Annotated in this window: 73 protein-coding genes and 1 pseudogene; 34 read left to right on the forward strand and 40 right to left on the reverse strand. The window is 43.8% G+C overall.

Annotation, left to right across the window (positions count from 1 at the left end):
* The first annotated feature begins 319 nt into the window (after positions 1–319).
* Positions 320–1,411: a formylglycine-generating enzyme family protein gene (locus tag HMPREF9193_RS05170; RefSeq protein WP_051306005.1), complete on the forward strand. Its 1,092-nt coding sequence runs from the start codon at positions 320–322 to the stop codon at positions 1,409–1,411.
* A 55-nt stretch (positions 1,412–1,466) separates the two neighbouring features.
* Here the strand turns inward: HMPREF9193_RS05170 and HMPREF9193_RS05175 are convergent, their stop codons facing one another.
* The 4 genes from HMPREF9193_RS05175 to HMPREF9193_RS05190 form a co-directional block, all read right to left on the reverse strand.
* Positions 1,467–2,066 carry a hypothetical protein gene (locus tag HMPREF9193_RS05175; protein WP_021687026.1) on the reverse strand — a complete coding sequence of 200 codons (600 nt, stop codon included), beginning with the start codon at positions 2,064–2,066 and terminating at the stop codon, positions 1,467–1,469.
* Positions 2,067–2,107: 41 nt separating this feature from the next.
* Positions 2,108–4,792 carry a valine--tRNA ligase gene (locus HMPREF9193_RS05180; RefSeq protein WP_021687027.1) on the reverse strand — a complete coding sequence of 895 codons (2,685 nt, stop codon included), beginning with the start codon at positions 4,790–4,792 and terminating at the stop codon, positions 2,108–2,110.
* A 130-nt stretch (positions 4,793–4,922) separates the two neighbouring features.
* The gene (trxB, locus tag HMPREF9193_RS05185) at positions 4,923–5,831 is read right to left on the reverse strand and encodes a thioredoxin-disulfide reductase (protein WP_021687028.1); all 909 of its coding nucleotides are present in this window, start codon (positions 5,829–5,831) and stop codon (positions 4,923–4,925) included.
* Complete coding sequence (locus HMPREF9193_RS05190; protein ID WP_021687029.1) at positions 5,828–6,154, reverse strand: thioredoxin family protein; 327 nt, start codon at positions 6,152–6,154, stop codon at positions 5,828–5,830. Before HMPREF9193_RS05190 ends, trxB begins: the two co-directional genes overlap by 4 nt.
* Before the next feature lie 144 nt (positions 6,155–6,298).
* Here HMPREF9193_RS05190 and xseA point away from each other — a divergent pair, with 144 nt between their 5' ends.
* From xseA to mutL, 3 genes are read left to right on the forward strand one after another with little or no spacing between them, the layout of a single operon-like run.
* On the forward strand, positions 6,299–7,567 hold the full coding sequence (xseA, locus tag HMPREF9193_RS05195; RefSeq protein ID WP_051306019.1) for an exodeoxyribonuclease VII large subunit: 1,269 nt from the start codon (positions 6,299–6,301) through the stop codon (positions 7,565–7,567).
* Positions 7,554–7,790: an exodeoxyribonuclease VII small subunit gene (gene xseB / locus HMPREF9193_RS05200; RefSeq protein WP_021687031.1), complete on the forward strand. Its 237-nt coding sequence runs from the start codon at positions 7,554–7,556 to the stop codon at positions 7,788–7,790. Before xseA ends, xseB begins: the two co-directional genes overlap by 14 nt.
* An 11-nt stretch (positions 7,791–7,801) precedes the next feature.
* Positions 7,802–9,727, forward strand: a complete 1,926-nt coding sequence (gene mutL / locus HMPREF9193_RS05205; RefSeq protein ID WP_084604367.1) for a DNA mismatch repair endonuclease MutL — start codon at positions 7,802–7,804, stop codon at positions 9,725–9,727.
* A 3-nt stretch (positions 9,728–9,730) separates the two neighbouring features.
* Here mutL and HMPREF9193_RS10760 read toward each other — a convergent pair whose 3' ends face one another.
* Both HMPREF9193_RS10760 and HMPREF9193_RS05215 read right to left on the reverse strand, forming a co-directional pair.
* Complete coding sequence (locus HMPREF9193_RS10760) at positions 9,731–12,190, reverse strand: tetratricopeptide repeat protein (RefSeq protein ID WP_021687033.1); 2,460 nt, start codon at positions 12,188–12,190, stop codon at positions 9,731–9,733.
* Positions 12,162–13,007, reverse strand: a complete 846-nt coding sequence (locus HMPREF9193_RS05215; RefSeq protein WP_021687034.1) for a tetratricopeptide repeat protein — start codon at positions 13,005–13,007, stop codon at positions 12,162–12,164. Before HMPREF9193_RS05215 ends, HMPREF9193_RS10760 begins: the two co-directional genes overlap by 29 nt.
* A gap of 80 nt (positions 13,008–13,087) precedes the next feature.
* Between HMPREF9193_RS05215 and HMPREF9193_RS05220 the strand changes: the two genes are divergently transcribed.
* Genes HMPREF9193_RS05220 through HMPREF9193_RS05245 form a run of 6 tightly spaced genes read left to right on the forward strand, consistent with a single transcriptional unit; the run spans position 13,088 to position 18,671 of the window.
* The gene (locus HMPREF9193_RS05220; protein ID WP_021687035.1) at positions 13,088–14,458 is read left to right on the forward strand and encodes a tetratricopeptide repeat protein; all 1,371 of its coding nucleotides are present in this window, start codon (positions 13,088–13,090) and stop codon (positions 14,456–14,458) included.
* A gap of 4 nt (positions 14,459–14,462) precedes the next feature.
* Positions 14,463–15,134, forward strand: coding sequence for a metallophosphoesterase (locus tag HMPREF9193_RS05225; RefSeq protein ID WP_021687036.1), 672 nt, complete (start codon positions 14,463–14,465; stop codon positions 15,132–15,134).
* A complete protein-coding gene (locus HMPREF9193_RS05230; RefSeq protein ID WP_021687037.1) occupies positions 15,131–16,051 on the forward strand; it encodes a hypothetical protein in 921 nt (306 codons plus the stop codon). The genes HMPREF9193_RS05225 and HMPREF9193_RS05230 overlap by 4 nt, the downstream gene beginning before the upstream one ends.
* Before the next feature lie 39 nt (positions 16,052–16,090).
* Positions 16,091–17,743, forward strand: a complete 1,653-nt coding sequence (locus tag HMPREF9193_RS05235; protein ID WP_021687038.1) for a GAF domain-containing SpoIIE family protein phosphatase — start codon at positions 16,091–16,093, stop codon at positions 17,741–17,743.
* Between the two features lie 17 nt (positions 17,744–17,760).
* Complete coding sequence (locus HMPREF9193_RS05240; RefSeq protein ID WP_021687039.1) at positions 17,761–18,102, forward strand: anti-sigma factor antagonist; 342 nt, start codon at positions 17,761–17,763, stop codon at positions 18,100–18,102.
* An 11-nt stretch (positions 18,103–18,113) separates the two neighbouring features.
* Positions 18,114–18,671 carry an ATP-binding protein gene (locus HMPREF9193_RS05245; protein ID WP_040847621.1) on the forward strand — a complete coding sequence of 186 codons (558 nt, stop codon included), beginning with the start codon at positions 18,114–18,116 and terminating at the stop codon, positions 18,669–18,671.
* 2 nt (positions 18,672–18,673) lie between these two features.
* On the opposite strand, the gene HMPREF9193_RS05250 is transcribed toward HMPREF9193_RS05245, so the two are convergent.
* Genes HMPREF9193_RS05250 through HMPREF9193_RS05260 form a run of 3 tightly spaced genes read right to left on the reverse strand, consistent with a single transcriptional unit; the run spans position 18,674 to position 23,747 of the window.
* On the reverse strand, positions 18,674–20,473 hold the full coding sequence (locus tag HMPREF9193_RS05250) for a DUF8523 domain-containing protein (RefSeq protein ID WP_021687041.1): 1,800 nt from the start codon (positions 20,471–20,473) through the stop codon (positions 18,674–18,676).
* Entirely contained in the window at positions 20,470–20,775 is a 306-nt protein-coding gene (locus HMPREF9193_RS05255) for a hypothetical protein (RefSeq protein WP_021687042.1), read from the reverse strand. The genes HMPREF9193_RS05250 and HMPREF9193_RS05255 overlap by 4 nt, the downstream gene beginning before the upstream one ends.
* Positions 20,775–23,747, reverse strand: a complete 2,973-nt coding sequence (locus HMPREF9193_RS05260) for a chromosome segregation SMC family protein (RefSeq protein WP_051306007.1) — start codon at positions 23,745–23,747, stop codon at positions 20,775–20,777. The genes HMPREF9193_RS05255 and HMPREF9193_RS05260 overlap by 1 nt, the downstream gene beginning before the upstream one ends.
* Before the next feature lie 157 nt (positions 23,748–23,904).
* On the opposite strand from HMPREF9193_RS05260, the gene HMPREF9193_RS05265 reads away from it, so the two are divergent.
* The 7 genes from HMPREF9193_RS05265 (at position 23,905) to HMPREF9193_RS05295 (ending at position 32,925) form a co-directional block, all read left to right on the forward strand.
* Positions 23,905–25,017 carry an ABC transporter ATP-binding protein gene (locus tag HMPREF9193_RS05265; RefSeq protein ID WP_021687044.1) on the forward strand — a complete coding sequence of 371 codons (1,113 nt, stop codon included), beginning with the start codon at positions 23,905–23,907 and terminating at the stop codon, positions 25,015–25,017.
* 233 nt (positions 25,018–25,250) lie between these two features.
* Complete coding sequence (locus HMPREF9193_RS05270; protein WP_245565495.1) at positions 25,251–26,057, forward strand: ABC transporter permease; 807 nt, start codon at positions 25,251–25,253, stop codon at positions 26,055–26,057.
* A gap of 28 nt (positions 26,058–26,085) precedes the next feature.
* A complete protein-coding gene (locus HMPREF9193_RS05275) occupies positions 26,086–26,997 on the forward strand; it encodes a carbohydrate ABC transporter permease (RefSeq protein ID WP_021687046.1) in 912 nt (303 codons plus the stop codon).
* A 65-nt stretch (positions 26,998–27,062) separates the two neighbouring features.
* On the forward strand, positions 27,063–28,589 hold the full coding sequence (locus HMPREF9193_RS05280; RefSeq protein ID WP_021687047.1) for an extracellular solute-binding protein: 1,527 nt from the start codon (positions 27,063–27,065) through the stop codon (positions 28,587–28,589).
* Between the two features lie 81 nt (positions 28,590–28,670).
* Positions 28,671–29,690 (forward strand): glycoside hydrolase family 18 protein, encoded by a 1,020-nt coding sequence (locus HMPREF9193_RS05285; protein WP_021687048.1) that lies wholly within the window; start codon positions 28,671–28,673, stop codon positions 29,688–29,690.
* Between the two features lie 6 nt (positions 29,691–29,696).
* Positions 29,697–30,971: an alpha-L-fucosidase gene (locus HMPREF9193_RS05290; RefSeq protein WP_021687049.1), complete on the forward strand. Its 1,275-nt coding sequence runs from the start codon at positions 29,697–29,699 to the stop codon at positions 30,969–30,971.
* Positions 30,972–30,990: 19 nt separating this feature from the next.
* Positions 30,991–32,925, forward strand: a complete 1,935-nt coding sequence (locus HMPREF9193_RS05295) for a beta-N-acetylhexosaminidase (protein ID WP_021687050.1) — start codon at positions 30,991–30,993, stop codon at positions 32,923–32,925.
* Between the two features lie 3 nt (positions 32,926–32,928).
* On the opposite strand, the gene HMPREF9193_RS05300 is transcribed toward HMPREF9193_RS05295, so the two are convergent.
* From HMPREF9193_RS05300 to HMPREF9193_RS05310, 3 genes are all read right to left on the reverse strand, one after another.
* Positions 32,929–34,716, reverse strand: a complete 1,788-nt coding sequence (locus tag HMPREF9193_RS05300; RefSeq protein WP_021687051.1) for a sensor histidine kinase — start codon at positions 34,714–34,716, stop codon at positions 32,929–32,931.
* Entirely contained in the window at positions 34,713–35,786 is a 1,074-nt protein-coding gene (locus HMPREF9193_RS05305) for a response regulator transcription factor (RefSeq protein WP_040847624.1), read from the reverse strand. The genes HMPREF9193_RS05300 and HMPREF9193_RS05305 overlap by 4 nt, the downstream gene beginning before the upstream one ends.
* 71 nt (positions 35,787–35,857) lie before the next feature.
* Entirely contained in the window at positions 35,858–38,047 is a 2,190-nt protein-coding gene (locus HMPREF9193_RS05310; protein WP_021687053.1) for a hypothetical protein, read from the reverse strand.
* A gap of 262 nt (positions 38,048–38,309) precedes the next feature.
* On the opposite strand from HMPREF9193_RS05310, the gene HMPREF9193_RS05315 reads away from it, so the two are divergent.
* From HMPREF9193_RS05315 to HMPREF9193_RS05350, 8 genes are all read left to right on the forward strand, one after another.
* On the forward strand, positions 38,310–39,224 hold the full coding sequence (locus HMPREF9193_RS05315) for an ABC transporter permease (RefSeq protein WP_021687055.1): 915 nt from the start codon (positions 38,310–38,312) through the stop codon (positions 39,222–39,224).
* Between the two features lie 30 nt (positions 39,225–39,254).
* Complete coding sequence (locus HMPREF9193_RS05320; protein ID WP_040847626.1) at positions 39,255–40,163, forward strand: carbohydrate ABC transporter permease; 909 nt, start codon at positions 39,255–39,257, stop codon at positions 40,161–40,163.
* Between the two features lie 132 nt (positions 40,164–40,295).
* On the forward strand, positions 40,296–41,828 hold the full coding sequence (locus HMPREF9193_RS05325; protein WP_021687058.1) for an extracellular solute-binding protein: 1,533 nt from the start codon (positions 40,296–40,298) through the stop codon (positions 41,826–41,828).
* Positions 41,829–41,939: 111 nt separating this feature from the next.
* Positions 41,940–43,307, forward strand: a complete 1,368-nt coding sequence (locus tag HMPREF9193_RS05330) for an alpha-L-fucosidase (RefSeq protein WP_021687059.1) — start codon at positions 41,940–41,942, stop codon at positions 43,305–43,307.
* A 100-nt stretch (positions 43,308–43,407) separates the two neighbouring features.
* Positions 43,408–44,601 (forward strand): ABC transporter substrate-binding protein, encoded by a 1,194-nt coding sequence (locus tag HMPREF9193_RS05335; RefSeq protein WP_051306009.1) that lies wholly within the window; start codon positions 43,408–43,410, stop codon positions 44,599–44,601.
* Positions 44,602–44,603: 2 nt separating this feature from the next.
* Entirely contained in the window at positions 44,604–46,397 is a 1,794-nt protein-coding gene (locus HMPREF9193_RS05340) for an ABC transporter permease (RefSeq protein WP_021687061.1), read from the forward strand.
* A 122-nt stretch (positions 46,398–46,519) separates the two neighbouring features.
* Complete coding sequence (serS, locus tag HMPREF9193_RS05345) at positions 46,520–47,797, forward strand: serine--tRNA ligase (RefSeq protein ID WP_021687062.1); 1,278 nt, start codon at positions 46,520–46,522, stop codon at positions 47,795–47,797.
* A 25-nt stretch (positions 47,798–47,822) separates the two neighbouring features.
* Positions 47,823–49,019, forward strand: a complete 1,197-nt coding sequence (locus tag HMPREF9193_RS05350; protein ID WP_021687063.1) for an AI-2E family transporter — start codon at positions 47,823–47,825, stop codon at positions 49,017–49,019.
* A gap of 8 nt (positions 49,020–49,027) precedes the next feature.
* On the opposite strand, the gene HMPREF9193_RS05355 is transcribed toward HMPREF9193_RS05350, so the two are convergent.
* Genes HMPREF9193_RS05355 through murC form a run of 4 tightly spaced genes read right to left on the reverse strand, consistent with a single transcriptional unit; the run spans position 49,028 to position 52,692 of the window.
* Positions 49,028–49,516, reverse strand: a complete 489-nt coding sequence (locus HMPREF9193_RS05355; protein WP_021687064.1) for a hypothetical protein — start codon at positions 49,514–49,516, stop codon at positions 49,028–49,030.
* Positions 49,513–50,184 carry a hypothetical protein gene (locus tag HMPREF9193_RS05360; protein ID WP_040847627.1) on the reverse strand — a complete coding sequence of 224 codons (672 nt, stop codon included), beginning with the start codon at positions 50,182–50,184 and terminating at the stop codon, positions 49,513–49,515. Before HMPREF9193_RS05360 ends, HMPREF9193_RS05355 begins: the two co-directional genes overlap by 4 nt.
* 19 nt (positions 50,185–50,203) lie before the next feature.
* Entirely contained in the window at positions 50,204–51,151 is a 948-nt protein-coding gene (locus HMPREF9193_RS05365) for a YicC family protein (RefSeq protein ID WP_021687066.1), read from the reverse strand.
* Positions 51,152–51,156: 5 nt separating this feature from the next.
* Positions 51,157–52,692 (reverse strand): UDP-N-acetylmuramate--L-alanine ligase, encoded by a 1,536-nt coding sequence (gene murC / locus HMPREF9193_RS05370; RefSeq protein ID WP_021687067.1) that lies wholly within the window; start codon positions 52,690–52,692, stop codon positions 51,157–51,159.
* Between the two features lie 122 nt (positions 52,693–52,814).
* Between murC and HMPREF9193_RS05375 the strand changes: the two genes are divergently transcribed.
* Positions 52,815–54,200 carry a bifunctional folylpolyglutamate synthase/dihydrofolate synthase gene (locus HMPREF9193_RS05375; RefSeq protein WP_021687069.1) on the forward strand — a complete coding sequence of 462 codons (1,386 nt, stop codon included), beginning with the start codon at positions 52,815–52,817 and terminating at the stop codon, positions 54,198–54,200.
* Here HMPREF9193_RS05375 and HMPREF9193_RS05380 read toward each other — a convergent pair.
* Entirely contained in the window at positions 54,160–56,223 is a 2,064-nt protein-coding gene (locus tag HMPREF9193_RS05380) for a diguanylate cyclase domain-containing protein (RefSeq protein WP_021687070.1), read from the reverse strand. The two genes, HMPREF9193_RS05375 and HMPREF9193_RS05380, sit on opposite strands and share 41 nt — an antisense overlap.
* Before the next feature lie 137 nt (positions 56,224–56,360).
* Here HMPREF9193_RS05380 and HMPREF9193_RS05385 point away from each other — a divergent pair, with 137 nt between their 5' ends.
* Both HMPREF9193_RS05385 and HMPREF9193_RS05390 read left to right on the forward strand, forming a co-directional pair.
* Positions 56,361–58,058 (forward strand): DEAD/DEAH box helicase, encoded by a 1,698-nt coding sequence (locus HMPREF9193_RS05385; protein ID WP_021687071.1) that lies wholly within the window; start codon positions 56,361–56,363, stop codon positions 58,056–58,058.
* Positions 58,059–58,080: 22 nt separating this feature from the next.
* Positions 58,081–59,724, forward strand: a complete 1,644-nt coding sequence (locus HMPREF9193_RS05390; RefSeq protein ID WP_021687072.1) for an ABC-F family ATP-binding cassette domain-containing protein — start codon at positions 58,081–58,083, stop codon at positions 59,722–59,724.
* A gap of 97 nt (positions 59,725–59,821) precedes the next feature.
* Here HMPREF9193_RS05390 and HMPREF9193_RS05395 read toward each other — a convergent pair whose 3' ends face one another.
* Entirely contained in the window at positions 59,822–60,667 is an 846-nt protein-coding gene (locus HMPREF9193_RS05395) for an undecaprenyl-diphosphate phosphatase (RefSeq protein WP_021687073.1), read from the reverse strand.
* Positions 60,668–60,731: 64 nt separating this feature from the next.
* The gene (gene gap, locus HMPREF9193_RS05400; RefSeq protein WP_021687074.1) at positions 60,732–61,730 is read right to left on the reverse strand and encodes a type I glyceraldehyde-3-phosphate dehydrogenase; all 999 of its coding nucleotides are present in this window, start codon (positions 61,728–61,730) and stop codon (positions 60,732–60,734) included.
* Between the two features lie 113 nt (positions 61,731–61,843).
* Between gap and HMPREF9193_RS05405 the strand changes: the two genes are divergently transcribed.
* Genes HMPREF9193_RS05405 through HMPREF9193_RS10765 form a run of 5 tightly spaced genes read left to right on the forward strand, consistent with a single transcriptional unit; the run spans position 61,844 to position 68,663 of the window.
* Entirely contained in the window at positions 61,844–63,190 is a 1,347-nt protein-coding gene (locus tag HMPREF9193_RS05405; protein WP_021687075.1) for a YhjD/YihY/BrkB family envelope integrity protein, read from the forward strand.
* Positions 63,191–63,247: 57 nt separating this feature from the next.
* Positions 63,248–65,263, forward strand: a complete 2,016-nt coding sequence (locus tag HMPREF9193_RS05410; protein WP_021687076.1) for an aconitate hydratase — start codon at positions 63,248–63,250, stop codon at positions 65,261–65,263.
* Positions 65,264–65,319: 56 nt separating this feature from the next.
* The gene (locus tag HMPREF9193_RS05415; protein WP_021687077.1) at positions 65,320–66,027 is read left to right on the forward strand and encodes a late competence development ComFB family protein; all 708 of its coding nucleotides are present in this window, start codon (positions 65,320–65,322) and stop codon (positions 66,025–66,027) included.
* Between the two features lie 25 nt (positions 66,028–66,052).
* Positions 66,053–67,381 (forward strand): branched-chain amino acid transport system II carrier protein, encoded by a 1,329-nt coding sequence (gene brnQ, locus HMPREF9193_RS05420; protein ID WP_021687078.1) that lies wholly within the window; start codon positions 66,053–66,055, stop codon positions 67,379–67,381.
* Positions 67,368–68,663: a nucleotidyl cyclase domain-containing protein gene (locus tag HMPREF9193_RS10765; RefSeq protein WP_021687079.1), complete on the forward strand. Its 1,296-nt coding sequence runs from the start codon at positions 67,368–67,370 to the stop codon at positions 68,661–68,663. Before brnQ ends, HMPREF9193_RS10765 begins: the two co-directional genes overlap by 14 nt.
* Positions 68,664–68,744: 81 nt before the next feature.
* Here the strand turns inward: HMPREF9193_RS10765 and HMPREF9193_RS05430 are convergent, their stop codons facing one another.
* The 15 genes from HMPREF9193_RS05430 to HMPREF9193_RS05500 all read right to left on the reverse strand — a co-directional run bounded on the left by HMPREF9193_RS05430 (position 68,745) and on the right by HMPREF9193_RS05500 (position 87,104).
* Positions 68,745–69,422, reverse strand: a complete 678-nt coding sequence (locus HMPREF9193_RS05430) for a tetratricopeptide repeat protein (protein ID WP_169720452.1) — start codon at positions 69,420–69,422, stop codon at positions 68,745–68,747.
* A gap of 2 nt (positions 69,423–69,424) precedes the next feature.
* Positions 69,425–70,492 carry a uracil phosphoribosyltransferase gene (locus tag HMPREF9193_RS05435; RefSeq protein ID WP_021687081.1) on the reverse strand — a complete coding sequence of 356 codons (1,068 nt, stop codon included), beginning with the start codon at positions 70,490–70,492 and terminating at the stop codon, positions 69,425–69,427.
* A gap of 18 nt (positions 70,493–70,510) precedes the next feature.
* Positions 70,511–71,428, reverse strand: a complete 918-nt coding sequence (locus HMPREF9193_RS05440) for a hypothetical protein (RefSeq protein WP_021687082.1) — start codon at positions 71,426–71,428, stop codon at positions 70,511–70,513.
* Positions 71,415–74,657 carry an isoleucine--tRNA ligase gene (gene ileS, locus HMPREF9193_RS05445; protein WP_021687083.1) on the reverse strand — a complete coding sequence of 1,081 codons (3,243 nt, stop codon included), beginning with the start codon at positions 74,655–74,657 and terminating at the stop codon, positions 71,415–71,417. The genes HMPREF9193_RS05440 and ileS overlap by 14 nt, the downstream gene beginning before the upstream one ends.
* Before the next feature lie 59 nt (positions 74,658–74,716).
* Positions 74,717–77,269, reverse strand: a complete 2,553-nt coding sequence (locus HMPREF9193_RS05450) for an ATP-dependent Clp protease ATP-binding subunit (protein WP_021687084.1) — start codon at positions 77,267–77,269, stop codon at positions 74,717–74,719.
* A 13-nt stretch (positions 77,270–77,282) separates the two neighbouring features.
* A complete protein-coding gene (locus tag HMPREF9193_RS05455; RefSeq protein ID WP_021687085.1) occupies positions 77,283–78,389 on the reverse strand; it encodes an ATP--guanido phosphotransferase in 1,107 nt (368 codons plus the stop codon).
* The gene (locus tag HMPREF9193_RS05460) at positions 78,382–78,930 is read right to left on the reverse strand and encodes a DNA helicase UvrBC (RefSeq protein WP_211227771.1); all 549 of its coding nucleotides are present in this window, start codon (positions 78,928–78,930) and stop codon (positions 78,382–78,384) included. Before HMPREF9193_RS05460 ends, HMPREF9193_RS05455 begins: the two co-directional genes overlap by 8 nt.
* Before the next feature lie 20 nt (positions 78,931–78,950).
* Positions 78,951–80,279 carry an ABC transporter permease gene (locus HMPREF9193_RS05465; protein WP_021687087.1) on the reverse strand — a complete coding sequence of 443 codons (1,329 nt, stop codon included), beginning with the start codon at positions 80,277–80,279 and terminating at the stop codon, positions 78,951–78,953.
* Positions 80,269–80,988, reverse strand: coding sequence for an ABC transporter ATP-binding protein (locus HMPREF9193_RS05470; RefSeq protein ID WP_021687088.1), 720 nt, complete (start codon positions 80,986–80,988; stop codon positions 80,269–80,271). The genes HMPREF9193_RS05465 and HMPREF9193_RS05470 overlap by 11 nt, the downstream gene beginning before the upstream one ends.
* Positions 80,981–82,273 carry an ABC transporter permease gene (locus HMPREF9193_RS05475; RefSeq protein ID WP_021687089.1) on the reverse strand — a complete coding sequence of 431 codons (1,293 nt, stop codon included), beginning with the start codon at positions 82,271–82,273 and terminating at the stop codon, positions 80,981–80,983. Before HMPREF9193_RS05475 ends, HMPREF9193_RS05470 begins: the two co-directional genes overlap by 8 nt.
* Entirely contained in the window at positions 82,270–83,070 is an 801-nt protein-coding gene (locus tag HMPREF9193_RS05480; protein WP_040847635.1) for a hypothetical protein, read from the reverse strand. Before HMPREF9193_RS05480 ends, HMPREF9193_RS05475 begins: the two co-directional genes overlap by 4 nt.
* A gap of 2 nt (positions 83,071–83,072) precedes the next feature.
* Complete coding sequence (gene ftsY, locus HMPREF9193_RS05485) at positions 83,073–83,948, reverse strand: signal recognition particle-docking protein FtsY (protein WP_021687091.1); 876 nt, start codon at positions 83,946–83,948, stop codon at positions 83,073–83,075.
* Positions 83,949–83,957: 9 nt separating this feature from the next.
* Positions 83,958–85,679 (reverse strand): DUF8525 domain-containing protein, encoded by a 1,722-nt coding sequence (locus HMPREF9193_RS05490; protein ID WP_021687092.1) that lies wholly within the window; start codon positions 85,677–85,679, stop codon positions 83,958–83,960.
* Positions 85,676–86,801 (reverse strand): peptide chain release factor 2 gene (prfB, locus tag HMPREF9193_RS05495; protein WP_156882461.1). Its coding sequence is split into 2 segments (ribosomal slippage): positions 85,676–86,731 and positions 86,733–86,801, totalling 1,125 coding nucleotides; the frame shifts between segments, so codons are not numbered across the junction. The genes HMPREF9193_RS05490 and prfB overlap by 4 nt, the downstream gene beginning before the upstream one ends.
* 18 nt (positions 86,802–86,819) lie before the next feature.
* Positions 86,820–87,104, reverse strand: a complete 285-nt coding sequence (locus HMPREF9193_RS05500) for a hypothetical protein (RefSeq protein ID WP_021687094.1) — start codon at positions 87,102–87,104, stop codon at positions 86,820–86,822.
* A gap of 64 nt (positions 87,105–87,168) precedes the next feature.
* Here HMPREF9193_RS05500 and HMPREF9193_RS05505 point away from each other — a divergent pair, with 64 nt between their 5' ends.
* On the forward strand, positions 87,169–88,077 hold the full coding sequence (locus HMPREF9193_RS05505) for a tetratricopeptide repeat protein (protein ID WP_040847637.1): 909 nt from the start codon (positions 87,169–87,171) through the stop codon (positions 88,075–88,077).
* 19 nt (positions 88,078–88,096) lie between these two features.
* On the opposite strand, the gene HMPREF9193_RS05510 is transcribed toward HMPREF9193_RS05505, so the two are convergent.
* The 6 genes and pseudogenes from HMPREF9193_RS05510 to HMPREF9193_RS05535 all read right to left on the reverse strand — a co-directional run.
* Positions 88,097–90,169, reverse strand: coding sequence for a tetratricopeptide repeat protein (locus HMPREF9193_RS05510; protein ID WP_156882462.1), 2,073 nt, complete (start codon positions 90,167–90,169; stop codon positions 88,097–88,099).
* A 32-nt stretch (positions 90,170–90,201) separates the two neighbouring features.
* Positions 90,202–91,008 (reverse strand): hemolysin family protein, encoded by an 807-nt coding sequence (locus HMPREF9193_RS05515; RefSeq protein WP_021687097.1) that lies wholly within the window; start codon positions 91,006–91,008, stop codon positions 90,202–90,204.
* Positions 91,009–91,497, reverse strand: a complete 489-nt coding sequence (gene ybeY / locus HMPREF9193_RS05520) for an rRNA maturation RNase YbeY (RefSeq protein WP_040847746.1) — start codon at positions 91,495–91,497, stop codon at positions 91,009–91,011.
* The gene (locus HMPREF9193_RS05525) at positions 91,487–93,220 is read right to left on the reverse strand and encodes an HD family phosphohydrolase (RefSeq protein ID WP_021687099.1); all 1,734 of its coding nucleotides are present in this window, start codon (positions 93,218–93,220) and stop codon (positions 91,487–91,489) included. Before HMPREF9193_RS05525 ends, ybeY begins: the two co-directional genes overlap by 11 nt.
* Complete coding sequence (locus HMPREF9193_RS05530) at positions 93,204–94,169, reverse strand: PhoH family protein (protein ID WP_021687100.1); 966 nt, start codon at positions 94,167–94,169, stop codon at positions 93,204–93,206. Before HMPREF9193_RS05530 ends, HMPREF9193_RS05525 begins: the two co-directional genes overlap by 17 nt.
* A gap of 97 nt (positions 94,170–94,266) precedes the next feature.
* Positions 94,267–94,609: pseudogene (locus tag HMPREF9193_RS05535) on the reverse strand (leucine-rich repeat domain-containing protein); the annotation flags it as partial.

Raw genomic sequence — 94,609 nt, forward strand, 5'->3', positions numbered from 1 at the left:
CCCCCCCCCGCCACTGTTGCTATCCGCAACAGCATCAGGGGTAACGCCGTTACTACAGCCTGCAAAAAAAGCAAGCAACCCTATGCAAATTGCGGCAGCAAAAACTACTTTTGTGCTTTTAGTTACATCACTTTTCATTAAAAACTCCTTACACTTTTATATGTTATCTTATACTAACTAAGTGATCACCAGTATATCATTTTTAAAATTTTATTCAAGAGTGTTTTCACGTTTTTTTTTAAAAAGTTTTCTATAACTAACTTACTTGACAGCATTTTTTATTCAGTTTATAGTTAACACTAACAAATTGGAGAAGAATATGAAATATAAAAAAAGTTATACCCTTATTGCACTTGCTTTAATACTGACAACAGCGAGTATTTTAACGTCTTGTAAAAACGGTATAACAGAGCAAATACCGCAAAATGCCGGCGATATAAGCTTTGACGGTAAAACCTTTGAAAAAACATCTTTTAAAGCGATTGTCCCCAAAGGCACAAAAGCCGAAATTTTTATAGACGACGATTCGAGCTGGGCTACCTATTGCACCGGCGGCGATGATAATTACATATCGGGACTGTTTCTTTTAAAAGGCGTATTCCTTAAAAACAGAAAAGTGCGGCTCAGCCCCTTTGAACTTTCGCAGTATGAAGTGACGCAGGAATTGTATGATGAAATTATGGGACATAACCCTAGCAATTTTAAAACCGGTACTCATCAAAGGCTGCGTCCGGTAGAAACGGTAAACTGGTACGATGCGATTGTTTTTTGCAATAAATTAAGCTTAAAATTAAAGTTGCAGCCCTACTACGTTATTGAAGGCAAAAACATTGACTGGGAAGACATTCAATACGATGCAATTCCCGATGAGCATACGTCAAAGGAAGAGCGCGCACAGTGGGATAAAGTCGTTTTTAATCCCGGCAGCAAGGGCTTTCGTCTTCCGACCGAAGCTGAATGGGAATTTGCCGCGCGTGGCGCTAATGCAAAGACTGCCGTATGGAAGTACGCATTTGCCGGCACGCAGTGTACACCCCTTAATCCGGCAGGTTTTCAGAGCAAAACAGCTGATGCAAACCTCGATCTCTACGGCTGGTATGCGGACAACAGCGGGCAAAAAACTTATGCCGTCGGTACAAAAAAACCGAACAGCCTGGGGCTTTACGATATGTCGGGAAATGTTTGTGAGTGGTGTTTCGATTGGGCAGCTGCTTTGAATATAGACGGAACAACAATAGAAGAAGACCCTCACGGAGGTCCGCGTCCTACTACGGTTGAAGAGCCTGCACGGGTTGATCGCGGAGGTGCTTTTCGCAACAAAGCATGTGATTGTGCAGTTTCCCGAAACGACTGGTACTATCCGTACCGCCGCGCCAATTACTTAGGGATCCGCCTGGCGCGCAGTTTATAAGTACGCTTAAGCGAGGTAAGCTAAAAGCTGCTTAATCGTGCATGTTTTACTCATACTACTTCTTCGCAGTGTTTTTATTCAAATATCCGCATTCTTCAAGATAGCGGCGCCGGGTAATTACAAGGGAAATCAATTCTTGATACATATTGTAGTCGACGGCAAGTGCTATGGGAAAAATAAAGAATTCTGTTTCGTCGCAATAGCGTTCAATAAAAGCCGGATTGGTAACAAACCCCAAGCTAATCATGTTGCTTATGCGGTCGGCGCATTTTAGGATTTTTGCTTTTTCGCTTCCGTGTTCGATTATGCCGCGCAAATACTCGCTTTTAGACTGCCCTTCTTTTTTGGTTACTTCCATAACCAGTTCATATACTTGTTCGGATTCGGAATCTATACTTAAAATAAGGTTCCGGTCAAAATCGGGTATGTCTTCCACCAAATCGTGAATAACCGATGCTTTTAACAGCACGCTGTCGATGTACCCGTAATCGATAAGGGTTGCCATCGTATCGATTTGATGGCGGAACATATTGCCGCCTGCATACCTCGATTTTCCGATAAGGGCGGTTACAAGCTGCATATAGGGAGCAAGGTATATGCCTTTTAATTGAAGCATATCTTTATTATTCATTCGTACCGGTTTTTCGGTTTGCATTTGTTTTTGCCGCTCCTTGCTCCGCTTGTCCCTTGAACTTTTTATAAACTTTGTATGTATTGTTTCAGTTTTTCCGCACGGTGCACCGAAGCGTTCCGTTTTTCTTTTTCCGCTTCAACCACTTCAGGCGGCGCATTTTGTGCAAATTTTCCGCCCAGCTTTGCATCGGATTTGGCAATAAAACCTTGTTCGGTATCGAGCGCTTTTTGAAAGCGTGCTTTAAGCTGTTCTTTGTCTATACCGTCTTGTACTAAAATAAACGCTTCAAAGCCGTCCCCTACCGTTCCGACGGAAAGCGGCGGTTTTTCGTTTACAAAGTCTATGTTTTTTACGCCTGCTAAAAGCCGTATTAAATCGGTTTTTTCGCGGCACACTTCTGCATGAGAATTCGCCGTTACAAGCAGCGCAAGGCTTATTTTAAGTTCCGGTGCAATACCGCATTCAATGCGCAGAGCGCGAACGGAGCGGATAAGGTTTTGCAGTACGGTAAAGCGCTGTTCAACGGTTTTATTTTGTCGTTCGGCGCGTTCCACAGGATAGGGTGCACGGATAAGAGATTTGTCTTTTTGCTCGATCGGTAAAAACGAATAAATTTCTTCGGTAACAAAGGGTAAAAAAGGATGGAGCAAGCGTAAACTTTCTTCGAGCACGTGTATAAGTACGGAAACTGCGCGGTCTTTTTCCGCTTCATTTTCGCTGCGGAACGACAGTTTCGTACCTTCAACATACCAGTCGCAAAAATCATTCCAAAAATATTCGTACACCGTTTGTGCAGCTTCATTGTAGCGGTAGCCTTCAAGCGCAGCTCTTGTGCGTTTTACGGCGGCATTTAAGCGATCGTAAATCCAGCAGTCAAGTTCATTTAAATCTTTTTGTGCAACGTCAACAAAACTTCTGCCTTCCAAATTGCCTAAAATATAGCGGCTTGCGTTCCATACTTTATTGGCAAAGCGGCTTCCCATTTTAAATGATTCTTTGTCAACCAATACATCCTGCCCTTGAGCGCACATAAAAGCGAGGGTAAATTTAAGCGCGTCGGAACCGTAAGAGTCTATAATTTCGAGCGGATCGATACCGTTGCCCAGCGATTTACTCATTTTACGTCCTTGTTTATCGCGCACCAAACCGTGGATGTAAATATCTTTAAATGGAACTTTGCCGGTAAATTCAAGGGCTGCCATAATCATACGGCTTACCCAAAAAAAGATAATGTCGTACGCGGTAACCAAAGTGCTGGTAGGATAAAAGGTTTTAAAATCGTCCGTACCGCCGTTTGCTTCGTTTTCGCTCCAGCCGAGTGTGGAAAAAGGCCACAACCAACTTGAAAACCATGTATCCAAAACGTCGTTGTCTTGGCACAGTTTTTCATTTGCAGCACCGCATTGGGGGCACACAGCAGGATCGGTTTCGGATACGATTGTTTTTCCGCAGTTTTGACAATACCACACGGGAATGCGGTGTCCCCACCACAGCTGGCGGCTTATACACCAGTCGCGGATATTTTCCATCCAGTGTGCGTAAGTGTTTTCCCATTTTTTAGGATAAAACACAATGTCGCCGTTTTTCCATGCTGCAAGCGCTTTTTTGGCAAGCGGCTGCATTTTTACAAACCATTGATCGCTTACATATGGTTCTACTACCGTATGGCAGCGGTAACAGTGTCCCACCGAATGGCTGATGGGCTTTTCATCTTTAAAAAGTCCTGCCTGTTTTAAATCTTCGATAACCGCTTTTCGCGCTGCTTTACAATTCATGCCGCGGTATTTTTGCGGGCAGCTGTCGTTAAGCGTGCCGTCCGGATTTAAAATATTGATAACTTCAAGGTTGTGCCGTTTGCCTACTTCCCAGTCGTTCGGATCGTGCGCGGGGGTAATTTTAACAATACCGGTACCGAATTCTTTGTCTACATAACTGTCCGCGATAACGGGAATGCTGCGGTTTGTAAGCGGCAGTTTTACACGCTTTCCGATAATATCTGCATAGCGCTCATCGTCAGGATGAACGGCAACCGCGCTGTCGCCTAAAAGAGTTTCCGGACGCGTTGTTGCAATTTCTATACGCGAAAGTCCGTTTGCAAGCGGACTTTCCAACTCGTAGTACAAATGGTACATTGCGCCTTGATTTTCTTCGTGTTCAACTTCGTCGTCTGCAAGGGCGGTGCCGCAAGACGGGCACCAGTTTATTAAGTAGTGACCGCGGTAAATTAAACCGCGTTCATATAAACTGACAAATACGTGGCGCACGGCTTTTGAAAGCCCTTCGTCCATCGTAAAGCGCTCGCGGCTCCAATCGACCGAAGCGCCTAATTTTTTTAATTGTTTGGTAATAATGGCGTGGTGCTCGTTTTTTACTTGCCATGTACGCTCAATAAAAGCGTCCCTGCCTAAATCTTGCCGGCGTACACCTTCTTTTTTTAAGCGGCGCTCAACTACATTTTGAGTGGCAATACCTGCATGATCGGTTCCGGGAAGCCATAAAACGTTTTTACCGTTCATACGCTGATAGCGTACGATAATATCCTGTAAGGTATTGTTGAGCGCATGCCCCATGTGCAGTATGCCGGTAACGTTCGGCGGCGGTATAACGATAGTAAAAGGCTGTGTGTTTTTTGCCTTGGCTTCGGCGCTGTTGAGCGGTTTAAAACAGCCTTCTTTTTCCCATTTTTCGTACAACCGGTCTTCAAAATCTTTGGGATTGTAGGCTTTTTCAAGCTCAATACCTTTCATAACGCCACCTCTTTTTGTGCTGTTATTGTAGCGATTTTACGCACAATGTGCAACCGGCGCCGAAAAAGCGTCTAAATTAAAAGCGCTGGAAAAGTGTCGCCGCCGGTTTACATACTGCCGGTGCAATTGTTCAGCGAAGGTATTCTTCTATGGCAGCGGATGCGCAAGCGCCGTCGGCACAAGCGGTAACGATTTGACGCAGTGTTTTAGTGCGGACGTCTCCTGCGGCAAACACTCCGTCTATCGCGGTTTTGGTAGACTCGTTTGCAATAATATAGCCTTTTTCGTCCAGCGGCAGTTTACCTTTAAAGATATCGGTGTTCGGTATTCTTCCTACGGCAACAAACACACCGTCGCATGCAATTTCGCTTAGTTTATGCGTGTCCGTGCGTTCTACTGTAATACCGGTAACCGTTTTATCGTGTATGATATTTTTAACGGCGGCATTCCACACAAATTCCAAATTAGCCGTTTTTGTAAGCGGTTCCATATATACGGCGGAAGCGCGCAAAGAATCTCTACGGTGCACTAAGTATACTTTTTTGCATATTTTGCTTAAATATAAAGCGTCCGCCGCTGCAGAGTTTCCGCCGCCGATAACGGCTACCGTTTTATCTTTATAAAACATACCGTCACACACGGCGCAATACGCAAGTCCTTTGCCTTTTAATGAGCTTTCTTCACTTAAACCCAGCGTACGTGCGGAAGCTCCGGTAGCTATAACAACCGTTTTTGCTTCTATAACTCCTGCAGAACAAGTAACTTTTTTTATACTGCCGGAAAAATCAACATCGGTTACTTCGGTTAATTCAGTTTTTGTGCCGAAGCGGTCGGCGCATGCTTTCATTTTTTGACCGAGTTCAAAACCGTCTATGCCTTGCTCAAAGCCCGGATAATTGTCTATGATGCCCGTTGCAGCCATTTGTCCGCCTGCAGACAGTTTTTCCAAAACCATAACAGATCTTCCGGCACGCACGCAGTACAGCGCCGCAGTATAGCCTGCAGGACCGCCGCCGATAATAACGGTATCGTATATCATAATACCCCCTCCGTTTGCAAAAAGCGGACTATTTCGTCTTTAGAAGACGGTTCTACAATGTACTTTCCCGGTTTACCGTTTTGTATTACACATAAAGTAGGATAGGCTTGAATGTCGTATTTTTGTTTTAAAGATGTTTCACGTTCGGCATCGATTTTTACAACGGTAAAACGATCGGCATATTCTGCAGCGATAAACTCCAAAACGGGACCAATCCGTTTGCAATCTCCGCACCAGGGTGCATAAAAGTCAATTAATACCGGCTTATTGGCATTAAGCACATCTTGTTCAAATGTTTTTTCCGTTACTTCTTTTACCGTCACAAAATCCTCCGCATTGCAATTGTATAACGTAAAATATAAATAGTTTGAAAAAAAAAGACAAGCAGTTCAAGTATGTACAGAAAACGCGCCGAAAGCGTCCTTAAAGAGATTGTACAGCCGGTGCACATTAATTATAATAAAACTATGAATATACCGACAGCGTTTGAAAACTGTGCACCGAATGATTGTGTTTTCAGCGTAAGCCAAATAACCGATATCCTCAAAGAATTGGTGGAAACTTCTTTTCCCTCTTTAACTGTCGAAGGTGAAATTTCAAACTACCGCCCGTCCAGCACGGGACACGCATATTTTACGCTTAAAGACGAAAAAGCAGCCCTTTCTGCGGTTATGTTCAAAGGTAAATGTAAAAACCTTTCTTTTGTTCCGGTCGACGGCATGAAAGTAAAAGCAACAGGTTCACTTTCGGTGTATGCTTTGCGCGGCACTTACCAACTTGTAGTAGACGAAATGGAAGAAGCCGGCTGCGGTGACATATTAAAAATGCTTGAACAGCTTAAGCGCCGCCTTGCCGCAGAGGGTTTGTTTGACAGCGAAAAAAAAAGGCAGCTGCCCTTTTTCCCCGAACGCATAGGAGTTGTTACCAGTCCGACCGGAGCGGCGCTGCGCGACATTTTGCAAATTACGAGCCGGCGCAATCCTAAAGTATCGGTTACCGTACTGCCCTGCGCGGTTCAGGGAGCAGAAGCGGCTGAACAAATAGCTGCGCAAATTAAGCGGGCAAATATGTTTTCGCTTGCCGATATTTTGATAGTCGGACGCGGCGGCGGCTCATTGGAAGACTTGCTGCCGTTTTCCGAAGAAATTGTCGTGCGCGCCGTTGCAGCTTCGGCTATACCGGTTATTTCTGCAGTGGGGCACGAAATAGACTGGGCGTTAAGCGATTTTGCAGCCGATGTGCGCGCAAGCACGCCGTCCGCCGCCGCAGAACTTGCGGTTCCCCTGCTTGACGACATTGTCGAAACGCTTACGTTTCGTGTACGGGAGTTTACTCAAAACATACAAAACCGTATACAAAATATGCGCCTTTTGGTAAAATCGTTTTCTACGGAAAATCTGGAATTGCGCGTGCGTACCGTAGAGCAGCCGCTTTTGCAGCGCTTTGACGACGCAAAAGAAGAGCTGCTGTTTTCTTTTACAAATAAACTTTCAGATATGCGCAGCCGAATCGTTTTTGCCCGCCAATCTTTGGAAAGTGCAAACCCGCTCTCTATTTTGGAGCGCGGCTATTCGGTAGTACGTGACGGTACAAACGGAAAGCTTATCCGTTCGGCGCAAGATGTGAGTGCAGGCGCTGTGCTGCATATAATTCCTTTTACAGGAACGATTTCGGCGCAAGTAATACATACGGACAATACACAGCGTTTTACGGGAGAATCGGATGAAAAACTTTGAACAAAGGCTCGAACGTTTGGAACAATTGAGCAATGAAATAAAAAAAAGCGATATAAAACTTGAAGATGCCCTCAAAATGTTCGAAGAAGGCATAACCATAGCTAAAGGCATGGAAAAAGAGCTGGATAAAATCGAAGGCAAAATTCAGCAATTGGTAAACCGTCCGTCTTTGCCCGAAGAAAAACCGGAACTCGATTTATTTAGTGCGGTAAACGCCGAATAACGGAGAACGCCATGAGTGTTTCCCCTGTGCCCCACATGCGTCCAGTAAAAACTCTCGCTCCGGAAGTTGCGCGTAAAATTGCCGCAGGCGAAGTTATAGACCGTCCGGCTGCAGTATTGCGAGAATTTTTGGACAATGCCGTAGACGCGGGAGCCGACCGCATTACGGCGGAAATAGAAGAAGGCGGAACAGCGTTAATACGCGTCAGCGATAATGGCTGCGGTATGACTAAAGAAGACTTGCTTGAATGTGCAAAACCGCACGCTACCAGCAAAATAGTCAGCGATACCGATTTGGCAACGCTGAGCACACTCGGCTTCCGCGGCGAAGCGCTTTGTTCGGTTGCTGCGGTCAGCCGTTTGCAAATAAGCACGGGAAGAAACGGCTGCGCGTGGAGCCTTGAAACTTCGCCAGACGGCACGCAAACGCTGAACCCGGCTGCCGTAGCAGACGGCACCATAGCTGCATGTAAAGGATTGTTTGAAAACTTTCCCGCACGGCGCCGTTTTTTAAAACGCGCTCAAGCAGAAGCTGCACTGTGCCGCCAGATTTTTATTGAAAAAGCTATGCCGTTTCCGCAAAGAGCATTCCGTTTTATTTCGGACGGAAAAATACGCATGGATTTAAGCGCAGGACAAAGTTTGGCGCAGCGCTTTTGCACCGCGCTCGATATGGCGCAACAAGCTTCTCTTTTTTATGAAGTGCACTCAAAATCGCCTGACATCGGTACGGAAAATAGCGAAAAAAGCGAGTGGCGCTTTACCGTAGTACTCGGCGAAACCGGCATACACCGCAGCGACCGTAAATTGATGTACGTTTTTGTAAACGGCAGACGCGTACAAGAATATGCGCTGCTTCAAGCGATGGATTACGGTGCACAAGGATATTTTCCCAACGGCACCCACCCTGCCGCATGCTTGTTTTTGGATATAGATCCCGCACTTGCCGACTTTAATATACACCCTGCAAAAAAAGAAGTGCGTTTTAAAGATATCGCTCCCATACACCGTGCGTTAAGTGCGGCGGTGCGTAATTTTTACCGTGACCTTACCGTCCGCTCGCTTGTGCATACGGAAAAAGGCACTGATGATTTTCAGCTGCACTTTGATGATCATCACGAAGAGCAAGCAAAAGCGCACGAGAGTATCTTAGAAGCAACACAGGCAAAGATTTTTATGTCACCGGCGGTATCGGCATTTGCGCCAAGCACGCCGGAAGTAACCGGTACCGATACAAACATTGCCTGCAGAACAGACAAACCGGAAGTGCCGTCCGCACCATACACATACCCTCGCTATGCGAGCACAAGCTTTACCGGCAGCGAAAAAATCTCCGACTACGGCGAAACAGGTGAAGCTCACCTACGCTACGAAAAAAGTGCAAAAGCAAATGGAGCGTTTACTTATTTGGGCACAGCTTTGGGAGTATTTTTAATTGCTGAAAAAAACAACGAGCTGTACTTGGTAGACCAACACGCAGGGCACGAGCGTATTTTATTTAACCGTTTTTTGGAAAGCGCCGGTCAAAAACAAATGCTTTTAGTACCCTTCGTTATAGAAACGCCGAGCGTTGAAGACGACCGCTACCTTGAAACCCTGCTTCCCGAATTGGAAAAAGCCGGCTTTTTGCTCAAAAACTGCGGAGACGGGCGCTGGGAAGTTTTTTCGGTTCCCGTAAAATGGCAAGGAAACGAGCGCGATTTACAAAGCGATTTATTGGACAAACGTTTTGCTCCGAACGAAATTATCCGCTCTCTTGCGGCAACCAGTTCTTGCCGCGCTGCCGTAAAAGACGGGCATATACTCGACCGGCAAAGCGCGACAGAATTGCTCGAAAACATATTCGCATTGCCGGATCCGCACTGCCCTCACGGAAGACCGATATGGACAGTGATTTCAAAAGAACAGTTGTTCAGCGCTGTGCGCAGAACGGAATAAAAGCTATTTTACCGACTTAAGCAATTCTGCAACTTCCGCTTTGCGAAACGATGCGTTTTTTGCTTGTACAGCAATCAAATATTTTTCGGCATTTACATTATCTTGCAGCGCGATACACACTTTGGCAAGTTCTACATAAGCATCCAAATTGTTTTGATTGCGTTGCAATACTTCTGTGTATACGTTTTTTGCTTTATCATATTGCTTTGAAGAAGCGTATGCACTTGCCAAATTCATCTTTGCCGTTTCGTTTTTCGGATCCAATTTAAGCGCCGTTAAAAAATGAGTAACGGCATTGGTATAATCTTTTTTTGCAAGGTAGGCGCCGGCAAGGTTGTTTACCGCTTCAAAGCTTTTTTTGTCCAAAGAAACGGCTTTAGTTAAATACACCAAAGCGCTTTCAAAATCTCCGTTATCCAAATACAGTTTTCCCAAATTGATATTGGCTTTTATATGAGAAGGATCGATTTTAAGCGCAGCCGCATACGCCGCGACGGCTTCTTTAAATTTTCCCAGTTTTTCGTTAATAAGACCGTAGTTGTACTGGTACACCGCATTTTTACCGTCTGCGGCAGCGGCTTTTGCCGCGTAGGTCAGTGCGCTTTGCGTTTTGCCCTGCTCATACAGCGTTGTAGACAAATTGTAGTTTGTTAAAGGATCGTCGTCTGCATAAGAAAGCGCACGGCCGAAATATTTTTCCGCTTCGGCATAATTTTTTTGACTGCCGTACACCGAGCCCAATTCGCGCAAAGCGTTTAAATTGGTCGAATCTATATCGAGCACTTTGCGGTATGAAGCAGCGGCTCCCGTATTGTCGTTTTTTTGCACTTGAAGCCGCGCCAATTGCAGCCACGCCGTATCGTATTGCGGATTTACGGCAACCGCTTTCCGTAAAGCGGCAACAGCATCGTCGATACGTCCCAAACGATTGTACGCAAGAGCGGCGTTAAACCACGCTTGATACAAATGCTGATCCGCTTTTGCCGCCGATTCAAACGAAGAGCGCGCTTCGCTGTATTTTTTAAGCGTATACTGCACTTTTCCCAGTTCATACAAATACTGTGCATTCGTTGCGTCTTTTTGTGCGGCTATAGTCAATTCGGTTAAAGCTTTCGGGTACTCTTTCGCATCGGCGGCGGCTTTACCGAGCACGTAGTGCGGTACTGCGTTGTCCGGCGCAAAACCGACCGCTTTTTGCGCATAGTTAACCGCTTCTTTGGTAAGCAAAGTTTGTTTCGGTTTGTCTTTTTCAGCTTGCGAAGCAGTCGACAAAGCAGCGGCGATTTCCGAAAGCTTTAAGCCGGACAAATCTTTTTGATTTGAGGGAAGCAAACCGTCCGCTTTTTTAAAATGTGTTAAAGCAGGATCATATTTAAGCGCTTGCAAATCGGCTTTCCCCGAAGCAATTTCGTCGTTTATGCGCGTAATTATTTTTTTTAGTTCGGCGTTTTGGCGGGCTATTTCTTCTTGCTGTGCCTTTTTTTTAGCTTCTTCAGCGGCGGCTTGCTCTTGCAAGCGTTTTTGCTCTGCGGCGCGCGCTGCAGCTTGAGCGGCTTGTTCTTTTGCTTGTTTTGCAGCTTGTGCCTTTGCGCGCTCTTGCGCTTGTTTTTCGGCTTGCTCTTTTGCCTGCCGTGCCGCTTGCGCATTTTTTTCTTTTTCGGCTGCAGCGCGCGCGTTTTCCTGACGCTTTTTTGTTTCCTGCGCAGCTTGTTCGCGCGCGGCGCGCTCCCGTTCTTCATCCAAGCGCTTTGCCGTTTGCTTAAGCATATCGGCGTCAAACGCGGCGCTCGCCTTTGCGTCGGCATCCTGTTTTTGCTTTTGCGCAGCTTTTAAAGCAAGCACTTCGTCGCTGAGCGCAAGCACTTGCGCATCTTGAGCGTTTTGAATAAGTAATTGGTCCAACAAATCCATCGCGCGCTCGTATTCGCCGCGTTCAATATACCGCTGCGCCAACATCAGCGTGTTTTGCCTTTCGGCAGCACTTAAAGCCGCTGCCGTGCGGGTAGTATTGCAGCCGCGTACGGCTAAAGCAACTATAAAAGCCGCCGCAAACAATAACACAATAAGTCCTGCAGTCGTCAAAAACACAAACAGATTTTTTTTGCGTTTGTCGTCATCCGTTTTGGGGCTATCCGCTGCGCCGGTATGCATGCCGCTTGTGCCGGAAGAACCGTATAAGGGAAGACCTTCGCGGTTTGCTGAAGCTGAAAAAGAAGAAGTCCTGCTTTTTTCGGCAGTACTTGCGCCAGCCGCCCCTGCCCGGCTTGAACTGCTTGCCGTTCGGCGTTCCGCGTACGTACGCGGAACGGACGGCGTTTTTTTTACCGAAGTTTTTTTTGTTTCTTTCGGATTGCTTGAGTCATCTGCGTTTAAATCCGGTTTATTCCATGTATATTTTGGGTTTTCTTTTTCCCATTTTTTATTCCACTCTTCTTTATTCAAGTTCAGCTTCTTCGTACTCATAATCCAAAACTCCCTCTGTTCCTGCCGACACGTTAGTCGATGAGCCCGCTTGCAACGAAGCGGATACTTCTTCCAAAATTTTACGGCGGCGTTCAGCTTCTTCAGCCGCCAGCTGTTCGGCACGCCGCGCATCTTCTTCTGCACGGCGCGCTTTTTCGGCATTTAACCGTTCTTCTTCCAGTTTTATGCGTTCGGCTTCTTCGGCTTTACGCAGTTTTTCCTGTTCCAAAAAAACAAGCTGATCGTTTAATGCGCTTATCATGCGCCGCACTTCGCTTGCTTGTGCCGAATCGGCATCAAGCGCAAGATAGCGCTCGTAATCCCGAACGGCGTTACTGTAGTTTCCTAAGCGGACATTGGTATTGCCGCGGTTTAAAAACGGCGGTGCCCACGATGCATCCGCAGCAAGCGATAAAGAAAAATATTCTTCGGCTTTTGCATAATCGGCAAGTAAAAAAGCGGCATTACCCGCATTGTAATACAAACTGCGCTTATCAGTACCGCTTGTACTTGCGCCTGTTAAAAAAACTTCAAGCGCTTTTTTAACATTGCCCGTTTGCAAATATGCACTACCCAAATAATTATACACCGGCGGCGCGGCGCTTCCGTCGCTTACCGAGCGCTCCAGTAAAGGAATGGCTTGTTCGGGTTTATTAACGCGAAAAAAAAACGCGCCTTGCTCGTACGAACTGCCGCTTGTTTGTCCGGCTGTTTGCGCAGTACTTTGACCATATAAAAGCGAAAAAAACGTCGGCAGCAGTAGTATACAAACACCATATAAAACTGCTATAGTGTAATTGCGATATGCTTTATTCATACGGCTGTACTTCCCTGTATAAGCTGTATTATTTTACCATAACTAATGATACTTTTTCAATAACAGTATCGGAGGGCTTGATGGCTACTTTTCAGATCATTCTTATTTCTGTTTTCGCTGTAGGAGCAATCTTTCTCGCCTTTTTTGTCATACGTTTACTTGTCGTCCCCCAAAAAAAAAGCAGCATCCAAAAACTTTTAAAACAGGGAAAAACAAATGCAGCCATTAAAATCGCAAAGGCAATTATAGCAAAAGACAGCCGCGACTATCAAACCCATTATTATTTGGGCAAAGCATACCTTGCCGATAACAAAGCCGAATTGGCACTAATGGAATTTAAAGTCGTCAATCAAAACGCCGTATTCGATACGATGAACATACCCGAAGTTGAATTCAGAAAACTCAGTTCGAAACTGTATGCAAAATTCAATCAATACGACGATGCGCTTAAAGAATACTTGCTGCTTACCAAGCTGGAACCGAACAATGCCGACAACTTTTATGAAGCCGGCTCCATATTTGAAAAGAAAAACAAAACCGACCAAGCGCTCGGTTTTTACCAACAAGCTATAAAATTAAACAAACGTCACGCAAAAGCTCACGCGGCATTGGGTATGTTTTTGTACCGGGCAAAGCAGTTTGCAGAGGCAAAACGCGAAATAGATCTTGCCGTGTCTTTTAACCCGGAAATGTTTTCTTTTTATTACTACTTGGGAAAAATTCTTAAAGAATCTAAAGATTATGCCGGAGCTGTCGGTGCGTTCGAAAAAGCATTGCGGGATCCCGAATTCCGTCAAAGAGCGCTGATTGAACGCGGCTCGTGCTTTGTTGCGGCAAACAATATCGAAAAAGCGGTGGAAGAATTCGACCGGGCGGTTAAAACCGCACAAAACAATGCAAGTAAAGAAACGCTGTACGCGCGGTATTTTTTAGCCCAATGCTACGAACACCAGCGCAAAATCGATTTAGCACTGGCTCAGTGGGAAAAAATATACGAAAAAAATAAAAACTTTAGAGATGTCGGAGCTAAGTTAATTGAATACCGCGATTTACAAGGCAACGACAGCATGAAAGAATATTTAACCGCTTCGGGAGAACAATTCGGCGAACTATGCAAAAACATCGCACAAAAAGCGCTAAACTATTCTCCCAAAGATGTAAGCATTACTAAAGCCGGCTGTAAAATAATAGCCGTAGATACCAAAAGCGAAAGTTGGCGCAACGTGCGTCAACAGTTGTTTTTATTGCTGTTTTACCGCGAACAGGAATTGCTTGAAGAAGCGGAACTGCGCACGCTTATCGACGAAATAAAAAAACAAAACTATGTAAAAGGCATTGTGTTCAGCAGTTCCGGCTTTACCAGAACTGCGCTAACCTTTGCCGAAACCCGCCCGCTGGAATTGATAGGTAAAGACAAACTGCAGCAGCTTTTAAACAAGGCGGACGCTTAAATTTATGAAAATCCTGTGCGTTTCCGATCAAATCGATCCGCTTGTATATTCATCCGGCGCAAAACAATACTTTAGCGACATCGATTTGGTGCTATGCGCAGGAGACCTTGCGATGGAATACGTAGACTACATCGTATCCACGCTGAACAAACCCACCTATTTTATATTCGGCAACCATAATTTGGAAGAATTCCAATTTTATCATAAAGAATCGGACACAAGCACATCTTCCATGCTTGTTACCGACGAACTGGACCATGCGCACGGCGCCGTATACGCAGGATTTAAAGTGCTGCGCGAAGGGAAATTGCTTATAGCAGGAGCTTCCGGTTCGTTTAAATACAACAACGGGCGCAATCAATACAGCGACCGCGAAATGTTTTTTTTGCTTTTAAAAATGGTTCCCCGCCTTTTGTACAATAAAATCCGCTACGGACGTTACGTCGATATATTTTTAACCCATGCAACTCCTTTAGGCATTCACGACAAACAGGATTTGTGTCATAAAGGCTTTGCTTGTTACCGTTGGTTTTTAAAAAAATTCAAACCTGCATACATGGTGCACGGTCACATTCATTTGTACGATTTACAAGAAGAACGCGTAACGCAGTGGAAATCGACCACAATTGTCAACGCATACAGCCATTACATAATTGAAACCGGAGAAAAAGTATGACCCTTACGGAAAGCTCGCTGCAAACCGAAAATGATTTTAACAAAGCCCGCAATAAAGCTTTGTTTAACGACTTGCAGCACTTTTTAAATCCAAAAGAAACGGAACTGTTGTCGTTTACCGATATAAAAAACTGGCTTAAACCCAAAAACGAAGTATACTTGGGTATGCAAGTTGTGCCGGTTAACCTTATTGCCGGCAGCGAAGGACGGTACAAAGATTTTGACAACCATTTTTTTCCGCGCAATATGCACCTAAAAAACCGCTGGCGGCGCATAGACGATGCTCATTTGCGTGACGTCATTTTACCGCCGATTCAACTATACGAAATAGGCGGTTTATACTTTGTGCGCGACGGGAATCACCGCGTATCGGTTGCACGCGCGCAAGGCGTAGAATGCATAGATGCCGAAGTAACCAGTTTGCAAAGCGAAATAAAACTACACGTGGGGATGACGCGGCGGCAAATATTTAAGCGTGTGCTGAACTACGAAAAACGCGTGTTTTATGCCGAAACGGCTTTCGGCGATATAACCGATTGTTGGGATTTGGATTTTTCCGCCGTCGGCGAATACGATGTTATATACAATCACATACAAATACATAAATACTATATAAATCAAGATAAAACCGAAGAAATCAGTATGAGCGAAGCGATTTTATCATGGTATAATACCGTGTATTTGCCGGTAGTAAACGTATTAAAAAAACAGCACATTATGCGTAAATTCCGCAAACGCACCATATCGGATATGTACGTATATTTGATAAAATATTGGGATGAACTTAAACACAAATTCGGCGATGAAATCAGTTTAGATGCTGCTGCGGAAGAATTTACCAATATATACGGAAACGGCTTTTTTAAGCGTCTTTTAAAGCGTATCGGATTTAAACTTGACGTTAAAAACTGCCGATGATAATATAAGCAAATAAACAAGGCGATAGGAGTTTTTTTTATGGGTGTCAGCGACAGTTTAACGCATATTTCCCTGTGGGCGACCCTTGTTGTCAATGCAGCGTTGTTTGTACTGCTTATTGTATTAAGCATAAAACATATTCAAACAAGTGTTTTTCAATTTTTATCGGCAGCAGCGGTTACAGCAGGGTGTTTTTTTGCACTGCAGCACAACGCCGCTTTTACATTAAACGCTACGTTGTTTGCGCAGGGAATTCTGCTCGTTTGTCACTGTGCGCTTTTGTTATATAAAGCTTTAAAAGAAATATGGACGCCCTCGGCATTTGCACAGCATCGTAAGATGAAAAATTCCAATACAAAAGCCGTTAACAATGCGGAATTAAACGCAGACACCGCCCTTTCCCTTATCGGACGGGATATAATGGAATTGTCTTCGGATGCCATTTACGTACATTCGAATATAGCTTATCTTTTAGAACGGCTAAACGATATTGTTATGCAAAAAACGGAAGCTGACGGCAGCGCCGTATTGCTTGTACACGACTTTGAAGACAAAGTAACCGTAAAAACCGTTGCCGGCGAATTTCCTCCGCCGTATGAACTTCCAGAAAATATACCGCACAAACAAGCGGTTGTTGCGGTGCATTTTAAAAACGTAGAATTTCCGTTTGAAAACAATATTTTCGGCGATATTATAAAATCAGGAAAAGGCGAATTGATTTCTTCGCCGCAAAACGACAGCCGTATATTCCAAAACGGTCCGGAAGATTTTTTACAAGCAAGCTCGTACATTTTTGTTCCCATGAAAGTACGCGACACTATAGTCGGCATTATCGCGCTTGCCCGCAAAAAAAACTCAAGGGCGTTTACTATGGAACACTTGGAAACCGCAAAAATTCTTTCCGACTTTGCAAGCATTGCCGTAAAAAATATGTACATTTTCCAAGAAATAAACGAACGCACCGAATTAACGCACGAAACAGCAATTACGGGTAAAGTGCAAAAAGAATTGTATTTAAATAAAATACCCGTTTTACCTTCGCTTTCCGTAGGCAATATGTTTAAAGCGTCCGCAGGGGTATGCAGCGATTATTTTGATATTATCCCCTTGCGCAAAAACCGTATATCGTTTATTCTTGCCGATGTGACGGGAAAATCGGTAACATCGCTTACCATCATGATTATGATTCGGGCGATTTTACACGTTATCGTAAATACATCGCAAACGGCGGCAACTATTTTAAGTTGGGCGAACAAAGGCATTGCTTCCGAAAGTGCAATAGACCACTACGCAAGCGCCGTTCTCGTAAATTACGATTCCGTAGAAAAAACAATACAGTTTTCCGCCGCAGGAACGATACCCGTGCTGTATTTTACGGCAAAAACCAAAACGTGGAAAAAGGTATCCATCGAATCTGAACCCTTAGGAGTTGAAAAAGAAACCGAATATACCGACCACAACATAAAACTTGAAAAAGATGATTTGGTTGTGTTTTATACGGACGGTCTTATAGAAGCCGTAGACGACAGCGGTAATCAATATTCGCTTGAACGGCTTAAAGAGCTTATCGGCTCAAATGCTTCACTTGACAGTAAGCGAATTACGGAAACCGTACAAAACGACATCAATCGTTTTATCGGTAAAACACCTCTATACGATGATCAAAGTCTGGTTATTTTAAAGGTGCAATAAATTAAGGAGCCTGCAATATGGAACTAAAAATACGAAAAAGCGCTGATAATTATATTATCGATGTAAACGGCGAAATGGACTTGTATAACTCATATAAATTAAAAGAACTCGTAGTAAAAATGATTGAAAAAAAAGTGCGCAATTTTATTATAAACCTTGAACAAGTTGATTATATCGATTCGTCCGGTATAGGCGCATTGATTTTTATTTGTTCAACCATTAAAAAAATGAATTTAAAACTTTCAATATCGAACATTCACGGCTCGGTAAAAAAAGTTATAGAATTAACCAAATTAATGGGATACTTTCCTATTTCAAATACCGTAGAAGAAGCTCTCGCAGCTTTTAATAATGTATAAAGGAGATGGGTATGGCTACAACACCGATTAAAATAAAGGAATTGCGCTGCGACGACAACGACGTGCTTTTCGACCGCACAAACATGCTTTACAAAGAATTTCCGTCCGATTTTAGGCAAATACGTTATTTTACGCTTTTAATTGTGCAGTCCGCACCAATGGAAATTAAAGAAATCAACTTGCTTGAACAGCAAATAAGCGAAGTGATTAAAAATGCTGTAAAACACGGAAATAAATGCAATATCAAAAAGAAAGTAAAAGTATGGTATTCGTTTAGCCCTACCCACGCACATTTAGTAGTTGAAGATGAAGGCAGCGGCTTTAAAGACCTTGAAAAATGGAATGAATTTAACCGTAAACGTTTGCAATACTTACATACTTCGAATTTTGAAAAACTTGCGGATTTTGTTTCGTTTAGAACTAAAAACAGCGACGACCAAGACGGCGGTAATGCGCTGTTTGCCGCTTTGGAATACTGGGACGGCGGCTTTGTATACAACAAAAAACGCAACGCCGTTGCTATGCTTAAAAAATTCCCTAAAAAACGGCACGGCGTAAACGTCGACTAAGTTTAGCGTATATCCAAATAAAAACGCTTTATGTAAATTACCCGCTTGCGCGCGCTTTCCCACAAATCGCTTTCGGGAAACGCCGCGCTTAGCTTTTCGTACACTGCAAGCGCTTTTCGTATGTTTTTAAATTCGGAATTCGATTCGTAAATTTTTCCCTGCAAAAATAAAGCGCGGTCTATGTTTTTTTCGGCTATTTTAAAATATTCGTCCAAAGCTTGCAATGCATCCGCATAGCGTTTTTCGTTGTAAGCGGTTTGCGCTTTTTCGAACAAAGCATCGGCATTCAAAACCGCTTCAATTGCAGTTTCAGTTTCTCCGGCATTTTTGTTTTGACTGCCCTTACCGGTACCGGCACTTGCTGCGCTGCCGTTTATACCGCTTGTAGTGCCGTTGCCGCCTGCTATTGCCTCAGCACCGCTTGTAGTGTTTGCAGCGCTTGGCGTACCGTTTTGCCCGCTTGAGCCCGCTTGAGCGCTTTGTCCGTTTGCATTTTCATTATTTTCCGACGGTTGTACGGACGTGGCGTCGGGTAGCGGATGAGCTTCTAAACGGATATGGTCGCGCGCAGTGCCCCTTTCGTTAAGCACGTTTACTTCAACATAATCGTCCAAATACGAGGCAGCAAGCGGATCTTGTTTGTAAAAATGTAACAGCGTTGTTCCTGCGCGTTTTGCTTGCAGCGAAAACAGCGTATTTTCGTTATCCCGTACACGCTTCGAAAAGCTAATAACGGGAGGCTTTACGGCTTTAACTTCGCCTAAGTATATCCATCCTTTTCCCGGATATACGATATCGATAAATTGATTTATTTTTGCGCTAACCGAACGTGAAGGAATAATAACCGGTTCGTTTTGCTCACTTACCGGTTCGCTTTCGTCCGCTTTACCGTCCGCCGATTCGGATTGTGTGCTTTTTTGTGCATCCTGTTGAGCAAGTTGAGAAGATGCATTTGCTGCAGCTTTTGCGGCGGCGGTACTGCCTGCGCCGCTTTTTGTCCCTGTTCCGCCTGCACTGCCTGCACCGTTTGCTGTCCTTGAAGATGCCGAGCGGTTTGTTTGAGGCGCACCCGCTTGCGCGCTGCGGCGCTCTGCCGGCGCACCCGCAGCCGGAGACGACCGTGACGAACTTTGAGCCGGAGAAGTTGCCGCGTTTTGTCTAGCGGATTTCGGAGCGGTCGCCGCGGCACTGTTTTGCCGGTTGTTTGGCACCGATTGATTAGCTTGCTGCCGAGCATCAGGCTTGGTTGGTACATTGTGACTGCCGGACGCCGCACCCGTTTGCGCAGTGCGCGCTGACGGAGCGCTACCCGTCCCGGTACTTTGTCTATTGCGCGCAGCCGGTGTATTTGCCTGCTGTACTGCAGAAGGCTGCACGGCAGTATTGTCTGTTTGTTGCGCTGGAGAAGCGGAAGTGCTTTCGGCAGGCTGTGCATGCGGCACCAATTCAACCGACGGTTCGGCATCTGCAGTTTTAACATCTGCAGTACCGCCGCTATTTTGTTGTTCTGCAATATTTTGCTCGGTTATAGGTTCATTCATAGAAGCAGTGTTTGCTTCAGCCGTGTGTAAAGGCTCTGCAAGAGTATCGGACGCTGCACCCGTCATTGTGTTCGGCGCGGTACTTTCATGTGCCGCTGCGGTATTCATCGGCGTTTGTTCGGCTTCCTGCACGCTCGGTTCGCTCGGCATCGATTCAACCGGTGATTTTTGTTGTGCGTTTTGCGCACTTTTACAAGATACACCGCAAACAACCAAAACTACAGCTGCGGTGTACAAAAACACGGATATTGTTTTTTTCATGGGGCATTCTCCAATATTTTATGCACCATCATATCATTTGAATCTTTTAATTGGTCAAGCAAGCTGCCTTCAGGCGCTGTAAACCACATCTCGCATTCTTCTTTTGTCCAAGATGAACTCAAAGGGTTTGCATATACGTACGTGTCGGCATAACCGCCTTCTTGCGGTAAAAGCGGTTCTCCGTCGAGCGAATACTGTGCAGGCTGTGCCGCGGTTTTTCGGGTACATCCGGTACACCCGGCAAGCGCCGAAAAAGCAAAAATCAAAACTGCAGCACATACAAAAACCGAATGTTTTTTCATTAGTCCGTTTGTTCCCGATTTTGCGGTTCCGCCGCTGCTACAGTTTGTTCTTGAGGCTCATTCGCTTGTTCGCCTTGCTGAAGTTTTTTGCGCTTCGGCGGGCGCGGCGGAATGTACACGTCTTTTTCCGGTTCCACATCTTCTTCTTCAAAAGGCTCCGGATCGGGTAAACGGATATTTCCCTCGCCGTCGCTTTCCAATTTTATCGTAATAAGCTTACTGACGCCCGACTCTTCCATCGTAACGCCCAGCAGCGTACTTGCACCGGCAACCGTTTTTTTGTTGTGGGTAATAACAATGTATTGACTTACACCGGCAAATTCACGCAGCGTCTGCACAAAGCGGATAACGTTTGCTTCGTCGAGCGCCGCATCGATTTCGTCCAAAAGACAAAAAGGAGAAGGACGCACCATATAAGTTGCAAACAAAAGCGAAACCGCCGTCATTGTTTTTTCACCGCCGGACAGCAATGCTATGTTTTCCAATTTTTTTCCCGGCGGCTGGGCAAAAATATCGATACCCGACGATAACACGTTTTGCGGATCGACTAAGCGGAGTTCCGCCCTGCCCCCGCCGAAAAGACGGCGGAACATATTGTGAAAATTCTTTTTTATTTTATTATAGGTCGCTAAAAACAATTCGGTCGACTCTGCGCGAATTTCTTCGGTAATACGTTTTAAGTCCTCTTTTGCTTTTTGCAAGTCGGCGATTTGCGCGCTTAAAAAATCAAAACGTTCTTTTGTTTCAGCAAATTCTTCAGGCGCCATAAGGTTTACGCTGCCCAAATCTCGCAAAGCTTGACGCAGCGAACTCAGTTTTTCGCGGATTTCGGCTGCCGGTGCAGTTATCGTAAGCATACGCTGTTCAAATTCCATTAAATCGCGCGAGTGAGTATCACGGAAGTTATCTTGAATACTGCGGATTTCCGTTTCGGCAGTTGCCAAATCAAGATTCGCTTTTTCAAGTTGCTGTTGAAACTTACCTATGTCGGCAGTCAGCGATTTGAGTGTTTCTTTTTTTCCGGCAACATCGCTGTTGCGCATATCGATGTTTTTTTCAAGCTGTTCGAGCTTTTGAGTAAGCTGCACACCTTCTTTTTGAATATCCGCAATTTCTTCATCCAAAGAAAGAATTTGAGCTTCTATGTCTTCGGCACGCTTTGTTTCGGCAAATAAATCGTTTTCCAAATCGTGCAAAAGCGCTTCTTGACCTGCAAGCTCACGGCGCAAAAGACGCAGTTGGTCTTCGGTAGATTGTATTTGCGTTTTCATTTGTGCTTGATTTATACGCAAATTTTCAAGCGTTACGCGGTATTCTTCCATTTTTAAAGCAAGGTCGGAATTTTGCGATTTAAGCGAAGCAATTTTTTCACGCCGTTCGTCGGTTTCCGCCGTATTTTTTTGAATAAGTGCGTCTATCGAACGTTTTTTTGTAATAATACCTTCGGGCGACAAAAATTCTTCAATAAAGTTCGGCGTAAGCGAAGCGTACTCTTTTACAGCTTTTTCCAATTCAGTCAGTAATTTTGCAGCTTCGGCAAATGCACCTACAGCACTTTGCGCAAAGCGGATGGTATCCGTTTTTGCAGCCGAGCCTGCCGCTGCGGCAAAATCGGAAAATAATTTATGTTTTCCGTCAGCAAGGACTTTTAAGCGTGCAAGCAATTTATCCACATTGTTTTTTGCATTTTGCGCCGAATGCACCGAATAGCCCGCTTCTTTTAATTTTATATCAAGCTGGGTAACGATATTTTCAGTTATCGCTTCCAGTTGTTTTTGCAGCTCATCGCGTTTTTGTGCCAAAACTCCGATTTCTTTTTCCAACTCGGCAGCTTGCCTATCGTTTTCCGTAATGCGGCTGCCGGCTACGCTTATACTTTCTTCAAAGGAAGCGATGTTTTGGGCAATTTCTTGCAAACGTTTATTTAAATTATGTAAGGAACTTTCCTGCTCGTCGGTATCTTCGCTAAGCATATCGATTTTTTCTTCGAGCGTTTTCTTTTTAAGCTCCAACTGGTGCACTTTTTCTTTTGCTTCGCTTTTGCTTTGTTCGAGCAAATGAGATTGTTCTTTTTTAGAGCGCTCTTCTATGGCAAGACCGTATATTTTTTGCTGTATTTCAACCAAACTGCTTTCCATAGCGTTGACTTCATCCATGTGCTCGGACAGTTCGGTATTTACCGCATCCATTTTAGCTTGCACGCGCTCGCGGTTTTCTCTGGCTTTTTTTATATCGGCTTCGCGGTTATGCCGGTCTTGAATAAAGCCTTTTAAACGCAAAAGCTGAATGTCGAGTTCTGCATTGAATATATCGTCTTTTAACGTACGGTATGTTATTGTTTTATCGGCTTGGATTTTTAACGAATCGTAGGAGCGTTTAACTTCGTTTAAGACACTTTCTACTTGACGCATATTGTCTTCGGTGCGCTCAAGTTTCCGTTCCGCTTCGGCGCGCTTTACTTTAAAACGGGTAATCCCTGCCGCCTCTTCAAATAAATAGCGTCTGTCCTCTGGTTTACTGGACAAAATTTGGTCTATTTTACCCTGCTCCATTACCGAATATGCAGCTTTTCCCACACCGGTATCCCAAAACAATTCACGCAAATCGCGCAATTTACACTGCTCGTTATTTATCCAATATTCGCCCTCGCCGGAACGGTATAAACGGCGTTTTATGGTAATTTCGCTGGTATCGATAGGCAAGAGTCCTGCATCGTTGGAAAGCGTAAGAGTAACTTCTGCAAGGTGCACGGGTTTGCGGGTTTCGGTTCCGTTAAAAATAACGTCTTCCATTTTTTCGGCGCGCATTGTCTTTGCCGCCTGTTCTCCCAATGCCCATTTTACCGCATCGACGACATTACTTTTACCGCAGCCGTTCGGCCCCAAAAGAGCGGTAATTCCGTCGGCAAATTCAATACGTGTACGATCGGCAAAGGATTTAAAACCGAATATTTCAAGACTTTTTAGAAACACACAAACCTCTGTAATTTTTACATTGTACCCCGAATTAAACATTGTAGTCAACGACCGCACGGGCACCCCCTAAAAGAGGATCAAAAAGTATTAAAGTCCATTGAAAGCAACCGATAAAATCTGTATACTTATGAGAAACGGGTAATCGGAGGTTGATATGCCGAAAATTGAACTGCACAATGTTTCCAAACGATGGGGCAATTTTGTTGCCGTAAATCATTTAGATATGGTTATTGAAGATAGGGAATTCATTACCCTGCTTGGACCTTCCGGTTGCGGAAAAACGACAACGCTGCGTATGATTGCCGGTCTTGAAACACCGACCGAAGGTACCATCACAATCGGCGATACGGTTGTTTTTGATTCGGAAAAAGGAATAAATGTTTCTCCGGACAAACGTGATATAGGCTTTTTATTTCAAAACTATGCGCTATGGCCGCACATGACTGTGTATAAAAATATTGCTTTCGGTCTTGAAAACCTCAAGTGGCAAAAAAAACAAATTGAACAGCGGGTGCATGAAGTTTTGCAAACGCTCAAAATCGAAGAATTTAAAGATCGCTACCCTGCCGAATTATCCGGAGGTCAGCAGCAGCGCGTTGCCATTGCACGCACCCTTGCACCAAAGCCGAAAGTATTGTTTATGGACGAACCCTTATCGAACCTTGATGCAAAACTGAGAAGCGAAATGCGCACCGAATTAAAGCGGCTGCATTCAACTACCAACTCAACTTTTGTATACGTTACACACGATCAATTGGAAGCTATGACGCTTGCAACACGTATTTGTTTAATCGAAAAAGGCGATTTACAGCAATACGACCCGCCGCTTGTTGTATACAATAAACCGGCAAATCAATTTGTAGCGGATTTTATCGGAAACCCCACGATGAATTTTATACCGGCAAAATTAACCCGCAAAACGGAATGCACCTTTGCTATGGAATTTTTCGGAATTACTGCCGAATTCAGCTCAAAAGATGCCGTACACATCGCAAACGAAAACGTTATACTCGGCATCCGTCCCGAATTCTTGCCGATTACGGATAGCGGTGCTATCGAAGGTCTTGCCTATTCAACGCTTCCGTCCGGCATGGAAACGATTGTTAAAATCAATTTAAAAGGTAATATTTTATCTGCCGTTGTATTCGGTTCTATTGACTACGAAATCGATAAGCCCATACGTTTCGACATTGTCGGAGACAATATCATCATATTCGATGCTGAAACCAAAAAGAACCTCGCACTCGGCTCGGTAAAAATAGTGTAGAAAATATATTAGCAAATAAGTCCGCTCTTAATTACAATCCGTTGTAAATTTTGCTTGCAAACGTTATAAATGTATGATATGATAACATATCATAACGTTAATTAACGTTATATTTTAGTTAAATATAGTTTACTAAGGAACTTCGGATGCGTAATAAAGTCCAAAAAACATGGCAATTGTATATTTTGCTGCTGCCGGCTCTTGCGAGTTTGCTGCTGTTCTCTTACGCTCCTATGTATGGCGTTATATTAGCTTTTAAGGAATATAACCCGCTTTTCGGTATCATCGGCAGCCCGTGGGTCGGCATGCGGCATTTTAACCGTTTTTTTCGCTCTCCTTTTTTTAGCCAAATCATCAGCAATACTTTATACCTAAGCTTATACGGTTTGTTTGTCGGTTTTCCGCTGCCGGTTTTATTGGCGCTGGGGTTAAACCAAGTACAAAACTTAAGATTTAAAAAAACGGTGCAAACGGTTACCTATGCGCCTTACTTTATTTCTACAGTAGTACTGGTCGGCATTATCAATATCGTATTTGCGGAAACAGGTTTTGTAAATCAATTCCTTAAACTGCTGGGTAAAGACTCCGTTTTATTTATGGGCGCCGTAAAATATTGGCGGCATATCTACGTATGGTCAGGCATTTGGCAAAACATGGGATGGAGTGCAATTATTTATATAGCAGCTCTTTCGAGTGTTGATCCGGTGCTCTACGAAGCCGCACTTATCGACGGTGCAACAAAACTGCAGCGCATTATCTGTATAGATTTGCCTTCGATAGCTCCGACCATTGTTATTACGTTTATTTTAAGTGCCGGTTCTATTATGGGTATCGGATTTGAAAAAGCTTTTTTAATGCAAAATCCGCTTAATGCAGGTGTTTCGGAAATTATACCGACCTATGTGTACAAAGTCGGTCTTCTTTCGGGAGAATACGGATTTTCAACTGCAGTCGGACTTTTTAATTCTGTAATTAACTGTGTGTTATTATTAACGGTAAATAAAATTGCGCGGAAATTCGGACAAAGTTCAATTTGGTAGGTCTTATGGATAAAAAACGGAGCGGAGTATGAAATATATTTTCGGACGTGATTTTGCGTGTCAAACAGCCGCCGATAAAACTTTTGACGTTATTAACCACATCGCTTTAACGATGCTGCTCGCCGTAGTACTTTACCCGCTGTATTTTATTGTTATAGCTTCATTCAGCGATCCAAACGAAGTTGCTGCAGGACATATTTCATTTTATATTAAAGGCTTTAATTTAAAAGGTTACCGTGAAATTTTTAAGTATTCTAAAATATGGACAGGCTATGCAAACAGTATTGTTTATATGAGCATTGGTACCATGGTAAACCTTTGCGCAACCATCCCCGCCGCTTTTGCACTTTCGCGTAAAGAATTAACTGGAGCAAAATTGTTAATGCTCCTTTTTACATTTACGATGTTTTTTAGCGGCGGTCTTATTCCGTCCTTTTTATTAATTCAATCGCTGGGTATGTATAATACGCTTTGGGCTCTTGTATTGCCCGGAGCGGTAAGCGTATATAATTTAATTGTTGCACGGACATTTTTTCAAGTCAGCATACCTAATGAGCTTTATGAAGCGGCAGTCGTAGAAGGGAGCGACTATTTTACATACTTTTTTAAAATCGTATTACCTATTTCCAAACCCATTATAGCAGTTATGCTGCTCATTCATGCAGTAGGGCACTGGAACGCTTATTTTAGCGCACTGGTATATATTTCCGACAGCGCAAAAATGCCGCTGCAAGTAGTATTGCGCGAAGTTCTTATTCAATCGCGCAATGTTTCAACTATCAGCAGCATGAATATGGCGCGCGCCGAAGAACAGCGGCAGCTTGCTGAAATGATAAAATACGGTGTTATTATCGTTTCGTCTTTGCCGGTTTTGATTATGTATCCGTTTGTACAAAAACACTTTATTAAAGGTATGTTAATCGGCGCGGTAAAGGGCTAACGGTAAAAATAGCAGTAAAAAAGTTAACGGCAAACAAATAACGAATTTATTTTAGGAGGTATAATATGAAATACGGTAAAGTATTTTTGTGTGTGCTCGTACTGGGATTGGTTTTTGCGTATAGCGGCTGTAACGCTAAAAAAGCAAAACACACGGATATGTCGGGCACAACCGCTTTAACGGCGGTCGGCTACGGAGATCCGTGGGGCGGAGAATGGGATGACTACCCTATTCTAAAAGAAATCGAAAAACAAAACGATGTATCCGTCAAATGGACAACCGTCAGCGGAGACGGAGCTGACGAAAAACTCGGTTTAATTTTATCTTCCAAAAATTTACCGGATATGATTTTTTCGGGATTAAGTACCATTAAAATCAGTAAGTATGCTGCAAACGGAATTATCAAACCATTGGAAGACTTAATCGACGGCGGACACGCTCCGCATTTAAAAAAAATCTTTGAAGAAAATCCGGAAATCCGCAAAGCAGTTACCATGCCCGACGGTCATATTTATGCACTGCCGGCTATTAACCCGCGCGCAGAACCGATGATGACTACTACACTGAACATCAATAAAGCATGGTGTGATAAACTGAACATTAACCCGGAATCCATTAAAACCGTTGAAGATTTTACAGCTTTAATGCGCAGATTTGTAACCGAAGATCCGAACGGCAACGGCACCAAAGATGAAAAAGGCTTTACATTCGAACCTGTTCCTCCGTACCACGTTTGGAACGGCGATGCGGATTTTTCCGGCGCATGGGGCGTTACAACCGATTGGGATCCCGTTATGGTAAAGGATAACGGAATTGTGTGTTCCGCCGTACAAGAAGGTTATAAAAAATATATAAAATGGTTTGCAGCAATGTACCGCGAAGGTTTAATCGATAAAGAAGTATTTACGCATGACCATAACCAATATCTTGCAAAAATAGACGGAGGCAATGTCGGCGCATATTTAACAAACGGTCCGATTACTTCGGCAAAAGTTGCATATGTAACTATCGCTCCGCTCGAAGGTCCCGGCGGCAAATTGTGGGGAGCAGAAGATTTTTCCATTGATAAAGGACGCGGTCTTATTACCAGCGCTTGTAAAACTCCGGAACTTGCAATGCGCTTTATGGATTCTTTTTATGAACCGGTTACATCGTTAAAACTGGCAAACGGCGTGTATTTAAAAGAGTTAGAGAACGGAAAGTTTGAAGTACTGCCGAATGAAAGCGGCAAAGCTTCCATGGCCCCCGGTCCGTATGTTGCAAAAAATCTGTCGCAAAGCGTACGTGATCAATATTTAATTGAAACGGAAGAAGACCGAAAAGAAATGGCACGTTACAAAATGTACCGCCCCTATTTAATGCAACCGCTTCCCTTAATGAATTTTACTCCGGAAGAAGTAAGCGAGCTTTCCACTTTATCTACGGATATTTCCAAAATTATCTACGAACAAAAAGCAAAATGGTGTGTCGGTGAAGGCAATATCGACACCGAATGGGATACGTATATAAAGGCTTTGCAAAGTGTCGGACTTGAAAAGTATTTGAAAATATATAATGCTGCTTATCAGCGCTATCAAGCTTCTGTACATTAAACACTGCCTAAAGGTTTTGCTAAAAAAGCATGCGTCTTTTGCAGCAAAACCTTTAGATTTTATTTTTTATTGGAAAAAAACATGAAAAAAAAATTGATCGGATATGTAAGCGGAAAAGATTTTCCGTTATTGATTGAAAAAGATATAAAAGCTTTAGACGTTATCAATATTGCATTCGGTATTATTGAAAACGGACGAGTGGTATATAAACCCACAGCGGACTTTGAAAAAGAACTGCAACGGGTACGCAACGTACATCCGCAGTGCAAATTGGTACTGTCGGTCGGCGGGTGGACAGCCGGCGGCTTTTCCGAAGCTGCTGCAAACGAAAGTGGACGCACATTGTTTGCACAAACGGCTGCTGCCTTATTGGAGCGCTACGATCTGGACGGTCTCGATATAGACTGGGAATATCCGTGCATTGATGCGGCAGGCATAAGCGCAAGCGACGACGATAAAATAAATTTTACAAAACTGCTGCAAAGTTGCCGCAGCACGCTCGATACAATGAGCGGTTCCCGCAAAATGCTGACGATTGCCGCCGGCGCCGGTGATTATTTTATCGAACATACGCAAATGGCAAAAGTTCAGCGCTTGCTGGACTATGTACAGCTGATGACCTATGATTTAAGAGGCGGTTTCCGGCATGAAACGGGTCATCACACCAACCTTTTTACCGACACGCAAGATCCGTCGCCGGTAAGCATGGAATATGCCGTTCGCGCTTTTAAAGCTGCCGGGGTGCCGCCTGAAAAGCTGGTTGTCGGCGCGGCATATTATTCTCGAATGTGGAAGGGTGTACCAAATGTAAATAACGGCTTACATCAGCAAGCACAAACAATCGGCGATTACGGTCCGGGCTACGGAACATTAGTAGAATCTTATATCAATAAAAATGGATATACCCGTTTTTATGACAAAACGGTGCAAGCACCGTGGCTGTTTAACGGCAATACGTTTTTAAGTTATGACGATGAAACTTCATGCCGCGCAAAAGTCGATTTTCTAAAAAAAGAAAATCTTGCCGGCATTATGTTTTGGGAATACGGATTGGATACGACTCACACACTGACGTCGGTTTTAAGAAAAGCTTTGGGATAGGTTAAAATGCAAGAGTGGTTTCATAATGCAAAACTCGGATTATTTATTCATTACGGAATTTACGCGGTAAAGGGTATAAGCGAATCGTGGTCGTTTTATAACGGAAGTATTCCGTATGACGAATACATGAAACAGCTTGACGACTTTAGTGCATCGCAGCTGGACATGGATTCTTGGGCACAGCTTGCAGAAGATATGGGAGCGCGCTATGCAGTATTGACAACCAAACACCACGACGGAGTTGCTTTATTTAACACCGCTTACTCCGATTTGAATACGGTAAAACGAACGCGCGCTGCACGAGACATTGTAAAAGAATATACCGATTCATTTAGAAAAAAAGGTATCCGTGTGGGTTTGTATTATTCACTTATCGATTGGTCGCATCCGGATTATCCGAGCGTGTACCAAGACAATAAAATACCCGAGCACCCCGAACAATCGAATCCCTTTAGCAATCCTTTAACCGGAAAAGAAGACGAAGAACGCTGGCAGCGCTTTTTACAATTTGACCGCAATCAACTTGCCGAATTATTACAAAACTATGGAAAAATCGACCTATTGTGGTTTGACGGCGATTGGGAACGGAGTGCCGCACAATGGGGATTGCCTGAATTTAAAAATTATTTGCTTTCTTTTCAAAAAGATCTGATTATAAATTCGCGTTTAAGAGGGTACGGTGACTACGACACCCCCGAACAAGGTTTACCTGTTATTCCGCCCAAAAGAATTTGGGAATTCTGCATGACGATTAACGATTCGTGGGGCTACCAAGGCGGCGACAATCATTATAAATCATTACATCAAATTCTCCGTATTTTTACCGACTGCATTTCCAAAGGCGGCAATTTGCTGTTGGACATTGGACCGCGCGAAGACGGCACCATAGACGAACGGCAAGTTACCGTCTTAAAAGAACTGGGAGCTTTTATACGGAAAAATGCCGAAGCAGTGTACGATACGCAAGCAGGTATTCCGCTTGAATATTTTGCGGGCTCCAGTACACTATCAAAGGATAAAAAAACACTTTACTTGTTTGTCGCAGGCGTTCCGGCAGAAGGGGTTTGCATTAAGGGACTATGTTCTAAAATAAAATCGGTTACATGCTTACACAATGGTAATCCCCTGCGCTGGGATATATACGGCGGAGCTCCGTGGCACGGAATTCCGGGTTTAACATGGATATTTCTAACAGCGGAAAATTGCAGTTCCGATATGACCGTTGTTAAAATATGTTTTGATGAAGCCGTGTGCCTCTATACACCGGAACACAATCAATAATTTTAAAAACTTAAACAATATGCATAGTACAATCAAACCCTTAAAGTTTAATACCGCACACCTTGATAACACTACGGCACAAGGTGTAGCCGAATTCGAAAAAGATTTTCCGATTAAAGTCGATGCTGCCGGTATTCCCGTAGTTTTTAAAAAAACGGCAAGTTCTGTTATTGCAGTATCATTTAAAAACGGTTTATGCGAAATTGAAGCCGATTGCTCCCCTCATTTTTATTTTGCCCTATCGGAACTCGTGTTAAAAAGTCAAATGCTCGATGAAAAGCAGCTGTATTCAAATTATAAAACGCAAAAATGCTTGGAATTCCGGTTACAGCATTTTTTTACAAAAAACGGTTTAATGCTCGACCTTTCCCGCAATGCCGCCGCACATGTCCCCATGCTTAAACGACTTATCCGGCAAACGGCATTTATGGGACATACATGGTTTATGCTGTATATGGAAGACATGTATGAAGTAGAAAATGAGCCGTATTTCGGTGCACTGCGCGGACGGTATTCCGTTACAGACTTACAAGAAATCGACCGCTATGCGCATCTTTTCGGCATACAAGCAGTCCCCTGTATTCAAACCCTTGCGCATATCAATCAATTTTTTATGTGGGATGCAGCTGCTCATGCATACAAAGATATCGATGACGTATTGAACGTCGGAAGCATTAAAGTAAAACAGCTTCTTGAACGGATGATAGCTTCACTTCGCAAAGCGTTTTCGACAGATACCATCCATATCGGTATGGATGAAGCATATAACTTGGGCAGAGGACGCTATTTGGATGAACAGGGCTTAAAAAGCAAACCGCATATTATGCTTGAACACCTCGATTTTATGAAAAAACTGTGTAAAAAATACGATTTTAAACCCATTATTTGGGACGATATGTTTTTTATGCACTATTCGAATATAGAAAATGACCCTGATTTTTCCATACCCGACGATGTCGGTTTAATGTACTGGGATTATTACAGTTGTTCATGTGAACACTATACCGAACGGATTAAACAGCGGCGCGCAATTGCCGCGCAAACAATGTTTGCAGGCGGTGCGTGGAGGTGGACAGGTTATATACCGCATCACAAAAAAACGCTTACTTCAAGCATTGCAGCGCTTACGGCTTGCCGGCAAGAAAACATAAAAGAAGTAATTGTTACCTCATGGGGCGACGACGGCAGCGAAGCTCCGCTTTACACGTGCATGTTCGGCGCGGTATTGTATGCATACCTTGACCGCCATGCAGAATATGTACAAAAAGAATTTTCGCAGTACTTGCGTTTGTATACCGGTATCGGATTTGACGAATGGATGCGTCAAGGCGAAAGTGATTTATTTGAAGGCTGCACTGAGCAAAATTACGACATAACGCCGTCAAAATACTTACTGTATCAAGATCCGCTCGGTTCAAAATTCCTGTACTATATCAAAACGCTTAGTACCGATATGAATGCCGTTTATTTAAAACTTGAAAAAGCTTTTACCGAAGACGCCGCGCATACGGCTTGCCCTTTGCAAAAACATATCGCCGAATTTTATGCACTGATGATGCGCACGCTGTATTACAAATGGCATCTTCCTTTGGATATATGGGAAGCATATAAACAGGGCGACAAACAAGCTTTAAAAGCCTTAATCGAAACTAAAATACAGCCGCTACACAAAGTGCTGACAGATACGGCAAAAGCGCGGCGGCGTATATGGCACGATGAATGTAATGCTTTCGGTTCGGAAGTACTCGACCACCGCTTCGGTGCAATGCTTATGCGCCTCGAGGTAACACAAGAAGTTATCGGCGATTACGTACAAGGTACAATCGATAAAATCGACGAGCTCGAAGAAGAGCGGCTCGATCCTTGTCCAGAACTGGATAAAACACTTGAACCGCAAGCAGTACATTACAACCGCGCATTACGTATAATGAGTGCATGCCGCGAAACGTGGTAAAACTTACGCTTTTTCGTACAATATCATTTCGGCGGTAAAACGCTGCTCTTCGTTGTAGTAAAAACGAAGGGCGCTGTCTTGTCCGAAAAAAAGCCGGATACGCTCATTGACATTACGTACGCCGAAACCGCCGTGAACGGGAAAATCGACATTTTCATACTGTATATAACGGTTTAAACTATCGGTGTCGCAGCCGGCACCGTCATCAATAATGCGCAATACCGTACAGCCGTTTTGTTCTTCCCCTTCCAAACGCACATACAGATCGGTTTTATGCAAATCTTTTCCATATTTAATTGAGTTTTCTACAAGCGGCTGAATAATAAATTTGGGGATATGCAAACGGGAACACAAAGCTTTTGACACGTGCACTTCAAAAACGATTTTTCCCGGAAAACGGCATTCGTAAATATAAATCAGTTTTTTTATGTTGAGAATTTCGGTTGCAAGAGGAACCGGACGTTCGGCTTCGCTAATACTGTAGCGCATTACTTGCGCAATCGCATCCACAAGGTCGGCAATTTCGCTTTTGCCTTCGCTGAGCGCCATCCAATTTACCGTGTCCATTGCGTTAAAGATAAAATGCGGATTTATTTGCGCTTGCAGCGCCCGCAACTCCATATCTTTGCGCAAAGCGGTTTGTGTTTCGGCATTTTTAATTAACGTATTTGAAGTCTCAAGCAATTGTTTAAAACTGGTGCATAGAATTTTTATTTCCGAATCGATATAGCCGGAAAAAAGAGCCGGATCAACGGTTCGCGTGTCAGTGATTGCTGCAATATCGTGCGACAGTTTAATAAGCGGCTGAGTAATATAGCGGGCAGACAGCAAAAGAAGCGCTAATAAAATAAGCGATCCGGCTGCAATAATCAGCAAAACCGGTATTGCGGCACTGTTGATAATCCGGTTAATATCCTGCATCGGTGTAAGATACGCCAGTTTTAAACCTTTCGGCAAACCTTGCACAGTGCACAAAAACTTATTATTATCCAGCTTAACCATTATGCCGTTATCGGGAACATTTATCCGCTTAATATGATCCGTAAACACACTGCCGGTTAAAATGTGATCATGCTTAAAATCGGAAAAAAGTATTTCATCGGCGCTGTTTAATACGGCAAAGCTGCTGTGTTCGGTTAAAGGATAAAAATACACCAAATCCTGCATTTGCCGGATGGGAACGGCGATAATCAGCGTACCTAACCCCTCTTTTCGATAGGCGCTGCGGGAATAGGTGTTTTGCACGGTATACGCAAAATACAGTTTATCGTGTTCGCTCAGCGTAAAAATATAATACGGTTCTTGCCGGCTTTGCAGTGTACGGTACCAGTCGGTATTTTTTATCAATTTGTCGGAATAAATGCGGTAGGTTCCTCCGGTAACAGCGCTTAAGTCTTCGTCTACAAAAAGGCTTCCGATCGGCATATCGGCATTAAAAAACAAAATAGTTTCGGTTTGATACTGCATATTGTTCATTTGAAAACCGATTGCATTCGATAGTTCTTCCGATAAAGCCGCTTTTAATTGCTGCACTTCGGCTGCATCATAGTGTTCCATATCCGCTACGGTTCCGATTTGTTTGCTTGCGGTAAGACGCAGCACGATTGCATCGTTGTTGCTTAAAAAACCGGCTAAAAGCTTTTTGTTCAGCACCGTTACGGAAATACTTGACGATTCGGCATAGCGTAAAAACCGCTGCTTCAGTACATACTGTAAAATAAGGAGTAAAATGCTGACGGTACAGAGAATAACAAGCGATACGGCAATAAAGATTTTTTTTCGGATACTCATGATTGCGCATGTCCTGCCCCCGTACTGCCGTTACGGTACTCTGTGGGGCTCATATTTTCGTACTTGCGGAATACGCGGGCAAAGTATTTTGCATCCTGATAACCAGACTGCTGGGCAACCGAAAGAACGGGCACGGCAGTGTCTTGCAGCAATTGTTTTGCGTAGTTTAAGCGCAGGGAGGTAATATATTCGCTTAAATGCAAGCCTGTTTTTTGCATAAAAAGCATACTTAAATACGAAACCGAAATATGCAGCGTGTCTGCAATATATGAAATATTAAAATTTGCCGAGCGGTATTCTTTTTCGACCAGTTTTTTTACATCACGGATAATGTCTTTCGGTACGTAATATTGCAAATGTCCCAGTTTATCTGCAGCTGCATGATATAAATCGGTTAAAAATTGGCGCTGGTTATCAGCTTTTTTTAACGCAAGAAACTGATTTTGTTTTTCTTTTTTTTCCGCAGTTAATAGAGCATCGTTGCCGCTCATGCATTCTTCCAAAAACGAATACAACGTATTGATAAAAAACAAACCGGCAGCGCCAGATGTTTCCTGTTCCATCAAATCGGTACACGAGTCGCCGAAAAAAAACTGCTCCACAGCCGTTCGGTCGTTTTGTTTTACGGCGGTAAGCAAAGCTTCAACTGCATTGTCTTTATTAAAAATAAATTTTAAGTTTTGATTTTGCCGCTCTTTAGTACGGTTAATCCGCTGCAGCGCTTGTTCTATCTTTCCTATTTTTTCCATAGTGATGGGCTTTAAGATATAATCGCTCACCCCGTAACGGATAGCTTGCTGCGCATACTCAAAGTCGCCGAAACTGCTTAACAAAATCATACGTACTGCAGGGTATTTTTCGCGCAGTATTTTTGCAAGCTGCAAACCGTCCATCACCGGCATTTTTATATCGGAAATAACCACATCGGGACAATCGGCACTTATTTTTTCGAGCGCTTGCGCCCCGTTGTGGACTGCGCAAATGATTTTCCCCTGTACCGCAGTAATTTTAAGCAGTTTTTGTAATCCGTTCAGTACATGTATGTCGTCATCAACCAACATTATTTTCATATACGCTCCGAATACCTTACTATTCGCTGCATTCATTATACAGGGGAAAGCGCTAAAAGAAAAGATTATTTTTAATCTTTCCAAAAATACAGTTCGCTTAAGCCGCCTCCGAGGATAATTTCAAGCGTATCGTTCCGTATGGATGAAGTGATATCTTCAACGGCGCCGCTCATTTTATTTACCCGCATCAGTTTTGCAGGGTGAGTACTTTCAAAGGTAAGCGTAATTTTTTGCTTGGTGTTTTCGCAGCGTCCCGGCTCTTTTCCGCCATAGTTGAAACCGGGGTATTCTGCAGCTTGTCCTGCAATTAAACCGTTTAATACCATAAAGCATTTAGGGTCGGTTGCTCCCGCAAAATGAGCAGTTATTTCACTTTCGTTAATACCGGGCAGTTTTTTAAAGTAGCCGAGTACAACGTCTGCAGTACCGCCGCCGTGTACGGATGATAAACTGGCAACGCTTACCGCTTTAATGCCGTATTCCGCATTTTTTGCAGTTGCAGCCGGATTTTCAAAAGTTGAAACCGCCCATTCTCCGTCTAAGCGCCATGCCTCTGAATTGAGCGAACCTGTTTTAACGGCAAGATAATCATTCGTAAGGCGCAAAATATGCTTTTCGATGCCGCGTATAGTGCGGATAACCGCATTCCATTCTTTCATGTGGGCGGTCGGAGCGCCGTTTTTATCCCACTGCAAGCCCATATCAAACTGTGTATCGAGCCTGAAAAAATTAAGCCATTTTGCGCCGGAAACGATAGATAAATTGGCAATCAAGTTTTTTATCGATTCTGGCTGATCCTGCCAATAGGTATCGAGGTACTGACCGAAAATAAACGGTTTTGTCCCCGTACCGTCCACACCTTTGAGCGCATATTTGCGATACATAAGCCATTGGCTATTCCACGACGAGTTTGTCAAAAGCCATATTACGGCGTTTTTTTGCTTATCGTCGTGCCGTGAAAGATCGGGATAATAATTATCCCAGGTGAGCATATCCGGCTGTGCATTTTGAACATAGGATCTTACCTGATATTCTTGCAATTGTCCCGGATATTGATTTGAATGTACCAGCACGGCAGGATAATTTGCCTTTGACCAGTTGAACCACGCTGCAAATGCAGCGTCTTCCGACGACGACCATGGTCCTTCATCGCCGAAACAAAAGTCCACCGCATTTTTTACAAAGGGCTTTAAATCGGCGTGAATAAAGTCATAGGTTGTCATACCGCCTGCCCCGTTTTGACCTGCCGGCGCTTTTGCAATGCCCCACAGCGCATCGGGATGGTATTTCAAATAGTCGACGTTTTTAATCCAGTTTTTTCCGTTTTCAGTGACGGATTTATCATAAAAAAGCGGACCTGAATATTCAAACGCGTCTTTCATAAGCGGACCGCGCGCATAGTTATCGCTGGGTACCCAACCGAGCAGCGGAAAGCCTCTGTCGATAACGATTTGCTGACTGCGGTGCAAATCTCCGAAATTCGCCAATTGATGAGGACTGCTTGCTCCGCCCGGAGTCTGCGGCTTGGGCGTAGTTGCAGTATCCGCACATACAGTGCATTCTTTAACGGTAATATTGCCGTGATCGACAAAATGATCTGCATTCCAATCCCCAAGGGTGCCCTGAGCCTTGCCGCTGTATTGCCAAAAGGTAAGGCGCACATAACGCGCACGTCGCGAAGCGAATTCATAGCGAATGTAACCCCGTTCGCTGCGCAGCGAAGCTTTATCGGCAACCGTAATCCAGTCGGCAGAAGCAGGATCGGTTGCTGCATTCGCAGATGTCGAAAGGTCGATTTTGATAAAATTGGCAACTTTTTTAACGTTTGTTTGATCGCTTTCAAACGACACCATAATGTGGTTGTCGAACTCTGCTCTTATAAGACTGACATCGTATTCGTCTTTTAAGTCGATAATTAACCATGTCGGCTCAACTCCGGTAGGCAAACCGTTCGTATGCGTAACCATGGAATTTGCCGGTTTAAATGTAAGCGAAGTATCTTTTCCGCGGTTGTTCAGCATTTTTGTTAACACGGCGGCATCGCCGTTATTGGTAAAACCTTCAACACGGGCAACCGGGGCTCTGCCGAACACATCGGCTTCCGCAGTTATCAGCTTTCCGTCAGATATTCCGCCGGGCATTTCCGTGTCGTTTGAAATTTGCTGCGAGCATGATCCCAACAGCAAACACAGGGCGGCAATCAAACCGAGCCGCTGCCACCATACTACAGCACGCACTTGTTTTTCTTTACTGCCATTCATACTTTTTTTTCCTCCTTAAATAAATCAATTGATATGCACAGTGTAAAGGTGAAAATTCGGTATTGTAAAGGCGATTTTTTTCATAAGCGGGTGGATATTTTTATAACGCGGCAAAAAAGCAAAACGCCGCCGTTCCGCTTTCCGTTATGTTTTGACTTTCGGTCCCCTTGTGCACCTAAAAAAAATCCACTTTTACCTTAAAAAAAACATATTGTGCTTTTAAAAACCTCTGCTATACTTTTAATAAAGGAGAAAAGCACTTGTGAAAAACTTCGCAGCGGAGTTCCGAAAAAACGGTGTGCTCACTTTATTAGCGGTTCCCGCGCTTATTTTAATGGTTTTATTCCGCTATTTGCCGATAGGCGGAATTATATTGGCATTTAAGCGGTTCAGCATTCCCAAGGGCATCTTCGGAAGCCCGTGGATAGGTTTTAATAATTTTAAATTTTTATTTTTAACCAAAGATGCATTTATCATAACACGCAACACACTGTGCTACAATGCCGTTTTTATCGTGCTAAATTTGATTTGTGCGGTTACTTTGGCAATTGCATTAAACGAACTTTTAAATAAAAAAGCTGCAAAAATATATCAAACTATTTTTATGGCACCGTATTTTTTATCGTGGGTTGCCATCTCTTTTATCGCTTTCGCTTTTTTAAATAAGGACGGAGGCTTGCTTAATATGCTGCTGCGAAAAACCGGTGCTGCGGAAATAAGCTGGTATTCCGAAACCGCTTATTGGCCGCTGATTATCATCATCGCTCAACTGTGGAAAAACCTCGGTTATGCAACCGTTATGTATTTAAGCTCTTTGGTAAACATTCCCCAAGAACTGTACGAAGCGGCACTCGTAGACGGCGCAACAAAATGGCAACAGATTTGCAAGATAACCCTTCCTGCCTTGCGCCCGATGATGATTATCCTTACCATTATTGCAATCGGCAGAATTTTTTATTCCGACTTCGGTTTGTTTTATCAATTGCCGCGCAATTCCGGACCGCTTTTCGACGTTACCAACGTAATCGACACCTATGTGTACCGAACCCTTAAAGATTTAAACGATATCGGCATGGCTGCTGCGGCAAACCTGTATCAGTCGTTATTGGGCTTTTTAATGATTATGGGCTCCAATGCAATTATCAAAAAAATCGATTCGGACAGCGCGCTGTTTTAACACAAGGAAAACAATATAAGGAAATAACGCATGACACGTTCAAAACCATACGAGATAAACAGGATTTCATACACCAGCGAAATTATTTTGCATATCGTTTTTTTTATAATGGTACTCGGCTGCGTTTTACCGATTGCATTGGTGGTAATCGTGTCGTTCAGCAGTCAGCAAAGCATTTTTATGCGCGGCTATACGTTTTTCCCCGCCGAATTCAGCACGGAAGCCTACCGCTATTTTTTTAAGCTCGGAGATCAAATTGTCCGCTCTTACGGCACCACGCTTTTTGTCAGCTTATTCGGAACGTTTTTCAGTCTTGCCGTTATGTCGCCCTTTGCCTACGTGCTTTCGCGCCCCGATTACGCGTACCGTAAATTCTTTACAATGGCTTTACTCATCATTATGATGTTTAACGGCGGTATTGTTCCCAGTTATATTATCAATACGCGCTACCTGCACTTAGGTAATTCAATCGGCGCGCTCATTTTTCCGATGGCGCTTAATCCGTTTTATATTATTATCTTGCGTACTTTCTTTAAAACAATTCCGTTCGAAATTATAGAAGCGGCGCGCATAGACGGCACGCCGGAGCCGGTTATTTTTACCAAAATTATTCTGCCGCTTTCCAAGCCCGCGCTGGCAACCATCGGTATGTTTACCGTTATCGATTATTGGAACGAATGGTTTTTGGGTATGTTGTACATTACGGATATAAAAAAATACCCGGTTCAAACGCTGCTCCAGAGTATGCAAAACAGCTTACGCGCACTAAGCGAAGCCTCGCTCAATGCACTTGAGTATCAAGATTTACTTAAGTCGGCTCCGACGGATAACGGACGCATGGCGCTGACGGTATTGGTTATTACCCCCATTTTGCTTGCCTACCCGTTTTTTCAGCGCTATTTTATAAAAGGGCTGACCGTCGGAAGCGTTAAAGGGTGAAAAAATGTGGTTTAAGGAAAATACGGTACCCTTGTACCGTTTTTTATATACTGAATTGCCGGATTCCCGTGCTTTCCGTACGCAGGTCAGCCGGCATTCTTTCGAATTTCTCGCTGAATTAAGGAGGTTCGTATGAGAAAATTCTTACAGGCATGCATGATCGGTGCATGCGTACTGTGCTGCGCCGGTATGCAGCTGTGGGCATCGGGCGGAAAAGACAGTTCCGCTATGATGAACTCAAAGGACGTAGTAACGCTCAAGTGGTACATGTCGTTAAATCCGATTGCTCCGGATACGGCAAAAGTTATCGAAAAACTCAACGAGTATACGCGCGAAAAAATTGGCGTTCAAATTGACTACCAGGTTATTTCAAATCCCGATTACGCGCAAAAAATGCCGACGATTATCAATTCGGGACAGGACTTCGATATGTGCTTTACCGCAAGCTGGACAACCAATTACTTGCAGTTTGTAGACCGCGGCGCATTTATGGATATTACCGACTTATTGCCCAAGTATGCGAAGGAAACGTACAACTTTATCCCGAAAGCAATGTGGAATTCCGTATCCGTTAAAAAACGTATTTACGGGGTTCCGGTATACAAAGAATTGGGCTGGCAGGGCGGTTTGCTGATTAACGCTGATATGGCAAAAAAATACGGCATTGATTTGTCCAAAGTAAAAACGCTTGCCGATTATGAAAGCGTTTTAAAAACTGTAAAAGAAAAAAGCACAGCCGAAGGCAAAAAAGTTATCGGTCTTGTCGGCATGGATCAGGGATTCGTATCGTCCCATCCGTACGAAAGCGTTTCGTTTTCTTCCGATATGCCGGGCGCATACGCTGTTCCGCAATTTGCAAGTTACAAAGATACCGGTTCAAAAGTATTCAATCAATATGCCAGCAAAGAGTATCAAATGTATTGTGAAACCGTACACCGCTGGTATCAAGCAGGCTACCTTGCCCCCGATCCGGTACAGTACGATACCGACATTGCACAAAAAGATAACGATTTTCAAACGGGCAAAGTATTTTCTTTCTTTATCTCCTACGCGCCCGGCTATAAAGAATCGCTTTCCAAATCGGTCGGCTTTACGGTTGAATTTATTCCGCTGATGGCTCCTTTATTTGAAACGCAAAACGCAATGGGCGGTATACTCGCACTTTCGTACAATTCAAAGCATCCCGACAAAGTTTTGGAATTTATCAATCTTTTGAATACCGATCGCTATGTGGGTACGCTTATCCGGCACGGTATCGAAGGAATGCACCACAGCGCCGTCGGTAAAGACAATGTTGATAAAACGATGGGCGGTACACTTGCCGCCGATAAAAACGGCTACGATTACACGTTCGGTTGGCAGTTCGGAAGTCCCTTTAATCAAAAGTGGGATATTTCCTATCCGTCGAATATCAGAGAGCTTTTTGACGCATACAATAAAAGCTCCGTCGCTGCTCCCCACGTCGGCTTTTCGTTCAATCCGGAAAAAGTATCGGGTGAGCTTGCCGGTTTAAAAAACGTAGTTGAAAAATACCGCAAAGCTTTGGAATCGGGTATGTCCGATCCTAAAACGGAACTTCCCAAATTCTTAAAAGAATTGGAAGCAAACGGCTTGCAAAAAGTGTTGGCTGAATCGCAAAAACAAATCAACGAATTTGTAAAATAACGAAAGCGTTACACTTTACATTCCACAGTGAATTACGGGGGCTGCATAAGTTGCATAAACGACGACCCCTTACAGCGTTGCAGCCCCTCGTAATTCCGGCAAAGAGACAACATGGCACAAGAAATACACGACGGCGTCCACTCATATTCCGAAGCGGAACGCTATGTAGCACCGGCAAGCGAAGCGGTGCAAAAACATATTGAATGGTTTACCGGTTTAAAATTCGGTCTTATGATGCATTGGGCACCCGGCTGTCAGCTTGCAACTTACGAATCATGGCCGCTGTGCGATGAAGAAGAAGACTGGGCTCGCAAAGATATTGATTGGACGCACGATATGCAGGAGTTTAAAAATCAGTATTGGAGCGCAAATAAAACGTTTAATCCGGTAAAATTCCGCCCTGATTTTTGGGCAGACTTTGCACGGCAAAGCGGATTTAAGTACGTATTGTTTACCACAAAACATCACGACGGATTTTGTATGTTCGATACGGCAACAACGGATTACAAAATAACCGCTTCCGATTGTCCTTTTCATACGCACCGCTATGCACATATCGTAAAAGAAGTTTTTAATGCCTTCCGCAACGAAGGCTTGGCAATTTCAGCTTATTTTTCAAAACCCGATTGGCACAGTCCCTATTATTGGGCGCCCGAAATGGGGCCGGCGCACACGCGCAATGTCAATTACCGCATTCCCGATCACCCTGAATTGTGGGAAAAGTTTGTTGCGTTTACACACCGGCAAATTGAAGAACTATGCACTCAATACGGAAAAATCGATGTACTTTGGCTTGACGGCGGACAAGTATCCCCCCATATCAATCATCAAGATATACGGCTCGGCGAAATCGTAGAAAAAATCCGTAAAACGGCACAGCCGCATTTAATCGTGTGCGACCGCACAGTCGGCGGCGAATACGAAAACATCATTACCCCCGAACAAGCAGTACCGCCGGATTTTATTCCCTGTCCGTGGGAAAGCTGTATTACCGCAGGCGATTATTTTTCGTTTCATTACGAAGATAATTTTAAATCGCCTCATAAAATTATCGCTTTATTGATAGAAATCGTATCAAAAGGCGGAAACCTTGCACTGAATATTCCGCCTCAACCCGACGGCTGCCTGCCCGCGAAGGCAATGCGCAGTCTTTTAAAAGTCGGGCAGTGGCTTAAAACCAACGGCGAAGGCATTTACAATACAAAAGGCTATGCGCTCAAGCAAAAAGACGGCATCTATCTTACCCAAACCGAAAAAAATCTGTACGCTTTTTATCTTTACGACGAAAACACTCCAAGCTTACCGCGTAAACTGATTCTTACTTTGCAAAGCGGGCAAAAAATCGCGTCTGCAGTGTGCTTACGCACCGGAAGTGCAATTCCTTTTGAACAAAAAGAGCAAACGGTACGGCTTGACCTCACCGGTATTCCGATACTGACGGCACTCTATGCCGAATGTTTTAAACTGGTATTGCAATAATCGATTTATTCGTAAAGCAGCATCGGCTCCGATAAATTATAACAACACTCTTGTTTTTTTTTACATGTTGGTATACCCTATAAAACACAGGAGAATCACAATGAACAAATTTTCAACCGGCATAGTGTGTTTTGCACTGCTGGGAACTTTTACTTTCGCACTAGGCGGAAAAGATAATACCGGAAGTGTCGCTGCAAGCGCAATTGCAGCAGCACAAAACATGACACATGAAGAAATCGAAGCGAAAGCAAAAGAAGAAGCCGCTGCGGCAAAATCTTCGGGCACTGTATTTAAAGCATACGGAACCAGCTCCCGTATAGCGGACGCCGCAAAATCGTTTACGGCGCGTTACGGCATAGATGTGGAAACAACAAATGTTAAAGACAGCGAAATCTACACCAAACTGGAAGCCGAAATCGGCGGAAATGTCGACGGTGCGGATGTAGTTTTAACTCAAAACGGTGCCGTATTAAAAATACAAATGCTTAACACCGGCTATCTTTTGAATTATATTCCTGCCCTTGCCGAAGCTAAATTCGATCAAGAAGATAAATCGCCTTTAGTACAGCAGTATTTAAATAAATTGATTATATTCAATACGGCAGGCGGTAAAACTCCCGATATAACCAATGTGTGGCAGTTGTGCGAACCTGAAATGAAAGGAAAAGTTTTTTTCAAAAGCCCGGAAACGGAAAAAGTAAACGAAAATTTTCTTATTATGCTTACCAGTCCGGCATGGGCGGAAAAATTGGCAAAAGCATATAAAGACCTCTACGGTAAAGATATTGAGCTCGGTCAATTTAAAAACGCAGGCTATAAATGGGTTGCCGAATTTTTAACAACGTGCTCTTTCGGAGACTCCGATACTAAAGTAGCCGAACAGATTTCATCCGATGAAGCTGCAGGTAAAACCGGTTTATTTGTATTCAGCAAACTGCGCTCAAAAACGGTAAAAACGGCAAATCTTAAACCTGCAGCTTTTTATGCCGACGAAAAAAACACAAAAATGCAGCCCTTTGCAGGTTTTATGTATCCCCTATATGTTTTAATGGCAAAAACAACAACCATGCCCTACACTTCCATGCTTTTTATAGAACATCTCGTATCCGATGAAGGCTTTGCCCCGTGGAAAAAATCATTGGGAGCGTATTCGCCCAACCACGACATCGGCGTAAACAAAGGCGATAAGCCGCTTGCCTATTGGAAAGATTGTTTGGTAATGGAAGACCCTGAATACATCAACAAAGCGTATGCGGACGTATTTGAATTTATTTCCAAATATATAAGCAAATAACTATGCCTAAAAAACTTTTAAACCGCGCACACGTTTTTTTTACCAATCCCGCACACGTTATTTTAGTTGTATTTTTTTGTGTGCTTACGCTATTGACATTGTACCCGCTGCTTTCGCTCGTAACGGAAACCCTTATCGTACACCCGATGGAAATTCAAATTACGGGCAAAAGCAAAGGTTCCTTTACTCCCTATCACTGGGCAAAGCTGCTTCGCGGCGGAGAATACTCGCTCCATAATTTTTACAAGCCGCTGTACAACACGTTTTTTATGGCGATAAGCGCATCGTTTATCGCCATAGTTTTGGGCGGCATGGTAGCGTGGCTAATTACAAGGTCTAATTTAAAATACAAAAAATTTATTTCTTTTGTATTTGTTTTTCCGTATATTATGCCGTCGTGGACACTGGCGATGTTTTGGAACAACTTTTTTAGGAATCCCAACGTAGGCATGGGAATTACCGGAACGTTTACCGCTCTTACCGGCATATCCATGCCCGAATGGTTTGTTTACGGTATGTTTCCCTGCGCCGTTGTTTTAGGCTTACACTATTCGCCGTTTGCCTACATTTTGATCGGCGGAATTTTGCGGAATATGGACGCCAATTTGGAAGAAGCGGCAACCATTCTTAAAGCAAGCCGGGCTAAAATTATGCTAACCATAACGCTTCCCATCGTTATGCCGGCGCTGCTTTCAACTTTTTTGCTTGTTTTTGCTTCATCTATGAGCGCATACGCGGTACCCGTATTTCTCGGTTCTCCGGTTCGCTTTTGGGTTTTAACGACCAAAATGTACACTATGCTGAACGGTAACTTTCAAGGACAAGGATACATCATAGCCTTTACTATGATTTTGTTCGGGATAGCCATTCTCGGTCTTAACCAATGGTTTACCGGCAAACGAAAATCTTTTACCACGGTTACCGGAAAATCTTCTCAGATTTCGCTGGTTAATTTACGCCGTGCGCGCTTACCTATTTCCGTTATTCTTGTTGTAGTACTGTGCTTTATTGCCATCGTACCGCTTATAAGCTTTGCTGTGGAATCAATTATTTTGCTACCCGGCGATTATTCAGTAAAAAACATGACGCTTGACTTTTGGATCGGCAAAGGGCAATCCGCGCTGGAAAACGGCATGGACGCAGGTATTTTACTAAATCACGATGTCTGGAAAACACTGTGGAACAGCTTGCGCTTGTCAATCGTGTGTGCACTGTGCGCAGGTATAAGCGGTATTCTTATCGGATATGCAATCGTAAAGAGACGTTCATCCGTACTTTCACATGCGGTAAACAATTTAGCTTTTTTTCCCTATCTTATGCCTTCTATGGCTTTCGGAGCTATCTATCTTTCGTTAAGCACAAAGATTGCGTTTTTATACGGATCATTTTTTGTACTTGCCCTTATCGGTTCGGTAAAATATCTCCCGTTCGCTTCAAGATCCGGCGTAAACGCTATGCTGCAGCTTTCCAACGAAATAGAGGAAGCTGCCGTTATAGTCGGTGTTCCGTGGATAAAACGTATGAGAAAAATAATCGTTCCCATACAAAAAGCAACCTTTCTTTCCGGCTTTTTACTGCCCTTTATTTCCTGTATGCGAGAACTGTCGCTGTTTGTATTACTCGTTACCCCGCAAAACAAAGTGCTCACCACAATGCTTATGCAGTTTAACGAAAAAGGCTACACGCAGTACGGCAACGCCATAAACCTTATGATAATCATACTGGTATTGCTTATAAACTGGATAGTTAACAAATTAACGGGAGCTTCAATAGACAAAGGCGTCGGCGGACAATAAGCTCATCAATGCTCGTCAAGAGCGCAACAGCCTGCTGTACTTCAGTGTACTGCAAGAGCACGCAGTGCAAAGCACAGAGTGCTCTTGCACAAAAATATGCATACTATTAAAATACAAACACTATGCTTGATTACCGTTTTATAAAAGAAAATCTTAACGCCGTTAAAAAAAATATTTTACAGCGCAATATGAGCGCCGACGCCGATGCGGTGGTCGCTTTGTTTAACAAACGCACGGAACTGACAACAAACGTGCAGAATTTACAGGCAAAGCGCAACGAAAATGCACAAGCGATGAAAGCAAAACTTGCTGAAGCCGAGCGTAACCGCCTTATCGCAGAGGGAAAGCGCATCAAAGAAGCTATCGCCGCCGCTGAAGCCGAGCTTGCCGAAACGGAGCAAAAGCTGGAAACTGAAGCGCGGAAAATACCCAATATGGCGCATCCGGATGCTCCGGTCGGTTCCATAGATGCAGATAACTTACAAGTAAAAGTGTGCGGAAAACCGCGCAGTTTTGACTTTAAAGTAAAAGATCACGTGCAGCTCGGACAAGAACTCGACCTTATCGATTTTGATGCGGCGGCAAAAGTTTCCGGAACAAAATTTTATTATCTGAAAAACGAAGCTGTATTTTTGGAACAAGCGCTCGTTATGTACGCGCTCAATATCTTACGCAAGCACGGTTTTACCCCGTTTATTACCCCCGATGTTGCAAAAGAAGAAATTCTGTCGGGTATAGGTTTTAATCCGCGCGGCAGCGAATCAAACGTATACGCTTTGGAAGATGAAAACGCATGTTTGGTCGCAACTGCGGAAATAACGCTCGGCGGCTACCACTCAGGCGAAATCCTTAAAAAAGAAAAGCTGCCGCTTTTGTATTGCGGTCTTTCACACTGTTTTAGGCGCGAAGCCGGAGCGGCAGGACAATTTTCAAAAGGCTTGTACCGAGTTCACCAATTCAGCAAATTGGAAATGTTTGTATACTGTCTTCCCGAACAATCGGATCAATTGCACGAAAAATTGCGGCTGATAGAAGAAGAAATCTTTGAAAACTTAGGCATTCCTTTCCGCGTCGTAGACACGTGTACCGGCGATTTGGGAGCTCCTGCATACCGCAAATGGGACCTCGAAGCGTGGATGCCCGGACGCAACGGCGGAGAATGGGGAGAAGTAACGTCAACGTCAAACTGTACCGATTATCAAGCGCGCCGCTTAAACGTCCGTTATAAAGATGACGACGGTAAAAACAAATACGTTCACATGCTTAACGGTACTGCCGTTGCCGTTTCCCGCGCGCTTGTAGCAATTCTTGAAAACTATCAAAATGCGGACGGTTCGATTACGGTACCGCCGGCACTGGTTCCTTTATGCGGTTTCGATAAGATACAAAAGCGGCAATAAGCCGAATGCGGAAAAACCGAACGTTATGAAAAAACTAGTTAATTTTGCACGCCCTATTTTTCTTTTGCTTTTTGTACTGACAGTTATTGTTGTAGCAGCGGTATTAAAAGTTACGGGTATTTTTCTTGTTCCCGTTACCGTTGCAATGCTGATATCGCTTGTTTTTGAACCTTTAATCGTTACGCTCAACAAAAAGTTTAAAATTCCGTGGATTGCCGGCATTATAATCGTACTGACCTTGGTTATAAGCGGCGTGTGGGTTACCGCTTCTCTTTTGTTAACCAGTATAAAAACCATTATCGATTTATACCCAAAATATGAAGAACGCTTTACGGTTATTTATAAAACCGTAGCCGATATTTTGGTTTTGCCGTATAACGCGGAAGATACGCTTTTTGAAAACTTATGGGGACAACTGCGCATACGTCAAGCTTTGCAAAACTATGCACTGTCGCTGTCGAACTCGCTTATCGTTTTATTCCGAGACTTAATGCTGGTAGTCGTATTTGCCGTTTTCTTTTTGCTCGATTTGCGTTATTTGCGCCAAAAATTGGAATTTGCGCTGGGCGACAGCAGTAAAGGAAAAGTAACCATCATCATTACCGATATCATACGTCAAGTTACCCGCTATATGTCGGTAAAATTTTTTATTTCGCTTTTAACGGGTGTACTTATTTTTCTAGGTACGCTTGCAGTCGGTATTGATTTCCCTATTTTATGGGGATTTATAGCCTTTATCTTTAATTTTATACCGAATTTCGGCTCCATTATATCGGGTATTCTTACATCGGTGTTCGCATTGGTGCAGTTTTGGCCCCGCCCTGCTCCGGTTATCTATGTTGCCGTTTTAATGGCAGCAGTCAATTTTATATTGGGAAACCTTGTTGAACCGAGAGTACAGGGACGCAACTTGGGTTTATCTCCTTTTGTTATTATCGTTTCTTTGTCGTTTTGGGGATGGCTGTGGGGCTTTACCGGCTTAATACTGGCGATCCCCATGATGGTAATACTGAAAATTATTTGCGAAAACGTATCGATTTTACAGCCTTTTTCCGTATTGTTAGGTAACTATACCAGCGAAGTGCAAGCCCAAGAACAAAAAATGGAATCGGAATTGCAGGATGTACAGGAGATTCAGGATTCAAAAGATTTGCAGGACTTGCACAAAAGCGAATCCTTGGTAGAAAGTGAAATCAAAGCCGAAAACGAAAAGCATAGTTAAATACGGCTTTAAGTAAAAAACGGTTTTATTTTTTCTAAAACACTGCCCGCTTTATTTTGCGTGCGCATATAAAAAATGATTTCTTTTGTACCGGAATTCGCAAGTGTTGCCGTAATTTTTAAAAGGTACGGCTCGTGTATTTGGGCAAAGAAAAACCGTTTTTTTACCTGTTCGGCTTTCCAGTGTACACATTCCGAAAAACTAAAGCTTTGTTCGGTAGGACGTTTACCGTTTGAAAAACCGCGCAAAAATCCCAATAAAACCGGTTCGTTCGGATGTGCATAAAAATACAAGCCTTTTTTACCCAGTATTAATAAACCCCAAAACGTATTTTTTTGCGGTGCGTTTAATTTTAAATCAAAAAAAACATCGCCGTCGGCTTCCAAGCACACCATTTCTACTGCAACAAGGGTATCGCCGAAGCGTTTTTCCATTTCAGCAAAAAACTCGGCTTTTATTTGCTCGTCGTCCCGTTTTTGATCCGTAAAAACATTCATTTAGGCGCTTCTCCGAATATCACTTGTTCTATTTTAAATACGTTTTTGCTTTCGGTACTTACCGCTGCGGCATACACTATCGCGTCAAAAAAACCGTCCGAACAAAACAAACGCACCGGTATTTCGTATGAAGCGCCGCCGTCCGTTTGTGACGCTTTTCCTATTACCCAATGGTCTATTGCAGGCAGTGTGTTTAACTCGTATTCCGTAACCGTTTTTAAAAACGCTGCACTGTTGTCGGGGAAAAGCGCAAGTTCTACCGTTTTATTTTTACAGCCTTTAAGGAATTGAATCAGCACACCGTATGCGGCGCTGGGAATGCCGTCGGTATCCAAAACGGCAAAGCCTTCTAAAAGTGGGTATACTTTTGTATCTGAAGCATACGAAGCTAAAAAAAGCGGTTCAAAAAAATCGATATCCGAAAACGGCAATTGCACATCGGCTTTTTTAAGGACGTCCGATTCGGCAAGCGGCACATCTTTTTGTGTTTCGTTTTCGTCAAGCCGGTTTTCGCCTCTGCCGAGCGTCCAATCCACTTTTTGTTCACAGTCCATGGACAAAGAGCGCAGCGTTTGTTCAGCCTCGCGCTCATCGGCAGGAGAAATACTTTGAGAACAGCTTACACAGAGAAAGAAAACAAAAAATGCTGCAGCACTTACATACTTCAATTGTTCCGCCTCCTATTCCTTATTCCACGTTTCGGCACTGCTCGCGCAAGTTTTCCAATGCGTTTTTAGCTTCGATTACCGCAGCACCTATTTCTACAAGCTGATTTTTTGAACCTATTGTATTTATTTCGCGGTTTAATTCCTGACAAAGAAAATCGATTTTGCGCCCGCTGGCTTTATTGCCGCCGGTATTTCCAACTTCCTTGCCGCCGGCTCTACTTTCGCCCCCGGCACAGTCTGCGCCGATACAATCCCGGCTGTTGGCGCAGCCGTTCAGTTCTTTTTTAAGCGCTTGTATGTGGCTTTCGGATCGAACAATTTCTTCGTTTATCGTGTACTTTACCAAAAGAGCTGCCGTTTCACTCATAACTCGCTGCTCATCGACTGCATCGCCGAGCACTTCATTAAAACGCTTTACGATAGTATCTTTAAAAGTTTTTTCCATCAGGGGCACCGATTTTCGGAATACGGCAAGGCACGCTTCAATATGCGCAAGCTGTTTTTCCATATCCCGTTTAAGATGTTCCCCTTCACGCGCACGCTCTTCACATAGTTTATTAAGCGCACAGTCGAATACCGGCTCCAAAGCCGCCCAATAAGCGTCGATCCGGCAATCTTTTTGCACCGTTAACACACCGTCTTGGCGCGCCAGTAAATCCAAAGAAACGCTGCTGTCGGGTAAATTAAGCGAACGGGCAATTTGCCTTAAAGCTTGTGCGTAAGAAGCGGCAATTGCCAAGTCCGCTTCAACTTTTATATCCGAAGAAGCTTCCTTTAAGCGTATAAACACATCAACTTTACCGCGCATTATTTTTTGTTCGCATTTTTTCCTTATGTTTTGTTCCAGCGAGTTTAAAAAAACGGGCATATTGATATTCAAGTCTAAAAATCGTGAATTAACCGATTTTATTTCGGCAAAAACACGGATATCTGCATCGCCCGATTCGGCGCTTGCATAGCCGGTCATGCTGTTCACTGCAACCTCTCCTTTGTATCGGCTATATCCGCTTTATCTGTTTTTTCCGATTTGTTTTCTTTGTCCGCCGCATTTAAAGCAAAAATTTTTGAGCTCAATCTCCAATTGTCTCCCGCACCGAGGGTTACCAACAAAACATCTTTGTTTATGTGCCGAATACGCTTTTGTACATAGGGAACGGCATCGTCTATTTCTTCAAAATAGTGCACATTCGGATGATGTTTACAAACGGCTTTATACAAACTTTTTCCGTTTATGCCGCCCTCGTAGTGTTCACGCGCCGAAGCGTAAATTTTGTGTAAAATAACTTCATCCGCATCGGAAAACGAAAAAGCAAAATCGTCAAAAAGTGCGGCAGTACGGGTATAGGTATGTGACATAAAATCAGCAATAATATAACGATCCGGGTAAAATTCACGCAATCCGGCAAGCGTTGTTTTTAATGCCGTCGGATGATGCGCATAATCGTCCATAATCAGCACATCGGTATTTTCCGCAGTTTTTATTTTTCCGATAATTTCGCTTCGGCGCTTTGAACCTGCAAAAGACGCAAGCGCTTTTTGTATATACGCATACAAAAAGTCGTTTGTGCATTCGCCGTGCATTTGGCGGTACAGCGATACGGCAAGAGCACAAGCTGCCGCACTGTCAAGCACTACATGACGGCCGGGAATACGCACGTAAAAATCCCCTGTAAAGCCGTCCAGCTTAAAATATTGTTTACCTTCGCGTATGCCGGTAAACACAACACGGTAATCGCCTACAGCCTTTATTCCGTACGGAATAAACACAATGTCGCTTCGCTTTTTTTGTACGGCTTGCACGGTTTGTACCGCACCCTTGTCGTCGGCACAATAAATAAGCTTGCCGCCCTTAGGTAAAAGGCAGCAGTAATCGACAAAGGCATCCAATATGCTTTCGTATGTAGGATAATAATCTTGATGGTCGCTTTCGACGCTGGTTAAAACAATCGTTTGCGGGCAAAAAGACATAAAATGGCGCTGATATTCGCAGGTTTCTGCAACAAAAAAACGCGTCCCCAGATTTAAAGTACAGCTTCCAAAAGCTGAAATAATGCTTCCTGCAAGCACTTGTGCGGGTAAATTCAATTCTTTTATTATAGTGCCTGTAATACCGGTAGTCGTTGTTTTACCGTGAACGCCTGCAATACCGCAGGCATACGAGCATGCAGATAAAGCACCGAGCGCTTCGGTGTATAATAACAAAGGAATACCCACTTTACGGGCGGCAATCAATTCGGGATTTTCATCCGGTTTATATGCGGATGAATACACCAGCAAATCTATATCCTGCGTTATGTTTTTTTCGGAAAACAAAGTCGGCTGTATGTGCAAGCGTTCCAATACTTCATCCGTATAAAAACGTTCTGCCGTATCGCTTCCGGTTATGCGTGCTCCTCGGTAGCTGCAAATTTCGGTTAAAGCCGCCATGCCGGTTCCTTTTATGCCGGTAAAATGTATGTGTACTTTGCTTAAATCACCTTGAAGCAGCGCTGCACCGTCTTTTGTCATAAAAATACTGTATAGTAAAGATATGGCTGTGTCAACGCCGGCTCTCCGGCTTTCAAAAGCTTTTAAGACGACTTTTCGGTGCTGCTGTACGCGCAGTGTTACTTTGTGCTATAATTGCTTTTATGTCGCACGCTCCCTTGTACGAACTTGAACAATGGCTCGAAAAATACAATAACTTTGAAAAAAAACCGCAAAAAAATATGTTCGCTTTGGAAACCATGCGTTTTTTTTGCGAACGCTTTGCTCAGCCGCATACGGCATACAAATCAGTACACGTTGCAGGCTCTAAAGGAAAAGGATCGGTGTGCGCTTTTACCGCATGTATTTTGCAAAAAGCCGGCTACCGGACAGGTTTGTACGCTTCACCGCACGTTTGCGACATACGCGAGCGCATAAAACGCCCGGACAGTTTTTTTAGCGACAGCGAGTACCTAAACAACGCCCAAAGCTTTATAACACAAGCACAGCAGTATATCGCCGGCAAACCCAAGCAAATGAACGATCCTACATGGTTTGAATTGATTACTCTTTTTGCTTTTGTATGCTTTAAAAACATCGGTATGGATTGGGCTGTTTTTGAAACGGGCATGGGAGGCCGCCTTGATGCCACCAATGTAATTGTACCGCAGATTTGCGCGCTAACGCCTATAGAACTTGAACACACAAAATATTTGGGAACAACCGAACAAGCAATAGCCGAAGAAAAAGCCGGTATTATAAAAGAAAATGTTCCGGTGTGCTGCGCGAGGCAAAAGCCCGAAGTGCGCACAGTATTTGAAAAAAAAGCAAAACAAATGCATGCTCCGTTACTGTGCATTGAAGATTTTATAAAATCAATCGGCTATAAAGACAACGGCAGCGTGCTCATTGAATTCGAAAAAACAGCTCCCTTTGAGCGACCGATCAGCACACAGTTGCACATGTGCGGCCATGTACAAGCCGAAAATGCAGCCTTAGCAGCTTTAACCGTAAAAATCGCACTGCCTGACGTAAGCGAAACCGTTATAGAGCAAGGTCTTGCCGCTGCCGTATTACCCGCACGCTTCGAAGTTATACAAGTTTGTATACAAAATAAGACTATTACCGTCGTTATAGACGGTTTTCACACGCCGAACAGCGCACGGCGGACGCTGCAAACCTTTTACGAGCGCTTCGGGTGCGGCTCACATTTGCTTTTTGCGTGTGCCGCAGACAAAGACAGCGAGTCCATAGCGCATATTATTAAAAATTCGCCGTGCGCATTTGAGCACGTAACGGTTACCGTTCCCGGAAGCGTAAAACAATCCGATTATGCAAAAACCTTAACCGATTTTAACGCTTGTTTTGATAAGCAAAAATTGTATGGTAACAAAGATTACAAAAACGCCGTCGAATACGCGTTGCACCATGCGGCTGCACACAACAAAGTGTTGCTTGCAGCCGGTTCGTTTTATTTAGCCGCCGAGGTAAAAAAAATACTTGCAGAAATTACGCCGTGCGCTTTTGATGAGCAAAAACCGATACAATAACACTTTTAAATACGGTAAACAAATCGGGATTATAAAACGTGCCGGATTTACTTTCCATATCTTTTAAAATATGTGCTGATATTTTGCCGTGATCGCTTGTACCCTCTTTTACCGCAAGTGAAAAAGCTGAACAATAATCTTCTACAAGCATAACTATTTGCGAAATAACCGGTATTTTCTTTTCTTTTAATCCGTATTTTCCGCTGCCGTCCCATTTTTCTTTACTGTACAAAACATATTCGGCAATATCATTGGTTAAAGATACCGCTTTTAAAAGATTGTAAGAAGTTTCGGCAGCATAAGATTGATTTTCGTAATCGCTTTCTCTTTCAAAAAAACGGGAAATATCGTAATATTTTGCCGTCAATTCAAGCTGCTCTCTTTCAGTGTCTGAAAAAAACAAACGCTTTGCCATAAGAGCGCATAATCTATCGAGCGTTTTTTGATACATGCGTTTGTATTCGTTTTTTTTGAGCAATTGAGTGTAAATATATTTTAAAAAATCTGAACGCATTTTTAAGCTTCTGGCAGATTTTTCTTCATACATGTTTTCGTCGGCTTTTTTTATAATTTCGTTAATATCTTCGCCAACCGTATATTTTAAAGCATAGCCCATGGATACTGAAATCGCACCCCAATCGAATTTTTTACGCTGAAACTGTGCATATATTCTTTTTATAAACTCAGCCAAAAACTCCGCTGAAGAATTCGGCAGTACATAAATAAATTCGTCTCCCCCGGTACGGGCAATTAAATCGTCAGTACGGCAGCTGTTTTTTAATATCTTTGCGGTTTCCGCCAATAAATCGTCGCCCTTGCTGTGACCGAAAAAATCATTAACCACTTTTAAACCGTTTACATCAGCTACGATAATGCCGATTGGCAAATAATCATCTTTATTTATATCCTGCAAAAACGTTTTTAAATAACTGCGGTTATACAAACCGGTAAGGGTATCCAATTCCGAATCGCTGATGTATTTTCTTTCACGGATTTTCCAATCGCGGATATCTTTAAACGACAGATAAATATGTTCCATCCTGTCTATAAATATCATGCTCATAGAAACTTGCACCGCTATTTCAATATCGTTGCTATCTAAAAAAATCGATTCCCGTTCTTCAAGCGCATCCTTGGTCAACACGTTGTCCATCATCGCTTGAAGGGACGCATACCATTTTTTATCATCGGCAACAATATCGTGTAAAAACTTTCCTATCAGCTCCAAGCGGTCGGCATAGTGGAGCACTTTAGCGCTTTTATCATTTGCATTGACAATTTGCCCGTCTTGCAGCAAAAGAATGGCATCGGAAGAGTTAAAAAACATATTTTTAAACATCTCTTCGCTTCTTTGCAAAAGAGTCGTTTCATTGCGCAACTCAGCAATAGCATTTTCAAGCTCCGTATTTTTTTGCTGCAGTATTTCATCTTTTTGTTTTAATTCGGTTAAAATACTGTCTTTTTTATTAAACGAACGCAAAATTTTAGCTGAAACTATCGTCGCCAAAGGATAGATAACCAATATGATAAACACAACGATTAGGATTTTCGGCGTATGATTCGCAGGGACTACTACTATACTGAGCACGGAAATACAATTACTAATAATGCTTAAAATACTGATTGTTTTAAGTTCAGGCCAGCGCTGTTTTTTTATTATCTTTATGTAAAATACGGAAGTCAGTACGTAAATAAGTACAATGCTTACTAAAGCTGCAGCAGTGCCCGGCGTTCCCTTCCATGCGCGTACGGCAAAAGCTGCAAGCGATGCTATACCGCCTGCAAGCGGTCCATAAAAAACACCTGATATATTAAGAATTACTTCGCGCACATCAAAGTGCGTGCCCCACGGAGCTATAAAAGGACAAAGCAAATCGATTGCAATAATAATACCGAAAAAAAGCCCTTGTAAAACAGTAAGAGGAATTTTTTTTAATTTTCGCGCAGCAGTATTTACTATTCCTGACATAATCACTGCGGAAATAATAAAACCTGCATGGATAATAACTTCAAGAAAAACCAAGCTTATTTTCCTTTATTCGGTTTTGGTATCAGAGTACCGCCTATCCACCGGATTGTCAACTGCAAAAATCTTCATATTTATGCATAAAATATATGGCTTTACCCTTTAGTAAAATTATGTTAAACTAAGCGCACTATATGAATTTTAACGAATTACATTTGCACGAAAACCTGATGAAAGGAATTGAAAAAGCCGGATATATAACTTGTACAGCGGTGCAGGAAAAGGTTTTAACCGGCGCTTTTGAAGGCGCGGATTTATACGTGCAATCGCAGACCGGAACCGGTAAAACGGCTGCGTACTTAATTACAATTATTCAGCAAATGCTGAACTGCGAAAAAGGCAAAGCAAAAAAAGCACTTGTTATGGTACCTACACGGGAATTGGCGGTACAAGTTGAAGAAGAAGCGCATAAACTGATATCGGGAACCGATTTAAAAGCGGCAAGTTTTTACGGCGGTGTCGGTTATGCACGGCAAACAAGCGTGCTCAAAAAAGGCGTGGATATTTGCATAGGAACGCCCGGACGCGTTATCGATTTGCAAAAATCCGGGATTATGGATTTAAGCACTGTAGGCTTTTTAGTTGTTGATGAAGCCGACCGTATGTTTGATATGGGGTTTTATCCGGATTTACGCACGCTTATAAAGGTATTGCCGAAAACTGAAGCTCGGCAAACCATGCTGTTTAGCGCAACTTTAAACACCTATGTAAAAAATCTTGCATGGGAATACACGGACAACGCGCAGGAAATAACGATTGAAGCGGACAATATTACCGTAGACGAAATTGACCAATCTTTGCTGCACGTTTCGAGCAACGATAAAATCAAATTACTGTTGGGCATACTGCGCACGGAAAAACCGGAAAGCGTATTAATTTTTTGCAATACCAAACGCAGCTGCGAAATCGTTGCAAAAAGGCTTCGCATAAACGATATCCAAGCCGAATTTATTATCGGCGATTTACCGCAGTCCAAGCGCTTGCAAGTACTTGAATCTTTTAAAATCGGTTCCCTTACTTGCTTGGTTGCCACGGATGTTGCCGCACGCGGTATAGACGTAAACGACCTTGCTATGGTAGTTAATTTTGACGTACCTAATGAAGCGGAAAACTACGTGCACCGCATAGGACGCACTGCGCGTGCGGGAAAAACGGGAAAAGCCTACACTTTTTGCTCCGAACAAGACGTATACAATTTACCGGTAATCGAGCGGTATTTGGGATTTTCAGTCCCCTCTTCAGTAGCATTCGAAGATATGTTTTCGCAAGATAAAAGCGAGGGCATGTACATACGTACTGCAGTATACCGGGACGACAAGCCCTCCTCTTTTTCAAAACGCGACAACCGTCCGCGCTCTTCTTTTGTTGGTTCACGCAAACGCAAAGATAAAACGGATCGTGCTTCAAATGCTTCAAACGGTGAAAATGAACGATACACGGGTAAAAAGAAAAAGTATAAAAGCGGCACCGGTACGTACGATAGCCGAGACATCCGCGGCAGCGCACACAGCGGAGTGTACGGCAGCACAAAAACCGGAGAATCCGGCAAAACCTTTGCAAAGTCTTATACCGGCGGAAAATCGGGAAAAACGCAATCGTTTTCCGGCATGGAACGCTTATCATTTGAAGAGCGCATGAAACTGTACCGCGAAAAATACGGTTCATCATCAAACACACAAACACAAAGCGGATCGGCAAAAAAAGGAAAACAAAAAAAACGCCGGGAAGAGCGCTTTTACGTTCAGCAAAAACATTCTAATTCCGCACAAGCACCAACTCAACAACGCAAAGGTTTATTTGCAGCAATAAAACGATTTTTCGGAAAAAAATAAAAATAAGAGTTAAGAGTAATTTATGTTAACAGTAAGCGATGTCAGTTTAAAATTTGCAGACAGATCTCTTTTTAAAGATGTCAATCTTAAATTTACGCCGGGTAATTGCTACGGTATAATCGGCGCAAACGGAGCGGGAAAATCCACGTTTCTTAAAATTCTTTCGGGTGAACTCGAACACGATTCGGGCACTATCAGTATCGGAACCGGAGAGCGCATGGCAGTGTTAAAACAAGACCACTTTGCTTTTGACGAATACTCGGTAAAAGATACGGTAATGACCGGATACCCAAAACTATACGAATGCGCAAAAGCGCGCGAAGCTATATACGAAAAACCGGACTTTACGGAAGAAGACGGTATCCGTGCCAGCGAACTCGAAAGCGAATTTGCGGAAATGGGCGGATGGGAAGCTGAAAATCAAATTGAACAAATGTTGTCAGGTTTGGGAGTTGATGAAGAATATCATAACCGCATGATGAGCGAGCTGGACGAAAGCCAAAAAGTGCGCGTATTGCTTGCACAAGCTTTGTTCGGCGAGCCGGATATTTTGCTTTTGGACGAACCGACCAACGGTTTGGATCTGGAGTCGATAAACTGGCTCGAAGAATTTTTGATCGATTTTCCGAACACGGTTATCGTCGTCAGTCACGACCGTCACTTTTTGAATGCAGTATGCACATACATTTGCGACATCGATTACGGAAAAATCAGTCAGTTTACGGGTAACTACGATTTTTGGTATCAAATGAGTCAAATCATGCAGCGCCAAGCAAAGGATCAAGCAAAAAAACGCGAAGAAAAAATGAAAGATTTGCGCGAATTTATCCTGCGCTTTGCATCAAACGCGGCAAAAAGCAAACAAGCGACCAGCCGCAAAAAAATCTACGATAAACTTGCGCTCGAAGAATTGCAAGTTACCAGCCGAAAATTCCCCTATGTTAACTTTAAACCTTCGCGCGACATCGGCAACAATGTTTTACGTGCAGAAAAAATAAACTACACAAACGAAGGCATTACCCTGCTTAAAGACTTTAGCCTCATTGTAAATAAAACCGATAAAATAGCCTTTGTCGGTTTGGAGCACAAAGCAAAGTCGGCATTGTTTGACATTGTGACGGACACTATAAAAGCCGATTCGGGCGACGTATATTGGGGGCAAACTTGTACGTATGCTTATCTTTCCATAGATAATTCCGCATACTTCGATAATGATTTGAATATCACCGATTGGCTGCGCCAATACTCTCCCGAGCAAGACGATGCATATGTGCGCGGCTTTTTAGGACGCATGTTATTTAGCGGAGATGAATCGTTAAAATCGGTACGCGTATTATCCGGAGGCGAAAAAGTACGCTGTATGCTGGCAAAGCTTATGCTTTCCGGTGCAAACGTACTTATTTTGGACGAGCCGACTAACCATTTGGACTTGGAAGCGATTACCAGCTTAAACGAAGCGCTGACCGCCTTTAGCGGCGTTGTGCTGTTTAACAGCCACGACCACGAGTTTATCAGTTCGATTGCAAACCGCATAGTCGAAATTACACCCGGCGGCATCATCGACCGTATGATGAGCTTTGACGATTACCTTGCCGACGAGCAAGTAAAACAGCTTCGAAGCGACTTTTACAAAGACAGCGGTAAAAAGATAAAGTTTAATATATAGTACATCTTAGTACATCTAGGAAAAACTCGCTTTTGACGATTTTTCCTAGATTCTGCCGCTAAACGGCAGCTCGTAATTCATTGTGCCGCACCTTTCTTTACATAATTTTAAGCGCGAGTAAAACGGTAAAACCGAGTGCAATACGATACCAGCCGAACACTTTAAAATCGTGTTTTTTAATGTAGTTCATTAAAAACTTTACCGCAGCAAGCGAAACGGCAAAAGAAACGGTGCAGCCTGTCAGCAAAAGGAACGCTTCATTTGCGCTAAGAGAGCCGCCGTATTTTAAGAGTTTTAACAAACTTGAACCGAGCATAACGGGAACTGCCAAAAAAAACGTAAAGCCGGCAGCAGCAGTTCGCGACACGCCTATAAGCAATGCGCCGATAATCGTCGCGCCCGAACGGGACGTTCCTGGAATTATCGACAGCACTTGAAAAAGCCCTATGATAAAAGCTGTTTTATAATCGATTGCCGAAAGCTGTTCGATTCGGGCAGAACGTTTTTCGTTTATCCGTTCCACAACGATAAACAAAATGCCGTAAAAGATAAGCGCACATGAAATAACGACAGGCGTTTGCAAATGTGCTTCAATATAATCGCCGAAGAAAAAGACCGCCGTCGCGCCGGGTATACAGGCGATAATCGTTTTAAACCACAAAGCAAAAATATCTTTTTGTACGACGGTTTTTTGCTTGATATTTTTCTCGCCGAAGCGGAACGGAAACATGTCGTTCCAAAACAGTACTATAACGGCACACACGGCGGCAAGCTGTATAACGATAAAAAACAGCGATTTAAATTCAGCGCTCGATTTAAGCGGTAAAAAAGCATCCACCAAAAGCATATGTCCCGAACTACTTACCGGCAGCCATTCGGTTATGCCTTCAACAACGGCAATAATAAACGTTTTTATAATTTCAACAAAAAAAAGATATTCCATATAAACAAAAAGAGTGCCTAAAAACCGAACGTTTTAGACACTCCTTCCTTAAAGTACCTTTTGTTTATTTTGCAACAACGCGGACCATTTCGCACACTTTGTTCGAATAGCCCCATTCATTGTCGTACCATGACACTACTTTTACAAAAGTAGGATCAAGAGCAATACCGGCTTTTGCATCAAAAACGGACGTACGTGCTTCTCCGCGGAAATCGGTAGAAACAACGGCATCTTCGGTATAACCGAGTACACCTTTTAATTCGCCCTCGGAGGCCGCTTTCATCGCTTTGCAAATATCGTCGTAGGAAGCATCTTTGTTCAATTCAACCGTCAAGTCTACAACCGAAACATCGGAAGTCGGCACGCGCATAGACATACCGGTTAATTTACCGTTTAAGTCGGGAAGAACTTTTCCTACCGCTTTTGCAGCACCGGTTGAAGAAGGAATAATGTTTTCAAGAATACCGCGTCCGCCTCTCCAGTCTTTTTTGGAAGGACCGTCGACAGTTTTTTGCGTTGCGGTAGCGGCGTGCACTGTAGTCATAAGACCGCGTTTAATGCCGAAAGAATCATGCAATACTTTTGCAAGAGGAGCCAAACAGTTGGTAGTGCAGGATGCATTGGAAATAATATCCTGACCGCTGTAAGTTTTGTGGTTTACACCGTATACAAACATCGGAGTGGAATCTTTTGACGGAGCCGACATAATTACTTTTTTTGCACCGGCGCTGATGTGTGCGCGGGCAAGTTCATCGGTAAGGAAAAAACCGGTAGATTCCACAACAACTTGGGCATCCACTTCGTTCCATTTTAAGTTTGCCGGATCTTTTTCCGCAGTAAGGCGAATTTTGTTTCCGTTGACAATCATATTGTTACCGTCAAGCTTTACGCTGCCGGAAAAATGACCATGCACGGAATCATATTTAAGCATATACGCAAGATAATCCGGATCGAGAAGGTCGTTAATACCTACAATCTGAATATCATTTGCGAAATTTTCAACAGCCGCACGGAACACCATCCGTCCGATACGACCAAACCCATTGATTCCTACTTTAATCATAAAGGGCACTCCTGTGTCTATAAAATTCTATCCTAATAATAGAGAAATCTCGCATAAAAGTCAAGAACAGCAGTACTTCTTGACAACTGTCGTTTTGGGGCTATACTGAACGTATGAAACCTAAAAAACGTTCGTTTTTAACGGTGCTGCAATCGTTTTTTTTCACTTTTACGCTATACTTTCAAAACAATTTACATTTGTACGCACTTTCGTGTGCGTTCGGTTTTTTATACTCGCTCATTCCGACCGTCATCATGGTAACCGCCGTTTTAATACGGATTTTGCACACATCGCCTGAAATGCTGTACCGCTTACTGCACAATGCGGAAAAATGGATAGACACGGAAAACCTTGCTTATTTTGAAAACCATTTTTTAACTTCGGGAAAGCCCGTTTTGTTCGAAATCGTTACCGGTATTACAGTATTTTTTTTAGCGTTGCGGTTTTTCGGAACGGTTATGCAATCTGTGCGTTCAATATTCCACGGCTCTTCCAAAGCGCGCCCCCTAGTCGCCCAACTGCTCAGCATCGCAGGTGAAGTTATACTGGTTATGGTAACGGCAGCCTTTACCTTTGTTTTAAGCGCATTCAAATCTTTTTTTTACACTGTCCGTCTCGGCGGCACGGCAAATCTGCCTTTGTTTTTTCCGTTTTTTAATGAGGGATTTACCGCCCTTTTACCGCTATTGTTTAACACAGTACCGTACTTTTTGCTGTGCCTGTTCAGCGCTACCTCATTCCGTTTTGCTTCGGGCACCAAACCCGAATTTAAGCTGTGTTTTGCCGCCGCTTTTTTGTGTTCGCTGCTTTTTGCTGCAGTCGTATATGCATTTTCTTTATTTATGAACACGGCACAATACAATTTAATTTACGGTTTTTTAGGCAATCTTATGATAATGCTTTTGGAAGTTTCCGTATTTTTTTCGCTGTTTTTGTTTTTTGCCCAATATGTATATGTTTTGCAATTTTTCGATTCCTTGCTGCTTGCGGAACTGTACCTTTTACCTGCACGAAACGAAACTTCACTTATGCAAAACATCCGCCGTATGCTGTTCATACGTGCCGACCGTTTTTTACCGCAGCAAAAGCCGTCTTATTCCGCAAAACATAATAAAACGGAAAACGAAGAGCGCCCCGCTTTTGAAGAATACCGTGCCGGCGCTTTGATTTTTTGTGAAGGCGATGAAGGTACCGACGTATACTACCTTGCACAAGGTTCGGTTGAACTCGTGCGTAAAAACAATATAAGCTATCTTGAACAAGGCAGTTTTTTCGGTCAATTGAATTCGCTGCTTAACGAAAAACGCGATGCAAGCGCACGTGCCGTTACCGATGTGCAATTGCTTAAAATCGGCACACACCGTTTTAACGAACTTTTAAACCGCAATCCCGAAGCGGTACGTAAAACAATGAATATGGTTGCAGATCGTTTAAAAACTCAAAAATCCGTAGACGTTTGATATCAAAAAAGATACAATACCAAACAGCACACACAGCAGAAAAACTACGGAGAAACTATGGCACTTACGTTAACCGAAAAAATCATACAAAATCATATTGTACAAAAAGCATGTTCCGACACAAACTTTGTAAAAGGCAAACCTATACCGCCTTTGTCCCACATTGCCCTGCGTATAGACCAAACACTTACGCAAGATGCAACCGGCACTATGACTTATTTGCAATTTGAAACAATCGGTATTCCGCGCGTTAAAACAGAACTTTCCGTTTCCTACATAGACCACAACACGCTGCAAACCGATTTTAAAAATATGGACGATCACCGCTATTTGCAAAGCGCGGCGGCAAAATACGGCTTGTGGTTTTCGCGCGCGGGTAACGGCATTTGCCACCAAGTACACTTGGAAAAATTCGGCATTCCCGGCAAAACCCTGCTCGGCTCCGATTCTCACACCCCCACCGCAGGCGGTTTGGGTATGCTTGCCATAGGAGCCGGCGGTTTGGACGTAGCCGTTGCAATGGCAGGAGGCGCTTTTCATCTTGCCATGCCCAAAGTAATCGGCGTGCGCTTAAGCGGAAAACTAAGAGCGGGAGTCGGCGCAAAAGATATTATCCTTGAAGTACTGCGATGCGAAAGCGTAAAAGGCGGTGTCGGCGCCGTATACGAGTATTTCGGAGAAGGCGTTGCTTCGCTTACGGTACCGCAAAGGGCAACCGTTACAAACATGGGTGCGGAATTAGGCGCTACGTGCAGCATATTTCCCTCCGACGAAGCAACAAAACGCTACCTTGAGCTTATGGGCAGAGTAGATGTATGGCAGCCGCTTGCAGCCGACGAGGATGCCGTATACGATAAAATTATAGACATACGCTTGGATGAATTGACTTCTCTTGCCGCATGTCCCCACTCACCCGATGCGGTGCAAAGCGTCGCTTCCCTTGCAGGAAAACCGGTACAGCAAGTGGTTATCGGTTCGTGTACAAATTCTTCGCTCGACGATTTGGCGCAAGCGGCTGCCATTGTAAAAGGTAAACACATAGCAGAGGGAGTTGAAGCGGGTATAGCGCCGGGAAGCCGCAACGTTTTATTGACGGCAGCAAAAACCGGTATTTTAACCGATCTTATTGAAGCGGGTTTTCGCATATTGGAAAGCGCATGCGGTCCTTGTTTGGGACAAGGTTTTGCCCCCTGCTCAGGCGGAGTCAGTTTGCGCACGTTTAACCGCAACTTTAAAGGCAGAAGCGGAACGGCAGACGCACAAGTATACCTGGTATCACCTGAAACGGCGGCGGCAAGTGCAGTAACCGGCGTTATAACCGAACCGGAAAGCATTGCCGAAAGCCGCAGTAGTCTTTTATATGCAAGCGCTGTACGTGATATTATAGAGCAAACGGCAAAAAACGACAGTATGTTTATTGCACCGCTTTCGGCTGAAGAAGCGCAGCACGTTGAAATTATCCGCGGTCCGAACATAAAAAGCTGCCCGCACGCTGCCGCCGTACAAAACCGGTTGGAACTTCCGCTTATACTCAAAGCCGGCGACAATATATCTACCGACGATATACTGCCTGCCGGAGCAAAAATGCTTCCGCTGCGCTCAAATATTCCGGCAATAGCTGAATTCACCCTTGAGCGCATAGACCCCGATTTTTACCGCAATGCAAAACAAGTGCAAAGCGAAGGAAAAGACGGCTGTATTATTGTCGCCGGCGAAAACTACGGGCAAGGTTCATCGCGCGAACACGCGGCACTTGCTCCCATGTATTTGGGCGTACGTGCCGTATTGGCAAAATCTTTTGCCCGCATACACCGTGCAAATCTTATTAACTACGGCATTTTACCGCTCGTTTTTAAGCAAAATAAAGACTACGACACACTCGAAAAAGGCGACACTTTAATTTTGGACGGCATTAACACAGTGATGCAAAACGCAAGCGATTTTACCGTTTTATGCAAAAAAGCAAACGGCACACAGTACAGTTTTGGCGTTTCGCACGGCTTAGACAAACGTTCGCGCGATATTTTGCTTTCAGGCGGGCTTGCACTGTACACGGCGAATGGCGGTCAATAACAAAAAGCGTCCGGCGAGCATTGCAAATAATAAAAACTTGATATATACTCATTAGTATGAACATACATAATATTTTTGAAGAACAAGTTCTTTTACGCGTCGGCGACACGTATGAACAGTTAAAAAAAATCAATACGCCGTGGCTTACCTGCGATTGCAAACAGTGCAGGCTCGACACTGCCGCTTATGTTCTAAATAAAATTCCGCCTAAATATATTGTTTCCGGACGCGGTTTAACGCATTCGGCTTCAGATGCAAACATACAATTAGCCGCCGATATGGACACTTTAATCCTTGACGGCATGAAAAGAGTTGCTTCAACTGCGCGCCCCTTTCACACAAAAAACGAGCAAGTGGCAAATGAAGCGGAACAAACCGAAAAGGGGCCCGTTTTTAATTTTCCTGCTTTTATCGGTTTTGTATACAACGGGCTTACTTTCGAACCGATTCAAGGTGCACTTATAAAACTGCTGCACAACGGCAAAAGTGCGATTATGGCGGATCATACATGGACAAACCCCGTCGTCTCCAACATACATACAAAAGGCGCATATAGTTTTTGGGTAAAACCGGAAAAAGCGCAAAAATTAAACGAAATAAAAACGTTTTATTTTAAAATCGAAATTACGTGTGACGGTTATGAAAAAACCGAATACGCATTTGATTTGCCGCTTAACAGCTGTGAAAGTGTGGAAACAAAGCCTAACACTACGTATTCGGTAAAACTGCAGGATTTGTATTTATTTCCGCAGCGCAGCATTTAAAATACAGTTTTAATTGGGGAATTCGATGACAAAGCAATTTTCAATGCGCAATCTTATCGCAATCGCTTTAATGCTGTTTTCTTTATTTTTCGGCGCAGGCAATTTGATTTTTCCCCCGATGGTAGGAAAACTTGCCGGAACCGGTTTATTACCCGCAATGCTGTTTTTTGCAATTACGGCGGTTATTTTGCCTGTTTTGGGCATGATGGCGGTTGCAAAAACAAAAGGTTTAACAAACCTCGGTAACCGGGTGGGAAATACGTTTTCACTTGTGTTTATTATTTTGGTATATATGTCCATAGGTCCCTTTTTAGCCATACCGCGCGCAGGTTCGGTTCCTTTTGAAATGGCAATCGCCCCTTACCTGCCCGGCTCTTTTTCGCGCCCGCTTGCTTTAGCGATATACACAGTCGTTTTTTTTGCCTTTGCTTGCGCTATAAGCGTTATGAACAGTAAATCCGTAGAAAAAATAATGGGAGACATTTTAACTCCCGTACTGCTTGCCATGCTGATTTTGCTGTTTGCCGCTTCGCTGTTTAAAAATATGCCTGCATACGGTATGCCCATCGGAGAATATGCACTTAATCCGCTGAGTAAAGCCTTTATAGACGGCTATTTAACCATGGACACCCTTGCGGCGCTAAACTTCGGTCTTGTTATAAGCGTTGCAATTGAAGCATACGGCATAACGGACGAAAAAAAAGCTTTAGGTATAAACATAAAAATAAGCCTTTTAGCAGGTATTATTTTATTTTTAATTTACCTTATGCTTGCCGACATCGGTGCAAAAAGTGCCGCATTATTTCCCGATACAACAAACGGCGCTCAAATATTAGTGCTCGTTTCAAATTACCTGTTCGGCAAATTTGGAGCGATTATCCTTGCGCTTATTTTTACTCTTGCTTGTTTAACCACATGCGTAGGTTTGCTCGCTTCAATAAGCCGCTATTTTTCAACTTTGGTACCGAGCATATCTTACCGTAAATGGGTTGTGCTTTGGACGCTCATCAGTTTGCTTTTGGCAAACAAAGGACTCGACGGTATTTTAAAATACAATATCCCCGTTTTAACCGCTTTGTATCCAGTTTCCATTGTATTGATTGTCTTAGCTTTATCCGAAAAATTTGTGGGAAAAAGTCCGCTTATGTACCGCTGCACGGTATACGTAACTGCTTTTATCAGCGCCGTAAACGCACTGGAACAATTCGGTTTAACCATTCCCTTTATCAGCTCCCTTGTACAAAAACTGCCGTTGTATGCAGCCGGTTTAAGCTGGGTTATTCCCGCTCTTATTGTGTTTGCAATTACGTGCTGTATCGGAAAAATTACCGGAGACCCCTATGAACAAAAATGAAAAAAGTATACGTATATTTTCTGCGCTTATTTTAACGGCATTTGCCGCAGCCGTTTTATATTTTGCAGGTTCGATTGTTTTTGCTTTAAAGCAAGGACCTGAGCGGGCAGAACGGGATTTTATAAAATTAAGCGATCAAATCAATTCCGACGCCGATTCTTTAAACCGCTACCAAGCATCTGAACATAAATACATTGCAGCTTTTATAATTTATTCTCAACAAAACACGCTTTTTGCCTATCCGGCATCTTCAAACTTAATACAAACCGATACGGCAGGAACTCCGATATTACGTAATTCTTCACCGTTTATAAAAATATTTAATACTTCGCTAAGCGTGTCTCAAATGCCGAATACCGTGCTTAGCGCGGCAATATACACGCTGCACCCCTCGGATATTTACAATCCGGCACGGATTTCGTTTTTAGCCGTACTTGTGTGCACGCTTGCAGTTTTTACCGTACTTGTGTATTACGCAGCTTCAGCAAAAACAAGTGCATCAGACACCGAAAACACAAGCGAAAAAATCATACCCGACTACTCTATACAAAGCGAAGATATCGATTTTAACGCAGCATCCGATTATAACGGCATAGCTGAATATGATACGGAAAATATGTATGACGAAGCTGAACAGAGTATGGCTGTACAAAACAGCTTACCGTCTTTTGCCGAACCGGATTTACCCTTGCAGCCTGAAATGGAATACGAAGAAAAAACGGGAACTGAAGCTCAACCGCAAGCCCATAATTCCGAACCTTTTGCAGATCCTATGGGATTGTTTTCTCCTGCAACGGGTGTAGGATGGGAGTCGTATTTGGAAACAAGGCTTGATGCGGAATTGGTACGCTCTTCTTCTTCGGAGCAGGATTTGGCACTTATTTTACTGCGTATACGCGGCAGCGAACAGCGGCCCGACATATTGGCAAAAGCGGCGGCAATTTTAATAGAAATCTTTAAATTCCGCGATTTTGTATTTGAATATAAAAAAGACGGCTTTGCCGGTATTTTGCTTAATATGAACTTAGATCAAGCTATGGTATTGGCAGAAACACTGTATACCCGCTTATGCGATTTGCTTAAAAACGAATATATGGATGAAAAACCTGCAATCGGTATTTCTACAAAATCGCTTCGCCTTTTACCCGGCAGCCGCTTGCTTACCGAAGCCGCCCAAGCGCTTGAAAAAGCTTTGTGCGAAAAAGATATGCCCATCGTTGCATTTAGGGTAAATCCGGACAAATACCGCCGCTTTGTAGCCGAATCCGGCACGGACATGTAACACTCCGGCACGTTCGTCCGCAGACCGCATAAAACCGGCGCGCGCCAGCGCGTTAACCGGATGCGGCGCAGCTTTTTTGCTTTAGTTATTGAGCGCCCGTGCAGGTACGCTTTGCCGCTCGCCTGCGCTGCGCAGTTCGTTTTGTCCGCCGCCGCTTGCGGATACTTTTTCTTTATTTATCGCTTTTTCCAAATCGGCAATACCGGATTCGCCGGGGTATTGTTTTGTATATGCGAGCAGCACTTCTTTTGCTTGCTCGGTTTTATCCAAAGCAGCCGAAACGAGTATATAGTTTACGCAAATATCTTTATCATACGGATATTCGGCGTACAAAGCGGCGTACAATGTTTCCGCTTTAAGTAAATCACCTTTTTGACCGTATATCCATGCTATCGATTTTTTTAAAATAAGGTTTTTATCGTCAAGCTTGGCAAGCGCTTGATATTCTTTAAGCGCTTCGTCCCAGTTTTTTGCAAGAGCGCTGTTCCGCGCTATTTTAAAACGCAATTCCGTATCGCTTTTTATTCCCGTAGCAGCCGCTTTTTTGTACAATTCCACTGCTTTATCGTGTTTTCCCAATTCCGCGTATAAATCTGCAAGCAGATAGTATTCGGCGCCCAAATCCGCAATAGCCGACGGCGCCGAATACGCTTTGCGCACCGAAGATGCCGGCGAAACCGAAGAACAGGATAAAAAAAACACGGCACTCATGCATACAGCAAAAGCGGCGCATCTGCGGCGCACACGGATATACAGCATCATTAGCGGTCTAAAACCGTTTGTTCGATTTTACGCAATTGCGAGCGGTACAAGCCTGCAATATTCGAACCGTAGTCGGCTATAAGCTGCATAATATTGCGCGGTGCATTTTCGGTATCGGTACCGTTTAAGCGGTCGCCGGCATCGCCTAAGCCGGGCATAATATACGCGGCGCTGTTTAACACCGGGTCCATCCACAGCGTATAGCACGTACAGTTTTCCAAAGCGCGCACTACACGCAAACTGCCTTTAAGGGCGGCAATTACGTTAAAAAACTTTATTGAACGCGGCTTTATGTTTTGCTCCAAAAGGTATTTAACAATAGTAACCAAAGAGCCGCCGGTTGCGTTCATCGGGTCAGCAAAAATAAGGTCTTTACCGTCCATTTCTTCAAGGTTAAAAAAGGATTTATCCAAATCGAGTATATATTCCATGTCGGATTCAAGTTTAGATTCATCTCTTTTAATTTTAAACAGCGCAAAGGGCGTAACATAGCCGTGCGAAGAGTATTCTTCTATTTCTTTAGACATAATCATCGACGGAAGCAAAGCTCCGCGAAGCATTACGCACATAACCGAATTTTCAATTTTAAAATCGATATCCGGAATTTTATGAACCGAATAGTTTTGCACGGGCGCGCTCACCGGCGTTTTTACTACCAAATAGTTTTTGTGATCCGTTTTATCGCAGGCAAACGCCATACGGAACAGCATTTCGTACGCCCGCTGGCAATAATATACGAATTCGTTGTGCCCCGTTTTAATATCGCGAAGCTTTGCAATAACGCGGGAAGCTTCGGCATGGGCTGAAGGCTCGGTTTCAAACGAAAAAACTTTTAACGCAGGCACTTCTGTACATATTTCCTGCATTAAGTGTCCCATTTCGTTAAACACATCGATTACTTTTTTTTCTTCGTTTGCAATGGATGAACTAAAGCCTCCTGCGGAAATCAAACTAAAAGAAGTTAAAGCACGCTCGTACATAGCGTCCATGCGCGCCAAATAATCCTGATCTTTTTCGGTTAAATATCCGTCCAAAGCTTCCGCTTTTAATATAACTTTTGAATTCATGTGTGCAACGCCCTCCCGTTATTTTTTTTGTATAAATCCTGCAAAAAGCGAAGGTTCTACAACCAAATTGTCGATTTCCAATATATTGCCCGCTTGTTCGCTCACTTTAAGATTTGTTCCCAAAACGGCAAAACGGAACAGCTTTGCAGCAATTTTTGAAGCGCGCTCATCGCTCATTTGTAATCGCATATGTAAAAGCGCATAATCGTTTTTATACGGTTGTACCGTTCCTACGGCAAATTCGATTGCCAAAGTAATGGGAGCCCCTGCCATTGCGGGAAGCAGTGTTCCCGCTTCGCTCATATAAAACGCAGCTTTTTCCGGCTCGTTGAGTAAACTGCGTACCGGAACCGGATTACCTTGTTCATCGTTTAAAGACGGCCAATTAAGCGCGAGCTCCGTTTTTTCCGTAAAAATGCGGCTGTATTTTTTTTGCATAGGAAAAACGGCTTTGTTTGAAATAAAAATATGGGCGGAATCGGGGTTTGCCGCTTCAATACCATACTGCCAGTTTTTGTGCGGGTATACCTTATCTTTTTCCGTTTGAAACTCATTTGTCCAGCCGTTTTTTTTGCTTAACGCCGCAGTAAAAAATAAAGCAGGGTACGAGCCTTCTGCCGCAAGCTGAAAAAGTACATCGGTTTTTCCCTTGTCTTTTTGCTGCACAAAAAAAGCTGCGTACAACACAGACGTGCGCTTCATTAACTTTTGTAACGAGCGCGCATCCAGCGAAGGAAGCCATGCGCGGGCTAGCGCCGATACAAACGCTTCGTTTGAACGGACCGGTATACGAAGGTACAAATCGGCATCGCTGTCAAACAAAGTAAACATATCCGCAGCCGGTGCTGCAGGAACGGTTTTACAGGAAACCGTATACAGCACCAAAAACAAAACGCAAAGGGCGGCAATACATAAAAGGCTATTATGCTTTTTCAACAAGCGCCTCCCAGCTAAGCGTACCGGCTTCAATACAAGATGCACCGCTCAAGCAGTCTTTCCATTGAGCTTGCACGGCAAGCGTTTCGGCTACGATATAATCATTAAACATATCAAAAGCTTTTTTCAGTTCAGCCGTTTTATCTGTACTTGCAGCAGCGTTTGATGCGCTTACGGTCAGTTTTATGCGGTCGGTTACTTCAAGTCCTTTTTCTTTGCGCAAACTTTGTACGCCGCGCACTAAATCGCGCACATAGCCTTCCAACTTTAATTCTTCGGTAATTTCCGAATCCAAAGCAACGGTAAGTGTTCCTTCATTAACAACTTTTAAGCTTGCTTTTTCCAGCCGCTCTACGATTATTTTGTCTTTTGTCAACTCAACCGTTTTACCGTCCACATCTATACTCAGCACGGCGCCGTCCAACAGCGATTGAATTGCCTGTTGATCTATATTTTCGATAATGGAAGACGCTTTTTTCATAAGCGCTCCGAGCTCTTTACCGAGCGTGCGGAAATTCGCTTTAGCTTTGTATTCAACCAATTCATCTTCGCGCTCGTGAAACACCACTTTTTTTACGTTCAGCTCTTCACGGATTGATTCTTCCATAGACAAAAGTACGGTTTTTTCTTCCGTGCTGCGTGTAACGAATTCCACGCTTTTAAGCGGCTGCCTGATTTTAAGATTATATTGGTAGCGCAAAGAACGTCCCATGGAAACCGCTTTTTGTACGGTTGCCATTTTAAACTCCAGTTCGCCGTCGCGTTTTGAAGCGTCGTATACCGGATAATCGGCTAAGTGAACCGAAAGCGGGTCGTTTTCGCTTTTTAAATTTTGCCACATAGCTTCGGTTATAAACGGAATAAAAGGAGAAGCGGCAAGCACAAAGGTTTTTAGCGCACAATACAAAGCTTCGTATGCTTCAAGTTTATCCGCATCGTTTTCACTTTTCCAAAAGCGGCGGCGGCTTCTTCTGATGTACCAATTATTTAACTGGTCGATAAAGGCTACCAGAGGATCTATAGCTGCCGACAAATCGTACACATCCATCGCTTCGGTTACGTCCTTTACCAGCTTTTGTGTAATCGATAAAATCCAGCGGTCGAGCGGATTTACCGGCTGTTTGCCGTTAAAAGCGGTACCGCTAGCTTGAATTTTATCGATATTGGCATAGGTTATAAAAAAGCTGTACGAGTTCCACAAGGGAATAAGTATGCCTTTAAGCACATCCCTTACCCCTTCATCCGAATACTTAAGGTCGTCCGCTTTTACCGCCGACGAATGTATTAAAAACAAACGGACGGCATCCGCTCCGAATTGGTTTATAACGTCGGCAGGGTCGGTATAGTTGCGTAAACTTTTGGACATCTTTTTACCGTCGGAAGCTAAAATAAGACCGTTAACGATGCAGTTTTTAAAAGCCGGTTTGTCGAACAACGCCGCCGCCAAAACGGTTAACGTATAAAACCAGCCGCGCGTTTGATCCAAACCTTCGGATATAAAATCTGCGGGAAAATGGTTTTCAAAGTATTCTTTATTTTCAAACGGATAGTGATTTTGCGCATACGGCATAGACCCCGATTCAAACCAACAGTCGAGAACTTCAGGTATACGCTTCATTGTTTTTCCGCACGAACAGGGAATGGTAATTTTATCCACAAAGTGTTTGTGTAAATCTTCAGGATATACACCCGAAAGCTCTTTTAATTCGTCGCGGCTTCCGACACAAATTGTTTTGCCGCAGTCCGGACATTTCCAAATGGGAAGCGGATTACCCCAATAACGGTTACGGCTTATAGCCCAATCGCGCGCTCCTTCAAGCCATTTACCGAAGCGTCCGTTTTTTATGTGTGCCGGCTGCCAGTCGATTTGCTCGTTTGCTTTTAAAAGTTCTGCACGGATCGATTCCACTTTTACAAACCAACTGCCTACGGCGCGGTAAATAAGCGGACTTGAACAACGCCAGCAGTGCGGATACGCGTGCAAAATTTGTTCGCGTTTTACCAGTTTTTTTTCGTTTTTTAAACGTTCGATAATATCTTTATCGCAGTCTTTAACAAAACGCCCCTGATATTCGCTTACTTCGGCTGTAAATTTGCATTCGCCGTCTACAGGACACACAACCGGAATTCCACTTCCTTTAAATAATTTATTGTCTTCTTCACCGAAACCGGGAGCCGTATGTACAATGCCGGTTCCGTCTTCGGTTGTTACAAAGTCTCCGATAAAAACGCGGAATGCGCCGATTGAAGCTATTGTTTGACTTTGCGCCGCGTTGCCGTCTTGCACAAATCCTTCTTTTGCCAAATGCGCAAAATAGGGAAAAAGCGGCTCGTAACGCATATCCTTTAATGCGCTTCCCTTTTTTTTCCATACGATTTTATATTCATCAGGATTTTTATAGTATGCGCTTAAACGGGATTCCGCCAAAATATAGCATTCTTCGCCGTCTTTAACTTTTACATAGTCGATATCGCTTCCCACTGCAAGACCAAGGTTTGACGGCAGCGTCCACGGAGTAGTCGTCCACGCTAAAAGGTAAGTTGCGCCGTTTGTGCAATCGCTGTCGCCTAAGCTTTGGGGAACATCCGTTACTTTAAAACGCACTGTTACGGCAGGATCGTGTACATCTTTATAGCCGCCCAAATTTAATTCGTGATTGGAAAGCACGGTTGCGCAGCGCGGACAATAGGGTAAAATATAGTGACCTTCATACAAAAGGCCTTTTTCCCACAAACGTTTCAGCACCCACCAAATGGACTCCATGTAGTCGGGGTTCATGGTTTTATAATCGTTATCGAAGTCAACCCAGCGTCCCAAACGGGTAACGGTATGCTTCCACTCTTTTACATAGCGCAAAACGCTGGCGCGGCACGCTTCGTTAAATTCGGCAACTCCGTATTTTTCTATATCGGTTTTACAATTAAGGTTAAGTTCTTTTTCTATAAGGTTTTCTACGGGCAGTCCATGGCAATCCCAGCCGAAACGCCGTTCGACTTTTTTACCTTTCATCGTTTGATATCGCGGAATAATATCTTTTATAGTACCGGGAATAAAATGACCGAAATGAGGCAAACCCGTAGCAAAGGGCGGTCCGTCGTAAAAAACATATTCGCTGCAGCCTTCGCGCTGCTGCACGGATTTTTTAAACACATCGTTTTTTTCCCAAAAAGCGAGTATATCTTCTTCTTGTTTTGAAAAATCTACCTTGGGATCAACCGGTTTATACAAAATACAGCCTCTCTGATAAAAGTGTAGAAACCGATTGTAGCGTAAAACCCAAAAAAATTCTAGTGCAGCACGTGTTCTTGCGTTGTTTCAAGCAATCCGTGCACGCTGTCCGATTCGCCGATATGAGCTGCTTTTTGTATGCGTAAGCACAAAGACTCTTCGCCTTTGCTTTTTTTGCAATCGATAACAACGGTATCGCCTTCGCTGCATTCCGAAGCGATTATTTTTAAAGCAAGTACGTCTTCAATTTCGCGCTGAATTAAGCGTCGCATGGGGCGTGCACCGAAAGCCGGCTCGTAGCCGTGTTCGGAAAGAAAAGTGCGCGCTTTTGACGTAAGTTTTAGCCTTATGTGCTGTTCGCTTAAGCGCTGAGAAAATTCGGCAAGCTGAATGTCCAAAACGGCGGACACTTCGGCAGAGGATAAGGGCTTAAATACAACCGTATCGTCTATACGGTTTATCAATTCAGGGCTTAAAATCCGTTTTAATTCGTTAAGCGCATCCGCTTTTATGCTTTTATAGTCCATAATCGCAGCGCTTGCCGAAGAAAATCCCAAACGGTTTTCGTTCGAAATACTGCGCACACCGGCATTACTGGTCATAATAATAATGGTATTTCTAAAATTTACCGTATGTCCGAGACTGTCTTTTAATTCGCCTTCTTCCAAAACTTGGAGTAATAAGTTAAACACATCCGAATGGGCTTTTTCTATTTCATCGAGCAATACGATTGAATACGGATTGCGCCGCACTTTTTCAGTAAGCAAACCTCCGTCTTCGTAGCCAACATAGCCCGGAGGCGCTCCCACAAGGCGGCTGGAATTGTGTTTTTCCATGTAATCGCTCATATCTATGCGGATTAATGCGTCTTCCGAACCGAACAAAAACTTTGCAAGCGTTTTTGCCAAAAGTGTTTTTCCCACACCGGTAGGTCCTAAAAAAATAAAAGAGCCTAAAGGACGTTTTACCGAAGAAACTCCGGAGCGTGAACGGCGGACGGCAGAACACACAACGTTTACCGCTTCGTCTTGACCTACTACGTACTTGTGCAATTCATCTTCCATACGCATTAAACGCGAACTTTCCGAATCGCTTAACTGCTCAACCGGAATTCCGGTCATACCGGCTACCACCGTGCATACATCGCCGGTTTGTACGGTATTGCCGGCACCGGAGCGGCGGTTTTTACCGATGGTTTCAAGCTGACTGCGCAGCGCGCGCACTTGGTCTCGTATACCGGCAGCGCCCTCATAGTTTTGTTCCTGTACCATCCGCTGTTTTTCGTCGGTTAACAAAGCAATCCTTTTTTCTATTTGCGCCAATTCTTCAGGATGCGGATTGTCTTGTATTTTTTTCATTGCGCCGGTTTCGTCGAGCAAATCTATAGCCTTATCCGGCAAAAACCGGTCGGTTACGTAGCGGCGCGAAAAACGCACAATTGCATCGATAACGCCGTCTTCGTAAGTAACGCCGTGGAATTCTTCGTAGCGGCTTTTTAAGCCTTCAAGTATAGCCTTTGTTTGCTCATCGGTAGGCTCGCTTACTTGCACAATTTGAAAACGCCGCTCCAGCGCGGTATCGCGCTCAAAATATTTGCGGTATTCTTTAAGCGTAGTAGCACCTATACACTGTAGTTCACCGCGCGACAGTGCCGGTTTAAGCATATTTGACGCATCCATAGCGCCTTCCGCCCCGCCGGCTCCGATAACGGTATGCAATTCGTCTATAAACAAAATAATGTTTTTGGATTCGCGTATTTCTTTCATTATTTTTTTTAAGCGCTCTTCGAATTCGCCGCGGTACTTTGTTCCGGCTATAACCGAGCCTAAATCCAGCGTTAAAAGCTTTTTTCCCAAAAGCCCTGCCGGCACGCGCTCTTCTATAATGCAGCGCGCCAAACCTTCAACGATAGCCGTTTTGCCTACTCCCGGCTCTCCTACCAAAACGGGATTGTTTTTACACCGGCGCGACAAAATTTGAATGACGCGCGCTATCTCTTTATCTCTGCCGACTACCGGATCCAACGTGCCCATTTTAGCCGCTTCGGTTAAATCTCTGCTGAATTCGCGCAAAAGCGAAGAGCCTGCGCTTTGTTTTGCCGCACCGGACGAAAATCCTTGAACATGAGCGTGATGCGCCACCGGAATTTTATTGTCGTAAGCCGAAGAAGGAATTTGAACGGAAACGATTTCGACACTGCGGCGCACTTCTTCTATGCTTATACCCGCTTTTTGAAAAAAATGGCGGCATATACTTTGCTCTTCGCGGATACAGCCAAGCAAAAAATGTTCGGTTCCGATATAGTCGCGCCGCATAGAACGCGATTCAACCGCCGCTATGTCAAAAACGGTTTTTAGCCGCCGCGACGGCAGAATTTCGGCAAAAGCGGTGCCGGAAGTATGAAAAGGTATGCTTTGTTCGAGGGCAAGCTGAAAGGTAAGTAAATTTATTTTAAGGTACTGCAGTAAGGCAAAGCCCACGCTTGAAGCGCTTTTTACCATAGCAAGCAATAGGTGTTCCGGCAAAAGCTGATCGGCGCCGCTTTTTCTTCCTTCTTCTTGAGCATATATACCCAAAATTTTTTGTAAACGCGGCGAAAGACCTTTTATCATTTTTTTACCCCTTTTAACCGTGAATTTGCACGTGTTCGAGCGCTTCCTGCATAATCAGCGAGCGCAGCCTTTCGCACTGCAATTCGGGTGTGTTAACGTCGCTTTCGAATTTAAATCGTTCGTTCCGATTGATAAATTCAATATGCGCTTCGCGGGTGCGGTAAAACAAACCGAACAAACTTGCGTTTTCGATTCCCGATACAATTCCCGTATCGCAGCCCCATTTTATGCGGAACAAAAGGTCTACACAATCGCGTTCCGACAAAAAACGGCTGTATTTTACCGCAGCAATCGCTTTGTACACATAATCGCGCAAAACCGTCGGTTTAATATCGGCAGTTTTTTGCCTAAACATTCGTTCGGATTCAATCAGCGGTTTTATATTTTCTTTTAATTCCGAGATTTGCTCTGTTTCGCTGCCGGTAAAACAGCCTTTTCCGCTTATTTGATAGCAATCGCCTAAAACGGGCGAAAAAGCGTCTTCGTTTTGCAAACGCTGTCCGAAGCATGCAGACACTTCAAATCCTTTGGAATCGAGTAAGGAAAACGCGTTGTGCAAATCGCCCGTTTCGCGGTTAAAAAACGAAAGTGAGGGCAAATGCACAAATAAAGAAATTTTCATTCCCGTTCCGATATTGTGTACCGAAGCGCTTAAATAACCGAATTCAACCGAAGCTGCAAACTGCACTATATCCTGTAAACCGTCGTCGATGTGCTTAATCAGCGAATACAAAGAATCCGTGCTTAAGCCGGCACCGAAACAAGAAAGGCGCACGTGATCTTCGGCATTTACCGCACACACCAATTTGCCGTCGGTGCGCACTACAATTCCGGCAACGGGGCTGGCGCTTTGCTCTGCGGTAAGCACGCCGCGTTCAAACAGTATGCGCTGCCCCAACCTATCCAGTTTTTTTACGCTGAGCGCTTGATAACGCTCGGGGTTTTCCAAATGCGAAAAAGCATCGAATACCAGATTTTGTATGCGCTCCCCGTCGTCGCGGGTAAAACGGGAAGGAAAAGGAAAATTGGCAAAATTGCGTGCTAAGCGCAAACGGGTTGAAAGCACTACGTCGTTTTCAGGACCGCTTTCGTTATACCACGCGTCTGAGGGCTTATTCATCTCCCCCGTCCCCGTTTCCGGCTAAAGGAGCATTTGCTTCGTTAAAGCCCGTGTCGCTGCGGTTAAGTGAAGTGCCGCTAACTGCAGGACGCTCCAGCGTTTTTAGAAAATCGCGGTATTTTGCGGCTTTTTCGTAATCTTCGCACGCTAAGGATTCTTTTAATTTGCTTTGAATTGCCATGCGGTCGGTAAGCAGCGAACGGAAATAAGCCAGTTTTTTAGGCATAGAGCCGGTATACGGCAAATCCACGCCCTTTGCACCGAGCATAGAACGGATTTCGTCTTTAAACGCAGCATAGCATTCGGGGCATCCTGCATGAAGAGTTTTGCGGATTTCATCAATTCCGCGAGCGCACACCGGACACAGTTTTTTTTCGTAAGCCAAACCGTTTGCCAAACTGCTTAAATTCATGCTGATTTTTTCTCCCGCCGCTTCTATAACACCTTGTTCCCGTGCGCACGCTTCACATAAATGAACTTCTTTTTTTCCGTTTATGCTCAATTGCTGAATAAAAATAACGGCTTCGCGCTGTGCGCACATATCACAAAGCATTGCATTCCTCACGTTTTCCTAATAATATGCAGCGGTTTTTCTTTTCCCGCTCGGGCAGCCGGTAAAACGGAAACCGCCGCCGATAAAAAAAGTGTTCCTGCGGAAATTAAAAACAACTCAAAAAGGGGAATAACGACCGGTATGGTTTGCAAATAGTATTCCGCAGACAAAACACTTATCGGTGCATACGTATATTCCCTATGTATAAGATACCACATTTTTGCAATAAGGTTAACCGCATTTTCAATAAAATGCAGAATTTCGTTACATTTTATGCCGCACAGCATACCTGCCGGCACTCCGATAAGCGTTCCTGCAGCGCCGCACAAAAGTCCGGTTAATAAAAAAGCGGTACTTATTCCCGAAGCCGAAGCTCCCATACTTTTTAATATGGCAATTTCTTTTTTGCGCTCCATAACAACCATAACCAGAGCCGACGATATATTAACCGAAGCGATAAGCAAAATTAAAAACATAATCAATATTAAAAGCACTTTTGTGGAAGCATAATTTTCGTACTGAGATGAGTTTATGTCGCTCCAGCGGTACACTCTAAAACCTGCCGGCAAAAAAGAAGAAACGGCGCGGTAGGTACCGGTAAGAAGATCGGAAAACGGAAAGGCGGTTTCAATTCCGACAGTCACGGAAGATGAAGAAGAATCTAAAAAATCATAGCCTGTTTCAAAGGGCACAAAAACCCACAGTGCATCTATTTCTTCGTAGCCGGAAGAAACGATACCGGAAACTTTGCAATTCAACAATTTCGGCGCTATTCTACCGCCGGCTAAAGTTTTTGCGCCGATTAAACGCAGCGTATCGCCTACGTGCAAGTTTAATTTTTCTGCCATTTTTTTTCCGATAACGGCGCTTTTAGACGAGGGAAAAGCAGCTTGCCCGTCCAGCAATTCAACATATGATTTAAACGCATTGTTGCGCTCAAAGATATCCGTATCAACCGCACGCACGGCAGCACCGCTCCTGCCGGATTTTCCAGCAGCCAAAGCAACTCCGCGTTTTTCCAAAAAAGCTCCCGTAACGCCTTCAAGCGTTTGAATGCGCGTCTGCAGCGTTTTAAGAGTTTGCAGTGTTTTTTCTTTGCTTGCTCCCGCTGTGCCGGCACTTTGCACTACTTGTATGTGATAACTTGAAAGCCCCACCATGCGTCCCATAATACCGTCTATCATACCGTCGGCGACAACCAAAACAACGATAAGCGGCACTAAGCTTAAAGCAACTCCGAACACCGCACCGAAAAGGCTTTTGCGTCCGTTCGACGCGCTGCGCGGGTCGGGCTTTATAATACGCAAAGCGTACAAAAGCGAAGACTTAAACGTCATAAGTAAGCCTGCTTTGCTTTATGCGGCAGCACCGGTCGGCGCGCTCGGCTAAAGATACATCGTGCGTAACCATTACCAGTGTTTTTTTGTATTTTTCAACCATAGAAAAAAGAAGATCACCGACTAAGCGCGCATTTTCCGGATCTAAATTTCCGGTAGGCTCATCAGCCAATACCAAACGCGGGCTGCGCACTAAAGCACGGGCTACTGCCGTTCTTTGACGCTCGCCGCCTGAAAGCTGCGAGGGTAAATGGTACATTCTTTTTTCCAAACCGACATCGCTGAGCAGCTGCCGGGCACGGCAAGCGGCTTCTTTTTTGGGAACGCCGTTCATATATAAAGGTAAAAAAACGTTTTCCAGCGCGCTAAAATCTTTAAGCAAATAGTGAAACTGAAATATAAATCCTAAAAAATTTGAACGGTATTCGGTTAATTCATTTTCGCCGAGCGTGTTCACTTCATAGTTTCCGACGCGCACGCTCCCCTTGGTAGCATTGTCCAGACCGCCGATAATATTGAGCAGCGTGCTTTTTCCGCTTCCGCTTTCGCCCAAAATAACCACTTTACTTCCTTCGGCTACATCCATAGACAAATCTTCCAAAACGGTTAAACGTTCTCCTGTGCCCGCATAGGTTTTTTCCAAACCGCGTATACATATCAAATTACCGCCGTTTTGTTCGGTTTGTTTATCGTTTTGTACATCATTCATAACGCAGCACCTCCGCTACCGACAGTTTCAATATATGTGTGCTTGCGGCATAAGAAGCAGCCAGCGCGGCTAAAACACCGAACAAGGTTATTGCAGCAGTTTCCGGAAAAAACATGCGGGCAGGAATTTGCGCATAAAACATAAACATAGGATTTTCCGTTACATAGTATAATTGCTCACTGTTAAAAAGCAGCGCTTGAGCATACTGCACATAGTACAGCGCTTTGGAAATAAGCCAAAACACCGTATCCGTACGCACGCTGATAAGCATTCCTAAAAGCAAACCGGGAACCGCTCCTCCCAAGCCGATAAACAATCCTTGCATAAGAAAAATCGCTTGCACCAAAGCGTGAGGAGCGCCCAAAGCGGATAATACGGCAATTTCTTCGCGGCGCTCAAAAACCATACGGCGCATACTGTTAAAAATATTCACGCCGACTACTACAAAAATAAGAAAAACAAGCAGCATTAATACGTTTTTTTCGATTTTGAGCGCTCCGAAAAAAGAGCGGTTGTAAGTACGCCAAGTTTCGCCGGCAATATTCGGTAGTTGACTGTGTAAAACCGATAAAAAACGGCTGTCGTGAGAAAGCTTTTTTAACTTTATACCGTACACACTTTGTTCGCTTTCGCCGAGTAAGCGTTTACCCACGGCGGAAGAAAAAAAGACAAAACTGCCGTTTATTTCGGAATAAGAACAAGAAAAAATTCCGGATACGGTAAATACGCGATCCGCCGAAAGCAGTTCTACATCCGAAGAGCCGGAAAGAGCTAAAAGGTGGATACTGTCGCCGACGGTTAATCCCAGTGAACGCGCCAAAGCGCTTCCGACGACGGCTTTGTCGGAGCTTATATCAAAGCTGCCCGATACGATGTGCACTTGCGAAGCAAAACCGCTGTCATTTTGCATACTGTTTTCGGGAATAAAGCGGATTAAAGCAGCTTCTTGGCGTCCGTTTTTTCCTACGGTAAGCGCTTGGGCTTCCGTAAAGGGCATAAACGAGCGAACCAAAGGGTTTGCACTTAAAAAAGAGGTTAAACGTTTGCTTTCTTCTTGATTTTTCGCCTTCGCGCGCACATGAAACGAATGGATTTCCAATATGCTTTCGATATAACCCATTTGAAAACCGTTCATTACCGCCATAACGACGATTAAAGTCATAACGCCGAAAGCTATTCCCAAAGAAGAAAGAAAAGCCGTTAGCGCACCGCGGCTTTGGGCGTCTATGCGCGCAAAACGGCGAGAAATAAATAAAATCCATGCGGTTTTATTTGCGGTATTCACAAAGACGCTCCCTGTTTGTTTTGTGCAAAAGATCGCTCTCTTTTTTTAACGCCGTTTTCGTACACAGTTTCCGACACCGCAGTACCGTCACGGTATACGGAAATGATTTGTATGTCTCCTGGAAAAAAAAGCGTTTCTTCCCAATCGTCGGCGGAACGGTACACGCTTTGTTTTATTTTTTCTCCGTTTCGGTAATAAAAAACGTCGGCTTTTTTACTGCCTTTTTTGTAGCGGTATTCCGTTTTTTCGGTACGCGTAACTGAATCAAAAAATTCCATAAACCGTTCACTTAACCTGCCGGTACTGTCATAACTGAGCGTTTCGGAAAACACTAAGCGTTTTTTTTCACCGTTATTTTGAGTGTCGCTATTTTTGCCGTCCGCTTCGGCTGCATTTTTTTCGTATACTTCACGCTTAATTAAATTACCTTTTTCGTTATAGCTTTCGCCCGTTATACGCGAAGCAGCTTTGTCCTGTGTTTCGCTATAGGACGGAAAAGGACTGTCATTTTGATACGTGTATGTGGTGAGTAAAACGGGCTCGCTTTCCCCTTTTTTCCATACTGTTTTTTGCACAAGGCGTTTTAAAGCGTCCGTTTTTTTTTGAACAAGCATGTCGTCGGAATAACGCAAAGATCCGCTAAATGAGGGCGAAAGCAAAAGCGTTTCTCCGTCTTCGCTGTAGCTTCGCAAAGCGCCGGAAACGCTGTGTTTAATTTGTCCTTGCGCCGCGCATAAACCGAGCGCATACATAGTTATATACGGTACAAAAAAACAAACGATACACACACGCTTCATTACTATTCGCCTATAAAATCCGCAGCATAGCGCTCGGGATTAAAGGGTGCAATGTCGGCATAGTTTTCTCCGAATCCTACAAAAGATACCGGAATGCCCAATTCCCGTCCTATCGAAAAAACCGCGCCGCCTTTTGCCGTAGAATCGTATTTTGTTAAAAAAAGCGCGTCTATGCCGACCGCTTCGTGAAACACTTCCGCTTGACGGAATGCGTTTTGTCCGGTTGTACAATCGAGCACCAGTATTTTTTTATATGCTCCTTGACTTGCTTTTGAAGACGCTACGCGGTCTATTTTTTGCAGTTCGCGCACAAGGTTTTCTTTGTTGTGCAGCCTGCCTGCGGTATCCGCCAAAACGATTCCCCCGCCCTTTGCCGCGGCGGCTTCACAGGCGTCGAACACTACCGCAGACGGATCTGCTCCGTGCGAGTGACAAACAACGCGTACTCCCAGTTTTTCTCCGTGATAGCACAATTGCTCTATTGCAGCTGCACGAAAAGTATCGGCAGCAGCCATAATTACATTATACTTTCCGGTATTTTTATAAAACGACGCCAGTTTTGCCGCCGCCGTCGTTTTTCCAGCCCCGTTTACGCCCAAAAGCATATACACATTTACTTCAGCCGGATCGGGTTTCAAAGCAGCCGATTTTACCGATTCAAGCAAAAGCGAACGCAGCTGATCACGTATAGCTTTGTAATCGGTTAATTTACGTTCTTTACATCGCTTTTCAAGTTCTTCAACCGTTTCAAAAGCAGTTTTTGCTCCCACATCGCCTTCAACCAAAGTGTCGGATAAAAGTTCAAAAAAGTCGCTGTCTATATGCTTTTGTGCACCGAATAAATTCTTTATTTTTGAAGCAAAAGAAGAATAGCCCATACATTCCCGTCATTTTTTGTGTTTTATCGGCAGTTTTTGTTCGGGCAGCACTGCATTTACCGAATGAAGATAGATACCCAACTGCACTAAAAAATTTACGCCTAAGCCTATTGAAACTCCGGCGGCGGCATAGCGTGCAACGTTCCACTTTTGCAAATCATCCGCCGTATTGTTTCCCCTTGCCCATGAATTGTATTCGTCTACATATTTCCCCAATAAAATAAACGAAGCAGGCAAAGACACAATTAAAGCTGCGTACGAATTGTACATAATTTTTCGTTTTTTTTCAATGCCGCTTCCTATATCGCTTAAAACCGCCGAGTTAACGGAATACTCCGCTATGTTTGCACCGGCATTTCCGGCAGCGCTTTCGGCAGTTTTTGCACCGGCAACAGTGTCGGTACCGGCGCTTGATGCCGAACCTAAGTTTGCACCGGCAACAGTGTCGGCACCGGTGCTTGATACTGAACCTAAGTTTGCACCGGCGCTCGATGCCGATGATGCCGAACTTGCATTTGTGCCGGCACTGCCGCCCCTTTCAAAACTTAGATTTGATTGCCGGCGTTTAGGTTCACTCAATAAAAAACGCTTGGCGTTGCCGTTTTCATCTGCTAATTCTGCTAAAACGGGTAAACCGTTTACCGTAAACAAGTTTGCATCTTTTTCGTCAGGCAGCGCTTTTAATCCGTACAAATACAGCGAAAAAAGCGAAGCGCTATCAAAATATATTTTTACCGGTATCGCTTCTTTCCTTTTTAAACGGATACGTATGCGGAACGTATCGGAACCGGAAAAATTATAGTCGGCAGCAACTGCTTGATACCCTTCGGCTTCTGCGTATATGTGGCGGATACCGCCGGTTAATACGGCGCTTAGGTTTTGCTCAGGAGTTTGCCCGTCTGCCTCACTGTGCTGCCGGTTAAAATACAGTTGGTTGCCGTCTACGCGTATAAGTGCCGTTTGCGCCGCTTGTGCAGGTTGAATATCGAAATCGATACGCACTTGCCGTTCGTTTTTTAAAACGGGAAGCAGTTTTTCGGCAAGCTTTTCGGCAAGCTTTTCAAAATTATCTACGCTTTCGATTTCACACACTTGTGCAGCTTGATATGCGAACGGATACAGCGTTAAAACGGCACAAGCATACACATAAGATCCGGTGCGTCGAAGCGTGCCGCTTATAAGCGCTTGAATATCCTGCGGCTCTTGTAAGCCGAAGCCGTTTTCGCTTACTTCGTAGAGACTGTCCGAAGAATTTTTCCACAGTACAATGCGTTCGGGAACCGAAACAAAGCCTGAAGCAATTTTATCGTTTTCTTCTTTTATGCTTTTTTCTATTTTTGCATTAATGGCGCTTATCTCTTTTTCTTTTGCACCAATATTTGCTTTTAGTTTTTTTTCATCCGTAAAAACGAAAACGGCTTGGTCACGCAAAGCGACGGCTTTTTTTAAATCTTCGTACAAACTGCGCCGTTTTACCGCAAATTCTTTTTTTTCCCGGCGGCAAAGCTCGTCTTCAGGAACGGTACGTATACCGGCATCCGCAATTTTTTCCAAAATGAGGCGTGGAAGCGCGACAGCTGCCGCTTGTTCTGCAGTTACAGCAGTAGAAGAAGATGTTTGGTTTTGCAGCGTTTCCGTTTTAAAAGCGCATGCGGCTACAGTCCAATCGAGCGCAGTTAAAAAAGCCGACTGAACCAGCAAAGCGCACAAAATCAGTACGCTTTTTTTCACTCATCGGCCTCCGCTTCAAGCGGCAAACCTTTCCACTTTGCCGCAAGATAGGCTTCGATAAACGGGTCAAGTTCGCCGTCCATAACGGCTTGAATATTACCCGTCTCATGCCGGGTGCGTAAATCTTTTACCATCGTATACGGCTGGAATACATACGAGCGTATTTGACTGCCCCATGCAATATCTTTTTTTTCTTGCGCGAATTTTGCGTTTTCTTTTTCTTTTTCCTGTTTGTAGTATTCGTACAAGCGCGCTTTAAGCATGCTCATGGCAGTTGCCCGGTTCATCGTTTGACTTCGCTCGGTTTGGCAAGCAACCACAATACCGGTCGGCAAGTGCGTAAAGCGAACAGCCGAATCGGTTTTATTGACATGCTGACCGCCCGCCCCGCCGGAACGATAAGTATCTACACGCAAATCTTCAGGCTTAATTTCGACTTCTATGCTGTCGTCGAGCACAGGGAACACGTATACCGAAGAAAACGAAGTATGCCGGCGCGCATTTGAATCAAAGGGGCTGATACGCACCAGCCGATGCACTCCTGCTTCCGACTTTAGATAACCGTATACGTAATCGCCTGAAATTTGCAGCGTAACCGATTTTAAACCGCCTTCGGCTTCCAGCATATCGACCGTTTCAATTTTATAACCGCGGCGTTCCGCCCAACGGGTATACATACGGCACAGCATTTGCGCCCAATCGCAGGCTTCGGTGCCGCCGGCGCCGGAATGTATGCTTAAAAAAGCGCTGTTTTTATCGACTTCATCCGACAATAAATTCAATATGCTGTATTTTTCGTAATTTTCTTTCGCTTTGTTAAAAGTTTGACTTATTTCGTCTTCCAAACCGTCGTCCGCCGATTCTGCTGCCAGTTCGTATAAAGTTTCAAGATCTTCGCAAGTTTTTACCAAATCGCGCCACGGTTCTATTTTATTTTTAAGCAGTTTTATTTCCTGCAAAACTTTTTCCGCTTTTGCCGGATCAGACCAAAAATCGGCAGCGAGGGTTAGTTCTTCTTTTGAAGCAATACGTTTTTCAACCGCTTCGTGGTCAAAGACGCCCCCAAACATCGAGAATATCCGCTTTTAACGAAGCGATGGGCATTTTAAAATCTTCAAGCATAGCGTGTTCCTTTTTCTTTTATCTTTGTGCCGGCGGACGCAGCATACAGCGGCGCCACCTTTTTTTATTTAATTCCGTAATCGCCATAAAACCGTTTACGGGATATTGATATATGCGTACCCTATCGTAATAATCGGTAACTTTGTCTATGTCTTTTTTTAAAGTATGCAGCCTTTTTTCGGTTACAGCCGTATGTTCCCAGCACGCCCGCTGTATTTTTACAAAACCGTACTGCGAAAGCACCGATACGATTGCACGGGAAGACTCCAAGCCGCCCGGATCCAAAACGACGGAAACAAACATATATTACAGCATAATTGAAAGCACACATCTTGTCAAACCGTTTATTTTAAAGCATTATATATGTATGAAACGTTATGCACTTTTGTGCGCGTGCGCTTGCATGTATGCAGCTGTTGCGGCACAAAGCAAACCGATAGTATTGCATATAACGGCATCCGCATTGGAAACGGACGGCGAAATCAGCGTCCGCTGGCAAATGGATAAACAAAGCACACAATCGGTTAGCCGGCTGCTTGTATTTAGAAGCACTGACGGCATTATTAAAACGATTGACGAAAACGCCGTGCCGCACGCGGTTTTGTCTGCCGGCAGCACGGAATACCGCGATAAAGTATCCGACACGTCAAGTACGTATTACTATGCAGTTATTGCAGAGCAAAGCGACGGAAGCGCATACAATATAGTCATCCCTTCGGTAAACGCAACTTTAACAGGAGTAACGCTTGCTTTATCGGCACAGCCGCTTACGACAAACGATGAAAAAGAACTTTTTGCCGAACCATCCCCGGTTCCCGTTAAAACTCCCGTAACGCTAAGAAAACGCCCGCTTCCCCGCCTTAATATATTGCCGAATATTGTGCCGGAACAAAACGCATATCCAAAAAGCGGCGAAATACAATCAAACTACAACGCTTATGATATAAACACCGATGAAAACATTAAAGCCGATATTTTAGAACAAGAAAAAAACGATGAGCTTTTAAGCGGCGACGATTACACGCTTTTTGCAATTATAAACGAACGTTTTACCCCAAAAGACTGGGAAAATGCCGAAAAAGACTTACGCCGCTTTTTGCACATAAACCGAAGCGAAGAAGTAAATGCGCGTGCTTTTTTTTATTTAGGGCAAGCACTGTATTTTAACGGTAAATACCGCCAAGCGCTCGAATGCTTTCAAAATTCGCAGCGTTTTTTTCCCGTTCTTTCAAAAAAATGGAGCGAGCGCGCCCTCGACCGCTACCGAACGGAATAAAGAGCGTGCAAACGGCTCTCTAGCGAATAGATTGAATTAAATCGTATAAAAGCGATTTTCGTTTTTCAACTTTCGGCGGAGAAGCTTCTTGAGCATTTTTTTTTCGCGACTTTTTAGACTTTGCCGTTTCTTCGGTTTGCGTATCCTGCGTTTGCGCAGCGCCGCTTTTTACAAGCGGAAGCAATTCATCGTCGATTGCAAGCAAATCGTAAAATCCTGTTTGTTTAAAATCGCCTTGCGAAATATCTTCGCCTATAGCGCTCAGCGTTACCGTTCCGAGCGCTTTTTTTTCGTCGTATTTTAATCCGATCCCCGTATCGGCTATTTTAAGATCGCCTTTTTTATACACGGAAAAACTTTGTCCCATCAGCGCACCGTCTTTAGTACCGAAATCGATTAACACGGTTGTACCTCTGCGTTTAATAACCCTTGCTTTTTGAGGCATAAGAGTACGCACATCGTCGCGGATTTTTTGTAAAACCGATGCTAAACGGTCGTTTCCGGTGCGGTACACATCCAACGACAAAGCTTTATTGCCGGTAAAAGCGGAGTATATGTCCATACGCACGGTGATATCTCGCTCGCCTTCAAGCACATCGATGAGCGCAAAAAAATCGTATGAGCGTGAGCGGGCATCTTTAAACGCTTGCGCATAACCGCTTACGCTTTGCCCGGCGGTAATTGCACGCACCGTTTGTTCCGAGTTAAAAATGTCGCCAAGTATGCCCGCCACTACAGGAAATACGTGCTGATGATGTACCGACAGCGTATCTGCCGGATAGTACAACCCCATAGTCCAACGGGTTTTATCCAAATAAAACGGTTCTATATCCCATTTAACCGGCAAACTGTTTTGCAGCAAAGACGTATAGGATTCAATCGTATCGTCGATGCGCGCATTCGATTTATCCTGATCGTGTAAAAAGTTAAGCTGAGAAAGGTAAGATTCGTTTAAGCCGTCGTTTCGCAAAATATCGGCAAGGGCAACTCGCGCCGTTACATCGACAGGGTTAAGACGCAGAGCACGCTGATATTCGTATAAAGCTTGCACTGCCATAAATTTTTCCATATAAACGCCGGCTTTTTCCAAATGATAGGAAGCCCATTTTGCACGCCGTTTATCTTCCACTTCCGTTGAAGCGAATACCAGCAGTTCAAATGCGGCGCGCATTATTTCGTCTTGAGGGTCTACGGTTAAACCGGTATTCCACGCCGTTAATGCGTTTTCGGTTTGTCCGAGCATTTCAAAAGCAAGACCCTTAACGTACCACGCCGAAGATTGATTTCTGTTTTTGGAAATACGGTAGTCGCAAATATCTATTGTTTCCGTGTAGCGCTTTTGTGCATACAAAATATCGGCAAGCAATTTGTACGCCGTATCGTAATTGCCGTCTAAAAGAATTGCTGTGCGCACGTATGTTTCCGCATCGGATAAATTATTTGCTTGAGCCGCCAAATAACCGGCAAAATAATGTACTTGCGCATTGCCGCTGTGAGCTTTAAGCGCTTGAAGAATATAAGAGTGCGCTTTATCCCGTTTACCTTGCCGTTCGGCAAGCAAAGCTAAAGATAACAGCGCTTTTTTATTGCCCGTTTGGCGTTTAAGCGCATCCGCATAATATTGCTCGGCAGCCGAAAATTTACCGTCAAAAATATCGAGCTGCGCCAAACCGAAGCGCGCTTGTATATCGTTTGGAAACGAAACGAGCACTTGTGAAAACAGTTTACGCGCTTCATCTATTTTTTCTGCTCCGATAAGGGCAAATCCTTTTAAATTTAAAACATCGGTACGGTTTTTTATATATTTTGCTGCAGTATCGGCATATTGCACCGCCAAATCGTATTGTTCAAGTTCATACGCACACTGAGCAAGCGCAAACCATGCTTCCCCGTAGGATTGATTTACGCTTACCGCTTGCTGGTATTGTTCGAGTGCGGCATACCAATCGCCCCTGTTTTGATACTCTTTTCCCCTTGCATATAAATCGAGCGCGGAAGTTTTACTTGCCGTTTGCGCACCGGCATTTTGTATACCGACGGAAAGCATAAAAAAAAATGCCGCAAAAACAACGCATAGGTATTTTTGTTTCATAACCGGATTTTCCCCCACCGCTTTGCACACGTTTATTCGCCCTCATCGGCTGCGTTTTGTGTATGCTTAATAATCTTTATTTGATTTACCCGATGCCCTTCCATATCCTGCACAATAAAGTCGTAACCGTTCCACGACGCTTTTTCGTACTTTACAGGGATTTTACCGAGTAAATCAAATACAAAACCGCCCAAAGTATCGAATTGCTCGTTGGGAAAATGTGAATGTACCGTTTCATTTAAATCGTCAAGGTTTAAGCGCGCATCGCACAACCACACGTTTTCTCCCAACTGCAAAATATCTTCACGCTCGTTATCGAATTCGTCTTGGATATCGCCTACTATTTCTTCGATAATATCTTCCATACATACAATGCCCGATATTCCGCCGTATTCATCAATCGCAACCGCTATGTGCACGTGCCGCCTTTTAAACTCGCGCAGCAAACTGTCGATACGTTTTGATTCAGGTACAAAAAAAGCTTTACGGATAATTCTTTGCAAATCGGCAGCTTCTTTTTTTGCAAATGCCGTTATAAGGTCTTTAACGTATAAAACGCCGACTACATTGTCTATGGAATCTTCATAAACGGGAAAGCGGGAGTGTCCGCTTTCGGCTATTTTTTCTAAAAGCTCATCTTGAGGAGTTGACAGCGATAAAAAATCGACGTCTATGCGCGGGATCATCACTTCTTTTACAGAGGTTTCAGCAAGCTCTTCTATACCGCGTATCATATCGCGCTTTTCTTCGCTTAAGATATCTTGCCGCTCTTGGGTTAAGTGTCCTGGGTAAGGGTCTTCTTCGTTTTTCTTTTTAAAAATTCCGGTTAAAAAACTCATTTACTTTTCCTCTATTATAACATAGGAGGCGAATTCATTCAATAAGCGTTCTTGCAAGCTTAGCATTTCACACTGCACGGCGTCTCCTATACGGTTTTCTCCGTGATCCATACCTTCTAAATGAAGAATACCATGAATTAACAAGCGTTTCAATTCTTCGTTTTGTGAAACGGCAAAATCGGCGGCATTTTGGGCTAAAAATTCCAAACTGATCACTATATCGCCTGCCGCATAGCGGACTTTTCCGTTTTCGTCGGTATATTCGCTGTATTCGCCGCCTTGCTCAAAGCTTAACACATCGGTCGGGGCATCCACAGCGCGGAACTGCCGGTTTAAATTGCGGATATATTCGTTTGAACAAAAAAGTACGGAAAGCTCCCAATTATCATGGGAACGTTTTTTCAGTACACACTCTAAAAAATCCTGCGCGCGCGAAAGCCATGCGGGAAGTTCAATACCTTCGGCGGCAAACAGCAGTTTATTTTCCATTTGTGCTTGCATTTGTATTTGCACTTGCCGCGCCGGCAAAATTTTTTGTTTCCGATTGTTTTTCACGGGTATTTTCCGCATCGGCTTCAGGGTCTCGCTGGTTCGGGTATTCTATGCGCGAATGGTAATAGCCTGCCAAAATGTTTACAAAAGCGTTTTTTATTTTATCCAAATCGCTGAACGTAAGATCGGCTTTATCCAATTGACCGCTTTCGTATTTTCCCATTACCAGTTGACGGATAAATTTTTCAAGGCGCGGAACCGACGGATTTTCCAATGTGCGGCTTGCAGCTTCTACGGTATCGGCAAGCATAACAACCGCAGCTTCCTTTGAAGCAGGCGGTGTTCCGGTATACGAAAATTCTTCTTCGGAAACGTTCGGATCGGCTTTTTTAGCTTCATTGTAAAAATAAACTATTAAACCGTTTCCATGGTGCTGGGCAATAATATCGATTACTTGTTGCGGAAAACGCATTTGCACTGCCCGCTCCACGCCTTTTTTTACGTGGTTGCGTATAACGGATACGGACAAGCGCGGGTTAATGTCGTTGTGTTTGTTGCCCTTTGTTTGGTTTTCTATAAAATATTCGGGCTGTTCAAGCTTACCTATATCGTGGTAGTACGCTCCAACGCGGGCAAGTAAACCGTTTGCACCGATAGTACTGCACGCATTTTCGGCAAGGGTTGCCACCAGCATGGAGTGATTGTATGTTCCCGGAGCTGCAAGCAGCATGCGGTGCATAAGCGGATTGTTTAAGTCCGATAAATCCATCAAGCGGAATACCGAAGCGGTATTAAGCAGCACTTCAAGCGGCGTTAAAAAACCCAAAGCTAAAATGCCGGACAAAAATCCGTTAAAGGCAACAGCTGCTCCGTTTAAAAGAGAAAAAGACAAAGAGTTTGCATAAATGATTTCCAAAGTAAACAAAAATACCCAATTAAGCAAAGCAAGCAAAACAGAAGCGAACACCAAGCTTATGCGTTTATCGAGTTTGCGCACAATACGCGCAGATGCCACAGCCGAACTGAGCACAAACAGCGCTGAGGGCGTATGTGCCGACGAACCGTACAGCACTGCAAAAAACAGCAAAAACGAAAAATACACGGCAACTCGTTCGCTGAACAGCATAGCCGTCAGCATAACGACAAACGAAGCCGGTAAAATAATGGGCAAAGTAAAAGGTGTTGAAAAAACCGGCAATTTTCTTCCGAACACAGCGACCGCATACACAAGCACAAACATAATCGCAAGCGTAACCGCTTCTTTTAATTCAAGGGGACGTTTAAGGAAAAAGGACGAGAACAGCAAAAACATCAGCACGCTTAAAAGCATAAAAAACAGCATTGCATTGCCGACGGCTCTCAAGTCCACATACGCGGGCGTTTCAGCCATTTTTTTTAATTTATCGTAACGCTCTTGCGTAATGGGAAAACCTTTTTTAATGATTTCTTCGCCTTTTACGATTGTAAACGGATTTAATTCCGTAGGCAAAAGCGTTTTTTGGGCAATAATCGTTCTATCCGCTATTTGGTCCACTTGGTATTCCGCTAGAGGAAAAGAAAACAGCGTTTCTCCGGTTGCCGCATCAAAAAATGAAACGGTAAGCACTGATGCAAAAGTAAGCACAAAAACTATAAAAAAAGCGTATTTTATGCGTAAGTATGCAAACGCTTTAGCAAAAAAGCTATCCGTTTGTCCGTTGGTATTATTCATGTTCTTCATAAGCCTGTACTATTTTTTTAACCAGCTCATTGCGCACCACATCCGAAGAATTCATATATACGATTTTAATACCGTCGATATTTTTTAAAATGTGTACGGCATTTTTTAAACCGGATTCAGTGCGCTTGGGCAAGTCTGTTTGCGTGATATCGCCGGTAATAAATACCTTTGATCCGTCCCCCATACGGGTTAAAAACATTTTCATTTGCCGGCAATTCGTATTTTGCGCTTCATCCAAAATAACGACGCTGTCGGAGAGCGTTCTCCCGCGCATATAGGCAAGCGGCGCTATTTCTATAACACCGTTTTCAATCATTTTACGTACCGTTTCTTTGGAAACAAAGGTTTCCATAGCGTCATATAAAGGACGCAAATACGGATTTATTTTTTGCTCCAAATCGCCGGGTAAATACCCTAAATTTTCGCCGGCTTCGACCACGGGACGGGTTAAGATAATCTTTGATTTTTTGTGCGAAAAAAGCAAATTAAGCGCTTCGGCAACCATAATATACGTTTTACCCGAACCGGCAGGTCCTATGCAAAACACCATATCGCACGAGCGCATAGCTTGTACCAATTCAGCTTGATTTTTGCTTTTGGGATACAATTTGCGCTGTGCTCCGGGAATGCTGATACTTGTTTTTGAAAATAAGTCGTGCAGTTCACGCTCGGAAAGATTATTTTTCGGCGGCGGAACGTTCAAAATGGAATACACCATGTGATCGTCAGCTTCGCTGCCGTTTTCCACTTCGTCTACAATGCGGTCTATAATGTATTTAAAACGCTCGTGAATACCCGGATCGGTTTCGGAAACGGAAAGTTCGTTGCCTCTGGTAAATACCGGTACACCCAAATGGCGCTCAATGAGGCGTAAATTACAATCATTTGTGCCGCACAAACGTGAAAGCACATCCGTGTCGGGCACGACAATGGTAAACGCTGATTCCACTGACGTATATACTACTCATAATCGCTCCTATACGTCAAGTGCGAATCAGTACGTTTTTTTATGCTTACTGCCTCATGTGTTTATCAATTAAACGGAGCTAAAGCTCAACAAAGTTCCCGTTCCCTGCATATTTATACATCTTCCAGTTTTTTACGTTTTTTGCATTATCGAAGGCTGTTTTCAGTTCCCCCGGAGAAGTAAAATCCTTATGATTGCCTTCGCTAACGCCTGATAGTTCGATGTAAAGCTCACACTTTGCATTCTGGCTTACAGTGCGCTGCGGTAAATCGGTAAAGATTTTTATAAACGCATCAGCGGTAAGCTGATTGTGCTTGCATTCCAGCCTTCGCAAAGCATTTGAGCCCTGTACGTTAAGAACGGCAAGCTGATTGCCGTCGCATTCCAGAGTTTGCAAAGCACTTAAGCCCTGTACGTTAAGT

It is taken from the genome of Treponema lecithinolyticum ATCC 700332 (assembly GCA_000468055.1).
GTDB lineage: Bacteria > Spirochaetota > Spirochaetia > Treponematales > Treponemataceae > Treponema_C > Treponema_C lecithinolyticum.

Coding starts and splice junctions, on each gene's coding strand:
- HMPREF9193_RS05270 (WP_245565495.1), top strand. CDS start 25,251: ATGTATGGCGTTATATTAGCTTTTAAGGAATATAACCCGCTTTTCGGT.
- ftsY (WP_021687091.1), bottom strand. CDS start 83,948: ATGGGCTATTCTTCTTTTGCTTCAAAAATAAAGAATTTATTCGGTGCA.
- HMPREF9193_RS05305 (WP_040847624.1), bottom strand. CDS start 35,786: ATGAAAATAATGTTGGTTGATGACGACATACATGTACTGAACGGATTA.
- xseB (WP_021687031.1), top strand. CDS start 7,554: ATGAAAAACTTTGAACAAAGGCTCGAACGTTTGGAACAATTGAGCAAT.
- HMPREF9193_RS05365 (WP_021687066.1), bottom strand. CDS start 51,151: ATGACCGGCTATGCAAGCGCCGAATCGGGCGATGCAGATATCCGTGTT.
- HMPREF9193_RS05255 (WP_021687042.1), bottom strand. CDS start 20,775: ATGAAAAAACATTCGGTTTTTGTATGTGCTGCAGTTTTGATTTTTGCT.
- HMPREF9193_RS05480 (WP_040847635.1), bottom strand. CDS start 83,070: ATGAAGCGTGTGTGTATCGTTTGTTTTTTTGTACCGTATATAACTATG.
- HMPREF9193_RS05320 (WP_040847626.1), top strand. CDS start 39,255: ATGACACGTTCAAAACCATACGAGATAAACAGGATTTCATACACCAGC.
- HMPREF9193_RS05240 (WP_021687039.1), top strand. CDS start 17,761: ATGGAACTAAAAATACGAAAAAGCGCTGATAATTATATTATCGATGTA.
- HMPREF9193_RS05330 (WP_021687059.1), top strand. CDS start 41,940: ATGGCACAAGAAATACACGACGGCGTCCACTCATATTCCGAAGCGGAA.
- HMPREF9193_RS05215 (WP_021687034.1), bottom strand. CDS start 13,007: ATGAATAAAGCATATCGCAATTACACTATAGCAGTTTTATATGGTGTT.
- gap (WP_021687074.1), bottom strand. CDS start 61,730: ATGATTAAAGTAGGAATCAATGGGTTTGGTCGTATCGGACGGATGGTG.
- brnQ (WP_021687078.1), top strand. CDS start 66,053: ATGACAAAGCAATTTTCAATGCGCAATCTTATCGCAATCGCTTTAATG.
- HMPREF9193_RS05455 (WP_021687085.1), bottom strand. CDS start 78,389: ATGAATAAGCCCTCAGACGCGTGGTATAACGAAAGCGGTCCTGAAAAC.
- HMPREF9193_RS05265 (WP_021687044.1), top strand. CDS start 23,905: ATGCCGAAAATTGAACTGCACAATGTTTCCAAACGATGGGGCAATTTT.
- HMPREF9193_RS05170 (WP_051306005.1), top strand. CDS start 320: ATGAAATATAAAAAAAGTTATACCCTTATTGCACTTGCTTTAATACTG.
- HMPREF9193_RS05390 (WP_021687072.1), top strand. CDS start 58,081: ATGTTAACAGTAAGCGATGTCAGTTTAAAATTTGCAGACAGATCTCTT.
- HMPREF9193_RS05290 (WP_021687049.1), top strand. CDS start 29,697: ATGCAAGAGTGGTTTCATAATGCAAAACTCGGATTATTTATTCATTAC.
- HMPREF9193_RS05220 (WP_021687035.1), top strand. CDS start 13,088: ATGGCTACTTTTCAGATCATTCTTATTTCTGTTTTCGCTGTAGGAGCA.
- HMPREF9193_RS05245 (WP_040847621.1), top strand. CDS start 18,114: ATGGCTACAACACCGATTAAAATAAAGGAATTGCGCTGCGACGACAAC.
- HMPREF9193_RS05435 (WP_021687081.1), bottom strand. CDS start 70,492: ATGAATTCAAAAGTTATATTAAAAGCGGAAGCTTTGGACGGATATTTA.
- HMPREF9193_RS05410 (WP_021687076.1), top strand. CDS start 63,248: ATGGCACTTACGTTAACCGAAAAAATCATACAAAATCATATTGTACAA.
- HMPREF9193_RS05355 (WP_021687064.1), bottom strand. CDS start 49,516: ATGAATGTTTTTACGGATCAAAAACGGGACGACGAGCAAATAAAAGCC.
- HMPREF9193_RS05525 (WP_021687099.1), bottom strand. CDS start 93,220: ATGAAGAACATGAATAATACCAACGGACAAACGGATAGCTTTTTTGCT.
- HMPREF9193_RS05460 (WP_211227771.1), bottom strand. CDS start 78,930: ATGTGCGCACAGCGCGAAGCCGTTATTTTTATTCAGCAATTGAGCATA.
- HMPREF9193_RS05225 (WP_021687036.1), top strand. CDS start 14,463: ATGAAAATCCTGTGCGTTTCCGATCAAATCGATCCGCTTGTATATTCA.
- murC (WP_021687067.1), bottom strand. CDS start 52,692: ATGACAAAAGACGGTGCAGCGCTGCTTCAAGGTGATTTAAGCAAAGTA.
- HMPREF9193_RS05285 (WP_021687048.1), top strand. CDS start 28,671: ATGAAAAAAAAATTGATCGGATATGTAAGCGGAAAAGATTTTCCGTTA.
- HMPREF9193_RS05450 (WP_021687084.1), bottom strand. CDS start 77,269: ATGATAAAAGGTCTTTCGCCGCGTTTACAAAAAATTTTGGGTATATAT.
- mutL (WP_084604367.1), top strand. CDS start 7,802: ATGAGTGTTTCCCCTGTGCCCCACATGCGTCCAGTAAAAACTCTCGCT.
- HMPREF9193_RS05415 (WP_021687077.1), top strand. CDS start 65,320: ATGAACATACATAATATTTTTGAAGAACAAGTTCTTTTACGCGTCGGC.
- HMPREF9193_RS05295 (WP_021687050.1), top strand. CDS start 30,991: ATGCATAGTACAATCAAACCCTTAAAGTTTAATACCGCACACCTTGAT.
- HMPREF9193_RS05510 (WP_156882462.1), bottom strand. CDS start 90,169: ATGAAACAAAAATACCTATGCGTTGTTTTTGCGGCATTTTTTTTTATG.
- xseA (WP_051306019.1), top strand. CDS start 6,299: ATGAATATACCGACAGCGTTTGAAAACTGTGCACCGAATGATTGTGTT.
- HMPREF9193_RS10765 (WP_021687079.1), top strand. CDS start 67,368: ATGAACAAAAATGAAAAAAGTATACGTATATTTTCTGCGCTTATTTTA.
- HMPREF9193_RS05430 (WP_169720452.1), bottom strand. CDS start 69,422: ATGCTGTATATCCGTGTGCGCCGCAGATGCGCCGCTTTTGCTGTATGC.
- HMPREF9193_RS05405 (WP_021687075.1), top strand. CDS start 61,844: ATGAAACCTAAAAAACGTTCGTTTTTAACGGTGCTGCAATCGTTTTTT.
- HMPREF9193_RS05385 (WP_021687071.1), top strand. CDS start 56,361: ATGAATTTTAACGAATTACATTTGCACGAAAACCTGATGAAAGGAATT.
- HMPREF9193_RS05505 (WP_040847637.1), top strand. CDS start 87,169: ATGAAACGTTATGCACTTTTGTGCGCGTGCGCTTGCATGTATGCAGCT.
- HMPREF9193_RS05310 (WP_021687053.1), bottom strand. CDS start 38,047: ATGAATGGCAGTAAAGAAAAACAAGTGCGTGCTGTAGTATGGTGGCAG.
- HMPREF9193_RS05325 (WP_021687058.1), top strand. CDS start 40,296: ATGAGAAAATTCTTACAGGCATGCATGATCGGTGCATGCGTACTGTGC.
- HMPREF9193_RS05275 (WP_021687046.1), top strand. CDS start 26,086: ATGAAATATATTTTCGGACGTGATTTTGCGTGTCAAACAGCCGCCGAT.
- HMPREF9193_RS05515 (WP_021687097.1), bottom strand. CDS start 91,008: ATGAGTTTTTTAACCGGAATTTTTAAAAAGAAAAACGAAGAAGACCCT.
- HMPREF9193_RS05175 (WP_021687026.1), bottom strand. CDS start 2,066: ATGCAAACCGAAAAACCGGTACGAATGAATAATAAAGATATGCTTCAA.
- HMPREF9193_RS05340 (WP_021687061.1), top strand. CDS start 44,604: ATGCCTAAAAAACTTTTAAACCGCGCACACGTTTTTTTTACCAATCCC.
- HMPREF9193_RS05300 (WP_021687051.1), bottom strand. CDS start 34,716: ATGAGTATCCGAAAAAAAATCTTTATTGCCGTATCGCTTGTTATTCTC.
- HMPREF9193_RS05250 (WP_021687041.1), bottom strand. CDS start 20,473: ATGAAAAAAACAATATCCGTGTTTTTGTACACCGCAGCTGTAGTTTTG.
- HMPREF9193_RS10760 (WP_021687033.1), bottom strand. CDS start 12,190: ATGAGTACGAAGAAGCTGAACTTGAATAAAGAAGAGTGGAATAAAAAA.
- HMPREF9193_RS05180 (WP_021687027.1), bottom strand. CDS start 4,792: ATGAAAGGTATTGAGCTTGAAAAAGCCTACAATCCCAAAGATTTTGAA.
- HMPREF9193_RS05375 (WP_021687069.1), top strand. CDS start 52,815: ATGTCGCACGCTCCCTTGTACGAACTTGAACAATGGCTCGAAAAATAC.
- HMPREF9193_RS05500 (WP_021687094.1), bottom strand. CDS start 87,104: ATGTTTGTTTCCGTCGTTTTGGATCCGGGCGGCTTGGAGTCTTCCCGT.
- HMPREF9193_RS05280 (WP_021687047.1), top strand. CDS start 27,063: ATGAAATACGGTAAAGTATTTTTGTGTGTGCTCGTACTGGGATTGGTT.
- HMPREF9193_RS05470 (WP_021687088.1), bottom strand. CDS start 80,988: ATGAATGATGTACAAAACGATAAACAAACCGAACAAAACGGCGGTAAT.
- HMPREF9193_RS05230 (WP_021687037.1), top strand. CDS start 15,131: ATGACCCTTACGGAAAGCTCGCTGCAAACCGAAAATGATTTTAACAAA.
- HMPREF9193_RS05465 (WP_021687087.1), bottom strand. CDS start 80,279: ATGACGTTTAAGTCTTCGCTTTTGTACGCTTTGCGTATTATAAAGCCC.
- HMPREF9193_RS05235 (WP_021687038.1), top strand. CDS start 16,091: ATGGGTGTCAGCGACAGTTTAACGCATATTTCCCTGTGGGCGACCCTT.
- ybeY (WP_040847746.1), bottom strand. CDS start 91,497: ATGGAAAATAAACTGCTGTTTGCCGCCGAAGGTATTGAACTTCCCGCA.
- HMPREF9193_RS05335 (WP_051306009.1), top strand. CDS start 43,408: ATGAACAAATTTTCAACCGGCATAGTGTGTTTTGCACTGCTGGGAACT.
- HMPREF9193_RS05395 (WP_021687073.1), bottom strand. CDS start 60,667: ATGGAATATCTTTTTTTTGTTGAAATTATAAAAACGTTTATTATTGCC.
- HMPREF9193_RS05350 (WP_021687063.1), top strand. CDS start 47,823: ATGAAAAAACTAGTTAATTTTGCACGCCCTATTTTTCTTTTGCTTTTT.
- trxB (WP_021687028.1), bottom strand. CDS start 5,831: ATGATATACGATACCGTTATTATCGGCGGCGGTCCTGCAGGCTATACT.
- serS (WP_021687062.1), top strand. CDS start 46,520: ATGCTTGATTACCGTTTTATAAAAGAAAATCTTAACGCCGTTAAAAAA.